Raw genomic sequence first — 115,343 nt, 5'->3', positions numbered from 1 at the left:
AAATTAATCAATCGTATAGACCATAATTACTCGATTGATTTATCGCTTAAATATATAGAACTCGACAAATTAGAAATAAGTGATTTGGAATTAATTTCCAACGGAGCTTATAGTCCACTTGAAGGTTTTATGGGAAAATCGGATTATGACTCAGTTGTTAAAAATATGAGATTGTCGAATGGACTGCCTTGGTCCATACCGATTACATTGGCCATTGACAAAACGAAGGCAATGGAAATAAAAGCAGGAGATAGGGTCAATTTAGTTCATAAGGGCACAGTCTATGGTGTGATGGGAATTGAGGAAATCTTTTTTCCGGACAAAAAATTAGAGGCAGAAATGGTTTATCGGACCTTGGATTTAAATCACCCAGGTGTAAAAAAACTATTTGAAAGAGCAGAAATTTATGTCGGAGGTCCGATCACCCTGACTAAGCGGCCACCTAAATTAATGTTTACAGGCTACTTTTTAGACCCTTTGCAAACAAGGATGATATTTCAAGAATTAGGCTGGAAGACGGTCGTGGGATTCCAAACCCGTAATCCTGTTCACCGGGCCCATGAATATATTCAAAAATCCGCATTGGAGACTGTCGATGGACTCTTCCTAAACCCGCTTGTAGGGGAAACAAAGGCTGATGATATCCCAAGTGAAATTCGCATGAAAAGTTATCAAGTTCTGCTAGAAAACTATTACCCAAAAGATAGGGTTTTTTTGTCTGTATTTCCGGCATCCATGCGCTATGCCGGACCAAGAGAAGCTATTTTTCATGCGATCGTTAGGAAAAATTTTGGCTGTACCCATTTTATTGTAGGAAGAGACCATGCAGGGGTAGGAAATTATTATGGCACCTATGATTCACAAAAAATATTCAGTCACTTTTCTGAAGAGGAACTAGGGATTAAACCGCTCTTTTTTGAACATAGTTTTTACTGTAAAAAATGTGAAAATATGGCCTCTGAAAAAACATGTCCTCATGAACCTCAATATCATGTCATTTTATCTGGAACGAAAGTTAGAGGAATGTTGAAGAATGGAGAACAGCCGCCGAAAGAGTTCAGTCGTCCAGAAGTAGTCGAAATATTGATTCAAGGGATGAAGGAAGTATATACCAAAAACTAAAGGGTGTAGGAAATGGGGAATAGCAACATTACTTGGCATCAATCCGCGGTAACAAAAACAGACCGCCATCAATTAAATGGGCACAAAAGCTGTGTTTTATGGTTTACCGGTTTATCAGGGTCCGGGAAATCAACGTTGGCTAACGCTGTAGACCATGCATTATTCGAACTAGGCTTTCGAAGTTATGTATTAGATGGCGACAATATCCGTCATGGCTTGAATAGTGATTTAAGCTTTAGGGTTGAGGACCGAAAGGAAAATATTCGTAGAATTGGGGAAGTAGCGAAGCTTTTTGTTGATAGCGGCCAAATTGTTTCCTCTGCGTTTATTTCTCCTTTTCGGGAAGACAGGGAGTTAGTTCGAACATTATTCGAACAGGAAGAATTTATTGAAATATTTGTCAAATGTCCCATTGATGTATGCGAGGATCGAGATCCCAAGGGTCTATATGTAAAAGTGAGAAGGGGTGAAATCCCTGAATTTACTGGAATCTCCTCCCCATATGAAATTCCAGATATCCCAGAAATCATTATTGAAACGAATAAACTTTCAATTGATCAGTCAGTCGAGGCAATCATTGCCTATTTAAGAGAAAAGAAGATCCTTTAGCAGGGATCTTCTATTTTTTTCTCCAATTAGAAGATAAAAATGTTAGTTTTTGAAACTTGAAATTATAGATATAATCAATAATATTAGTGGAGAAAAATTGGCAAATAATAGCAAATATAACAATTTTATAATTAATGACAAGAGCTGTAAATAAAAAGATTAAAAAATTAATTCCCATCATCACTTTTCCAGGGCTCCAATTCTTGTAATTAGCAATCATTAATGCCGGAATGACCATTCCTCCGCTCGAAGCTCCTGCTCGAATCAATAATCCTACACCAATACCAAAAAAGATAGAACCTCCAACAATATCAAACAATATATTTACATGCTGCAAGGAGACTTGAGAAGTTAAGAAGCTGACGACTGTAGAGGTTGTTGCAACGGAAATAATGGTTCGTATTGTCCAGGTGAACCCAAAATATTTTAAGGCAAACATTAAAAAAACAATATTTGCCAGCCATAAGGAAAATCCAAGTGATAAATGGAACCAGTGATTCAATAAAATAGCTAGCCCTGCTGCACCTCCTGAAGGGATCGAGTGCGGAAATAAAAAGATAGACATAGAGAATCCTTGCAGCGTAGCACCAAAAAGTAAACAGAAATAGGTTAAGAGTGTTTTTTTCATATCCGGCTGCAATAATCCCTCCCAATAAACCTTCCTTGTCCATTTTATGATTCCCTTCATTAAAAAATGCAAAAAGGGCCGGCTAGGCCGGCCTTACTTTAATTTAATAGTTCTGTTAGCGTAACCAATTTGTAGCCTTGTGCTTGCAGCCAGGGAATGACGGTGTCAACAGCTCCAGGGGTATTGATGCCCCCAATATGCATAAGAATGATATCGCCATTGCTTGCACCAGCTTTTATCCTTGATACGAGTGTCTCAGTGGATGGCTGCTGCCAGTCAATCGTATCGAGTGACCATTGAATACTGTATGGATAACCTGCTTGGCCAACGGTTTTTAATGCTGCAGGGTTGTAAGAACCAAATGGAAAGCGGAAATAGGGCTGTGGGGATTTTCCGGTCGCTTTTTTAATCGCCTGATCCGCCTTAATAATATCCTGTTTAAAGGCAGAGGCAGTCGTCTTTAATGCATCTGGATGGGAATAAGAATGGTTGCCAATTTCGTGTCCTTCATCGGCTATTCTTTTTGCAAGATATGGATATTTTTCAACCCATTTACCGGTCAGGAAAAAGGTTGCTTTTAGATTATATTTCTTCAGAACGTCTAAAATCGCAATCCCCGCGGCATCACTTCCGGCATCAAAGGTTAAGGCAATTTCTTTTTTCTGCAGGCTGCCATTAGAAATGAGTACGGACGAAGCAGTAGTTGGCGGTGGATCCTGTTTAGGAGGTTCCACAGGCGGCGGGGGCTCAACACTTTTTCCATAAAGCTTTAAGATCTGACCTGCATAAATGACATCGGATTTAAGGTTATTCCATTGTTTAATTTTTATCACTGTTACTTCTGCGCGAGTTGCAATGGAGTAAAGTGTATCTCCTTTAACAACTTCATACTTTACAATTTCATCGGCGGGTACATTAATTTTTTCGGGTGTTTCCGGAGCTGGGCTATCAGGTTTTTCCTCACTTGGTGTATCAGGCGGCGGATTCTCCTTAACAGGTGGATCTTCTTTGACTGGATCAGGCCCGTTATTCTGACCGCTGTCAACTGGGGTCACTACACCGGGTGAATCATTTTGTTTACCTTGGTCGAATAGGTTCCCAACATGAAAGAATAACATGAAAATAACACCTATAAAGCTAATCGCTGACAGGCTATAATAAATCCACTTTCCAGCAGTTCGTTTGATTTGGGAGACCACCCCCAAGACAAGAAATATCGTAAAAATAAGGAAAATAAGTAGAATGATGATTTCTGGCATGATAAATTCCCCCTTTTTGCTTTCTGAATAAACAGGGAGCAGAAATCGGATTGGTTATGGTTCAGCCTTAAAGGGGACTAGGTGTGGTATAGGTGAGGAAAATGACTAATTTCTGCCTTATTTATACGATATGAGACATTAGCCTATAGGTGCCGAAAATCTTAAAAAGTAGAAATATTTTAAAAAAGAGTAATGATTCCGAAAATAATTAGGATGTTATTTTTTTATAATTTATTAATAGGTAGTTGACGAAAGGAGGAATAAAAATGATAACTAAACTGAAGGGCAGATACGTCATTGGTTTTGATGGTGATGACCATGTTCTAATTGAAAACGCTGAGGTCGTTTACGAACAAAACACCATAATTTATGTAGGAAAAAATTACGCAGGTGAAGTAAACGAGGAAATCGATGCAGGAAATGCGGTCATTAGTCCAGGTTTTATTGATTTAAATGCGTTAGGTGATATTGACCATGATATCTTACATGTAGAGGCTAGTTCAAAACGACAAAAGAACCTCCTTTGGTCTGAGCAGTATGTCAAAAACGGGCATCATGAGGTCATGACCGCTGAAGAGGAAGCCTTTAAATCCCTTTATGCCTATTCACAACTGATCCTTCATGGGGTCACAACGGCGATGCCAATCACATCAGTTTTTTATAAAAAATGGGCAGAAACGTATGAGGAGCTTGGCGCTGCAGCAAATCATGCCGCTAGTCTGGGATTAAGAATTTATCTTGGTCCAAGCTACCAATCAGGGATCAGAGTGGTACAGCCTGAGAGCACGATTAAGCTTTACTGGGATGAAGCAGCAGGAAAAGAAGGTTTGCAGCGGGCAGTAAAGTTTGTGGAAGAATTCGATGGCACGTATGATGGATTGGTCAGAGGGATGCTCGCACCTGAACGGATTGAGTGTCAAACGGCAGAAAGCCTGACCCAAACAAAATATTATAGTGATCAATTAGGTGTGCCTATTAAACTACATGCAGCACAGGGAAGCTTTGAGTACCACACCATTTTAGAAAAGTACGGAGTAACGCCAATTCAGTATTTATATAACCTCGGCTTCCTTGGTCCAAAAACAGGAATTCCTCATGCTCATTTTATTGCAGGATATAGTGAAGCGCATAAAGGCGGGGGTGATGATATTACTCTTTTAAAAGAAACGAACACTACTGTCATTCATTGTCCATTAATCATTGGCAGACATATGTCAGCATTAGAATCATTTGCAAAATATAAAAGAGCAGGAATCAATTTGGCGCTTGGAACAGATACCTTTCCGCCGGATATGTTCCAAAACATTCGGACCGGAAGTATGTTTTCACGATTTATCGAAAAAGAAGTAGAGGATTCAACCTACGCTGATGTCTTCCGGGCGGCTACACTTGGAGCAGCAAAATTTCTAGGCAGGGATGATCTAGGACGTCTTTCAGTTGGCTCGAAAGCAGATATTATTGCCATTGACTTAGATGGTTTTCATATGGGGGTTCTTGACGACCCAATCCGAACCATGATTCTAAGTGGAACAGGAAGGGACGTAAAGCTATCTATTATTAACGGAAAAATCGTGATGAAGGATCAAAAAATCCCTAATCTTGATTTAGAAGAAATCAAGATAAAGGGGCAGCAATATTTTCACAAAATGAAAAAGGGATATTTAGAAAGGGATTATCAGCAGTTGCAAGAAAATGAATTATTTCCTCCTTCCTTTAAAGTAGTAGATTCTATTTAAAATTGGTGGGCTGTATAAAAGATTGATGTTAATATTTTTAACTCTGTTGATTGGAGCAGAAATCAACAGACAAGTTTCAAAGAATCAAATTATTAAAAAGAAGTAAAGATATTGAAAATTTAAGTAAATATTTTCGAAATAAAATTATCTGAATATTTTCTATAATTAGACAAGTAATAACAAAGATTATAAAAATATTCAGGAGGTAGAGTCGATGAATGCAATTCGGGGGGGAAGAAGTTTATTTCTGGTGATGCTGGTGTTGTTTCTTATTACCGGGTGCTCAACCAATAAGGATGTGAGCACAAAAGAGACTGGGAAGAAGACCGCATCAAAAGAGGGTGGCACACTAGTGATAGCCCGTTTGTCTGATGCGGAAAATTTAGATCAGCAGTTTATGTCTACAATCAATGCAGCAAGCGTTACACACCGCAAAGTGTATGAAGGTTTAGTTGGCCGTGATAAAAATGCCGAAATCCAGCCATTGTTAGCAGAAAAATGGGAGCAGGTGAATGATACCACATGGGAATTCAAATTAAGAAAAGGTGTTAAATTCCATGATGGTACCGATTTTAATGCTAATGCAGTGAAAGCTACTTTTGATCGCCTCTTAGATCCTAAGGTAGCTTCTCCAAGAGCTGTTGTTTTTAAAATGGTAAAAGAAGTAAAGGTTATTGATGACTATACTGTTCAGTTTATTTTATCAGAGCCATTTTCCCCGCTGCTTTCAATTTTGGCAAGCCATGAAGGCGGAATCATTAGTCCTAAAACCATCGAAAAATACGGAAAGAATATTATTAAAGAACCAAATGGAACGGGCCCATTTGTTTTTGAATCGTGGACGCCTGGACAAGAAATTGTCTTAACCAAAAATAAAAATTATTGGGGAGAAAAAGCAAAGGTCGACAAAGTAGTATTTAAGGTCGTACCTGAGGAAACCACCAGAATTTCCATGCTGGAAACGGGAGAAGCCCAAATTGCTGAACCGCTTTCTGTCCCAATGATGGATACGGTCGCAGCTTCGCAGGCAGTAGATGTTTATCGAAGTGAAGGATATGGAACCGAATATATTGGCTTTAACGTTCAAAAGAAACCATTTAATGATGAAAGAGTCCGGAAGGCCATTGCCCATGCAGTTGAAATGGATTCCATCCTGAAAGGGGTCTATAACAACGTAGGGAAGAAGGCAAATTCGCTATTAGGTTCAAAAGTTTTCGGGTACAATCCTGATATGAAAGCGTACGAATATAACTTAAATGAGGCAAAGAAATTACTGGCTGAGGCAGGCTATCCAAATGGCTTTGAAGTGACCCTTAAAACAATGGATAGCAAAGAAAGAGTGAATATGGCCGAAGTTCTTCAATCACAATTAAAAGGGATTGGAGTAAAATTAAAAATCCAAGTGTTGGAGTATGGGACCTTTGTTGACCAAGCAAACAAGGGAGACACTGAAATGTTTATCCTGAGCTGGAGAAATGCGACGGGTGATGCCGATTATAATCAGTATAACCTTTTCCATACAAACTCACAGGGTGGAGCTGGGAATACCTTCTTCTACAGTAATAAAGAAGCAGATCGCTTAATTGAAGCTGCCCGCAGTGAAAAAGACCAAGAAAAGCGGAAAGAATTATATGCCCAGTCACAGCAATTAGAAATGAAAGAAGCGGTTTATATTCCGGTTCGAGTCATAGAAAATTTAGCAGCTGTCTCAAAGGATGTAAAAGGCTTTTCTATTAGTCCATCTGGCTATCTGGAATTAAATGATGTCTCAATAAAATAGACACTAGCAGATAAGAGGGATATCCATTGGATAACCCCTTTTATCATGTTGGCTGTGTTAAAGGTCATTATTGATTTTGAAACTCTGTTGATTGGAGCGGAAGGCGCGAGACTCCTGCGGGAGGACGGGGCAGGGGAGACCCCACAGGCGCTTCAGCGCCGAGGAGGCTCCCCGGACCGCCCGCGGAAAGCGAAGCGCCTGGAGCGCAAATCAACAACATAGTTTAACACAGCTTAATGAAAAAAGGAGGGAAAAGTTTTTGAAGCTTGAACAAGGTCAAAAACTATTATTTATTGGCGACTCCGTGACAGATTGTGAGCGTGTAAAACCGGAAGGAGAAGGATTGTTTGGCGCCCTCGGCAAGGGCTATGTTTCCTTTGTTGATGGGCTTTTGCAAGCCGTTTACCCGGAACTTGGAATTCGCGTGGTGAATAAGGGGATCAGTGGCAACACCGTTCGTGATTTGAAAAGTAGATGGCAGGAGGATGTAATTAGCCAAAAGCCAGACTGGTTATCTATTATGATTGGCATTAACGATGTATGGCGTCAGTATGATACACCGTTTATTAAAGACTGGCATGTGTACCTTGATGAATATGAGGATACGCTTCGGAATCTTGTAATGGAGACCAAGCCGTTAGTAAAAGAAATGGTTCTAATGACTCCATTTTATTTGGAAAGCAATCAGTTGGATTCCATGCGCCAGTCAATGGATCAATATGGTCAGGCTGTCAAAAGAATTGCAGAAGAAACAAATTGTATATTCGTTGATTCGCAAGCTGCCTTTCATGTGGTTTTAAAGGACCTCTATGCTGCAGCCATCGCTTGGGATCGTGTCCATCCTTCCACTGCTGGACATATGGTCCTTGCCCGGGCATTTCTGAAAGAAATTGGCTTTGATTGGAACCGCAACTAATCTAATCTACTAGAAATGGAGGGAAGATTAAATTGAAAGTTATTTATAAGAGTTTTGGTCAAATTGATTACCAGACGGTCTCATCATTTACATTGGTTAATGATAACGGAGTAGAAGTTACAGCGATCAATTATGGATGTACCATAACGAAAATCGTAGTTCCTGATAAAAACGGAAATTACGAAAATGTTGTCCTTGGACATGATTCACTGAACGATTATTTAAAGGATCCCTATTTTCTCGGTGCAGTCGTTGGCAGAGTGGGCGGTCGAATTAAAGGCGGATCTTTCGAACTGGATGGCCAAATTTACACTTTGGCTAAAAATGACGGTAACAACCATTTGCATGGCGGGATAAAAGGTTTTGATAAGGTTGTTTGGGATGCGGAAGTCATGGAAGAAGGAGTGCGTTTTTCTTATTTCAGCCCCGATGGCGAGGAAGGGTACCCTGGGAATCTATATATACAGGTGACGTATACACTAAATAACAATAATGAATTCACAATTCACTATGCCGCCCAAACTGATAAAAAGACGCTTTTAACCGTCACAAACCATGCTTATTTTAACCTTAGCGGCAGCCTGAAAAGGGATATCGTGAATCACGCCCTGACAATTAAGAGTGATCAATTTTTAGAACTCGATCAGGAGTATATTCCAACAGGCATTTTTGTGGACGTTAAAAATACGCCATTTGATTTTACAAGTGAAAGAATAATAGAAACAGGTATTGCATCAGACCATCCACAAAACGTCTTAGTAGGGAACGGTTACGATCATCCGTTTCTATTAAAGACAAATCATGATAACGAAATTGTTTTGAAGGATCCTGACAGCGGACGTGTTTTGACGATTGAAACAGATGAGGCCGGGGTTGTAGTATATTCGGGGAATTCCTTAAAAACAGAAGGAGAATTCCGGGGAACGCCATCTGGAAAACACCTTGGTATTTGCTTGGAGACTCAAAGGATGCCTGATGCCATCCATCATCCTCATTTTCCATCTATTATTTTAGACAGTGATCAGAAGTATTCATCTAAAACAGTTTATAAGTTTGGAATTGAAAAGGAATAAAAAAGGAGTTTTTGAAAATGAATTATTGCGAACTAGGCAATACAGGAATCATGATTAGTGAAGTCAGTTTTGGAACATGGGCGATCGGTGGTTCATGGGGCAGGACGAGTGACGCAGAAGCACTAAAATCCTTGGAATATGCCATTGAAAAGGGTGTTAACTTTTTTGATACAGCAGATGTGTATGGGGATGGACATAGCGAAGAGTTATTGGCAAAAGCTACAAAGGGCAAGGAGGATCAAATCTATATTGCAACCAAATTCTGCCGGCAGGGTGATATATTTGATTCGAAAAATTACAGCTATGAACAAGTATCCGAATATTGTGAAGCCAGTCTGCGCCGCTTAAACAGAGAAGCGATTGATTTGTACCAAATTCATTGCCCTGCCACTGAAATTTTGAAAGATGGCAGTGTATTTGAGGTACTAGATCGTTTGCAGACAGAAGGGAAAATCCGTCACTACGGAGTCAGCGTCGAAACCGTGGAAGAGGGCTTAATTTGTTTGAAATATCCGAATGTAAAAAGCCTGCAGATTATCTTTAATATGTTCCGTCAAAAGCCATTAGAAGCATTAATCCCTGAGGCGTATCAAAAAGGGACAGGCCTGCTCGTTCGATTGCCGCTTGCCAGCGGGCTGCTGACAGGTAAATTTACTGCTGAACATGTTTTTGAAGCAGATGACCACCGACGTTTTAATGAAAATGGAGAGGCATTTAATGTCGGGGAAACATTTGCCGGTTTGGGATTCCGAAAAGGTGTAGAATTGGCAGACCAGTTAAAATGGATTGCCGAGGGCCGGAAATCGATGGCAGGTGCCGCACTGCGCTGGATCTTGGACCAAAAAGAAATTACTTGCATTATTCCTGGTTTTAAAAATGTCAAACAGGTTGAGGATAATCTTTCAGCCCTTGAGACAAAACCATTCTCAGAGGAAGAAAAGCAAGCCGTACAACGATTCTATGAGGAAAATGTAAAGGATTTTATTAGGGGTCCTTATTAATTTGAGAGGGAGCATTCCAAATGATTAATGAAGTTCCTGCATCGCAGAAGGTTATTGCGATTACGTTTGACGACGGGCCCAATCCTATTTATACACCACAAGTATTAGAGATTTTTTCAGAAGCCGGCGGAAAAGCCACTTTCTTTATGATTGGCAAGCAAATGAGCAAGTATCCTGAAATGGTAAAAAAAGTGGCAGAACAAGGACATGAAATTGGAAATCATACTTTTACTCACCCAAAGCTGTCTCAATTAACGCAGGAAAAATGTTCAGAGGAAATTGAACGTAATGAGAGTCTGATAGAGGAGTTGGCTGGACGAAAGCCAGTTGTCTTTCGTCCTCCTTACCTTGATTATAATCATGAAACACTCTCAGTACTAGAGCAAAAGAGCTATCCAATGATTGGAGCGCTAAATCTGGGAGCACATGACTGGGAACAGCCAGGGGTGGATCATATTCTTGCCAAAACAAGAGACTGTGTTAGAAATGGGAGTATCCTGCTTTTCCATGATGGCTACGGGGACCGATCTCAAACAATAGAAGCGGTCCGTATTCTAGTGGCTGAATTATCATCCCAAGGCTATCAATTTGTTACCGTAAGTAGTCTATTAAATGGACAGATTTAAAGTAAAAAAGGGAGCCCATATTTAAATGGTTTGTGCTCCCTTTTGCTTTTTTTCTATTTTTTGAAAGGATAGATAGCAGCAAGCCATAATAATCCCTGCTGTTATGCTTCCTCCATAGAAAAATAATAGTCCAGGTATTACTTTTACCACAAAGTATACAGCAATTACTCCAAGCAGCATGACAATGTTATTTATCGGATTGATCAGCATAATGAAAAGAGCATTTTTAAATAGTTGAATAAACGTAACATTGTAATGGACGTATACCGGAAAAATATACAAAAGGCTCATAATGATTGCAAAGATAATTAAGTATAAAGGGATGTTAGTTAGTTGAAGTAAATGGCTGGCATCGATTTTCATGTAGTACAAATCAGTGAAAATAAGACCTGCGAATAAAGCCAAAATAATCCCTAATCCATTGCTTCTAAGAAACTCTTTTTTATAGGCAGTTTTGAAGGTTTGAAACACGGGAATATCACTTTGTCCCATTATCCATTTACGCAGGACCGTAAACATGGCCACTGTTGCAGGGGATAATCCGAATAGCACTAACCCAAGTAAAGAAAAGCCAATCCATAAAAAATTGAGATAGGCAAACTTGGTAATCCACTCGGTAAGGGAGTAAAGACCTCTCATTGATAGTTTATTCATAAAAATCTCCCTTTCATTAACTGAACATACAATTTTACTTGAGATAATTATAGCCCATTGAATCATGATTGAACATTGGTTAGATTTTCTAATATTTTGTATATTGAAATAATATTTATTATCACATAAGAATACGTTATAGTAAATGAAAAACTATTCTAAAATAAATAGGTGATTCATAAATGTTTTCACTTTTAAATAAATGGAACACGTTACGTAATCAAATACTTGTCGTTTTTTTAGTAGTAATGCTGATTGTCTTATTAATTGTTGGCTTCCTAACATTTAATCAGGTGTCCGCATTGCTGAAAAATAACGCAGAAAAACAAATGAATCAGACTGCCGTTGAAGCAAATGGAAGATTAGAGTCTTTATATAAACAAATTAGTACGGCATCTAAACTAGTTATGACCAATGATAATAGCCAAAGAATCCTGACAAAGGGATATGAAGGAAAGGTGATTACCTTTTCAGAACGACAGGAATTAAAAGGCATTGTGAACACGATTCAGGCGAATACGGAAGGGATATTTGCTTTTGAGCTTTATACGAATAATTTGACTCGATTACTTCCTTTAGATGATACGAATTTAATCACGAGAATTGATGGCAAGTGGATTCAAGAGGCTAATGAAGCAAAAGGCCGGCTGGTTTGGATTGGAGATGACCCGAGTAATTCAGATAATATACTAGCACTAAGGCGTGTGAATTTAATGGGCCATGGCTATGCGAATGGCGGTTATCTCCTCATTAGTGTCTATCGAAGTTATCTACAATTTGCCAACCAAGATGAGGCCATGATTCCCAACCAGTATTCCATTCTTTTAGACAGAAACTCTAAGCCGATCTTATCCAACTATAAAAAATCTCTCGAGCCTATCATAACAAATAATTCACTTACCCTTTCATTGGACAAGCAGGAATACATGGTAACCAAACAGACCTCGAACGAAACAGGCTGGACTTTGATTATTCTAACTCCAATAAAAGCTTTTACCGAGGGTATTAGTGTACTAAAGGCTGGGATTATTATTTCGGGTATTATTGGATTTATTATCTTTTTTTTCAGTTCACTATTTCTATCTACTTTTATTTCAAGACCAATAATCAAATTGACGAAAACGATGCAGCGGGCTAGCGCAGGCTCATTAACAATGAACCCTGGTGTGACATCGGTAAATGAGATCAAAGAATTAAATAGTACCTATAATCAACTCGTAAAAGAAACCAATCATCTGATTCAAATGGTTTATCAAAAAGAAATTACTCGAAGCAGAAGTGAATTAAAAGCATTGCAGGCTCAAATTAATCCTCATTTTCTATTTAATACATTAGACGCTCTTAAGTGGACGCTTGAGGATAAGGATGAGGAGGAACTGGCCGAGTTTGTCGTTGCCATGTCTGAATTATTCCGTTATACCATAACTAAACAAACGGATGGAGACTGGGTCACAATTAAAGATGAAATTCACCATATCGATAATTATATGGAAATTATGAAAATGCGGTTTGGTGACCAGCTAAAATGGAAGCTTAATATGCCATCTGAATGGGAATGGGTAAAAGTCCCAAAATTGTTGATTCAACCGTTAGTAGAAAATGCTGTCCTCCATGGTGCTGGGAATACGTCGAGGCCATGTACGATAAGCGTTTCTATTCAACCTGCGGCGAATCTGGAGTACCTGGAAATACGTGTATCAGATGATGGGCCCGGAATCGACCAAGAAAAGTTGGAATCTATTAAACAGGCGATGCAATCCGGTGGCGTTATGTCGATGAAAAAAGGCAGTGGAATGGCGATTTCCAATGTGCATAAACGCCTGGAATTATACTATCAAGATCGTTTGAAAAGTGGACTTGCCATTACAAGTGAAGTAAATAGGGGGACAACAGTTTCTTTTGTAATACCTGTGAGGGGAGAGGGAGAACTTTGTTAAATACAAAAACCATATTGGTTGTCGATGATGAACCCAGAACCCGCCAAGGGCTAAAAAAAACATTGGATACGTGGGCAAATGGGAATTATCAAATCTTTACTGCTTCAAATGGGGAAGAGGCCATGGACCTTATGCAGAAACAAAAGGTCCATATTCTCATTACGGATATCCGGATGCCGGAGATAACAGGCCTGCAATTATTAAAAATAGCAAAGGAGCAAAACATCTATCCAGTCATCATTGTTATTTCTGCCTACTCTGAGTTTGAATATGCCCAAGAAGCCCTTCGTTTAGGTGTTATTAACTATTTACTAAAGCCGATTAGCAAAAAGGCCCTAATTGAGGCTGTGGAAGGTGCTGTACAAGCTGTCGAAAAACAAGAGCGGGCCGGAATGATAGAAAAAGTCGTAGACCAGAAGCTCATGAATGTTAATGCCCAAAATCCTTCGAATCGTGTACCGATAAGGGAAGCAATCGATTATATCAACAATAATATTAAGAATGAGTTGACCCAGAAAGAAGTGGCCGATCATGTTCATTTAAACCCAAGTTATTTAAGTGTCTTATTCAAGGAACATGTTAAGCTCACCTTCAGTGAATATGTAACAAGACGGAGAATTCAACGTGCGAAGGAATTATTGATCTCTACTAACCTTCCAATCAACGACATCGCCGAAGAATCGGGGTATAAAACGGCTAAATATTTTATTAAGATATTCAAAGAATTAGAGGGTATGACACCAAGTGCATACCGGAAAAACAACAATGAAAGGGCTTTCTAAAAATAGTAGTATTTTTCCTAATCGCCGTGACCTATTTTTCAGAACAATCTGACTGTATTCTATAAATGTAAGGAAAATCAAAGAAAAGGTCATAGGGGGAATTACATTGTATAAAAAGAAAACGGTTGCAATTATCATGTCTGTAATCATGCTTGTCTCTCTAGCACTTGCAGGTTGTTCTTCTTCAAGTTCTTCTGAGGAAAGCAGCAGCGCAGATGGTAAAAAGGTTATCAAATTCATGCATTTATGGCCTGAGGGCAGTTCCAATGCCCAGTTCTCCATTGTTAAAGATATCATTGGAGAATATGAAAAGGAACATAAAGATATCAAAATTGAAACTGAAATCCTAAATCCTGACCAATATAGAGAAAAGCTTAAAGTTTTGGCTTCCTCTAACGAGCTTCCTGATATTGGTATGACTTGGTCAGATGGATTCATTAAGCCATATGTAGATGGCGGCATGTTAGCGCCTTTAGACGATGTAGTAAATAAAAATCCAGATCTTAAAGATGCATTTATTCCTGGTGTAAAAGAGTCCTATGCAGTTGATGGAAAAACGTATGGTCTGCCGTTAGAGTTAAACATTTCATACGTTTTCTATAACAAGGAAATCTTTAAGAAATACAACCTTGAAGTTCCAAAAACTTTTGAAGAGTATAAAAAAGTTGTCAAAACATTAGCTGATAACGGAGTCGTTCCTGCCACTGTAGGAGCGAAAGATGGATGGCCGGCATCATTCTGGTTTATGTATCTTGCAGACCGTATCGGCGGACCTACTATTCTAACAGATGTTATCCATGGAAAAGCTAAAATGGATGACCCGGCTATTCTTAAAGCAGCTCAAGAAGTACAAAACCTTGTTGACATGGGCGGCTTCGTAAAGGGTGCCAGCGCTTTATCTAACGATGATGCAAAAGGTTACTTTATGAATGAAAAGGCAGCAATGTTCCTAACAGCTACTTGGGAATTGCCAAACTATACAACAAGCCCTGATGTTAAACAAGAGTTTAAAGATAAAATCGGATATTTCAAGTTCCCAACTTATGAAGGCGGTAAGGGTACCGATATCAACAGTTATGTTGGCGGTCCTGGTGTAGGTTTATTCGTTGCAAAGGATTCTAAGGTTCAAAAAGAAGCAAAAGATTTCGTTGGCTACCTCGTGAAGAGATGGGGAGAAAAATCAGTAACAGACGCTGGTGTTATCCCTGCTACGAAAGTTGATACATCAAAATTAAAACTTGCTCCAATGTACATTGATATCTTAAAAGATTTGAGTGAAGCATCAAACGTTACAACCTATTTTGATACTCAATCAAGCCCAGCTGTATCAGAATTACACCACGATTTAGTCACAGCTCTATTCGGAAAACAAGTTACGCCGAAGGATTTTGTTAAGCAGCAAGCGGATGCACTTGCTAAAGAGCAAAAGTAATCAAGTGTAATGAAGTTGCTATAAGTCATAGAGGGCATATCGGATATGCCCTCTATCTATTTAGGAAGGGAGTATAGAAAAATGAAAAATGTAATGTCTAACAAATTCGTCATCACCCTTTATGTACTTCCTGCGTTAATTCTAATTCTTCTCTTAATTTATATCCCTATCGTCTTAACTGGTTATTATGGATTAATGGACTGGAACGGCATCGGCAAGATGAAGTTTATCGGTTTAGATAACTATATCGAGTTAGTCAAGGATAAATTATTTTGGCAGAGTACATGGCATTCCCTGCTGCTTGGTCTTTTTTCTACGGTCAGCTTGGTAGGTTATTTAATTTTATCGCTGATCTTGGCAAGTAAAATCAAAGGTGCCAACTTTTTACGAAAAATTTATTTAATTCCGATGCTATTATCTTCGGTTGCTATTGGACAGCTGTGGGCAAAGATTTTTGACCCTACAAACGGCATGATTAACAGATTGTTAATCATATTTGGAGTTGATAATCCTCCTGTCTGGTTAGCTGATTCTAAGATTGCGCTATATGCCCTCTTCTTTCCGATTGTTTGGCAATACGCGGGCTTCTATATCATTATTTTCTATGCAGCCTTAAAGAATGTGCCGGAAGAACTGATTGAAGCGGCGAAAATTGATGGAGCAACTTCCATTCAAATTGCCTATAAAATAAAGCTTCCTCTCATTGCCGGTGTCATCAAAGTCATGGTTATTCTAGCAATTGTCGGCTCATTAAAGTATTTTGACTTGATTTTTGTCTTAACTGGCGGCGGACCTAACCATGCAAGTGAGGTTATGGCCTCTTATATGTATTCCGAAGCTTTTAGTAAGTATAACTTCGGATATGGAAGTGCGATTGGATTCGGATTATTAATCATCTGTCTTGTGATGACTTGGCTGATTCAAAAATTACTATCTTCTAAAGAAGTTGAATTTTAACAAAGGGGAGTGAAAAAGATGAGTAAAGCAGTAATGGAAACAAAATTCAATACGACCTTGTCGGCTCCTTATAAAACTAGTAAATCGCTCGGACGTAGAATCGGATACGGAGTACTTTACGTTATTCTGGGAATCATTGCGATTATTCAAATTTACCCGTTAATTTGGCTGCTCCTGTTTTCCCTAAAAACCAATCAAGAGGTTTTTGGCATGTCACCGTTCTCACTGCCACAAAATCCACAGTGGGGCAACTACGCAAAGGCATGGTCAGCAGGCCATATTGATGTTTACTTTTTTAATAGTGTGCTTTACACCGTTATAGCTGTTGTACTTACTGTGATTCTTGCAAGCTTTGTAACGTTTGCCATCACCAGAATGCATTGGAAATTGAGCGGGCTGGTTCTTGGTTTGTTTATGGCGGGGTATATGATTCCCCTTCACTCAACCTTAATTCCATTATTCAACATTTTTAAATCGACACATCTTATTGATAACCCAGTTTCCGTCATTTTATCTTATGTAGCGTTTAATTTGCCGATTACGATTATGATATTAGCAGGATTTTATAAAACACTTCCACGGGAAATTGAAGAGGCAGCTGTAATGGATGGATGTTCTATCCACAGGATCTTCTTCCAAATCACATTGCCAATGACTATACCTGTTCTTTCAACAACCGTTATTATAAACATGATTTATAACTGGAATGAATTCGTGTTTGTAAATACATTCCTAAGTTCCGATAAATGGAAGACCATTACCGTTGGAGTGAACAACTTTGTCGGACAATACTTAACAGATTGGGGAGCGATTGGTGCAACCCTAATGATCAGTATTATTCCAGTATTAATTGCTTACTTTATTCTGAGCGATCGGATTGTTGAAGGGATAGCAGCAGGATCTGTAAAAGGATAAGAAGGTAAGGGCTGACTCTTTTTACGAGTCGGCCATTTTTATTACTGTAAAATTCGGATGCCTTAAAAAGAAGAATAAAGAAGCCCTCTCAAGCAATTCGTTTAAGAGGGCTTTAAAATTATTGGGAATATTATTCTTAGATATGGAAAGCCCTTTTCACTAGTTCAATTAAAAGGAGTGGAACGGATATGCACAAAGCAGTAATAGTTGACGACGAAATTTTTTTTCGACAAGGCTTAAAAAGTTTAATTGATTGGAAAAGCTGTGGATTTGAGGTTGTAGCTGATGCTTCAAATGGAGAGGATGCACTCTCAATAATACATAAAATCAAACCAGATTTGGTAGTTACAGATATTCGAATGCCTGTTTTAGATGGATTAACGCTAATCAAACAATTAAAGCAAAAAGAGGGGCACCATCCTAAATTTATCATTATTAGCGGCCACAGTGATTTTAAATACGCTCAACAAGCTGTTCGTTATGGAGTCCATGATTTTATCCTAAAGCCAATAGATCAAGAGGAAGTAGAGCAGACCCTAAAATCGCTTTCCAAATCCATAACTGAACAGAAGATAATGTTTGAAAAAGATATTGAACTGAAGAAAGCTATTATATTGGATAACTTAATATTTGGAATGGTAAATGAGAGGGAGGTTAATGAATTATCCTCTGATTTATCCTTGAAAAACGTATCCGAATATTACTATATGGTGGTTGAGGTTAATGGTTTGCCTCTGCTTCCCGGTGACGCTGAATGTCAACTTAAAGATAAATTAACCAATATTATCCGTGATATCAATGACACTAGGATTGGGGTACTAATTCAAGATCTGGGCCAAGGAAGTTATGGAATAATTATTCCTTCTACATATCTTAATCGATTCCAAATGCAAATTGCCAAATTTGCCCACTGGACATATGGATTACTTACAAAGTGTAGTAATCAAAGGATTACCTTTTATATTGGTTCTGCCGTTCCTAAATTACATTTAATAAGAAACTCTTACGAAACAGCTCAAGAAATACGTCAATATAAATATACACAAGAGGAACAAAATATTTTCTTATATCATGAATTTGAAAAGAATAGATTAATCACTTATACCGAGCTTGAGGATTCGTATTACCATTTACTAATGGAACAAGTTGAAGAGAATGCAACCATTTCCATTATGGAAACAATTGATAAAATATTCCTTCAGTTTTCATGGAGAAGAATGGCAAGGGCGGCTGTCCTCGCATCCATTAATCGATGCGTACACTCAATCTTAAAGATTATTAAAAATATGGATGGGGATGAGTCACAACTGAAAACTTTTCAGAATATGCTCCATCTGCAAAATAATAATGTAACACTAAAGCAATTAAGGAAACTGTTTCTTGATTATGTGTTAGAAAGTAAAGAATACATTGCCATTTTGCGAAAAAAATCTGCAAATGGTGAGGCAAATAAGATTAAACAATTCGTTGATTTCCATTATCGTGAAAATATTAGTTTAAAAACAATTGCTGCCAAGTTTTATATGAATCCTGTCTATTTAGGACAGTTATTTAAGAAAGCCTATGGAATTTATTTTAAAGACTATTTATTACAAGTAAGAATTAGTGAAGCAAAAAAGCTGCTGCGTCAAACGGAAATGAAGATTTATGAAATAGCTGAAAGTGTTGGGTTTAATAACACCGATTATTTTGTGACTATTTTTGGCAGGCTTGAAAAAATAACACCCACTGAATATCGTCATAAAATTCATGAGAATAGAAAAGTGAGATAAATATGAAAAGAGCTAAATTTAATTTTCATAACGTGCGTTTAAGTAATAAGTTACTATTTATGTATATTTTCTCTGTATTCATTCCAATCGTTTTAACGAATATTATCTTTTATTCAGTTACTATCAACAATGTAAAAAAACAGCAAATACACGACTCAGAGCTGGCGCTGAGACAAATTAGAAATGATTTTGGCAAGATTATCGACGATGCCGTCGGGATATCGTCTTCCCTCTATACGAATGCAAAAATTAATCTTTTCCTCGAGAAGGACTATTTAACAGATGTTGATTACGTGGAGAATTATGATATGTTTCTACGAACATTTAATCAATCAAGTCCAATTAATCCATCTATTAATTCTATACGATTTTATACGGATAACCCCACAGTTATTTATTCAGGAGGGGTTTATCCATTAACAAATGATATAAAGAAGTCAAATTGGTACAAGCAAGACATGGATAGGAGTGCTGCATCTCCGATTGTTTTACATTCACCGATTGATAACCAAACACCAACGTTTAGTCTTATGAGAAGGCTTGATTATTTTAATTTTAATAACAAACAAAAAGTCGTTAAAATCGAATTAAATCCTTCAACTATTGAAAGTATCTTTCATAATGTTACGTTCAAAGGGAATGTTTATCTACTGAATGCCGAGGATGAAATTGTTTATACCACTCAGAAGGATTTAGCATGGAGAAAGAAATTCATCCATTTCAGTAGTTTATCGAAAACAAATCGGACTGTTATTCTTAAATCGCCCGCCTTGAATCAAGCATACCTGCGAAACTGGACAGTGATTGGAACGATATCGGAAAAAACGATGTTAAATACCGTTTATAAATCAGGGCATTTTATTATTTATCTTGCCATCATCAATATATTAATCCCTTCTATCATCATTATTTTAATTAATCGATCTTTTTTAAATAGACTGCATCGGATCTTAAGGCATGTAAAGAAATTAGGTGATCAAAACTTTGAAAGGATTCCTGATCCTGAATATACAGACGAAATTGGACAATTGTCTAGTGAATTTAATCGAATGACAAAAAAAATAAAAGAGCTTATTCATGATGTTTTTCTAGCTAATATTCAAAAACAGGATTTGGAAATAAAACGAAATCGTGCCCAGCTTAGTGCACTACAAAGTCAAATTAACCCTCACTTTTTATTTAACGCACTTGAGACGATCCGAATGAGAAGCTTGATGAAAGACGAACAAGAAACTGCCAAAATTATTCATAATATGGCAAAAATTTTCCGAAATTCTCTTACATGGGGAAAAGACTTTGTAACAGTAAGTGATGAGATTAATCTCATTATTAGTTTTCTAGAAATACAAAAATATAGATTCGGGGATAAGCTAAGTTACGAAATTCATGTGGATGAAACTGCAGAGGATTGTTTGATTCCTAACATGGCATTATTACCATTTATCGAAAATGCCAGCATCCACGGTATAGAACCGATGAAGGAAGATGGCGAAATCAAAGTTAGGATTACTCTGGAAAAGGATATTTTATGTTTCTGTATAGAAGATAATGGATCCGGAATGACGCAAGTGAAGAAGGAGGAATTGTTGGCTTCTTTAGAAAGGGGCGAAGAAATCGGAGAAAATGTAGGGATTAAAAATGTCTATTATCGATTGAAGCTTTATTACCGCAATCAATTTCAGTTTACTTTCCAAAGTGAGAAACAAATAGGTACAGTGGTTATGATTCAATTACCCTATAACCTAGTGCTTTCATAAATAAAACAGGGGGTTGAAAAATGCTTAAGAAATTTTTGTCTGTAGTATTATTGCTTGTACTTTTGATTTCTATTGTCGGGTGCACAAAAGACGAAAGCGCCAGCAGCAAACCAAACAAATCAGGCAGCAAGGATTTATCCCCAGTAACATTTACTTATTTTAATGCAGGCACCCCAGGTAAAAACATGAACACAAATGAAACAACCATTGGTAAAAAATTAGAAGAACAAACAGGTGATAATTTCAAGGTTGAATATCTAGCAGGTGATTTAAATACTAAAATAGGGACAATGATCGCCAGTGGAAAATATCCGGACATTCTATCACCTGATGCCGGAATTGATAAAGTTTTGGATGCCGGCGGGTTGATTAATCTTACTGACTTAATCGAGAAGCATGCTCCGAATCTAAAAAAATTGTATGGTCCATATCTTAATAGAATGAAAGATAATGATGGAAAAATCTATTTCATTCCATTTAACGCACCACAAAGTTTTGTGGCAGATCCAAATATTACACAAGGTGCCTTTTGGATCCAACGCGGCATTCTAAAAGAGGCCGGTTATCCAAAAATTAAGACGCTTGATGAATATTTCAATCTGATTGAACAGTATCAACTTAAGCATCCAAAGGTGGATGGGTCATCAACGATTGGTTTTACAGCACTAACATATGACTGGCGTTTCTATGCTCTATCAAATGTACCTAACCATTTAGCCGGCTATCCAAATGATGGGGAAGTAATGGTTGATATGGACACACATAAAACTTCTGTATATGCAAACAAAGATGAAACAAAGCGTTACCTGCAAAAATTAAATGAATTGAATAGCAAAGGCCTTTTTGATAAAGAGGCATTTGTGGCAAACTATGATGAATACTTAGCTAAAATTTCATCCGGACGCGTGTTAGGATTCTTCGATTATGGCTGGGAGGTTCAACAGGCATTGGATAATTTAAAAGCAGCAGGAAATGACGACAAGCGTTACATGCCGCTGCCAATTACGTTTGATGGTCAAAAAGATCAATATATTGATCCGATGACATTTATCAATAACCGTGGAATTGGTATTACTGTTAGTGCCAAAGACCCTGTGCGTATAATTAAATATTTTGATAATCTTGCCAAAGAAGAAAATCAAAAGTTAGCATTTTGGGGCATTAAAGATGAAACATATAGTGTGAATGACAAAGGAAGATTCTATCAAACTCCTGAACAAGCTGAAAAGACAGCAGATCAAAAATATCGTGAAGAATCTGGATTAAAAATGTTTGAATATTACTGGCCGCATGGAGACGGACTATATAGTGATGGAAATGCTTGGAATCCATCAAAACAGCCGGAAGTTGCTACAATGTCTTATACAGATGGCGACAAAGCGATTCTAAAAGCTTATGGTGCAACCGTATTCTCTGACTTGTTTGCAAAACCTGATGACCGTCCATGGTATCCAACCTGGAGTGCAAGCATTAAACAAGGTTCCGCGCCTCAAATTTTCGGAACAAAAAAGACCGATTTAATTAAGAAATACTTCCCTAAATTAGTCTTATCTTCACCTTCAGAATTCAACTCACTTTGGAAGGAATATACAAAAGAATTTAATTCCTTGGATACAAAGTCATTCGAAAAATTCATGGATAAAGTCGTCGAGGACCGCATTAATGAAATAGTAACGAGTAAATAAACAAGACGACCAAAAGAAGGAAGGCTGATATTGCCAATTGGCTATATCAGTCTTCTTTTTTACATTTAACTATAGTAGTAAGAGACACATCTTTAGTAATTTAAGTAAAACATATAGTTTGTTGGGTATATAAACAATCTTTGGGTTGATAGAATGAATGTTGTAAAGTAATCCTGCAGTTAATTTTTGATTCACAATTGAAAGCCCTTTCTTTATTTATCTGCTGGAAATAATGAAATAGGAGGTGTCAATAGAGGGCTAGGTTCATTATCAGAAGTGGATATGTTTTATTATCAAAATTCCTGTTTTTTGAATGGACATTTGAAACAAGTTTTTTCGAGAGGATGATATAGTATGAAAAAAATATTCAGTCTCCTTCTTGTATTCCTACTTATGATAGTTTCTAGTAAAAGCCATATAACATTGGCATCAGCTGAAAATTCAACAGCTGTAAAGATTCCGGTTATGTTATATCATGTCGTTAAACCAAATCCGGATCCGAACAATCCATATCAATATCCTCTTGCAGAATTTGAAAAAGAAATGGCCTACCTTAAGGAGAATGGCTATCGGACATTAACGATGAAGCAATATTTTAACATCCTCGATAAAAAAGCTGCAATGCCTGAAAAACCTATTTTACTAACATTTGATGATAATTCAAGTGACTTTTAACAATATATTTTCCCTATCCTGCAAAAATACGGTATGAAGGCTACTGAATTTACGGTTTCAAACTGGGTGAACGGAAGCTGGAATATGACGGCAAGCCAGATGCTGACAATCATGGAAAATGGAGTTGATATCCAAAATCATTCCGTAACACACACTTTCCTAGCAAACTTAAGCAGAGAGCAACAATATGCAGAAATCAATGATGCAACAATCGCACTAAAAGAGTTAACAGGAAGGACAACAAATGTTTTTGCCTATCCTTATGGTAATTATAATGCCTATACCATCTCTGTACTTAAAGAATTAGGATTTAAAGGAGCCTTCAAAGTAGGGGGAGGCATTAGTACCGACCAGAGTGATCGATATCAAATACCTCGAATCATGATGCTTCAGAACCATACTTTGGACGACTTTATTGGAATGGTTACAATTGGGGACTAGAAGCTAGAGAGTTTATTAGTTTGTCAGATTTTAAATAACCTTTTCAAAAATAAATTTCTTAAAAAGGAGATAGAAACATGCTAAAAGTCTTACGTAAACCCGTTATTTCAGGATTAGCCTTAGCTTTATTATTACCTGCAGGAATGTCAAGCGTATCTGCATCTGATACAGCATCATATGCAAACAAACCAGCGATTAGTGGATTAGAGGCACCACAGCTTGACCAAAGATATAAAGATTCCTTCACTATTGGTGCAGCGGTTGAACCTTCGATGTTACAAGGAAAAGATGCGCAAATGTTAAAGCGCCATTTTAATAGCATCGTTGCTGAGAATGTCATGAAGCCAGCAAGCTTGCAGCCAGCCGAAGGCCAATTTAACTGGGGGCCTGCTGACCAAATCATCAATTTTGCCAAAGAAAATGGCATGGACGTACGCGGCCATAACCTTGTATGGCATAGCCAGGTACCAGATTGGTTCTTCCAAGATAAAGATGGAAATCCAATGGTCGTTTGGCAAAACGGAAAGCAAGTGGTTGCCGATCCAGGAAATCTTGAGGCAAACAAAGAGCTTTTATTACAGCGCTTACATGACCATATTAAAGCAGTGGTATCACGCTATAAGAATGATGTAAAATCCTGGGACGTTGTGAATGAGGTAATCGATGAATGGGGTGGAAATCCTAATGGTTATCGTCAATCTCCATGGTATCTAATTACTGGTCTAGACTATATTAAAGTCGCTTTTACAACGGCTCGAGAATATGCTGCTCCAGATGCCAAGCTTTATATTAATGATTACAATACAGAAGTAGAACCAAAAAGAACGTACCTCTACAACCTAATTAAGAGCTTGAAGGAGGAGGGTATTCCAATCGATGGTGTTGGCCACCAGTCTCACATCCAAATTGGCTGGCCTTCTGAAGCTGATATTGAAAAGACGATTAACATGTTTGCGGATCTTGGGTTAGATAACCAAATTACCGAGCTTGATGTAAGTATGTATGGATGGCCGGTATATTCGTATCCGACCTATGCTGCCATTCCAGAACTCAAATTCATGAATCAAGCGGACCGTTATGATCGTTTGTTCAAGTTATATGAGAAATTGGGCGATAAAATTAGTAACGTAACATTCTGGGGCATTGCCGATAACCATACTTGGCTGAATGACCGTGCCGATGTTTATTATGATGCAAACGGAAACCTTGTTTTAGATAGCAAAACTCCAGCTACAAAGGCACCAGAAAAAGGCAAGGATGCACCATTTGTTTTTGATCCTGATTACAATGTAAAACCAGCTTTTTGGGCAATTATCGACCATAAATAGGATAAAAAAATCAGCTCTGAGGTTTTGGAGCTGATTTTTTAATATCTATTCATGGTCCATAAGAGTTGTGGTTTTCTGGTGGATATTCTTTTATTTTCTCTCTAAGCTGTAATTCATCTGGTGGAGTCAACCCAGATCGTTTATCAAAATAAATAGCAATTCCGCCTAATATAATGACAGGCATCAGTATATATAACCAAATCATTATGACACCTCCAAAAGCTTATTATAAATATTATATAATAAAATTAACTTTTTTTTACAATTAATTTAAAACGAAACTGATTGTTGGGAGAAAATTTATTTCTATCGTTACAGGAAAATCATATATATAGTGTAAAAGTTAACAGGAGTATTAAACATTGGACAAACAAAATAGCCGATTTAGATGGGTTGTATTTGCTTCTGTATTGTTCACTTATTTATTAATGTCGAGCCAGCGGACCGCTCCAGGATTGATTACAGATCAAGTGATGAGGGATTTTCATGTAACAGCTTCAACGATTGGGATACTGACAAGTATGCAATTTTTTGTATACACTGGTTTGCAAATTCCGATGGGTATTTTGGCGGATCGTTTTGGTCCTAATTTTTTTCTAATAGCAGGTGCAATACTTACAGGCATAGGCACAATCATTTATAGTTTGGGTACGAATGAATTTGTCCTGTTTTTTGCTAGAATACTGACAGGGACTGGTGATGCGACCATCTGGGTCAATATGGTGTTAATAATGAGCCAATGGTTTAATGCAAAGGAATTTGTTCGATTAATTGGTCTGGCTGGAATGACAGGAAGCCTTGGTTTCCTTTTGGCGACAGTCCCTTTCTCCGAATGGATTGATTTACTTGGCTGGAGGGCGGCCTTTTTTTCAGCGGGACTATTATTATGTTTTTGTGGCATTCTCCTTTATTTTGTACTCTTAAAAAAACCAAACGAATCAGCATTTGTAAAAAATGAAAAACAACGTGAAAAAACGTTTGATTTATTACAAAGAATATTTTCGAATCGACAGGCATGGGCTTTATTCTTTTGTCACTTTGGGGTTGTCGGCGCGTATGTTGGATTTATTAGTTCGTGGGCAGTGCCCTATGGGATGAATGTGTATGGAATGACACGTTCTGGTGCGAGTCAGCTCATCATGATTGGTCTAATCGGGGCACTTATCGGAGCTCCCCTAACTAGCTGGATTTCAAGTCGGTTGGAAACCATTAAACGTCTCTATGTTATTGTTCATATCATTATGTTATTAAGCTGGTCTACCTTTCTATTATTTAGTGGGAATCCGCCCCTTTTCGTTCTCAGTATGCTGTTCTTTATCATTGGCTTTGGATATGGGGCAAGTGCGTTAACGTTTGCTGCCGTTCGTCAATCTTTTCCGCTAATAGAATCTGGCATTGTCTCTGGGGTTGCGAATACCGGTGGTTTTCTAAGCGCTGTACTGCTGCCAAGCATCTTTGGAAATGTTTTGGATCATTTCCAGTCTGCTTCAGGAAGTATAAGTGATGGATACTACTTCGGTTTCATCACTCCCGTAATCTTTTCCATGATTGGCTTAATTGGAGTGATTTCTATTAAGGAAAAGCGAAAGGGTACAGAACATAATACCTATCCCCATTTATCTTAAAAAAGTTCATGATTTCAATAAAAAAGGGAGATCGTTTTTAAAAACAATCTCCCTTTAATATTAGTTGTTTTTCAAGATCATGTTAGCTTCCTTTTGCAGGAAATTCTCGGCTGAAACGACATGGGCATATATTCCGTTTAGTGCACTGATGAACGCATAATGAACCTGATCAGCTGGCACTTTCTTTTCTTGATAAGATAAGTCCCTTGTCGTACATGCATCTTCAATAAGTGTACATTCAAAACCTAGATCCCTTGCAGCTCTGACTGTGGCATCAATGCACATATGCGTCATCATTCCGCAAATCACTAGCTTAGTGACTCCATTTTCTCTTAATTTGTTTTCTAATTCCGTATTGAAAAAGCTGTTAGGTCTATGTTTTACGATAATACTTTCATGCTGTAACGGTAAAACGGCTTCATTGATTTTGGCTCCATCTGTGTCTGGAAGAAAGAAAGTTGCCCCTTCTTGAATTGAGATATGCTGAATATGAAAAACAGGATGGTTATTTTGTCTAAACCAATCAAGGATTTTACCTGCATTTTCAGCTGCTTTTCCAGGATTGCTTAATTCCATTTTTCCATTTGGAAAGTAATCATTTTGAATATCAATTAAGAGTAAAGCTGTTCTCATTTTTTTCCACCTCATCAAAAATTGATTATAATAATATCATAGATAATCTCTTGATTTTAATCGATACTTTGATGAAACACTTTTAGCTAAAATAATTTCATGGTGAAAGGAATTTATATGGAACTTGATCAAATTGATTTTCAAATCCTCCAGTTATTAACTGAAAATTCTCGTATTCAATGGAAAGACTTAGGGGAAAAAATTCATATGACTGGACAGGCAGTAGGGAATCGAATTAAGAAACTTGAGGAAAGTGGGGTAATTAAAGCCTATTCCCTAATAGTCGATGAAATGAAATTAGGACTCATGTTTACAGCGTTTGTCATCATTCATATGAAAACAGCTAATCATGATTCGTTTATTCATTTTATTAAGGCGAGAAATGAGGTAGTTGAAGCTCACCGAATATCAGGGAAAGGATGTTACCATTTAAAAGTAATCGTTAAATCCCAAGATCAATTGAATCTGTTTCTTAATAAACTTCTTGAGCATGGGAACTACAGTTTAAATCTATCCATACAAGAGATTAAACAACAGAATCCGTTGACTGCAACTTTTTAATAAGTCAAAAGCCATAAAACAAAAAACAGGAAATCATTAACGATTTCCTGTTTTTTATTTAATAGATGACTACCGGCTCGTATGTACTGAGATTCTCATACACAGTCTTCATAGCACTTACCGGTGTATTGACACAGCCATGCGATCCTGCATTTAGATAGGCATTGCTTGCCCAGTTTGACCGAAAGCCGGCATCGTGGAAGCCTTGCCCGTCATTCGTAAAAGGAGCCCAATAATTAACTTGTACTTGATAACTAGGTTTTCCTCCAAGTTCTCTGCCTGTTAGTGTGGCTGGTGTACGTTTATAGAGGATATACCATACTCCTTTTGATGTATCATTACCAGTACTGTGTTTGCCGGTAACGACATTTGTTGTAATGGCTAATTTTCCATTTTTGTAAATCCAAATACGCTGCTCAGCAATGGATACTTCTGCATACGTATCGCCAATGCCATTGTTCGTTAACGTGTCAAAACCGTAGCCTTCACCTTTCCAGCCATGACCGATGATATTGGAAGCTGTAACGGTTTTCTCTGCTTTTTCAAAAGCGGCCTGAACCAGTGCGGCTTCTTTGTCCACATCTAATGCCCAGCCATACCCTTGTCCTTTTACCGAAACGACTTTGCCTGAATGGGTCTTAAAGGAGAAATTTTTATTCAATGTGGATTGAGTACTATTAATTTCGGCAATTTTCTTGTTAATATCGCCTGGGTCAATGGTCACCTTCATGTCTTTTGACACAGAGGCAGTTTTAATTAGTTCACTGGCTTTTAACGTATGAACTTTATCCTGCACCTTATAATCAACCGTCTGGGCAAGGAGTCCCTGAAGCTTTTTCTGTTCATTTTTGATAACCTGGCTGTCCTCTTTGATTGGCTGTATGTATACAGGTTGAAGACGGATTTCACTCGTATATAAATGATCCTCATAGGCCTTTAAAAGGCCGGCAACATCATACTGCTCCCCACTGCTGCTTTTGGAGACAACGATTTTACCTTGTTCCAAATGAACCTCTGCATCTTTCGGAGCTTTTAAAGTCTTATTCATAGAAATTAGCTTTTCTTCCACTTGTTTTTTCATTGTCTCGCTGCGGTACTGATCCAAAGTGCTTGGCATTAATGAAAAACTTTTTGCTTTTGAAGAAGGAAAAAAGCTCTGCTGGCTTTTTAATAATTTTTTGACTCCAGGCAGATCTGTACTCGTAAATTTCATTTCTGTATCGTTTCCATCTAAAATTTGCTGTTGTCCGACAAAGACTTCGTTCTTTAATACGGAAGTTTTTAATTTTTTAAGGGCCTGCTCAGCCGTTAGTCCCCCGACCTTTGTGCCGTTAATCTTTACATTGGCGTTAAAGTGTTTTGCCTGATAATAGCTGATCGCCGCTATTACGACTGCAATAATAATGATGATACCTGTTGTAATGAACTTCCAGTTGGCAAAACTTTTCTTTGAGCTGCTACGACGTTTACCCAATTCTTCTACTGATTGATTTAATGCACTTTCCAAAAAAATTCCCTCCCGCAACGGTGATCCAGCTACCCGCCCACCGTTTTAAAACTTTAAGTTTTACTTTCAAAGATTACAATTATATTACTCTATTATTACACGTTAGCTACTATTCTACTAGAAATTTGGGTCGAACTTTGTCACTATTTGTACACTTGGAAAAATTTATTTAAATAATATTAACTAAACCTAAAAAAACCCCTTTTCTTTGAGGGCTAAAGAAGAAGGGGGATAAATCATAGTCATACTTGTATTTAAACTGAGGTCATATTCTTTTGTGATATTCTTCTCTTCCGATAGGCTTTTGTAGAAATCGCGGCAAGAAGGAAAATGGCAATAAGAACATAGGTAGCACCGCCAATCAAACCTAAGGAACGCGGTAAAAGATAATGCAGTGCAAATCCAGCTAAAAACATAGAAATACCCAAAATTGTATTACTGATGGTTGCCAACAGTCCAAACATTGTTCCATGATACTCCTCAGGAATCTCTTTCATTAGAACGGTATCAAAACTGGCATTCCCAATGCCAGACATAAAAGCCACACCACAAAACAAGAGAAACGCAAAGCCAACGAAATGCGTCCGGCTCAATAATAATAGAAACGTTCCTTCAAGCATTAAACAGAGTAAACCAGTAACTAAAAAATTTTTTCGTAACCGATTCGCGACTGTGTAGCTTAAAGTCAGACCAATCCCTAATGCCCCATAGAACAGCCCTACACCTACATCTCCCAACTGGTACTCATTAACAGCGTACACACTGATGAGTACATTATCGATTCCGTTCATGAAAGCAATTAATACTTCGCAGATTAATAGGATTTGAACGGGAATAGACAGGCTGATAACTTTCTTAAACACAAACCAAAGCGACTCTTTTTCGAGAAGCGTCCCTTCCGTAACTTGTTTATGTTTAGGGAACACAATGGTCGAGATGATCGCTGCTGCACCTAAAAAGGAGGCCGCATTGAACCAAAAGGTGATATGGGGGCCAAAAATAAAGGCCACGATTCCTCCAGAAAAAGCTCCGCCTATTAATACAATGCCGATCAAGACTTGTTCCAAACTGTTCACTTTAATAAGCTGCTCTTTTTTTACGAGCAGCGGGATGGCTGATTTTCTTGCTGGAGCATAAATGGCTTCTCCCGCCGCTAAAAGAAAGGAGCTTACATAAACAATCCAGAGATCTTCTTTGCTGTCCACCAACAAGAAGGTTAAGGCAAATACAATCCGAATGAGGTCGGTTGTGACCAATATCATTTTTCTTGGAAAGCGGTCAGCAAGCCTTCCGCCAATTGGTCCAAAGATGACAAACGGTATCAGCCGTATGGCTAGTGTGATGCCCACGGCCAGGCCTGATCCTGTTAGCTGCAGCAGCATCGCTAATACGGCAACTGAACTAAAGCGGTCGCCGATTCCGTTTACGACTCCAGCGAGAAATAGTTTTCTATATTGTTTTTCTTGTCTTATAAACATTCCATCACCTTCTTTTATAATAATCTAATTTTATATATATCTAATTAGATTGGTAAAAAAATAGGGTGCACCTGAACACCTGAAAACTAATTTAATAAATATCTAATTAGATGATAATTTAATTGCTGTTGGTAATCAAGTGTTTTATGAAGATTTAAGTGCAATTTTTAAGGTCGTGGTCACTATGAAGGAGTCAGAGTGCCCGCCGCGTACAATTTAGTGTGTCAACGGCACAGTGAAGGAGTCAGAGTGCCCGCTGCGTACAATTTAACGTGTCAGTGGTCATTGTGAAAGTCAGAGTGCCCGCCGCGTGGAATTTAAGATGTCAACGGTCATTGTGAAGGAGTCAGAGTGCCCGCCGCGTACAATTTAAGATGTCAACGGTCACTGTGAAGGAGTCAGGGTGCCCGCCGCGTTCAATTTAAAGTGTCAACGGTCACTGTGAAGGAGCCAGAATGCCCGCCGCGTACAATTTAAGTTGTCAACGGTCACTATGAAGGAGCCAGAGTGCTCGTGGGATACAACTTTTTAGGGTCGGAGGGAACTGTGGGGGAAACACAGCGGGTTGCACGTTCGCTCTAAGTCGGATTTCTTAACTAGCAGTGCCGAAAATAGTATAATATTTCGTATTCCTAAATTATTATTAAAGCTATTTTCGAAAAGGGCGTGAAACATAATTGCTTCAGTTAAATAATTCTATTCTCCGTCAGCCATCTTTTGCAAAATTTTGGTTCTCGCGCATTTTGGCCTCTACATCCTTTCAGATGCTGTCCGTGGCAATCGGATGGCAAATGTATGACTTGACTCATGACGCCTTTAGTCTCGGTTTGGTGGGACTGGCTCAGTTTATCCCGATGGTTCTGCTCACATTAGTTGTCGGGCAAGTGGCCGACCGCTTTGATCGTAGAAAAATTGTTTTTTGGTGTTTGCTCATTGAAGGTATGATGGCCGGACTTCTGCTCTATGGAAATCATGCAGGCTTTCTGGGGCGTGAACAGATTTTGCTGGCAGCGGCGATCATTGGAGCTTGCCGTGCCTTCGAAGGTCCGGCTTCATCAGCCCTATTGCCACAGTTGGTACATAAAAAGATTCTCACGCAGGCGATATCTTTAAGTACTACGGCTGGGCAAACAGCTCAAATCCTGGGTCCGTCCCTTGGCGGTGTACTTTTTTCGTTAGGACCCGCATTCGTGTATAGTACCGCAACTGTAGCATTGCTTGCTGCAGCCATCATGACCTATTTAATCACCGGCTTGGAGCAAGCGGTCCGAAGGGCAGAACCCGTATCAATGCGCTCCATCTTATCAGGCTTGGTGTTTGTCTATCGCCATCCAGTCATCCTTGGAACCATTTCACTGGATCTCTTCGCTGTCTTGCTAGGCGGCGCGACAGCTCTTTTACCGATATTCGCACAGGACATTCTTCATACTGGTCCTTGGGGATTGGGGTTAATGCGGACTGCACCGGCGGTTGGGGCACTGGTTGTGTCAATTATATTGGGTTATTTTCCATTAAAGAAAGCCTATGGCCTTACATTATTTGGTGCACTCGCTGTATTTGGATTATCCACCATGCTTTTCGCTGTATCGACGAACCTGATTGTTTCATTGGCAGCCTTGTTCCTAATCGGAGGCTCGGACGTGGTCAGTGTGGTTATTAGGTCATCACTTGTGCAGCTGCAAACTCCTGATGAAATGCGGGGCCGGGTTAACGCGGTGAACGCTCTCTTTATCGGTACTTCCAATCAGCTTGGAGAGTTTGAGTCTGGAACGCTGGCTGGATTTTTAGGAGCGGTTCCTGCTGCATTCATTGGTGGACTTGGAACGGTTCTTGTTGCCGGTCTGTGGATGTATTTATTTCCTTCCATAAGAAAACTCCGTTCTCTCTCATAAATCGTATGGAAGTTATTACTAAACAAAAGGGTCGGAATTCTAGGATCAAATAGTAGAAGTCCGACCCTATTTTTATTATTTTAACCAGGGGAAACAAGTATAATTGTGTGTATGAATAAAACAGTATTAATCGTATATCCATTTATCTGTATGTATATTTCTTTTGTGTAGATATCTATAGACAACTAAGTGAGTAATGGCAGTTACAATAACAAATTTTATGTTAAATAGGCAGGAAAACAGCAAGTTTTTCTGTTCAAAGATCGGGCGCGTTTTTGTAGGAACGTGTCTTTTTCTTGTACTATTTTGATGATATTGCGTAATTTTGTTGATAGCCCTCTATGTAGAAATTTATACTGAATTAAAAAGAATTCGGTGAACATTTTATTTTACTATCTAACTGAAAATCATTTAGTGCTGAGTAAGAAAGATTTGGCTAACCCAAGTTTTCGAATCGGTGCAGCGGTGTGGGGGAAAATTACATAAAATGGAGTAACGCAACATAAGGGGCTGTATGAATGAATGAAAAAAAAGTGATCATACTTTTGATTTTGGTTTGGCTTCTTACATCGGGTTTCGCGGTTGCAGAAGCATCCTCCTCCAAAAATAGATATGATGAAGTCTATGAAAAATATAGTAACATTGCAGACTCTTTTTCCAGCGAATCGATTCCATTCACAGAAGAAGAAAAAGAGTACCTTGATGAAGTCAGGAAAAAAGGGTTGAAAGTTCCTATTAATCTTGATTCCATAGGGGGATTCTATGAATTTCGAAATAATGGAAATGAATATGGGGTAAATAAATTCTTCTACTCAGCACTGGCAAAAGTGTTGGGGGTAAAACTTTCTTATGTTGCAGTGAGCAGTTCAGAAGATGTCTTCGATCAAATTTCGAATGGCTCTTTGGATTTGTCACCAATAATCAAAAGGCGTTCAATAGACTATCCTGATATCCTGCTTAGTACACCCATTAGCATCAATATGAATTTCATATTTTATTCGAATAATAAAAAAATGACGTATGATACACTTGGAGACACACTGGCAGGGAAAAAAATTGGTATTCTAAACATGATAGACGAAAACAGTCAACCGCTAAATCATTTTAGCGACATAAAATATTATCCGTACAAAGATATTTCTGTTGCTTATAATGCATTGAAAAATAATAATATTGATTTTATTTACTCAAATGTTGAGAATTACAGAAGTTTTATTGATCGTGGTCTCTTGTCGCTTCCGGTCCCTGATGATCGGAACGATGAAACCTACCGTGTATTTACTAGCAGCTCCAATCCTTTATTACTATCAATACTGAACAAAGCGATTTCCGGTGCAATAGGCCCAATCGTTACAGAATATGAGAAAGAAACGCGGAAAGCCTATTTGTATAATCACTTTTTTATGACGGAAAAGGAAAAGGAATTGATACGTTCAATTGGAGAAGTGCGTGTTATGGTGGATGACAACTTTGCTCCCCTATCCTTTTATGATGAAGCCAAAGGTAAATATTCAGGCGCTAGCGTCGACCTTTTTGAAAACATTGCAGACATCATTGGGTTAAAGTATAGCTTTATACGCGATAAAAACCTCAGTTGGTCCGATAAGGTTAATAAAGTGAAAAAGAAGGATATTGACCTCCTGTTTCCAATTAGCATTACACCAACCAGACAAAAATTCGGTCTCTTTTCACAACCTTATGTTTCCACATATTATTCTGTGATTGCAAAAGCAGACAACTCAAAAAAGATAAACTACGTGCAAGAACTTCTTCATAAGAAAGTAGGCATAGTGAAGGGAACAGCCATAACAGATTTCATTGAGACAATCATCCCTAAAGAACAAATCACATATTTTGATAGTGATAGTAAAATGTATCACGGACTAAAAAATAGGGATGTTGACTATATCATTCAAAATGAAAATGTCTTTTTGGAAGATTTTTATGAAAATGAACTTTTTGATTTGACATCTGTTTATCGCATTATAGAGTCACCTAAATATTATTGCTATTTTTTTAAACAGACCCGTGAGATGGATACCTTAGTAAGCATAATGAATCGGGCTATGAATTATTTTGATACCAATGAAATAATAGCTAAGTATAAAGTTGGTGAAAGTGATCTGAGGAACAGGTATATCACGCAAAAGAGACATCGAAATTTAATTAGTTTCATTTTGCTGATTGTATTAATCGTTTTAACGCTATTTGTATTTGGGTTTATTCGAACCAAAAAGTTTTCGAAAAAGCTCGAGAAGGAAGTAGCAATAAACGAAATGGCCTATTTGCAATCGCAAATAAAACCTCACTTTTTATACAATGCTCTAAGCGCGATCATGGCCTTCTGCTATACCGATTCGGAAAAAGCGGGAGAACTATTGAATAGTCTCAGCAAATACCTAAGAATCGTATTTAATACTGATAACCGTGGAGAGCTAGTGAAACTGCAACGTGAAATTGAACTGGTGAAATCCTATGTGGATATTGAGCAAGCTAGATATGGAGAACGACTTCAAACCATTTTCGATATAGATGAGACTTGTTTACAGCAAAGGATCATGCCATTGATGATACAGCCTTTAGTAGAGAATGCAATCCGGCATGGGGTTGTGAAAAAAACGCAGGGGGGCACGGTAAAGCTTTCCGTCCAGCCAGAAGGCGAATCGATTAAAGTCACTGTTACAGACGATGGCGTCGGGATGTCGGAACAAAAAATCAAAGAAATTTTGTCTCGAAAGGAAACCGTTTTTGGAGTAGGGCTTGCCAACATCAATCAAAGGCTGGGACATTTTGCAGGCAAGAAACTGACCATAGAAAGCAGAGAAGAGCATGGTACGATCATCACCTTATATTTACCGTTCAAGGAAAACACCTGATTAATAACTGGAGGAGGAAATTTGCCTTGCCAAAGCTGATTGCGATAACCATAGATGACGAGCATCCAAACCATATTCTATTAAAACGAGTCATTGATCAAAATGGCCAATTAGAAGTAGTCAAGCAATTTACCCATCCTGAAACGGCTCTTGAAAAAATTCGTGAGATTAAACCCGATGTTGCGTTTGTAGACATTGAAATGCCAGACATGAATGGATTGGAATTGGCTGAAAAGATTTTGGCGATCCATGGGCAAATGCATATCATTTTTGTCACAGCATACAGCCAGTATGCAATAGAAGCTTTTAAAGTAAATGCCCTGGATTATATTTTGAAGCCTGTTGATGCGGATGAAATGAATCGAGTGGTTCGTAAAATCATAAACCGCACGAGGCAGCAGAGGCCAGAATCCTCAAATGAGGCTCAAGATATCATACTTAAGGGAAGAATACTTTGTCTAGGGGAATTTGAAGTCTACGGGAAACATTCAAATCAAAAGGTACACTGGATGACATCAAAGGTAGAGGAGCTCTTAGCTTATCTTGTAATTCACCTTGGGAAAACTGCAGACAAATGGAAGCTCTGTGATTTGCTTTGGCCCAACCTAGACCCTGATAGGGCAAAAACCAATCTCCATACCTCCATTTACCGCTTAAAGAAAACGATTGCGAATGAAAAGGTGCCACTACAGATTAAAAGCAATAGTAACGGTTACTGGGTAGAGCTAGAGGAATGTCTCTTAGATTATAAGGAATTTGTAAGATTATCCATGGATTTGTTAAGGAACAGACAAAAGCCTGACAGCGAAAAAGAAGTGTCGTTGCTTATGAAAGCTGAAAGATACTACCGTGGAGAGCTTTTTGAAAATAAAGCTTATCTTTGGAGTGCTGCTCATAGTGAAAGCATCAACCAAATGTATATTCGAATGGCATATAGGCTGATCGATTATTTTGGTAAGAACCAATCCATTGAACAAGAATTGGAATACCTGAATAAGCTATTGCGCTTTTTCCCTTATGAGGAAAAGGCATGTATCTTGGCTATGGACATTTACGAAAAACGTAAAGACAAGCCAGCCCTCATCAAACAATATCAGCAGCATAGCCAATATCTTATGGAAGAAATGGGCTGCACACCCTCTTTAAAAGTTGAAAAGCACTATAAGAAATTAATGAAAATCCTCTAAAAGACCAAAAGCGATTTGAAAAGGAGTTGATTCCGATTCAAGTCGCTTTTTTCTATGTTCATTTATTTGTTTTCGTAATTTTCTCTAATGTCAGAAATATGTCAGAATGACGATTTAACATGGTGGTAAGGCAATTAACAACGAGGAAGAGCACGAACAAAGATTGCGTGTTGAAACAAAATGTAGCAGTAACCTAAAAAGCTGTACAACTATTTTTGCAAAAAGTACCTTAACGCTCGTTATCGTATTTTATGCTATAAAAAATTTGAGGGGGATAAAGAGAATGAAAAAACACTTTTCGATGATGATGGTCGGTTTTATGGCACTTAGTGCGACAGTTGGTTATGCGTTCGGCTCCTCTAAGCAGAATTTAACACAGGTACAGGCGGCATCGGCACAGCAAGAAAAAGCACTAGAAGCCGAAGGTCCTACAGGAGATGGACTCAACAATATACTAACTATGGCTGTTGCTTGGAAGCAGACCGCCGCAGAGTATAAGGCGCTATATCACCAATCCTTTAATATGGCCCGAAAGCAAGTTGATCTCGCCCTTGCCAACCACAGACCAGGTGATAAGCCGTTAGCCGTTATCACGGATTTGGATGATACGGTTCTTAGCCCGGTCAACTATTGGGGATACCTTATCAACAATAATAAGGACTTCTTCGACGATGCTATCTGGGACAAGTGGATTCCAACGTACAATATGGTTGCCACTCCGGGGTCACTGGATTTCTTAAATTACTGTAAGGAAAAAGGGGTGGAGGTTTTCTATGTGTCGAGCCGTGACCAGGGATCAAAAACTTATCATTACGCAAAGACGCAACTTAAAAAACTTAATTTTCCTTATGTAGATGATAATCACCTGACAATTCTTAGAGACACATCAAATAAGGAGACCCGCCAAAACGAAATCGCTCAGAATTATGATGTAATCTCCTATCTAGGTGATAACTTAAACGACTTTCGTCGAGTTTATTACGTGAAGGATGTTAATGAGCGTGCCAAATTGATGGAACAGGATAAGGATCTCTATGGAACGAAATTTATCCTCATGCCAAATCCAACTGACGGACACTGGGTACGTGCCATCTTCGGAGAATCAGAACCTCCAGCGACTGATGAAAACCGGGCAAAATGGAAGGACGCTGCTACTCGTTCTGCCTGGAAACAATAGTAAAAGAACCATACTCGATAAAGGTGGTATAGATGTCAATTGACGTGCCCTTCTACATTAAACAGCTGACAAGAATGCTAGAAATAATAATCGAAATGAAAAGAAATAAGATGATTGCGTTAGGTATTCAATATGGACTTACGGAACTTGAGACAGTTCAGGTTAGTGAAGAACTTGACCAATTAATCATTCTTTATCATAAGATTGTTACAACTTAATCTTATTAGTTTGTAAATTATATCAACTAAGATTCTCATAGATTTAGAGAATATAAAGCAAGTACACCTAGTAAGGAAATACAAAAAGGGATGTCTCTTAAAAATTTATACTTTTGGGACATCCCCTCTTATTATTCTTTGACACAAAACGTATAGAAGTTACTCGATAAAATACATTTTCCCATTCACTTCAAGAGATACGGATGATTGTTTCATCTCTTCCTTTAGAGATTTAGCGTAGGCAACCACTTCATTTATTTTTTTCTTATTCAAATCCTCTGCGAAGCTATAGACGATGGTTACTTTTTCCTTCACTAACTGATCATTATCTGAGAGCCAAGCTCCTGTCCCATCGATTGCTGTTGCCCCTCCAAACATTTTTGAGAATCTCTCTAGTGATTTATTAACATATGGTGTGTTATCAATGGGTTGATCTACATTATATGTAGATGGTACGTAGATTTTCACAATGTCCTTAAGGTAAAATTGCCCCTTTAAAGCAGAAGTTTGCTTTACTTCAGGAGCTTTTGGCTGTTGTGCAGCGTACACCGCATTCCCTAAAAAAGTAACTAACACAAATGGGATGATCCAATAAAAAATTTTTTTCCCTTTCAACATTAGGCCTCCTTTTTTATTAAAATGTAATTGGCAATACCGTGGTGACTTTCATTCTATTACTTTATACATGAATCAATGTATTTTAAAAAGGGTATTTTTTACTCTTTTTCCAAATTTTATTTAATTTTTTCTCTATATTAAGAAACAGATTCCTTTTCCAAAGAATGCGACTTTATTTTTGTTTTTGATAGATTCACATTTCCTGCTGCAATTCCGCCTAAGATCAAAACAACTCCGAGCCATTGGGATATGCTTACGTGTTCTGCCAAGAAAAGCGTCGATAAGATGACCGCAATCGGAAGCTCAGAGGCTGTCAAAATAGTACCAAGTCCAGGCTCGATATACCTCATGCCAATTGAAAATAACAGCGGTGGCAGGGCGACCCCTAATAAGCCAAGAAATAATCCATATGGAGCGATTCCAATCAAAACAGGTAAATGGAATAACTCGGTAGGTTGAAACAGAATGAAAACTGTAATCAGCCCGCCAGTGGAAAAAATGGCGCTTTTCTGCACAGGAGGTAGATCTTTTTCAACCGTGCCGCTAAGAAAAATAAACGAAGTATAGGATACAGCGGAAAGTAGTCCCCAAACTGCCCCTTGCCATGTGATCACCCCGTTGTCTACTGTAAGAACGCCAGCCGCAAGAATAGAGCCAATAATGAGAATCCCGATGGAAACTATTTTTCCTAAGGTCGGTATTTTTTTATAAAAAAACCATTCAAAAAATGTGCCAATCCAGACAAATTGAAATAAAAAAATGATCGCAAGCGAAGCATGAAGTGTTTGCAGTGATTGATAATAAAATACCCCCGTTAAACCGAGTGGTATTCCTGATAAAAGGAGTTTACCTATTTTACCGAGTGTCAGTTTCTTTTTTTTCGAAAAAAGTGCAACTGTCCAAATCAGCAAAGTACCCAGAAAGTATTGACTCCCCGTCACTACTTCCACCGTAAAACCTGCAGCATAAGCGAGCTTTACGAAAGTGGATAATGCTCCGTAACAGCAACCACCTAATAAAACAATAAATGAGTATTGCCAAGTTTTCATTTTCACCTCCCCTTTTTCAATCTATTAACTGTTCTAAACAAAAAAGCCACACAGCCTATAGAAGCTGTGTGGCGAAAATAGAGATTCCTCTAGAAAAATCCACAAACAAATAGATTTTAGTATTTAAACTACTTTTATTACTTTAAACCAAATAAATAATGAATGTCAACGTACTTGTTGGAGCTTATTCTGCAAAATGATGGAAGCTGTGGATTTTTTTCTAAAAGGCTCTGTTAAAGGGCATTGTTGATTTTTAACACTGTTGATTGGAGCGGAAGGTGCGAAGACTCCTGCGGGAGTACGGGTCAGGAGAGACCCCGCAGGCGCCAAAGCGCCGAGGAGGCTCCCCGGCACGCCCTAAGGTGCGCGAAGCACCTGGAGCGCAAATCAACAACAAAGTTTAACAGAGCCTTCTAAAAAAGAACGTTTGACTGGTGGCATTAATAATATCCATTGTTTTCTTTAACATTGACTTTACAATTTCTTAATGTTGGATTAATGTGGGATTAACATTGTTGGATTATGATTAAACCGTAACAAACAGTAAACAACATTATAAATTCCACATTGAGGAGAGATACTTTTTATGAATGGAAAGAAGTGGTACAAGTCGATTCAAGCTGTGATGATAGGAATAAGTGTAATGGGATTAGCCGCATGTGCAGATACAAAAGAACCGGTTGCATCGAGTATAAAGGATCCGAACTCGTTAACCCTTAATGAAATTGAAACAAAGGCCAAAAAAGAAGGGGAAGTCAATAGTACCGGTATGCCTGATTCATGGGCCAACTGGGGAGAAACATGGGATGAAGTAATGAAAAAATACACATTGAAACACAATGATACAGATTTATCGAGTGCTGAAGAGATTGCCAAAATGGAATCGGAAAAAGAAAATGCTACCGCGGATATCGGTGATGTAGGGATGTCCTTTGGACCGGTTGCTGAACAAAAGAAATTAACTCTGCCCTATAAAACCTCCTATTGGGATGATGTACCTGACTGGGCAAAAGATGACAATGGGGACTGGGTAGTCGGCTACCAAGGAACGATTGCCTTCTTAACCAATAAAGAATTAGTGAAAAACCCGCCAAAATCATGGGATGATATCCTAAAAGGAAATTACAAAGTAACCATTGGAGATGTTCAGCGTGGGACACAGAACCAAATGGGCGTTCTTGCTGCTGCTATCGCTTACGGTGGGGATGAAAAACATCTTCAACCAGGAATTGAATTTTTTACGAAGCTTGCGAAGCAAGGACGTCTTAGCTTAACGGATGCCAAGCCCGCAAACATCGAAAAAGGGGAAGTGGAAGTGGCCATTGTTTGGGATTTCAATGCCCTTGGTTATGCAGAACAAATCAATCGTGACCAATTCGATGTCACCATTCCGAAAGAAGGTTCAGTCGTAAGCGGCTATACCACAATTATTAACAAATATGCGAAGCATCCTTACGCCGCAATGGCCGCTAGAGAATATATCTTGAGTGACGAGGGACAAATTAACCTGGCAAAAGGCTTTGCCCGTCCTATCCGTGATAACGTGAAGCTCCCGAAAGAAGTAGCGGATAAAATGATACCAAAAGAAGAATACAAAAATGCCAAACCAATTAAGGATTTCAAAGCTTGGGAAGAAACGGCTAAAACACTTCCGCAGCTTTGGCAAGAAGAGGTGTTAGTCAATGTCAAATAAAGTAATCGTTATTGTTGTGGATGGAATGAGATACGATAAAGCCTGTGAGACTCTGGGATATATTCAGCATCTTGTAGAAACCAATCAGGCAGCACTTTACAAGGTTCGGTCGGAGCTGCCTAGTCTTTCCCGTCCATTATATGAAGTGCTGCTTACTGGTACACCGGCTTCGATGAACGGTATTACCTCGAATCAAGCTGTGCAGCTTTCCACGGAGAAAAGTCTCTTTCATCTGACGAAGGAGAACGGGTTAAGGAACGGAGCAGCAGCCTATTACTGGGTAAGTGAACTGTATAATCGTACTCCATTTGTGTTTGTTGAAGACCGCGAGCAAGAGGATTCAACTAAGCCTATTCAATACGGAAAATTTTATTGGGACGATGATTATCCAGACAGCCATGTGTTGATGGATGCGGAAGCATTGCGCCGAAAGCATGACCCACACTTTTTATATATTCATCCGCTTGGTGTTGACGTAAAAGGGGAAGCGTTCGGTTCGGAATCGAAAGAATACCGTGAACAAATCTTAAAGATGGGAAGTTTGCTCGCACAGCTTTTGCCAATTTGGATGAAGGAAGGATACCATATTTTAATTACATCTGATCATGGTATGAGTGAATATGGGAATCACGGCGGGATAACCGATGGTGAGCGTGATGTACCACTCTTTATCATCAGTCCAAAAGTGGAGCCTGGCGTCCACAGTGAGGTCGTCCCACAATTGGCGTTTGCCCCGCTTGTTTGTGAACTATTAGAGATCGAACCGTCCGATAAAATGATCAACTATTCATTGCCAGGCCTTAATGGAAAGGTGACCGTTTAATTTTCGAAAAAAGACTGCCGGGAAATGGTTTTACGATTAAAACCATTTCCCCTATTGTTAGCGAAAATAGAGGAGAGGGAAGGCTTGCGAAAAATAAAAAAACAAAAATTTTACCTATTAGCTCTCTTACTGCCATTTATTTTATTTGTGGTTGGGTTTGAAATCGGCCCATTAGTGGCCATGCTGAAGGATAGTTTTCATGCAGATGATGGAATTCAAGTAACGATTCAGCAGTATGTAACGATTTTTAAAAGTAAATTTTACTTGCAAGCGATCCAAAATAGTCTTGTCATTTCGTTGGTTTCTGCTGTGATTTCTGTAATCATTGCTGTTATTGCCGCTTATTCTTTTACAAAGTTTTCACAAAAGGTCCAAAATCGCTTATTGATGATTGCCAATATGACTTCCAATTTTGAAGGAATACCGCTTTCTTTTTCATTTATTATTTTACTTGGAAACAATGGATTGTTTACGCTGCTTTTTTCCAAGCTGGGTTTGGATGTGTTTGCAGGCTTTAATTTGTATTCTTGGACAGGTCTCATTCTTGTGTATATATATTTTCAAATTCCGTTGGCTGTAATGCTGATTTATCCATCTTATCAAGGAATTAAAAAGCAATGGAAAGAAGCATCTTCTTTATTGGGTGGAACCAAATTATCTTTTTGGCTCCACATCGGGATTCCGGTTTTGCTTCCAAGCATAGCCGGTACATTCAGTATTTTGTTTGCCAATGCAATGGGTGCGTATGCGACTGCCTATGCACTAGTCGGAAGCAACTATAATTTATTATCATTGCAAATTGCCTCTTTAGTCTCGAGTGACGTGACCTTAAAGCCGCAGCTAGGCAGTGCGATGGGCGTTCTTCTAGCTTCGACTATGATCGGGGCGATGTGGTTCAATAATCGAATGATGCGCCGCATTAGGAGGGATTTACGATGAAAACTTCACTGAGCTTTCATAAAGTAATCGTTGGTCTGCTTGTGATTTATTTAGTAATCCCGCTGGCAGCAACGCTTTTATTCTCGATAGCTGGCAAATGGGATCATACCATTCTCCCTGAGAGTTTTACGATGAAATGGTATATCGAATTATTTCAAGATGAACGGTTTTATGGTGCACTCCAGCATACATTGTTTTTAATTGTTGTAACGGTTGGTCTTGGTGTGGTGATTATGCTTCCAACGATTTTTATCATTACCGTTTATTTCAGCAAATGGGAAGGATGGCTCCAAGCAGTCGCCATGCTGCCATATGGAATACCACCGATTGTTGGGGCTGTAGGCTTGATCAAGGTGTATTCAAATGGACCGCTTCAAATTACCGGAACACCGTGGATTTTAGTTGGTGCCTATTTCATCACAATATTACCTTTTATGTATCAAGGGATTCGCAACAGCCTTCGGACGGTGAATGCGGTCCAGCTTGTTGATGCAGCTGAATTACTGGGCGCTACAAAATTTCAGGCGTTTCGCACCGTGGTGTTTCCTAATATTATTTCTGGTATTTTGGTGTCTACCTTATTATCTGTCGCGCTGCTATTTAGTGAGTTTGCGTTTGCCAATTTGCTTGTCGGGGGCCGTTTTGAAACGATTCAAATTTATCTTGCCGACAAACTTAACAGCAGTGGTCACTTAACAAGTGCTATTGTGATTACGTATTATTCGATTATTTTACTGTTAACGGGAACTGTACTAAAACTAACGTTTAAAAAAGATAAAGTTCCTAGCCCTTCTTCTAAAAAACGATCAGTTTTCTTTATAAATAAACCATTCCGTCAAAAAAATACAGCTTTAGAAGGTGAAAATTCATGAGTTATGTAACGATTGATCAAGTGACGAAAGGTTATCATCATCAAGTCGTGTTAGAAAATATTTCGTTGACTTTAAAAAAGGGAGAATTTGCGACCCTTCTTGGGCAAAGCGGGTGCGGAAAAAGTACCTTATTACGATCGATTGCCGGACTTGAAGACGTGGATTCAGGAAGCATCTTCATTGATGGGAAGGATATCACTCATATATCACCGCGTCAGCGTGAAGTCGGTATGGTGTTTCAGTCCTATGCACTGTTCCCGAATATGAATGTTTTTGATAATATCGCCTACGGTCTTAAAATGAAGAAGGCAAAAAATATTAAAACAAGAGTAACCAAGATGATCGAACTCGTCGATTTAGTCGGAAAAGAACAATCTTATCCACATCAATTATCTGGCGGTCAGCAACAAAGGGTGGCTCTTGCCCGCGCCCTTGTCATGGAGCCAAAAGTACTGCTTTTGGATGAGCCGCTAAGTGCATTAGATGCGAAAATTAGAAAAAACTTGCAAAAAGAATTAAGAAGAATCCAGAAAGAATTAGAGATCACCACGATTTTTGTGACTCATGATCAGGAAGAAGCCATGACGATGTCGGATCGGATTTTTGTCATGAATAAAGGAAAAATTGTTCAATCCGGTTCTCCAGTGGAAATTTATACTTCTCCAGTCAATACCTTTGTGGCGAAATTTATCGGAAATTACAATGTTTTGAGTATGGAAGTTTTCCACAAACTTGTTGACAGTACAGAGTTAAACGGAAAGGAAATCGCCATTCGTCCAGAAATTTTGCAAATCGTTTCAGCTAATGAAGATCGCTTAGGTTTACATGATAACTGGGGAATTAAAGGGCTTGTTAAAGATGTTTCGATGACAGGGAATGTACTAAGATATGAAGTAGAAACAGAAGGGGCCGCTTTCCTAGTGGACAATCTTCATCACAAAGGGAAAATGTTTGAACCAGGGGCGCAGGTTCAGATTTTTGTACCGAAAAAAGAATGCATTATTTTATAGTCTATCAATGATTCCGGAGGAAGAAATATGTCCGTTTTGCCAGAAGAACGAAAGAATGAAATTTTAAAAGAATTAAATAGAGAGGGAAAAGTAAAGGTCATCGATTTGGTGGAGCAGTTTCAGGTTTCAGAGGAAACCATCCGTCGTGACTTGATGCTATTAGAGGAAAAAGGGCTTTTAAAGAGGGTTTACGGTGGAGCGATTAAATCGGTTTTTCCATTTGAGGAGCCTCCATTCGCACATCGTACAACAGTAAACCAGGAAGCGAAAGTAAAGATTGGAAAAAAAGCAGTAGAACTCATTTCTAACGGGGATGTCATTGCCATTGATGTAGGGACCACCATGCTTGAATTTGCACAATGTATTCAAGATAAGAAGGATATTACCATCATCACCAATTCACTTCCTGTTTCAGCTGTATTGACCGAATCACTCAATCAGAATAAGTTTACAGGCCAAATTTTATTACTTGGCGGACTTTTGGATCCGAAGCAGCAGTCCATCAGCGGCAGTCTTACAGAACAAACATTACAACAATTTAATATTAATAAAGCGTTTATTTCTGCTGGTGGTGTTTCGCTTCAAAACGGGGTTAGTAATTATCATTTGCAGGAAACTTTGGTTTCTCGCAAGATGGTCGAGGTATCAAAGCAAGTGATCTTGCTAACAGATTCTTCTAAAATCGATGTTGATACTTTTTGTAAAGTTTGTCCTCTCGAAAAAGTCGATGTGATTGTTTGTGAGCAATCATTGCCGGAGGGATGGAAGAATCATTCGCAATTAGGGAAACTCGATTGGATTCAGGCTTAGTCGATTAAGTAGTAAAAATATGGTGTTGAAAAAAAGGGGTCTCCCTTTTTTTATTGCATTTATAAAAATGTGAAAAGGAGTTTTCAAATATATGAGCTTCATTGCGATAGATATGGATGGGACTTTATTAAACGGCGAGAATGAAATTAGTGAAGAAAATAAAAAGGCAATCCAATATGCCCAGGATCGAGGTTTTGAAGTCATCATTTCAACAGGGCGGGCTTATTTCGATGTTCAGACCATTTGTAAAAAAGCCGGGATTTCTCTCTATATCATCGGAACAAATGGTGCAACAACTCATTCGAAAGACGGAAAGGTTCTTTCCTCTATTCCGATTTCGAAAGAGCGTGTCGTATCCATTCTAAAGTGGCTGGATGAACGGGATTTTTATTATGAAGTGTTTACTGACAAAGCCATTTATACGCTGGAGAAGAGGAGAGAACATTTTTATCATGAGATTCAGCGTTTGAAAAGCACGGATTTAGATAAAGAGACAGCAGCAGAAGCGGAAAGACAATTTGATCAGTTTGGCTATGTTCTTGTTGAAAACTATCCTGACATCCTAAAACAGAAGGAAGAAGTATTTAATATTGTAGCCTGTTCGTTTGATCAAAAGAAACTAGCCGAAGCCTGGAACCGATTCGACATGATTGGTGAGTTGGGGGTAGTTTCATCGGCTGACCATAACATTGAAATTACGAATAAAAGTGCTTCAAAAGGAAATGCCCTTGAAAAAATGGCGTTTTTGATGAATGGGTTCTTAGAAAAATCTATGGCCATCGGAGACAGCAACAATGATTTATCCATGTTTCGGAAAGTTGGATACAGTGTAGCGATGGGAAATGCAAAAGATGACATTAAAGCGGTTTGTACCACAACAACCCTTAAAAATGATGACGATGGGGTGGCTCACGCGATTTATCAATTTATAGAAAGATACGCTCTTCAAAAATAAGTGTCATATGTTGAAGGAGAGAACAATATGGCATGGATTTATATTTTAATAGCAGGATTTTTGGAAATTGGCTGGGTGATTGGCCTTAAATATTCACATGGATTTTCTATCCTGATCCCTAGCATCATAACAGTAGCGATCATACTCCTAAGTTTCTTTTTGCTTTCAAAAGCGTTACATGCCATTCCCTTAGGAACGGGTTACGCCATTTTTACTGGATTTGGAACGGTCGGTACAATCGCAGCCGGGATGCTTTTTTGGGGAGAGACTATTAATCTATCGAAAGTATTTTTTGTGACGTTAATGATTGCAGGGATTATTGGATTAAAAATAAGCCCATCAGAACCTAAAACATCCAAGAATATGACTGATAAGTTAAATGTTAGGGGATGATTCAATGGCTTGGTTTTTTCTTGTTATCGCCGGCTTTGCCGAGATTGGCAGTGTGATCAGCATGAAACGTGCAGATGGGTTTAAAAGATGGCTTCCTACCATTGCTTGTTTAATTTGTGGGAGTTTAAGCTTTTATTTTCTTTCATTAGCTGTCACTTCCCTTCCAGTGGGGACCGCCTATGCAATCTGGACGGGAATGGGCTCTGTTGGAAGTGTTTTAGCCGGCATGTTCTTCTTTCATGAACCTAAAAGTTTGAGATCTACTTTATGGATTATGTGTATTATTGCAGGGGCATTAGGTGTTAAAATAACATCTGGACAGTAACCTTAGGGAGGAGAAGAGTGATGAATACGATTCAAGATTGGATAAACGAATATCCTTTAATAAACGAGTTAGTCGCTACAAAGGAAGTATTTTGGTCAAATCCTAAAAAGGAAGCTTTTCAGACGGGATTAGAAAAACTTCCATTGAATGAGAATGATGTAAAAGATGCAGAGGAACGGTTAAATCGTTTTGCTCCGTACATTGCGAAAGTTTTTCCGGAAACAAGAAAAATGGGAGGAATCATTGAATCTCCTCTTGTACCTATCCAGGCAATGCGTGAAAAGCTATCAAACATGTATGAGACTCCATTAGAAGGGAGATTTTTGCTGAAATGTGACAGCCACCTTCCGATTTCAGGTTCGATTAAAGCACGAGGCGGCATTTACGAAGTGTTGAAACATGCAGAAACATTAGCGCTTCAACATGGTTTATTGTCGGTAGAGGATGATTATTCAATTCTTGATAGTGAGAAACTCAGAAACTTCTTTTCTGATTACTCCATTGCAGTAGGGTCCACAGGAAACTTAGGATTAAGTATTGGCATCATGAGTGCCAAATTAGGTTTTAACGTAACGGTTCACATGTCTGCAGATGCAAAGAAATGGAAAAAGGATCTGCTCAGAAGCAAAGGAGTCACGGTCATTGAATATAAGGAAGATTACAGCAAAGCGGTCGAAGAGGGACGAAAACAGGCTCTAAGTCAACCAAATTGTTACTTCATTGATGACGAGAACTCTCGTGATCTGTTTTTAGGCTATGCAGTCGCAGCCAGCCGGCTAAAAAAACAATTAGAAGAATTAGATATAACAATAGATGAAAACCATCCACTTTTTGTTTATCTTCCATGCGGAGTTGGCGGCGGGCCGGGAGGAGTGGCTTTTGGATTGAAACTACTGTATCAAGATCAAGTCCATTGCTTCTTTGCCGAACCAACCCACTCACCATGTATGTTACTAGGTTTAGTCACAGGGCTGCATGATCAAATCTCGGTTCAAGATATTGGAATCGACAACGTTACAGCTGCAGATGGGCTCGCGGTTGGACGGCCATCCAGATTCGTTGGTCAAACGATTGAGCCACTATTAAGTGGAAGCTATACGGTAAGCGACCAAGAATTATTTAAACTATTAAAAGCAATGGCTGATACAGAAAACATACAACTGGAGCCTTCTGCATTGGCCGGTGCCATTGGACCGGTGAAATTATTGACGGAGAAAGACGGAAAATCCTACATTCACCAACATCACTTAACAGAGCACATGAAAAACGCCGTCCACCTCATCTGGGCCACCGGGGGTAGTATGGTTCCTAAAGAAATAATGGAGGAATATTTGAGTGCCTGTCACGATGACGATGTGTAAGGCGAAACAGAATGGTCGGATTTTTACTCCGACCCTTTTTGATTAAATAAAATTTAGAAATTTATCTAAATATCTAAAAGGATTCATTGACTAATTTTAAAAATTGCCATATTATACATTTAGATAATTTTCTAAATACCTAAAAGTAGGATGGAAAGGAAAAGAGGGTTGACATGAATGAAGCTTTTAAGGCGTTGTCCGATCCAAGCAGAAGGAAGATTCTCCATTTATTAAAAAAGAAGGACCTATCAGCAGGAGAAATTGCTGACCAATTTAACATGACAAAGCCAAGCATTTCACACCATTTGAATTTATTAAAACAAGCGAACTTGGTGGACTCAGAAAAAAAGGGGCAGCAAATTATTTATAGCCTAAATACGAGTGTGTTTGAAGATGTAATTACCTGGTTTATGGATTTTTTAAAGAAGGATGAAGGGGAAGAGATAAAATGAAAAGAAACTGGTTTGGCCTGTTTTTACTTATAACCATCATCATCGGAACCTGTATTTCCTATCCGTATTTACCTGACCAAATTGCGGTGCATTGGGACTATAAAGGTGTTCCAAATAGCTATGCAGATAAATCTTTCGGAGCCTTTCTTCTGCCTGGGATTATGTTAGTCTTATATGTTTTTAGAATACTATTACCTAACATCGACCCAAAGAAACAAAATTATCAACGATTTGAAGGAACATATAATTGGATTATGAATGGAATTCTATTGTTCCTGTTTTTAATTCAAATTGTGCAAATTACGAGTGCTATGGGGATTATAAATCCCGCAATGGTGATTCCTGAATTAATTGGATTATTATTTATCTTTATTGGCAACTTAAGTCCAAAATTCAAATCTAATTATTTTATTGGAATTCGCACACCATGGACCTTAGCAAGCGAAGAAGTATGGAAGAAAACCCATAGATTTGGCGGAAAGGTATTTGTTATTTTAGGATTATTGATGTTATTAGTCCCAGTTATTCCAGCAACTATCCAAGCTTACTATGTGATCAGTGTTATCGTCGTTAGCTTAGCTCTTATTACTCTCTCTTCTTATTATTTTTTTAAAAAAATTAAAAACTAAGTGAAAAATAGAAAAAACACATTATGTTTAATGTGTTTTTTCTATTTCTAATGATGTGAAACCTTTTCTATGATAAGAGTCCGTTTGGGAATATAAGGATTTCTCAAAAATGAGGTTGCATTTCTATTTTTTTTGTTTTATAGTTAACCACATGGTTAACTATTATAAAAGCAACCTTGATCAAGTATTTTCAGTTTTATCAGATCCAACAAGAAGGGCCATCATAGAGGAGCTATCCAAGGGAGAGAAAACCGTTAAAAAGTTGGCGGAGCCTTTTGATATGTCTTTACCTGCTTTTTCAAAGCATATGAAGGTTCTGGAAAATGCGGGATTAGTCTCGTATAGGAAGGCGGGAAGGTATAAATACTATTATCTTCACCAAGAAGAGTTTTATGATGCAGCCCGATGGCTTAATGATTTAAAGTCATTCTGGGAAAGTCAGTTATCAAGCTTAGAAAGATATTTATTAAACAATGAAGAAGAGGGAGGAAACAAAAAATGATCACAATGAACAGCACACATGATTTTACACTAAAGTTAAATAAAACTTATCCGGTTAAACCAGAAAGAGTTTTCAATGCCTGGACTAAATCGGAAGAACTGGAAAAATGGTGGGGTCCCGAGGGATTTACGACGACGATAGATGAGATGAATGTCGAAGTGAACGGAAAATATAAGTTCAATATGCATGCTCCAAACGGGGCTACTCATGTGCTTACTGGGCAATATCTTGAAATCGTGCCAAATGAAAAATTAATTTTTACATGGAAATGGGAAAATGGAAAAGGTGATTTTCCTGCAACAAAAGTGACAATTGATTTTCTAGAGAAGGACAATTCTACTGAAGTTGTCGTTACACATACTGAACTTCCAAGTGAAGAAGAAGCGAAGAATCATAATCATGGTTGGACAAGCTCATTAGAAAGCGGTTTGAAATCATATTTAGTGTAAATAAAATTTTTATAATAAAAAGGGGAATATTTTCATGAACGAAAAAATGTTATTTGATCAATTTGAATTTGCTCGAAACGTTACATTAAAGGTGGCACAAGGAATTACGGAAGAAAACGCGGACGTTCTTCCTGCTGGTGCTCCAAACTCTCTTCGCTGGCAGTTAGGTCATATTTATGTTTCGGTTGAGGGTATGGTGTTTCACTTTGCAAACGAAACACCAAATCTGCCTGATGGATTCATGGAATTATTCAATACCGGGACAAGGCCTTCAGAATGGAAAACGAATCCACCTGCAATCGAAGAAATCCTACCGTTATTATCGGAACAAGTAAAGCGTGTGAAAGAAACGTTCACTGGACGTCTCGATGAAAAAATTGCCCAGCCATTACCGATAGGTCCATTAAAGCTAGAAACCATTGGAGAACTTCTTTCTTTTGCTTCATTCCATGAAAGTGAACACATTGGTATTATCAAAAGCTTAAAAAATAGCCTGAAAGCCGAATAATAATTATAGAAATTTTATAAGTAGGAAAAGCAGGAATTACCTTAAGGTTCCTGCTTTTCTATATGAAAGGATGAGCCCCATGGCAGGAGATTATCAAACGAAGCTATCCCTTCCTGTGTCCGTGGAAAAATTGTATGATGCCGTTTCATCAGAGGAAGGCGTCCGTCACTGGTGGACCGAATTTGCAAATGTAGGTAATGAAATTGGGAGTATGGCAGAATTTCGTTTCCCAAGGGCAGGCTTTTATGTAAAGGCAGAGATCACAGCCCTAAAGCCAAATCAACTGGTTGAATGGAAAGTCGTTGATTCCATGCACCCAGAGGCCAGTGGATTCAGTAATTTAAGGGATTGGGAAGGGACAACCATCCTCTTTGAAATGGACAAGGTTTCAGACGAGGAATCGGTTTTAAACTTCACTCATATTGGGCTGTCAGAGGAATTGGAATGTTATCAGGCATGTGAAAGAGGATGGAACTCTTATTTAGCGAGTTTGAAGAATCTTCTTGTAATGGGAGAAGGAAATCCATATAAGGTTGATTCAGAGGATAACATAAAATAATACTTCTAGAAAAAGGACCAGGCTTCTACTACGATTATGTTGTAGAAGTCCGGCCTTTTTTTTCGATTTTTAACTCACTTAAAAAAGTGGCGCCAAGAACAAGGATGCCGCCGAGCAGTTGAATCATGGTCATGCTTTCATGCAAGAAAATGGCAGCGATGAGGACGGCAGAAATCGGATCGATATAGCTAAGGACTGCAATCGTTTGTCCCTTTAATTCTTGAAGCGATGTGAAATATAAAAAATAAGCTAGTCCAGTATGGATAATACCAATTATTAATATGAAAATGACCGAAGTAGAATTGATGCCTGAAAAATCCAAATGACTTTGCCATACTACATAGGGAAGTAACACCAACGCGCCTGCCATTAATTGAACTAATGTGATTTCAAAGCCTGATAAGTTTTTAATAAATTTGTTCATTAATATCACACTGGCATAAAAGGCTGCTGCTAACAGGCCATATAAAATACCAACTGCGTTATTCTCCGAACCGCTTGAATTTCCGGAACCAGGATTAACGATTAAAAATAGTCCGAGCATAGCCATAATAATGCAAATAACCTTCGTGCTCGTCAGTTTTTCTTTCAAAACCCAAGGAGCTAAAATCATCACAAAAATCGGAGCAAAATAATAGCTAATCGTGGCATTGGATATAGTTGTATACCGATAAGACTGAAAAAGGAAGATCCAATTAAGGCCAATGGCAGCACCTGATACCAGGAGCAAAACCGCATTTTGTTTTAACGCTTGAAAGGATGGTTTATGTTTGACGATGAAACTTACAATTAGCAAGAATAAACTGCCGATGATCCCCCTTAAAAAAGCAATTTCACTGGAAGACAGATCTATCTTTTTAACAAATACTCCGATGCTACCGAAAATGAGCATCGTCATGATGAGTCTCAGTTTTCCGTTCAAGTTAATCCCCCCTAATTCTTAATCGAAACATAAAATGAATGAATTCTCAACAAAAAAATACCATTAAACCAAAAAAAGGTAACCACAATTTTGGGTCACCTTCTACATGCTTAATGCAAGGATGCTAATATTTCCTGCATTTTTTGTGTCACTAACGGATAGAAATTATTTTTTGCACTGGCAGTGGAATTACCGCCGAAAAATCCAGTACCTGGGCATGTTTTAATGGCATGGCCTGCACTGTTATCTAATACTCTTTCTCCCGAATTCACATCCCACCAATGATGATAGGTGATACTGTCTACTGAAGGAGTTAACCCGTACTTGATCATAAGCAGGGCAGTGATGGTAACAATTGTTTCCCTTTGTTCCGCTGTCATTTTTTCCGCATCAAAGTTCCCAACATTTTCGATGGCTAACGCATCTGCCTCAATGGCATGCATGGCCTCTTTATTGAGTAAACCAAATGAACCTTCAGGAGCGATGTTAAATGGACGGCCTACGACAACTCTGCCGTCTGGGAAGGTCGTTAATTGCTGACTAATCATGCTCCATTTCATCCCATTTACATGATAATCCTCCATACCCTTCATCAAGGCAAAATGGTTGGAGCCATTGAATGACTGGTATGATGGCTGATAAGTGTGGTGCTGTTGAACTTTTCCAACCCTTCTCGTAAACTTTTGGTTGAAAATCCAATCTTTAAATTCCTCCCTGGTCATAAGAACAAATTTTCCATCCATGGACAGTTTTTTTGGAGGAATTTTTAACTTTTGCCCTACATAAATAACATCGGATGAAAGGCCGTTTGCAGTTACGATTAAAGAAACTGTAGAATTATAGGCTTGTGACAGCTTCCAAAGATTATCCCCTGGAGCAACCTCGTACATGATGGGAACCCTTAATTTCTGGCCAATTAAAAGTACATCTGATTGTAATCCGTTTATTAGTTTTAAGTCTTCAACAGAAGTTCCATAGGTATTGGCGACCTTCCATAAATAATCCCCAGATTTCACCTCATAAGTATTTCGCGGGTTATTTAATGCATGAACTGAAGATAAATGCATTTGCATTATTAAAATCAAACTAAACAGAATCACAAATTGTTTTTTCATTATTGAATTCCTTTCTTGATGATTTCACAAAACAATTCTTTTTATGTTTTGTAAATCAAGACATTTGAATTCATTTAGGGGCCCGACTGGGTCAAATTTTTACGTTCAGACAAAAAAAGCGAACAGTGACTGGCACTGTCCGCCTTTTAAATATACCGATCGCGACCTGCTATCATCCCAAATAGCATAACGATGACAGAGACTAAAAGTAGGGTGATGAGTGGAATGGTCCACATATGGGTCTTGTCATATAAGAAGCCAATGAACATAGGGCCAACTGCCGCAAGAATATAACCGGTTGATTGTGCCATACCTGATAATTCAGCTGCCTGTGCGGCATTCCTCGCACGGAGTCCAATGAAGCTTAAGGCTAATGGAAAAGTTCCGCCTAAGCCTATCCCAATTAAAATAATACTGATAATGGCAATAGGATAGGAAGAGCTAAGCAGTAATCCGCCATACCCAGCAAAGGAGCAAATGTTTAACAGTATGGCAATCCATGATTGTGAGCGGAACCGCCCTGCAATAACAGGGATGAAGAAACTAGCAGGTAAACCGACTAATTGGGAAAACGAAAGCATCCATCCTGCCGTGCTGCTACTCATTCCACGGCTTTGCAGGATTTCAGGCAGCCAAGAAATCGTGACATAAAATAAAAAGGACTGAAATCCCATAAAAATCGCGATTTGCCAGGCAAGCGGCGAGCGCCAGACTTGATTAGAATTGGAGCTGACTTTTTTGATGGTATTTTGACTTCCTTGATTGGATTTCACAAGAAGTGCCCACACTATGATCGCAATTATAGCGGGGATTCCCCATACAATTAAGGCTCCCTGCCAGCCAAGATTCAAGCCGTCCGCTAAAGGAACACTTAACCCTGAAGCTAATGATGCCACAAATCCCATAGAGGTTGAATATACACTTGTCATTAAACCGAACTTCTCAGGGAATTTATCCTTAACGACGGCTGGCAAAAGAACATTTCCAATCGCAATACCCATTCCTGCCAAAAGGGTCCCGGTGAAAAGAAAAAACGTGACGGGAATAGATCGGATACCTATTCCGATTAACAGTGAGCACAAGCCGATGAGCATTGTCATTTCATTTGAAAACCGACTGGCTAATTTTGGAACAATCGGTGACATGGCGGCAAAAACAAGTAATGGCAGACTCATAAGTAAGCCAGCACTCCAGTGGGCCAGTCCCACATCAGCCTGAATTTTTCCTACCAACGGTCCTACCGAGGTAATGGCAGGTCGTAAATTAAAAGCTACAAGGACAATCCCAGCTACAAGTAAAAATATATAGGTCGAATTCGATTCAGATTTGGTATGAGCAATGGACTTTCGTAATTCCACAAATAGAACTCCCTTTCTTACAAACAAACTTTCTTAAGTATAACATAAGAAATACAGAAAGAGGTAAAGGGCGAACAGATCCGAACTGTTCGCCCTTACAAATTAATATTCTTTTTAAACACCAATAACATTCAAGGATTGACGGAGACCTTCAAGAGCAAACATCCTAATAAATCTAAAGGCGAATAAGGCAATAATTGGTGAAAAATCAATGGGGCCTAAAGGGGGAATAAACCTCCTGAATAAGCCTAAATAAGGATCAACTACCCTAGAAATCCAACTTCCAATTTTTGATGAATGAAATTGAGGAAACCAAGAGCCAAAAATCGAAATCAAGATTAACCAATAATAAGCCTCAAAAACATATTGTACAAATAGAAAAATGTTAGAGCCCAATGTATATCTTCCATTCTCTTTTAATTTTTTAAAAACGGACAAACCCTTGTCCAGATGATACTTATACGACTAAGATCCAAAAAGGTTTCAAAATTATTATGTAGAAAAGAGCAAATATTATCAACTCTTAATTATAAAAAAAAATCCACTTGAATTGTATGCGTTACCAATGCTGTCAGGATAATGCTGGTTGGTCCTTTAGGGGATTAAAGCGATAAAATTAGTGTGTCAGATTAACTTACACATTCGTGTTAATAGACTTTCTAACGTGTTATAAAATATTCAAACAATTTATTTTCTAACATGGAGGGGGTAGAAACGCATGACGAAACAAAAGCTTGTACTTGTCGGAAATGGAATGGCCGGGGTCAGAGTAATAGAAGAAGTGCTGAAAATGAACCGGGAAAAGTTTGAAATAACAATTTTGGGTCAGGAGCCGTATCCGAACTATAATCGAATACAGCTCTCCACGGTCCTGCAAGGAGGTACCTCTGTTCGCGATATAACCTTGAATGAATGGAAGTGGTATGAGGACAACCAGATCCGTTTATATCCGGGTGAATCGGTTACAGCGATAGATACGGAAAACCAAATGGTTTATACAGATAAAGGGAGAATAGAGCCCTATGACAAACTGATTTTGGCCACAGGCTCAAATCCCTTCATGCTGCCGCTGCCGGGAGCAGATAAAGAAGGGGTTACCGCCTTTCGGAACATTAAAGACTGTGAAACAATGATTGAATATTCAAAAAAACATAAGAAAGCGGCAGTTATTGGCGGGGGCTTGCTGGGCCTTGAAGCTGCACGCGGGTTATTGAACCTTGGGATGGAAGTGGAGGTCATCCATATTCATCATTACTTAATGGAACGTCAATTGGATCAGACGGCAGGAAAACTATTGCAAACAGAACTAGAAAAACAAGGGATGAAATTTCTTTTACAAAAAAACACAGCAGAAATTTTAGGGAAAAAACAGGTAACAGGCCTTCGCTTTAAGGACGGCACCAAAATTCAGACGGACTTAGTGGTAATGGCGGTTGGGATTAAACCCAATGTTTCTTTAGCAATAGAAGCTGGGATTCCCGTTGACCGTGGAATTATTGTCAATGACTACCTGGAAACGGGTGTCCCAAATATATACGCGGTTGGGGAATGTGCGGAACATCGCGGCATTGCCTATGGTTTAGTTGCCCCGTTATATCAGCAAGGGCAAGTGTTAGCCAAAAGACTATGCAGCATCGAGGATGAAGGTTACAAGGGGTCTGTCCTTTCTACACAGCTGAAAGTATCGGGCGTCGATGTTTTCTCCGCTGGGAAAATAAATGAGGACGAACATATGAAAGCCTTCAAAGTGTACGATGATTACCGCGGTGTTTATAAAAAAGTCCTAATTGAAGACGGAAAAATATCTGGGGCTGTTTTGTTCGGTGACACAAAGGACGGGAATCGTCTATTAAGCCTCATTAAAAGGGGATCAGCCATTGAGGAATATTTAGAGACAGACTTAAGTACTGGACATGAGCAAAGTGTCGTCACTGAAATGGCTGATGGAGAAATCATTTGCGGCTGTAATGGAGTCACAAAAGGAGCCATTGTGGAAGCCATCCGAACGAAAGGATTGACAACGGTAGACCAAGTAAAGGGCTGTACCAATGCTTCACGTTCCTGCGGAGGATGTAAATCACTTGTAGCGGATCTCTTACAATGTACCCTTGGTGATCAATATCAGGCAGACCAGAAGGAAGCCATTTGCGGATGTACCGACCTGTCTAGAGATGAGATTTTGCAGGAAATCCGTGAAAAGGGTTTGACTCATATTCGTGAGGTTATGAATGTGCTTGATTGGAGAACGGATGGCTGCTCGAAATGTAAGCCAGCATTAAATTATTACTTAGGAATGATTTACCCACTAAGTTACAAGGATGAGAAAGAAGCTCGCTATGTGAATGAAAGGATGCATGCCAATATTCAAAAGGATGGCACTTATTCGGTCGTTCCGCGAATGTATGGAGGAGTGACGACCGCAGATGATCTAAGAAAAATTGCCGATGTTGCGGATAAATACAAGGTAGGAATGATTAAAGTTACAGGGGGCCAGCGCATTGACTTACTTGGTGTAAGAAAAGAGGACTTACCGAAGATGTGGGCTGACCTGGATATGCCCTCCGGTTCTGCATATGCCAAAGGACTTCGAACGGTTAAAACCTGCGTTGGTGAAAACTTCTGCCGCTTTGGTACACAAGATTCCATTGGAATGGGGATTCGTCTGGAAAAGAAATTTGAGGGACTAAATACTCCGCACAAGGTCAAGATGGCCGTTTCCGCTTGTCCGCGTAACTGTGCAGAAAGTGGAATTAAAGATGTTGGTGTTGTCGGTGTCGATGGGGCTTGGGAAATGTATGTAGGCGGAAACGGTGGGACGCATCTTCGTTCAGCGGATCTTTTATTTAAATTTAAATCGGGGGAAGAGCTTGAAGAAATGATTAGTGCGTTCCTCCAATATTACCGAGAAACGGCCAATTATTTAGAAAGAACCTCAGGCTGGGTCGAGCGTGTAGGGCTTGATCATATTCGGGAAGTACTCTCCGATTCAAATACAGTGAAAGAATTAATGATACGAATGGACGAAGCATTGTCCGTTGTTCAAGAACCTTGGAAGAATGCCATTCAGGACAAAACACTGTTAAAAGACCTCTATGAATCTTTGAAACTCCCGGTGGAAACGAAATAACGGATTATTGGAGGGAAAGAAAAATGGAAAAAACACTACGTCCCATATTGATCGGAAAAGCGGAAGATTTACCGCAAAAGCTTGGAAAAACCGTTACGATTGGCCGAAAAGAAATCGCTGTTTTTAAATTGGAAAATGGAAAAATTTATGCTATTGAAAATCGTTGTCCTCACAAGGGCGGAGTACTGGCGGAAGGAATCGTTAGCGGGGAATTTGTTTACTGTCCCTTGCATGATTGGAAAATCAGCGTAATGGATGGAAGAGTGCAAGCACCAGATGTGGGCTGTGTTCAATCCTATCCAGTCGAAGTCAGAGATGGCCAAGTATTTATTTTTATAGGCGAATAAAAAGGGGGAGTGAAAGAATGTCATTACTAAGCCCAAATCAAGTGGTAGAAAACATGATTCAGGCAGGGGAAGCGAAAGCCAAACTGCCGGTAAAGGATTTATTGATTCGCGGGGCGTTGGCGGGAGCGTTTCTTGGGTTTGGAACGACGTTAGCCTATTCGGCAGAATTGCAAACAGGAATGGGGATCGCAGGAGCGATTCTTTTTCCGGCTGCCTTTGTCCTTATTATCCTGCTTGGGTTGGAATTAGTAACGGGCAGTTTTGCACTGATTCCGGTTGCCGTCATGGACAAACGGGTAACCGTTCGCCAAATGATGAATAATTGGTTTTGGGTTATTGTTGGTCATATAATTGGAGGAGTTTTTTATGCCTGGCTGTTTACAATTGCCTCCACACAGTTTGGGCATGTGACCGATAATGCTGTTGCAGCGAAAATTATCGCCGTATCACAGGTCAAAACAGTTGCCTATAAAAGTCTTGGAGTTGATGGATTCATTGTTGTGTTTGTTAAAGCGATGTTATGTAATTGGATGGTGACATTGGGAGCGGTAATGGCGATGACTACCAAGTCGGTCATTGGCAAAATTGCAGCAATGTGGCTGCCGATTTTAATCTTTTTTGCCCAAGGCTTTGAGCATGCAGTTGTGAACATGTTTGTCATTCCAGCGGGGATGATGCTTGGTGCTAATGTTTCCTTCACAGATTGGTGGGTATGGAATCAAATTCCAGTCATAGCTGGGAATTTGGTTAGCGGGTTTTTATTTACTGGCGCAGCCTTATATTATACACACAGGAAAGCCGAGACCAAAAAAGTGTTGGACATGGCAAAGCAGGCATCTCCCCTGACAAGTCCGCAGCAAGGTTAATAGAGAGCTTCAACTAAAAGCCCCTTGTTAAAAAAATCAAAGGGACTTTTTATTGAAGTGGATAAGGACTTCAGAAATAAAATCGGCATAGTTGTCGATATGAAAATCTGCTTCAATATTACGATTTTGAAAGGCAACAGTTTTGATATGTAAATGCCTGGCGGGAATTAAATCTAAGTCTCGGTCGCCCACAACCAAATCAATATGATGACTCTTTAGGACATACTCATAGGAAGATTGATGAGGCTTTCTAGTGAATCCTTGTTCTTCAACGGATACGATCTCCTTAAAGTATTTGGCTAAATCGTATTTTTCAAGGAGATAGATAGTAGATTCTTTATCTCGATGAGTCACAATAATATTGTTATCAACGGACGATAATACATCCACTAAGTGTTCAAATGGAACACTGTGTGTTTTCGAGTAATAGTTATGCAGCTTTTGGTATTCTGTTCTAAGCTCTAAAGAAATTCCATAGTGTTTAAAAGCTGTTAAGGAATCAATTTTTAACCATTTCAGCACTTCACTTCGGTCCAGGTCTTGCTGGCTTAATTTAATAAATCCTTCGACAAGGGCTGGATATGTATCAAATAGAGTCCCGTCGAAATCCCACAATATATTAATATAAATCCCTCTCTTCAAGTTCATTACTACCCATTATAGAAAGGGCACAACATAAAAATCAACTAAGGTTTATCTAAAGGAATTTGTGGCCATTTTGTAGAAAAAAGAAAAGAGCTTTTAAGAGGAGATGAATGTTATTAAAAATAGAGATCATTATCCATACATATATTTTTTCTTTGAACCAAATGTTGTTTTTGTCTATCAAATTGAAGGGGACGACTATTTAACGGCGTCAGAATTGTCGGAGAGGGGAGAATGGCAAACCTACGAACTCCATAATTCTGCTGACTTTGATTCATTCTATCATGAGGAACAGAAACCTTTGGAAGGCCGAGGTTATTTTGTTCAACAGCATCAAATAGGTTTTATGGCTGGAAAAATCAATCAACTGATTCAAAAGCAGCGGCGAAAGAAGCCCGCCGCTATTTATTTGATGGAGAACGGTCCGGTGCATCTTGTTTCATCCTCCTCTACAGCAGGAGCATTAAGATATGGTTTGGAGCGCCCAAAGAAGGTTATTGGCTTTCAGGAACCCTTTGCAATCGGACCGTTATGGAAGTTGGATAGTAAAATAGGACAAGACTACCGTTATGAGTGGCTAAATGAGAATATCAATTTTGAAATGGAAGTTTATGAACTGGAGAATTATTTTTCCAAAACGCTTTTAGAAATTGAGGATATTCCTGAAGATGTTCCACTATATATTTGGACAGCCAATAACGGGGATGAACAAACGTGGCTTCGTTTTATTCTTTTTTTAATACGGGATAAACCAAATGAGATGATTCTGATTAATACGACCGAACAATGGTGTGAAGATGAAGGGAGGTCCATGGTTCACACTGCATGGCTTCATCCGGAACAGTTAAAAGTTTTATTTGACCAAAACAAAACCGCTAAACCGTTATCAAATGAAGAGCGAGCCCGGTTTCAAAAAGATTGGGAACAATTGTTGCAATCAAAAGAAGTCCTTCGGTTATGGCAGAACGGAAGAATAACAAGTGTGCCAGAAGATTATTTTGATGGCTTCATCATCAAGACGATTAAGCAGCTTCATCTACAACAGGAAACCAAAGAGTTTATTCGGGCCGGTGAAGTAATTGGTGAAATCCTTGGTCAGCTCGATGAATTGGTTACGGATAGTTTTTTTGAATATCGAATCAGACATTTAATCTATAACGGAATTCTTGAACTAAAAGGAATCCCGAAATCGATGAGGCATTATCGTGTAAAACTGCGCGGGTAAAAATGGGGTTTATCGGCGAAATGTTCCCAATATGTTTCATTGGGAACATTTCAATATTAAAATATTGTTACTTACCTATACTTGATTTCTCTTTTTCTTTCATAGGGTTAAACTGAAATTTTTTAAGATTTGACACCCACTCGTAGTAGTGAATTTCACATAGCCCCCGAAGAAAATGGTAATTAAAACAATCCTCAACCCCACATAATTTAATTTCTTTGGGCGTATGTGGATAGCCTATTTTTTTGTAAATGTAGTTATGATGTTCGCAGTAACCATTGGCAAAGTAAGGTTTGGAACAATCTACTGCCAGACAATGGTCAACCGAGTGAGCCTCTACCCTAATGGTATCTGTATTCCCTCTTCTTCTCATTCGCACGTAATGCTTATTACATAACTGCCGAGCTTTAATAGGTTCACCGCATCCTTCTACAGTACATAGACCTTTCGTAGACAACCGCTTTTTTTCAACTGTTTCCAATTGTCCTCAACCCCCTAACTAAATTTTTTTAAAAAATGGAATACCTTGAAGGATTTGGTATAATCTGTTTTAATTGAAAAAACCTCTCCTAAGCGAAAGAAGAGGATTCTTACTCTTCAGGACTGAAAGAGTAATTGGCTAAAATGGTTATTCTAGTAATAGCAGCTAAATTTAAGTGTATACAATATTTTTATTATTTAAAATAATAATACAAATACTACAATTTGTATACCCACTTAAAAATTTTCACAATATATAGATTTGTAAGCGTTTTTTATTTAGGTCATAAAAAGGAGCGAAACAAAGATGAACACAGCCAATCATAAAGAAACCCCGCATATCAAACCAAATGGAGTAGAGATTGCCGAAACCATTCTCTTGCCAGGGGATCCATTAAGAGCAAAATTTATTTCCGATACCTATTTAGATAACGCGGTCCAATTCAATTCCGTCCGTAATATGCTAGGATTTACCGGAACGTATAAAGGAAAGAAAGTATCTGTTATGGGTACAGGGATGGGCATGCCGAGCATGAGTCTGTATTCATGGGAGCTGATTCATGTTTTTGGTGTGAAAAATTTGATTCGGATTGGTACATGCGGTGCCATTCAGGACCATATGAATTTATATGATATCGTTTTTGCCATGGGGGCTTCTACGGATTCCCGTTATGTTCACCAATACAATCTTCCTGGTGAATATTCCAATATTGCCTCGTTTGCCTTATTGGAAAAAGCGAAAAGGTCAGCCGACCAAAAAGGGTTTCCGGTCCATGTCGGAAATGTTCTTTCTAGCGATATTTTTTATAATGCCGATGAAACCGCATTGGAAAAATGGCGTAAGATGGGGATTTTGTGTGTGGAAATGGAGACGGCCGGTCTTTATATGAATGCAGCCTATGCAGGAGTTAATGCACTTACGATTTTAACAGTAAGTGATCATATTATTCGTCATGAACAAACGACACCAGAAGAAAGACAAGTAGCTTTTACAAATATGATGGAGATTGCTTTGGAGCTGGCTTAGCAATTATAAAAGGCGAACAGTGACTGTCACTGTTCGCCATCTGCTGTCATAGATGAGTTTGGTGGTCTTTCTCCATTCTGCAAATCAGCAATTGTCAAGCCAAAATCCATTTCTAAATGGGGATAATCTTTAAATTTGGCCCAATCGCCGCCCCATTGGAATCCTAAGGTTTTTGCCATTTTAACCACCTCGTCCCAATCTGCGACGCCATTTTTATTTCCATCATAATTCATGTCCCAAATGACATTACCTGTAGGAGTCTTTAGCGCAAAATCGATAGCCAGCCCAAAATTGTGGTAGGACTCTCCGCCTTTAGCATACGTTACAATATTTCCTTCAGATGTACGGCCTTTTTCAAAAAGCCGATCCTGATCTTCCGCACTTCGGAAGCCATCCGTAATCACAAGCACAATTCCTTTTTTGGCAGCCTGCTGGATTAACTGATTGCTCCGTTCTTTTACAATTGGATGGAGATCAGTTGGTAAAGGGGTTGTCTGCTTCTGATCCGATCCTATAAAAGGAATCGATTCCTTATGAAACACAATGACGTATAGGATAGTGAATATGATGAGTAATAATGTGAATGATAAACTTCCTATCCGCTTCAATTCTTTAGATTCCTTTCGTAAAAAAAATGATTTCACTTTCTAAGACGAATAAAAAAGCGTGTTTGTTTCATATTTTTCATCGGTTCGACAATTAAGACCAAAAAGGGTCGTCTCCGATCATTAAGAAAGGACCCTAATGCCCGAAGCAAGAAAAAAGTGTTCTCGTGGTAATTAGGAAGAGCTCCTAATGCCCGTACGCAAGAAAAAAGGCAGCTCGAGGTAAAAAGGAAGAGCACCTAATTTCCTCTAGCCTGAATTTTTCCCGGATTCCTTAATAATTCTATACGTTTCATTAGCAAAATCCTTATACTTTGAAGCCGGGAGCGGCCGATAATTTTCGACTGCCTCCAACGAAATTTGAAGGGCTTTGTCTCTGTTCCCAAGTTCGTGATAACAAAGGGCCTTGTACACATCGGAAATGTATACTAACGACAAATCAAATGGATGATGTGCCCATTTCGTTGTTTTTGCTTTTTCGAGGTATGGTATGGCTTCTTCATATCGTTTTAGGCCAAAATAGGCTTTTCCTTTTTCAAGGAAAAATAAGTCTTCAAAGTTATCCGCCAATTTCGGGTCCGATAAATAATCATCAATGATAACTAACGCTTCTGCATAAGCTTTCTGTTCAGAGATAAGTGACATTAACGTGAAAACATCATAAAAGACTAGAGAAAACATATCATCAGCAAATTCACCATATTGCTTTAGCTTCAAAGTAAAATGCCGTTTTTTCTCCTCATCATGGGTCATTTCCCCATGTGCCGCAGCAAGACGATACAAATCGTCAATTCGATAAAAGATACGGTGCTCTTTTGAAAAATCAATCGCACTTTCCATCACTCGTGTTGCAGAATCAGAATCTCCGACAGCGAAATGCAAAATTGCTTCATTGTAGTCTAGGTCCACACGGGTCATCGGATCGATGTAAGCATGGTTTGCTTCAAGTTCAGCCCGCTCTGACAACAATATGGTTAATGATTCAGAATAATCATGCTCTAGGAATTTTACCATAGCACGGAAGATGCCAACACTAGCCCGTTTTGCAGTTAGCATCATCTCATCGTACATGATTGCAGCACGATCGGAAAGCTCCCGCCAGCCCTCTTTTTTTTCATTGTAAAGAACTCGGCTATATATATCCAATAATCGGGCAGACTCATATCCATTTGAGAGGTTCTCTAAATATGGTTCGATGAGGGTCGCAACCTTTCGATACCTCTCAGGTGATTTATCAAGCTTAACATTATATAACTTCTCCGCTTTTTCTAACACTTCTCTTAATTCCAGCGAACTTACCTCTTCTAAAAGTTCAGTAACATCTACCCCGAGACGTTTTGCGATATAGGCTAAACTTTCCATTGAAGGCTTTGCTTTATTATTTTCGATTAAACTAAGCATTCCTTTTGTGAGTTCCTCACCGGCAAGCCCCTCAAGCGTCATCTTTTTCCTTTTTCTAATTTCCCGAATTCGTTTTCCTAACATGTCAATAAGCACTTCCCTAGGCATATTCATTAATTAGTTTAATTATATTAAACTTTTTCTTGAAATGAAAGTGGCTGCCATGATATGATTTGTTTAATTAAATTAAACTTTTTGAGGTGGGTTTGATGATGGAGGACCGTTTAAAGCTAAAAAAAGCCACGTATCATCTCTGGACATTCACAATAAGCAAGCTGATTTCTTCCTTTGGTGCGCAAATATATTCATTTGCCGTCAGTTTTTATATTTTACAACTAACAGGCTCGGCCACCAGTTTTGCTGCCAATCTTATTTGCAATATATTGCCGCGGACCCTTGCCGCGCCCTTTGCTGGCTACTTAACTGATAAATATTCGCGAAAAATAATCGCCATTACTTCACAAGCAGCGACAACCTTGGCCATAGCCGGGCTGCTCACAGTAACCGTAACATCGGGTTTATCCTTGGCAGCCGTATATACGACTTCTTGTATTTTGTCACTGACCTCGATGTTTTCGGGAGTGGCGTTTACCTCATCGATAACAGGGCTTGTTGATAAGGAACGAATTCAAAAAGCGATGTCGTTGAATCAAATGTCGATTTCCTTTGCCGCGATTGCCAGTCCGGCTGTGGGAGGCCTTCTTTATGGTGCTGTATCCATGCCAGTTTTCCTTATTACGTATATGAGCGCATCCATCATTGCCATTTTGTTGGAATCAACGATGAATTTTACCTTGTTTGCCAACAGGAAGGTGGAGGTAAAGGGGGAAGCAAAGGAATCGATGTGGCAGAGCATGAAGGCTGGAATTCAATATTTGAAACAGAATTCGTTAATCGTCACCATCATCTGGATGGCACTGTTAATTAATTTCCTCTTTGGTGCCTACGAGGTCGGCTATTCCTTTATCCTAATTGAGAAATTGAAAATGGCTTCTCGGAATTTTGGCTTTACCCAAGGGGCATTTGCAATCGGAATGCTAGTATTGTCCGTTTATTTTTCCGTCAGAAAAGAAGTCAAATTTCCGTTTCGTTTAGCCAAACGAGCCTTTATCGGAATGGGAATCATCATGGGTGGAGCGGCATTACCCATCCTCATCTCAATGTCTGGCACCGCGGTTTTTGTTTATTATTTAGTCATCATGTTTACTTTAGGGACTATGATTATCACAGTAAATACTCCTATTCAGGTGATGCTGCAAAAGCAGATTGAGGATGATTTTAAAGGGCGCGTGTTTTCCATAGTGGAAACAATGGCAATGGCCTTAATGCCGTTAGGAATGGTGCTGTACGGCTTTTTGTATGATGTTTTCCCAGCTCAATGGATTCTCCTTCTCTCGGCTTCCCTGTTTGTTGCCGTGACTCTTATCCTTGCAAGGCCGTCTGTGGTAAGAAGGGCACATCCGGAGCTTAGCGAGGAAAAGAGTGTCAGCGGAGAAGTGGCTCGTAATTTTTAGGAGAGGCAAATTTAAAGATGAGCAAGAAAAAGGAATCTTACTCATCTTTATTGTAATCTTTAATAGATTCTATCACCGTTAAAGATGGAATTTTTAACGATGACATAATCGACATGACGGATAGCTTCTAACTTGTTGCCTCCGGCATAGGAAATAGAGGATTGAAGGTCTTGTTCCATTTCTTTCAGCGTATCAGCTAAGTAACCTTTGTGCTCTACTAAAATTCTCTTGCCTTCAACATTTTTTCTTTCCCCTTTTTGATATTCCGAGGCGGAACCAAAGTATTCTTTATAAAGCTTTCCGTCTTTTTCGTCTTCAATTGTTTCTCCGGGAGATTCTTCATGTCCGGCAAATAATGAACCAATCATCACCATAGCTGCGCCGAATCGAATGGATTTGGCGATATCACCATGGGTACGGATTCCTCCATCCGCAATAATTGGTTTACTTGCAGCCTTTGCACACCAGCGAAGTGCGGCTAATTGCCAGCCCCCAGTTCCAAATCCAGTTTTAATCTTCGTAATACATACCTTTCCTGGGCCAATCCCTACCTTTGTAGCATCCGCCCCAGCATACTCTAATTCTCTTACTGCTTCTGGAGTACCGACATTTCCTGCTATTATAAAACTAGAAGGCAGGAGGGATTTAATATGCTTAATCATCTTAATTACAGCATTGGAGTGACCGTGAGCAATATCAATGGTAATGAATTCGGGTGTGAGCTGTTCATCAGCTAATTGCTGGATAAAATGATACTCACCTTCCTTGACACCGACACTAATAGATGAATATAATCCGCGCGATTTCATCTCTTTAATAAAATTTGTCCTTTTTTCCGGTTCAAACCGATGCATGATATAAAAATAACCATTTTCCGCTAAGTAATAGGCTATTTTTTCGTCTATAATTGTCTGCATATTTGCTGGAACTACAGGTAACTTAAAGGTATGCCCGCCTAATGACACAGTCGTATCGCACTCAGAACGACTATTCACCACACTTTTTGCCGGTATTAATTGAATATCTTCATAATCAAATACATTTTCCATAGCTGTCCTCCATCAAAACCAAATAGAAAATAAATATTCGCCTCTAACAAGATAGGTTTTTCGAATTCAATGGGACTTATACATGTTTGGTCTGATGCGTTTTAAAAAAAGACTTGAAAGGGGGGACACGAATATAACTATTGCCAAAATTACATTTCCATTACGCTTGCTTGGAACGACCGATTTGCATGTTTTTTTAGCAAACTATGATTATTATCAGACGAAAATGGACGATAAGGTTGGGTTGGTGAAAACTGCGATCCTCATCAAACAGGCACGAAATGAAGTGAAAAATTCGATGTTGTTTGATAATGGTGACATGATTCAAGGAAATCCTTTAGGGGACTATATGGCAAAAGTAAACGGATTAAAGAATGGCACTGTTCATCCTGTCTACCGTTCTTTTAATCTTTTGGGCTACGATGCCGCAACGGTAGGCAACCATGAATTTAATTATGGGTTGGATTTTTTAACTGAAGCGTTGAACGATGCGAAAATGACAGTTGTGAATGCTAATGTGTATCAGGCAGGAACGGGTGAGCCCTTTTTTGAACCATATGTTATTTTGAATAAAACGATTATGGATGATAGGGGAAAAAAGCAAACCATTAAAGTAGGGGTGATTGGCTTTGTGACCCCGCAAATTATGGAATGGGATAAAGCCAATCTAGAGGGGAAAGTTGAGACGAAGTCGATTGTTGAATCCGCTAAAAAGTATGTTTCAATCATGAAAAAGAAGGGTGCTGATGTCATTGTCGCCCTTGCCCATACAGGGATAAGCGGCGATCCTTATCGGCCTAGAATGGAGAATGCGGCTTACTATTTAACGGAAATAAGGGAAATTGATGCGATCTTTACTGGCCATCAGCATAACCTCTTTCCTGGACCTCTTTATAAGGATTTGCCAAATACGAACCTTGAAAAAGGTACCATCAATGGGAAACCGGTTGTCATGGCGGGAGCTTTCGGAAGCCACTTAGGAATCATTGATCTTCAATTGCAGAAGCAACGCGGCAAATGGGAGGTCGTCGAAAGTAAAGCAGCTTTAAGACCGATTGTAGATGCCTCGGGTAAATCCTTTGTGGAAACAGACGAGGAATTAATGAAAGCCTTTTTGCCAGAGCATGAGGCAACAATTAAATATGTGAATCAACCAGTTGGAAAAACTACCTCTCCCATTTTTAGCTATTTTGCGCTTGTACAGGATGATCCTTCAGTTCAAATTGTAAATATTACGCAAGCCGAATATGTAGTAGAAAAATTAAAAGACCCTGACTATAGTAAGTTTGCTGGTATTCCAGTTCTTTCAGCTGCAGCGCCATTTAAAGCAGGTGGGCGGAACGGTCCTGATTATTATACTGACATTCCGGTGGGGACTTTGGCCATCAAAAATGTTACGGATTTGTATTTGTATCCGAATACTCTTCAGGCGAAGTTAATAAATGGCGCACAGCTCAAAGATTGGCTAGAAATGAGTGCAGGGCAATTCAATCAAATAAAACCCTCAATTGCCGGAGAACAGCCTTTAATTAATCCTGCTTTTCCAACGTTCAATTTTGATGTTATTGATGGAGTTCAGTACCAAATTGATGTGACCAAGCCCGCAAAGTATGATTCCGACGGTAAAGTCATCAATGCAGATTCAAATAGAATCGTTAATCTAACTTTTCAGGGAAGGCCAGTAGCAAGTGATCAACAGTTTATCGTTGCGACCAATAACTACCGTGCTTCCAGCACCACTTTCCCTGGTGTTAATCAAGGTGAGATTGTTTTTAAAGCCCCTGAGGAGAATCGTCAAATTATCATGAATTATATTCAGGAGCATAAAACCATTAATCCATCAGCAGACCAAAACTGGTCGTTCACTAAATTTCAAGGCATAGCGGTACCCGTGTTTAATTCTTCACCCAATGCACAAAAATACCTTGGTCAGTACCCGAATATAAAAATTATAGGATTATCAGCAGGAGGATTTACAACATATTCGATTGATTTAACGGAATAGATATAAAAAAGCAGAATGAAAAATCCATTCTGCTTTTTTAATACAGTGTGATTAAGTATGAATATCTACCTTGTAGATAAACTAATTATAAAAATCTGGGGAGGTATTTATGGGGTTTGTCATTTTTTTCTTCCTATCATGGCTAATTATTCTCATTTTTTCCTTTATACAGAAAAAACTATCACTTATAGAAAACACGTTTATTTTTTTAATCATCCTTATTGCAAGTATAAATTTTTCGTGGATTGTAATCGATGAATTCCAACTAATCATCCGAACTAAGGAAGGATTCGGCTATACAGGATACTTATTAAACCGCAGTGTTATCATCCCATTTTTAATACTAATCCAATTCAATTTGTTGGCAGCGGGTCAAACCCTTACGAAGAAAGGGATTATTGTGATTTGCTCTGTTATTTTATTTATTACTTTTAGCTTCCTCTCTAATCTATTGAACATTACGGATTATAAGAATTGGCATTATGGATATGATATTGTTTACTTTATTTTCCTTGACCTGCTTACGATTATTGCCTACCGTCTATTTAAACGAGCGTCACGGAATGAGGTGGGGTATTAATGATATTGTGGGAAAGCTTTGATAAAAATGAGATATATATCCTAATTATGATGGTGATAGTATATATAGCTTTTTTTCTTTTCCCTAAAAGATTACCCCGCCCTATTACCTTTTTATTTTTAGTGTGGGGATTCGCCAGCTCCACATTGTTTGACTTTACGATTGGCGGCGGGCTGCTGGATTTCTACAAGGTCAATGACTCTAATAAATATGACCTTGCCGACCTTCTTACCTACTTTTTGTTTGCTCCCTTCAGTTATTTTTTCGTGTATTTTTATGAACGATTTAAAATAAACAAAAAAACGTTTATCTTTTATGTGCTTGGATGGAGTCTGGTCGGGTTAGTGATGGAAAAGGTGTCTACACTAATGGGAGTTACACATTATCAGCATGGTTACAGTATGAAGTATTCATTCGTTGTATTCTTAGTGGTCCAAACAACCACAGCCCTGTATTATGAATTAATTAAGAAAAGCATGGAAAAAGCTTAGGATTTCATCCTAAGCTTTTTTGTGAATTATTCCATTCCTCTCAAATTTCATTGTTAGGTTAATGTTAAAAGAAGCTGCTGTCTACTGAGCATTTTAATACAAGTACTGGCTCCTCCTTCGCCAAATACCGTGATAGCCACGCATGCTATCCCCGCTATATATACTATATCGCTAGATTGTTAATAAAATATGAATGGCCTGTTAAATAAAGATGAAGACCATTTAAACAAATAAACTCAAAGAAATCGTGATTTGTCTGACCTGTGTAAAAGGTAGAGCGATTGCAGATGATACATAATGCCTCCTAAAGTTGGAAAACTATTTAAAAATTGGGGGTGGTTCTTGATGAAAATAAAGAGCTTAAAGTCACTTATCCAAAAAGACAACGAAGAACCACAATTTCATGAACAGTCCAATTTGCAAGACATTGAGTTAAAAAAGCAGGATATTAGCAGCCAATATGATCAAAATATAGCGATATTTAAATCGATTTTTAGTTTCCCTAAAAATACGGACGTCAAGGTTCGCGAGTTTACAATCCGTTCGCTAAATCGCCGTGCCTTTATTATTTTCATTAGTACAATGGTAGACATAAAAAATATTCAGGATAGCATAGTCGAAAAACTGATTGAAAATCAGCACCCATCAGGAAAGATTCAAGATATCATTTCGTATCCAATGGAAAAGACAGCTACTAACATTGGGGAAATTACGGAATATATATGTGGTGGTGTTACTGCACTTTTCGTCGATGGAGATCAGCAATGTTATGTATTTGAAACAACGAAAACACGCGGCCGCGGTATTGAAAAGACGGATAATGAGGTCATTGTAAAAGGAGCGAAAGAATCTTTTAACGAAAAAATGGTCGATAATATTGCCTTACTCCGTAAAAAGATAAAAAATGAAAATCTGATTGTAGAAACGAAAATTATTACAAAACGTTCAAAAAACGATGTGTTTCTTGTCTATGAAAAAGATTTAGTGAATAATGAACTCCTTCAAAAGATAAAAGAACGGTTAGACTCCATCGAATCTGATAAGATTCTCGATTTGAGTATTTTAGAACAACATCTAGAAGAACGGCCAAGATCTTTATTTCCAACCATATTATATACCGAGCGTCCAGACCGGGCAGCCTCATTCATTGAAGAAGGTCACATCATTTTGTTAATGTCCAATTCACCCAGTTGTCTGATCATGCCAGCAACCTTTTGGTCGTTAATTCATTCACCGGAAGATCATTACCTTCGGACACCGTATGGAAATTTCATTAGGATTTTGCGGTTTGCTGCTTTATTTGTCGCCGTTTTTACCTCTTCTCTTTATATTGCCATAACAAATTATCATGTAGGGATGATTCCTCCCGATTTATTAATGGCGATTGCGGGAACAAGGGAGCGGGTTCCTTTTCCCTCAGTTATTGAAATCATAATGATGGAAATGGCATTTGAACTTATACGAGAAGCGGGATTACGGGTGCCATCCCCAATCGGCCCTACCATCGGGATTGTCGGTGCTTTAATTTTGGGACAAGCAGCAGTGCAGGCGAATATCATAAGTCCGATTGTAATCATCGTCATCGCTCTCAGCGGCTTAAGCTCATTTATTATTAGTGATATTAGCATGAATTTCGCGATACGATTAGCCCGCTTCTTGTTTATCTTTGCGGCAGGATTTCTGGGCATTTATGGTGCCACTGCTTTTTTTATGGCCTCCCTATTTTATTTAGTATCATTAAAATCATTTGGGGTTCCTTACTTTGCACCGATGACGCCGCATTCCATTTCGTCCAAGGACTTAATCGTCCGTCATGTTCCATTTAAAGAAAGGTTTCGTCCAGGATATTTAAAACCAAAGGATCTGGTAAGACAAAGAAAGGGATAAAAATAATATGAGTCAGCAGTCTGGAAAACTAGGTATTCGAGAATATGTGTCGATCGCTATTTTAATGGTTGGGATGAAACCCACCGGAGATTTACCAACTGCTCTGTATACTATGGTACAAAGTGCTGGATGGATGATTCCGTTGATATCCGCTGGAATCTTTTTTATTCCGCTGTTTTTATTAGTAAAAACCATGATGCTGTATCAAAATCAGAACCTATTTACTATTATTCAAAAATTACTCGGTAAATATATAGGATCGATTGTCTGCCTTATTATCTTTATTATCAGCTCCTCAATCATTTCGATTGATACACGGACGTATACAAACATTATTAGGACGTTTTATTTCACGACAACTCCTAACCTAATCATTTATTCCATTTTAATGCTTGTATGTGCATATGGGGCAAAAAAAGGAATTCAGCATATAGGATCTGCCGCTTATCTGGTCGTTTACTATGCCGTATTTTCCTTGATTATTGCGTTAATATTAAGTTTTCAAGATAGTAATATTCAAGGAATATTTCCTTTTTGGGGTCCAGGAAAATTAGAGATATTAAAGGGCGCCTCAAAAAGTCTATATATTTTTCTTGAATTTTTTCTGTTTGCCATGTTAATTCCTAATTTCCAATCAACCAAAGATTTTCGAAAGGGCACTTGGGTTGCTTATATTTGCGTCTGTATACAAATATCTGCTGCTGTTCTGGTTTTCATCAGCCTGTTTGATACATCCTTAGGCGGAATTGGCTACCCGTTCCACACAGAAATCCGTTATATTTCTCTAGGAAGTTATCTCCCAAATGTTGAAATCTTCTTTTTCGTCATTTGGATTATGGGGGCATTTATTCGTTTCACAGCATTTTTGTACATTAATGTACAAATGTTTTGCCATATATTTAAAATTAAAGACTATGAATACTTAATTCCCGCACTTGCAACGATTTATTTATTGATAGGAAGCATTCCTGAAACCCCTTTTGATGTTGGTTTGGTAATTAAACCTATTATTACAAATGTAGTGGGACCATCCTTTACGTTTATTTCCATTATTTTATGGCTGACCGCATGGTTAAAAGGAGAATTTAAACATGCCAACAACAAGGAAATGGTATAAGGCATTCTGGCTTTTAGCCATTGCTTGCTTATTAACAGGCTGCTGGGATCGAGAAGAATTAGAAGATAAAGCCTATGTAATCGGACTCGGTCTTGACAGTTCTCAACATGAAGGGAAAATCATTGTTACGATGCTGCTTGCCAATCCTGAAGTAGGCAGTATGCAGGGCGGCGGGGGGTCAACAGAAAAACCACGGGAAATTATCTCATTTAATGCTAATGATTTTATTGCAGCGAAAGGGACGGCTAATGCCATTATCTCTCGTAAAATTAGTTATGACCTATTAAAGATCATTGTTGTTTCAGAGGACTTTGCAAAAGAAAAAGACTTTATTACGACGATTTCTGATGTATTAAAAGATAAGGAAATTCGCCTGAATAGTTACTTCGCAGTTTCTAAGGAAAAGGCAAAGGTATATTTTAAAAAAAACCATCCAAAAATGGAAACAAGACCACATAAATATTTTCAATATATGGTCGATCATGGGGTTGATAATGGACTCATTCCAGATTCCACTCTTTTTCGATTTTTCACAACCTTTGAAAGAGGAACCGATCTCTTTTTGGCGATGAACACATCCGCTGAAGTGGGTAAGAATCCTAATGTGAAAGGAGAAGATGAGTACATAGCAGGCCAGGTCGGTGCTACTGGCGAGCTTGATGATACACAATTTATTGGGGCAGCAGTCTTTAAGAAGGGTGTTATGATTGGCAAGCTGACAGGACAAGAAACACGGATTGTCAATATTTTGGATGATACAACAAACATCAAAGATGTATTGATAGATATTCCTGACCCTTTTTCAGATGAAAAGAAACAATTTGCCGCTCGAATCATGAAAACAGAAGACAATAAAGTAAAAATGAATTTAAAAGGATCGAAGCCCAAAATTTTTATTACAGTACCGGTGAAAATTGAAATTATGTCCAATCCGTCAATGGTCGACTACACAAAGAAAAAAAACCAGCAAATTCTCAAAAAACAGATTGCAAAACATATCAAAAAGGTAAATAATGACCTGTTTAAAAAATCTCAGACCCAACTAAAAGGGGTGCCATTTCCATTAGCTTTATATTCCCGAAAATACTTTGGAACGATTCCAGAATATAAAAAGTTTGATTGGAATAAATCGTTTCTTAATGCAGACATAAAAGTGAATGCAGATATCGAAATTGTTGATTTCGGTAAAACCACAAAAAAACATTAAGGCGGGCGATTCGGTTGAATACAGCCATCAGCATCGGTTTGTTGATTATTGCAATGTATACGTTTGGATTTGGCATGACCTTATGGAAGGAAAAACAAAAAATGGGGGCCGTTGCTGTCTTTTTTCTTACGCTTTCCCTTATTGTCCTTCCATTTTTTTCGATCTTTTAAACGTGAAAGACAAGCAGAATGACATGATGTTTCTGCTTTTCTTTATAAAAACTATTTTCCGTTGGTGCCACCGAAGGCTAAGCAATAGTTGTCTGGATCAACAATAGCGAACTCCTTCCAAGGTCCTGATCCGGGGTCAATCCAAGGCTCGACGACCATTTTGGCACCTTTCTTCTTGAACTCCTCATAAAGCTCATCAAGGGCTGTCCAATTTTCTACATAGCAGTATATATCAGGAGCTGGTTTTCTGTTGGGATTAACGTCCTCAGGCGATATTGCTTGAAGCAGCTTCACACCCAATCCAGTGAATCCATCCCGGATGGCCCACCAATCGGTAACCTCACAACCGAGAATGTCCCTGTAAAAGGCCTTTGATTTTTCTAAATCAGAAACTAGCAATACTTTTAAGGAACTGTGTATTTGCTTGTTCATTGGATTCCTTCTTTCTGCTGGGATTATTGCTTTTATGATAGCATTTTTACAAATTAGATGAGGACAATTTTCGCTTTACTTTCCAGATTTTTGTACTCATGAAAGCCCAATGAGGACAGCTTTTGGAATATGAAGGCGGAATGTTGTCCTCATAGAAGCCCCATGAGGACAGCTTTTGGAATATGAATGGGATTCTTGTTCTCATGAAAAACCCATGAATCCAGTTTTCGCATTTCCAATCTAAAAGTTGTCCACATGCATAATAAAACGTAGATTACTAGAAAGTATGTTGCAAAGACAGGAAATCGCTTTAGCAAAATCGAATACAAAATATAATCCCATGATAAGGAAAGGTCGGGGCTTTGAAGAAGATGTCATCCATTGCAGCCGCCTCAATGCCTATCAAACAGTTCCAATCCTTAATAATGATCATTTTCTAGATTTCCAAGAATGGAGCGAAATAAATGTATATACCTAAACACTTCAAAATCGAAGATGAAGAAACAATCTATGACTTTATTGAAAAAAACAGCTTTGCAACCCTGATCTCCCAGCATAATGAGGAGCCTTATGCCACGCATCTGCCGTTAATTTTAGACAAAGAAAGTAAGCAATTATACGGTCATTTTGCCCGTCCGAACGGTCAGTGGAAGGATATCGAAAATCAAAAGATCCTTGTTATCTTTCAAGGTCCGCACTGCTATATTTCTCCGTCCTGGTACGAGTCTAATCAGGCTGTCCCAACCTGGAATTATGTTGCGGTTCATGTATATGGCCAAATGGAATTAGTAGAAGATAGCCAGGAACTTCTCGACTCGTTAGCAGAGATGGTTATTAAATATGAAAAGCCCGATAGCTCTTATCAATTAAAGGATGTAGACGCCAATTTCATCGAGGGGATGAGCAAGGGAATCGTAGGATTTAAGATTAAGATTGATAGAATAGAGGGCAAAGCGAAATTAAGTCAAAATCATTCTGTCGACCGCCAAGCATTAGTTATTCAGCAATTAGAGAACACTTCAGATCCACAAAATCAACAAATTGCTGACCTTATGAAGAATAATCTCGAAAAAAGTACCTTGCTATAGCTTTAGCAAGGTTCCCCTAATGACTCTTTTAAAAATGTCGTCAAATAGTCCACGTTGGTTATTTTTCCGTTGCATTCAGAACTATCAAAGCAGATGTAGTTTCCAATCGCTTTATAGTAATCTGGATTTTTGGCCTTTTTGGCTTTTGTTACGGTTGAAATAAAGGCGACCGGGCCAAAACGATTACAGAACGAACAAACATTATCCTTGCTTAATAATGTGTATTTGCACTCAATTCCGACCATCTTCTCATTTAGCTCATATATAATATACTTTTTGTTCGTACTGATGTCCGTCCAGCTTAAGTATGTTACTTGTTCACGGTTGAGTTTCGATAACTCAGGTACTTTTAATTTTTTTGCTTTTGGAAACATCTTTTTTATTTGCTGCTCTGTAAGCTGAGGAAATGGGAGCAGATACTGAGCTAACTCTTGGATGTATTGGTCAAACTCGTAATCTGAAATCTTTTTTGATAGGTCCAGCATTTCTGTTTGTTCTTGTGTTATAAAAGGAAAAAGTTCCATGATCTTTGCGTTCGCCAGTTCCTTTACGGCACGAATAACGGTAGGTTCGGAAATTTTTTTATTGCTGTCCTTGATTAAAGCCACTTGCTTTTTTATAAAATTGAATTGTTCGTTTTTAATAAATTTTTCAATCATACAGTCCACCTCACTACGATTATTTTATAAGAATTAGACAATCATTAAAATGTAGAAGATGATTGAGAAGCAATCTATACATAAAAAAGCACTGAAACATCAGTGCTTATTACGTGAGTAGACAATTTTCTTAATTGTTTCTATAGAAAGGAAATGCTCTTCGGCTAATTGATCAATACTGTGTCCGCTTTTAAAGGCTCGCTTAATCGAAGCATTTCGGTCATCAATTAACTTTCTCCCTCCGGAACAGCTGCCCCATTTTCGATAAGCTGTTTCTGGCTTAGGAATGTAGAGAGTTTCCCCTTGTACATATTTTTGAATTTCCGCAATGAGATGTTCAGGTAAAATATTGCTTGCATTTACATATTTCATGGATAGCCAGCCCCTTATTTTGAAAAATGAAAGAAAATAAGGTGCAAAGCCACATATTAGAAATATAACTTACCTGGGCGATTTTTTAGATTAATTTCCGCCCCATGCAAAGTATCGCCTTTCCAATACTAGGCTTTGCATGAGTCGCTGGAGTACCAGGCAATCGAGATTGATTCCCCATGAAAAGAACACCCCCACAATTCGCATGATTTGTTACCTTATTATAATAATATTTATGCAGAAAGCATATAGTGTCTTTCTATTTCATCTGCCAAAGCCAAACTGCAAGCTGCAAAGCAACGGCATCATTTAGCTTTTGAGGATCCAAACCTGTGAGCTCCCTGATTTTTTTTAACCTATAAATTAGGGAGTTACGGTGGATGTACATGGTTTTGGCGCATTCCCCAATATTTTGATTGCATTTGAAAAAGTGTTCTAATGTCTCGATGAGTTTATCAGATAGTTTTCCAAGGATTCGATTTTGATAGAGCCTTTTAGCCCGTTCATCTAGACTATCCAAAAGAGCTTTCGTTTCAATTTCCGTAAAGGAAATTAAATTTTGCTCCATGCTGCCGAACTGGAGAGCCTTTAATGCCTCATGATAGGAATGACGGACTTGTGTTTCAGCCATTACAGTGGAGCCAAGGCCGATTCGTACAGCAATATTATGAGCCCCTAATTGGTTTAAAACGGTTATTAGTTTTTGTTTTAACGCAGCTTCAGGTTGGTTCAAAAAAAGCAGAAATATTCGATTCACATTTAAAAAGCCAATTAGGGCATGCTTCTTATTAAAAATTCCCTCAAGCAATTGCAGTAATTCACTTCTTTTTAAGGGATTTTGAGCTGTTTCGATAACAGCAACCTGAAAAGGAGGGACGATTTTTATATCTATCAAATTCAATCTTTGCTTGATTGATTCCTCTTGAATATGATCTTTAAGTAACTCTTCAAAAACCTGCTCCTTTAGCCTCTGCTTCCATTCGAGCTGCTCCGCGATAAAGGATTGCTGAATCATCATCTCCGTAATCATTTTCACCAGTTCGCCAAACTCCATAATTTCCTCTGGGACACCCGTGATGCCGATGACCCCAATAATGCGCTCCTGAAATTTGATCGGCAGATTGATTCCTGGCAGTGAACCTTCCCAATGCCTTTGATTATTTTGGTCTATAATTAATGGTTTTCCTGTCTTCAACACTTCCATTGCTCCGAAGTGGAGTTGATACAGGCGGTTTTGATCTCCTGAAGCGATGATCATGCCCTTATCGTTCATAATATTGATATTCCGATTGAGCCGAATCATTGTTTGCTCGACAATATTTGATGCCATCTCCTGAGTTAACATTGAAATCATCCTTTGATAGAATCTTTATTCATTATACACAAAAAACAATATAAAAAGATTGTTATTTTTGGTTGCTGTAAACGATGAAGGAAAGGTGTTTGAGAATTATAATAAATTTAAAGGAAAATTGTAGGGGGAAGGTGGAGTTAACGTGAAAATCGTCATTGCGCCTGATTCATTTAAAGGGTCATTAACCGCACCGGAGGCAGCACGAGCCATTGAAAAAGGCATAAAAAAAGCATTGCCGGAAGCAGACACCGTTTTAGTTCCAGTTGCAGATGGAGGAGAAGGCACAGCGGATAGTTTAGTGGCAGCAACCAATGGACGAATGGTTGAGGTTGTGGTGAAAGGGCCATTGCTGGAACCGGTTCAGGCATCATATGGAATTCTTGGGGACCAGGAAACATGTGTCATTGAGATGGCAACTGCATCCGGATTAAATCTCATCATTCCTGAAAGACGAAATCCGATGCTGACGACCACTTACGGAACAGGAGAATTAATCAAAAAAGCATTAGACAATGGCTGCCGTAATTTTATTTTAGCTATTGGCGGCAGTGCTACTAACGATGGCGGGATTGGCATGCTTCAGGCACTGGGTATGAAGCTTTTAGATGCAGAGGGAAATCCGATTGGCTTTGGGGCTGCTGAGCTTTCGCGAATATCCGTGATCGATGATCGCGAATTTGATTCACGTATTTCCGAAGCCTCCTTTTTAATTGCGACAGATGTTCAAAATCCGTTTATCGGGCCAAATGGGGCCTCGCACGTGTTTGGTCCGCAAAAAGGAGCGACCCCTGAAATAGTTGAAATCCTTGACCGAAATTTAACACACTGGGCCGATTTGATTGAAGCTAAAACGGGTATACACCTGCATGATAGGCCAGGTGCCGGTGCAGCAGGTGGTATAGGAGGAGCTTTCCAAGCGTTTTTTCCTGCTGCTACAAAAAGAGGAATCGATCTCGTTATCGAGTACACTAATCTGGCTGAGAAGTTAAACGGAGCTGCGTGTGTTTTTACGGGCGAAGGCCAAACCGATTTTCAAACGGCTTCTGGTAAAACACCGATGGGGGTAGCAGAGGAAGCCAAGAAACACGGAATTCCCGTCTTTGTTCTAGCGGGTTCTATTGGAAAAGGCATTGACCAGCTTTACCAACATGGAATCCATAGTGTGCACAGCATCATTAACAGCCCGATGCCGCTTGAGGATGCGATGAATCGTGGAGCTGAATTACTAGAGCAAGCGGCGGAACAAGTTATGCGCACAGTTTTGGCTGGGAGGGCTAAATAATTATCTTTTCAAGACAGAGAGATCCAGAATGGCCCTCTGTCTTTTTTTGTTAGTATTAATATTCTTCTTAAATATGTTACCATTTTAATGCTAGAGCTTGTCGTACTATCCAAAAATGATTACGCTTCCAAATTTGAGATAACAGGGGGTGTCAGTATGAGAATTCAACTTTCTGAAGAGAGTCATAGTCATGAATTGGCTGTGGATGACCGAAAAATTATCACACCCTCATCCGCATTAGGAATCCTTAGGCAGCAGTTAGTTAAGAACATTGGAAATGAAAGAATCAAGGGCTTCCTTTTTCACTTTGGCTGGGAGATGGGTGAGAAAGATGCCAAAGAAGCTATGCAAACCGAAACATCGTTGGAAGCCTTGATCAAATTTGGCCCCATCCTGCATACCGAGAATGGACATATTAGGGGGAGCCAGCATGACTGCACCTTTGAACTAGATGATCAGGGTAAAATAAAATCATTCTTTTCAACCGGAACGTGGGTTGATTCCTATGAGGCAGAAGAGCATATTAAACAATTAGGAATCTCAAAGATCCAGGTCTGCCATACACTCGTTGGCTATGCCAGCGGCTTTATGTCAACCGTATTTGGGGAAAGACTGCTGGCGAAAGAAGTAAACTGTGTGGGAAAAGGAGATGCTGAGTGCCGCTGGATCATTAAGCGTCAAATAGAATGGGAAGCGGATAATGAAGAGGACCTTCATTATTACAATGAAACTCCGATTGTAAAAGAACTGGAATATACCTACGATCAGCTGTTGGAGCAGAAAACAGTTGTTACAAGACTGGCTAATTTTCAGCAAAAATTAACAGAAGCAATTATTAATGGAAGCAATTTGCAAACCATTGTTGATAAGGTATTCGGCATGGTCCAAATTCCGATTATTATTGAAGGAACCGACCTTCAGACCATTGCCTGTTCGGGAGTATCTGAAGAAAGATATCTTGAACTAAAAGCAGATTTGGAGCAATATTTAGAAGAATATGCCCCAAAGGAAAAGGCGTCTAAGTTTCGTAGAAAAACAATCAAGACCGATGCCCAAGAACGTCTTATTACTCCTATTCTTGTCCAAAAGGAAGTATTAGGCCATTGTTCGTTTATTTTTGAAAACACACAAAGAGAGCAGCATGAGGAAGATTATCTGCTTCTCGACCGTTTGGCCAATGCTGCTTCCCTGGTTCTCTTAAATGAAAAGACAAAATTTGAGTCATTTGAAAGAATGAAAGGGAACTTCTTAGAACAAATCATAGATGGCAAGCTGTCGGAAAGTGAAATCATCAAAAGAGGCAACTATACGGGACTTGACCTGGGACAGCCTTTTTATTTTGCTGTGATGGAATATAAGAAAAGTCAAAGTTCAATAGAGGAAGAATTCCTTTTCCAAGAACAAATATTTGAAACGACGTTTCGCTATTTTAATAATAAAAAACATAATTTATTAATAGGGCAGAGGGATGGAAACATTCTATTTTTTATCACGAAGGAAACCGTGAAAAATAGTACGATCGAAAAGGTAATGAAAGAATTTCATTGCCATTTGATGAAAAAATACCCCAAAGGTGATTTCAAATTTGGAATTAGCAATCTTGGTGATGATATTAAAAAGGTTTCAAAACATTATGAAGAAGCAACCATGGCTTTGAGGCTTGCCAATAGAAAAAAAGTGGTGCCATTCCGATCGTTAGGAATTGTGGGCGTGCTGCTTAATTCCCAAAATATCAGCGGCATAAGATTGCTGGCAGAACAAGAGCTTGGTCCTTTATATAATACAAAGGATTTAAAAACAATCGAACTCCTTAAAACATTATATAATTTCTTGTTAAATGGCGGGAAGCTGGAGCAAACCATGAATGATCTCGCCTTGTCTATGAGCGGTTTGCGGCACCGGATTAATAAGATAGAAAGAATGCTTGAGAAAGATTTGCGCGACCCGGATGAAGCCCACCAGCTATTACTGATACTGAAATCGTTAATCGCTTTAGGGGAATTTGATATTGAATAGAATCCGATTTTTAGACCAACCGGTTATCAACCGGCTGGTCTATTTTTTATCCAATTGAACAAAAAATGACTATTAATAGAAAAATCATGAACAGTTTTTGCTCTAGTCTGAAAATTGTAAATTCACTACACTATTGATATAGGAATTAAACAACATAAACACGTGGGAAATGTAGTTAATGTAAGCGGTGCCAAGATAATTTGATTCCCAACAAAAATGAACAGCAATCGAAAGAGGTGTAATTATGGGAAACTATGCAGTACAAGACAGAGATGTAACCGTTGAAGAGTTATTGGCTGGTGCTGAAAAAGTTGGAATATTGGCGGAACAAGAAGCATTAGAAGCGGAAAAAAATGCGACCATTTCTGAAAATGTCGTAAACCTTATCAAGGAAACACAAATTTCGAGGATCATGCTTCCAAAAAAATATGGCGGACCACAGGTAGATTTGAAAACGTTTGCGAAGATTGTCCGAAAGGTTGCGAATTATAATATTTCAGCTGCCTGGCTGACGTATCTTTATCCACTGCACAATATGCTGCCATCTTTTCTTCCGGAAAAAGGGGCAGATGAAATTATTAATCAAGGCGGCTTAATCTGCGATATCTTTGCAGCCCTAGGAAAAGCAGAAAAAGATGGCGACGGTTACCGGATCAGCGGCAAGTGGAGTTTTGTAAGCGGCGTCAATTTCAGTGACTGGGTTGGCGTTGGCGTCATGATCCAATTCCCAGATAATCCAAAACCTGTTTACTGTTTGCCGATGCTGAAGGTTTCAGAGGTTGAAGTGGTAAACAATTGGGATACATTTGGACTCAGAGGTTCTGGAAGTAATCAAGTAATTGCTGATAATGTTTATGTTCCAATGGAGCGAATTTTGCGTTTGGATGAAGCGGAACTGACAAGAAGACCTCCATTAGAAAATTATGACAAGGATTACCCATTTTATCATGTACCATTCTTCCCTTCTTTTTATTTTGGCTTTGCTGCCATGGCACTTGGCGGTGCAGAGCGAATTCTTAAGGAATTTAAAGTGCTTACCGAAAAGCGCGTTCGCTTAATGGATGGTGTAAGGGAAAGCGAATCACCTCGCAGCCAGCGGGTTTTAGCAGAAATGACTACGGAATTTCATGCAGCGGAAGCTTTAATCGATAAATATATCAATCTGCTAGAAAACTATGAAAAAGATGGCTGTGTGACACAGCCGGGAGAATTCTTTGCCATTCGGACAAAAGCCATAAAGATTTGTGTGGATATCGCTGTCAGAGCTCTATTAACCCTTGGTGGCGGCGCTCTGTATAAAGGCGGACCAATGGAATTGTTCTTACGAGATATTATGGCGGTTGCTACGCATAAGACTTCTTTGTACGAAGATTCTGTTGCTGCTTACGGAAAGGAATTATTTGGATTTGATTCAGGGGTAAGAGGTTAAGTTCATAATTTAGGAGGTAAAAAGAATGGATGATCGTCAATTTCGTCAAGCAATGGGGAAATTTGCAACAGGCGTAACTGTTATTGCAACAGAGCTGGAGGGTGAAATCCACGGGATGACAGCGAATGCTTTCATGTCTGTGTCGCTTGATCCAAAACTAATCGTTATTTCAATCGGTGAAAAAGCAAAGATCCTGAACAAGATTAAAGAAAGCAAAATTTTCACCGTCAATATTTTAGCAGCCGACCAGCAGGAGCATTCAATGATTTTTGCCGGCCAATTGAAGGAACATCGTGAAGTAGCATTTGAACGGCTGGATGGCAAGCCGGTTATACCTGGATCTGTTGCCCAAGTGGCCTGTGAAGTCTCAGCTGAACATGTCGAAGGAGATCATACCTTATTCATTGGCAAAGTAACCGACATTCATCTTTCAGATGCAGAACCTCTAATTTTTTACAGTGGAAAGTACCGCTCATTAGAAAAACTAGAAACAGTCATAATCTAAAGGACATGAAAGGAGACTGAAATGAAAACCATTTACTTGAACCGGGAAAATTTGGCTGACTGGCAGAAAAAGGCGACGCCAAATGTCATGGCGCTTGGGTGTTTTGACGGTCTCCATCATGGCCATTGTACTGTCATCAAAACAGCGTTGCAAAAAGCGAGAGAAAAACAGGTTCCATTAGCTGTTATGAGTTTCTTTCCTCATCCGAAAACGGTGATATCAAACGGTAAAAAACAAATTCAATACTTAATGCCGCTTGCGGAAAAAGAGGAGCGGCTCCGGGAATTGGGTGTCGATACCTTTTATATTGTGGAATTTGATAAACCGTTTGCTGCTCTATCACCAGAGCAGTTTGTTGCCAAATATTTAGTTGATTTCGGTGTAGTCCATGCGGTTGCGGGTTTTGATTTTTCCTATGGCTGCCGTGGAGCCGGACATATGGATCGGCTTCAGGAAGATTCCGGCGGACGCATTAAAGTCACAAAAGTAGCAAAGGTAGAGTGCCGCGGGGAGAAAATCAGTTCCACCTGCATTCGAGAGCGGCTCTTAACGGGGAATGTAGAGGAGCTGCCTGATTTTCTTGGTCAGCCTTATGAAGTGAAATGTGAGTGGGACGGGATTTTACTAAAGCTCCAGCCCTACCATACTCTTCCTGCTCCAGGTCGCTATTTTGTAACACTGAAAAATGAACATAGCTCTATCAAAACTGAAATAATCGTCACGGAAGGCCCTTCCCTTCATTGTGAAAAAGAGATCCCCTTATTTTTGAAGGGCATCCTTTCCATTGTGTGGCACCGTCGTATTCGGGAAGAGGAGAAACGATTAATCTCGTAAATTTATGAAAGGAAGTGGAAAAAATGGCTGAAATTATTGCAGGTGTAGCCATGTCTCACAGCCCAATGATCATGACCAATGAAGCTGGCGCCGGTGAAAAAGGACAGCGTTTTATTCAGACAGCATCAGAAATGAAGACGTGGGTGAAAAATGTTGGTGCTGATGTGATTGTATTGGTTTCCGATGACCATTTTAATAGTTATTTCTACGACCATATGCCGTCCTTTACGATTGGCATTGGGGAATGCGAAGGCTGGGGTGACTGGCAGCTGCCGAAATATAAGATTCCTGTACAGCAAGAACTTGCCAAACATATTCTCCATACTAGTTTAGAGAAAAATGTCGATTTTGCCTTCACATTAAAAATGAAGGTGGACCATGGTCATACACAAGGGATCTACTTTTTAAATCCTGATCTTAAAATACCTGTTGTTCCTATCGCTGTGAATACCTCCGCGCCGCCGCTGCCGACTATGGATCGCTGTTTCCAACTGGGAGAAGTTATCCGTGGTGCGATCGAATCATGGGATTCCGATAAAAAGGTTGCGATTGTCGCTTCCGGCGGATTATCTCATTGGGTGCCGATTCCAAAGATTGAGAGTGAAAAACCACAAGATCAATTTTTGATTAATGTTTTAAAGAATGGCCGCCAGGAAATAGACCAGCTGGATGAATATTTAAAATTACGGGAAACCAATGTAACCCGTATTAAATCAGGTCCAGTTAATGAGCAAATTGACCGAGAATTTTTACGTTTAGTGACAGAAAAGGATTATTCCGCTTTACGAAACTGGAGTGCTGCATTTATTGAAGAGCATCTAGGAAATGGCGGGCAGGAAATCCGCAACTGGCTGGTCCTTCTCGGGGTGCTGCAAGGGTTTGAAGCGGACGTGGCCTGTTATGAGCCGATTCCGGAATGGGTGACAGGCATGGCAATTGTTCAGTTCTCGCAGCCAGTAAATCAAAAGTTTAGTAAATCGTCAGAATATGAAGTGAGTATTTAATAAGGAGCGATTTGGAATGACAATTTGGACAGATTTAGCGGATGTTGAATATAAACTCTATTATTTAGATGCCAATGGAATCAAAACAAGAGTAATGGAAGCAGGCACTGGTGAACCTCTGATTTTACTTCATGGCACTGGGGGGCATATCGAGGCTTATGCTAGAAATATGAAGGGTCTGAGTGAACATTTCCGCGTTATCAACATTGATATGGTAGGACATGGCTTCACTGACAAACCAGATCGTCAGTATGGAATTGACTATTATAGTGATCATTTATTATGGGTGATTCAGGCGCTGGAATTAAAGCAAGTCTATCTTTCTGGGGAGTCATTAGGAGGCTGGGTGGCCGCTTGGTTTGCAGCTGAGCATCCGAAATATGTGAAAGCGATGGTTTTGAATACTCCTGGAAATGTGAACAACAAGCCTGAAGTGATGCAAAGATTAAAAGATTCGACATTAAAAGCCGTTCTTGAAGCAAACTATGAAAATGTAAAAACGCGGCTTGAGTGGTTAATGTATGACAAGAGCCAAGTTACAGAAGAATTAATCGAAACCCGCTATAAAATATACACCCAGCCGTCATACCAAGAAGCAGTACACCATATCGTCTGCTTGCAGGATATCGAAGTAAGAAAGCAATACACCTGGGACCCATCATGGTGCGGCAAAATCAATGTTCCTACTTTATTGGCTTGGACAGACCACGATCCGACTTCAACCGTTGAGGAAGCTAAACCAATACAGGATATGATTCCAAATAGCGAATTAGTTGTCATCAAAGATGCCGGGCACTGGCCGCAATGGGAAAAACCAGAAGAGTTTAACAGTATTTTATCGGACTTCCTTTTAAAGAATCGCGCGAACAATAAGGAAGAAGCAAATCTTGTAACGAATAAATAAGGCTGACCAACTTTGTTCTAACATCCTAACTGCATATCTCGCAGTTAATGAAAAAGCACTATTTAATTGATTCAATTAGCTTTTATATTTACTGAATCTTTGAATAGTGCTCTTTTTGTATATTTTTATAGAGAGAGGTTTTTCAATGACTAACCATGTAGCATCTCGAGTAGATCAAGCATATAAGCATTTGCTACAGGCAGATGCTGAAAAGAAAATGGTCTCGCCGCTTACGGATTTGTATCCGGATATGACTGTTGATGAGGCCTACCATGTCCAGATCAAAGCGATAGATCAGAAAGTCCAGGATGGACAGCAGATAGTCGGCAAAAAAATTGGCCTAACTTCATTTGCGATGCAGAAGCTGTTAGGCGTAGATCAGCCGGATTATGGACATCTATTGGATCGGATGGAAGTGCCGAATAATGGCATTATTGCACTAAATGAGCTTTTTCAGCCAAAAGTAGAAGCGGAAATTGCTTTCGTCCTTCGGAAAGATTTGCAAGGTCCATCCGTCACGCTGGAGGATGTGTTAGAGGCAACAGACTATATTGTACCTGCCTTAGAAATTGTCGACAGCCGCATCGTGGACTGGAGAATTAAATTGCAGGACACGATTGCGGACAATGCTTCCTGCGGTCTCTACGTTTTAGGGGATGAAAAGATTTCGGTAGCAGATATGGATTTAACCCAAGTCGAAATGAAACTTTTCCGAAATGGAGAATTGATGAATACAGGCTATGGCTCTGACGTATTAGGGCACCCGGCCACGTGTGTCGCCTGGCTGGCGAATAAGTTATCAGAATATAATGTTATTTTAAAAGCCGGCGAAGTAATTCTATCCGGTGCATTATCAGCAGCTATTGTGGCTGAAAAAGGAGATCGGTTCACTGCCGGTTTTACCGGTTTAGGAAAAGTGGAAGTTACATTTAAATAAAGGAGGTCCTTATATGGATCAAAAGAAAGCCAATAGTGCGAAAATCACGAAAAAAGCGTGGGTCATTATTTTACTTTTATTCTTATTGACGGTCATCAGTAATGCCGACAAGGCGATTATCGGCTTTGCCTCTGTCCCAATTATGAAGGAATTAGGACTGAATCCCGAGCAATGGGGCGTTGTCGGCAGTGTATTCTTTTTACTTTATTCTCTTTCCGCTGTTCTCGTTGGAGCGCTTGCCGATAAGATTGGAACCCGAAAAGTAATCGCCGGGATGGCAGCCATTTGGGCCCTTGTTCAGTTTTCCACTGTATTTGTTTCAAGCTTTACTTACTTATTGATTACGAGAATCATTTTAGGGGCAGGGGAAGGCCCTTCCTATTCGTTAGCGATGACGGCTGCATCTAAGTGGCTGCCAAAGGAAAAACTCGGTATCGGTTTAACATTGGTATCTATCGGCGGTCCTCTTGGCGTTGCGATATCGGCTCCGATATTAATGCACCTAATCTTAAACTATGGATGGCGCTCTGCCTTTATTGCAACGGGAATTGTCGGTGCAATCTGGATTGTCATGTGGTTATGGCTGGCAAAAGAGAAAGCGGTTTCACCTGTGGGAGCATCTGACTCAAAAGGGAATGTTGTAGTGACAGAAGCTTTTCCTGAGTCAAAATTTACTTCCGTGTTGTTCTCGAAAAATTTTATTCTAATTGCTTTATGTGGATTTGCTACTTATTGGTCATTCACGATTGGACTTAACTGGCTGCCGAATTACCTTCAGAATGTTCGAAAATTAAGTCCGGAAACATTAAAGATTGTTGTTTCTTTACCGTGGATTATGATTACCATTTCGCAGATTGTTTTTTCTTCGGTTTCGGACTGGCTTTTTCATAAAACGAAAAGTGTGGTCAAGGGGCGGGTATTTGTTTTAGGGCCAGTAATGCTGGCAGGTGCAGTTTGCTACACTTTAGGAACCTTTACAAGCTCGAACATCATGGCGATCGCGTTACTATCTTTGGGATTAACCTTTGGATGTATTACCTTAGTGCTTGGACCAGCCATTTTGGTTGAGTTAGTTTCCAAAAAGCATCAAGGTAAAATTCAAGGTTGGTTTATGGCATTGACTTCCTTAGGCGGGATTGTTGGACCATATGTAACAGGTTATCTTGTTCAACATTCATCCAATCCAGCGGTAGGATTCCACCATTCCTTCCAGGTTTGTGGTTTGATTCTTCTTGTGTTCGGCGGGCTGGTTTGGCTGGCAGTAAGGCCAAAGAAATCCGAAAAGGCATCACAAGGATTGATGACAGAAAAATTATCAAGTTAAGCATTTCCTTTTAAGAACCTTGATTTCGTTTCAAGGTTCTTTTTCGTTTATTTGAATTCGAATAGGGGAAATATAATTGGGTGCTAAAGATTTTATTTTTTGAGGCAGGGAAAAAATATGTTTTCATTAAGAGGGGATGCGCATAAAGTTTTTCTTCGCTTGAAAAAAACAATGGATTATGGGCATTCTGTCAATGACATGAAGGAACTTATTGAAATAGAAGAAATTCAAAAGCTATACAAGGCGCTTGATAGCAGTACATTAAAATTAATTTTTTACCGGATGACAAAAGAAAAGAATGGTTCCGGTTTTATTCCTATCCTTGTTTCCTCAGTCCCATGGTTAATGCTTTTATTCTCAAAGCAATTATCGGAATTTCTTTTTCATGATGGCAGTTTGCTATGGATTGTCTTCAGTTTCCTTTATATTTTTGCTGTTGCTGCCAGTGTCATTCTTCATTTTCGTGAAAAAGCATGGGCCGCCTTTCATATGGAAATTATTAAGGACATATTAAATGAAAGAAAAGATAATGGGAACTTGGGACATTCTTCAGTGTAATGTCTCTTTTTGTTTTTGATTTTCGATTCCTCTCCCAACACTGCTATAATTAGGGCATGAGAACACTTTAAGGAGCTATCGCTGAAAAATAAGCAGGGGGAGATTTTTTGTGAAATCTGCGTTAATTCTTGGGGGAACACAGTTTGTCGGGAAAAGATTAGTCCAATTAATGTTAGATGAAGGAATTGAAGTAACCATCGCGACAAGGGGGAAGACTCCTGATTCCTTTGGTGATCAAGTATCGAGATTGAAAATCAGCCGCGAGGATGCCGGTTCTTTACATAAAGCTTTTCAAGGCAAGAAATGGGATGTTGTCTTAGATCAAACATGCTATTCTTCCCAAGAGGCCTTCGATACGCTTCAAGCATTATCTGGGAAAATACGAAAATACGTATTTACATCCAGCCAGGCAGTTTATGATTTTGGGACCTTACATAAGGAAGAAAACTTTAATCCCCTAGAGTTTAACCCAGTGTTAAAAACTAGAGGCGAGTATATCGGTTATGTAGGTTACCAGGAAGCAAAGCGGGCTGCCGAAGCCGTTCTTTTTCAAAATGCAGAAGTTCCCGTTGCAGCCGTCCGCTTTCCGATTATTATCGGAAAAGATGATTATACCAATCGTTTAAAATTCCATGTGGACCATGTCAAAGATGGAAAAGCGATGTTCATCGAAAATCCTGATTTGCGCTATAGTTTCATAGATTCAGAAGAAGCGGCAAAGTTTTTATTCAGTATGGCTAAGTCTGATTTCCATGGAGGCATTAACCCTGGATCCAGCGAGGATATAAGTTTAAGAGAATTGGTAAGGTTAATTGAAGACATGACTTCATCAAAGGCCATTTTACAAAAGGATGGGGACCCATCACCATACAATTTGCCTGGTTCATGGTCAGTCGATACTAGTTTAGCCTGCTCACTTGGGTATAACTTTATATCATTGAATCAATTATTAAACCGATTAATCCATTACTATGAATAGGGTTTTCCAAAAATGAAAAACCGGTTGCTATGGTTATCGATAGGAATATCTCAGATTCTCTTTTTGGTTTTATTGCCGGTTTGGTTAAGACTCTTGGCCTATCTTCACCCTGTTGTATTAGTGGTTGTATGGTCCTGCGTGACATTGCTTGTGTTTTTCTTAGTTTATTTAATAGGAAAAGGGACAATAGTAGTTCCTAATCTTCTTATCAAGTCTGTCATGTGTATGTATAGCTTGGGCTTATTCATATTGTTATTTTTCCGGCCCTCGAATCAGGAGTATAACCAAGTTAACTTGATGCCTTTTAGAACAATCCTAGGATTTTTTTCAGGAGATGCAAATTTCCTAGTTGCCTTCTACAATATTACCGCGAATATATTGTTATTCGTTCCTTACGGTGTTGCAGCGTACTTACTAAACAAACGTCCTTCGCAGGTGAAATTAATTTTCTTTCCTATTCTTTCTATTTTGCTGATTGAAGCGGCGCAATACTTTACAAAGCGGGGTAGTATGGATATTGACGATTTTATTTTAAATGTGCTCGGGGTGGGGATGGGCTATCTTTTGCATCCAATTATTCAAAAAGTTGTGGTTGTTAAATAAAAGAAGCGTGGTATTCACGCTTCCCGCTGCTTTTGTGTACGAATCCTTTTTTTAAATTAGTACACGAATGATGTTCCCACAATAATTAAAAGGATGAAAAGCACAACGATTAAAGCAAAACTTGAGATATGTCCAGACATATGGAATCCACCTCCTTTATCACGAGGTAGTACATCATATGCATAACTACTTGGTTTGTAATGGACAGGTATGGATTTTTTTATAAAAAAGGAGAGAATCATTTGATGATAGAAGGGACTTTTAATGGCCATAATGGAGTGGAGCTATATTATCGGGTTATGAAGCCGAAGTCGATCCCAAAAGCAGCCCTGATTTTAGTACATGGACATGGTGACCATAGTGGAGGTCTGGAAAACTTAAGTACTAGATTGGTTAAAAATGATTATATCGTTTATGCCTATGATCAGCGAGGCCATGGGAAAAGTTCGGGTAAGAGGGGCTTTATTCGGACATGGGATGAATATAAAGTTGATTTAGATAAATTTCGCAGAATGGTAGTTTCCGAATTTCCTAATCTGCCGTTGTTTATGGTTGGCCATAGCCTTGGCGGAGTTGTAACACTTGATTATTTATTAGATCATGGTACCGATCTTGCTGGAATTATTACTATTGCTCCGGCGATTTCCTACGAAGCGACCAGATCGGAAAAGCTGCTGATTTCTCTAATGGGTAAGCTTAAACCCGATTTTAGTATTGAAAAACCTGGGGATATTAAGCGGTTAACCCGGGATCCTGAAATGATCGACAAACTTAACTCTGACGAATTGCGTCATGATACGGTAACACCTGGCTTGGGACGGGGGTTAATGCTGTCAGTAGAACGCCTAACAAAAGAAGCAAGCTCTATAAAGCTGCCTTTTTTGCTGCAGTTTGGGCTGGAGGATGAAATAACTCCTCCCGATAAGCTGAAACAATTCTTTGACTCTGTCGCTTCCCAGAACAAACAGAAATTTGAATATCCAGCAATGCGGCATCGTCCATTTGATGACTTGGGACGGGAACAGTTTTTGGAGGACCTTATTGGCTGGCTGGAACGGCAAACTAGAGAGGAACATGTTGTGCTTTAAAGGACTTTCATTTACCGGAGGAGTGTGTATTTTGCAATTACGGTAAATGAAAAGGCAGTTCATTGCCCGAGGGAGAGCTTATATTGTTATTACGGTAAATGAAAAGGCGTTTCATTACCCGAGGGAGAGCTTATATTGTTATTACGGTAAATGAAAAGGCGTTTCATTACCCGGGAGAGAGCTTATAATGTTATTACGGTAAATGAAAAGGCGTTTCATTGCCCGAGGGAGAGCTTATATTGTTATTACGGTAAATGAAAGGACGTTTCATTGCCCGTGAGAGTACTATTTTCCTCATCACGGGCAATGAACCTACTATCATCATTCGTGTTGTATTCCAAAAACCATTTTCCTAAACCGTTTCAAATAACATGGCAACACCTATTCCACCCCCGCTTCCAATTGCAGCGAGAACATATCTTACTCCATGTCTTCTTTGAACTTCATAGAAAAGCCTAGTGACCAAAATGGCACCAGAGGCGCCGTAGGGGTGGCCGACCGTTAACGAACCGCCGCTCACATTCAATTTTTCAAAGGGAATGGAGAGTTCTTGTGCACAGGCGACAATTTTTGAAGCAAAAGCTTCATTGATTTCAAACAAATCAATATCTTCGACAGTGAGCCCATTCCTTTTTAATAAGGTCTGGATTGCTGGTATAGGCGCCGCCCCTGGATAAAAGGGATGGACACCTGCAACCTGGCTGTCAACAAAGCGAAGAACTGGCAGAAAGCAGCGAGTACGAGCAGTTTCCTCGTCCATTACCAGCACTGCAGCAGCCCCGTCATTAATTCCACAGCTGTTGGCCGCTGTAACGGTACCATTCTCAATAATCGGCTTCGCTCTCCTAAGCAAAACTCCCATATTCCTCTTTTTAAAAAACGCTTCATCATTGGTCCATTGTTCAATGTGGACTATTTCATCTGTAAAAATTCCTCTCTCAAACGATTCCCAGCTACGTTCATAGCTTAGAAATGCATATTCATCCTGGAGCTCTTTCGAAATTCCATATTTTTGGGCGACCATTTCCGCTGCCTCCAGCATGTCGGGATCTCCAATGCTGTCAGGAGAAAAGCGGGCACGTTGTTCATAATGGGAGGTACTGGAGCTTTCGACACCTCCAGCGATATAGCACGATCCTGCCCCGCCTTGAATGAAATAACAGGCTAGGCGGATGGCTTCAAGCCCTGCACTGCATTGCCGGTCCAGCATCAAACCTGGAATGGAAAGAGGAAGACCTGCTTCCAGTGCAGATAAGCGGCCGATATTGCCTCCAGGCCCCGTTACATTTCCTAATATCACGTCATCTACATTTTCACCAAGTCCGGCAGCTAAATGGCTGAGAACAGGAGAGGCCAATTCCTGCGGCTCGAGGCGATGCAGCATCCCATTCTTTTTTCCAACCGGTGTTCGTTTAGCACGGACAATGACTGCTCTTTTAATGATTCGTCACCACGCTTTCTATTAATTCCTTCACTTCCGGACGGGCAATTTTTCCGCTGGTTGTATGCGGCATTTCTTCGATGAAAAACCATTTCCGCGGGATTTTATAGGATGATAAATGCTGCTTGCATAATTTTTTTAAGTCCATAATTGTTGCGGAACCTTTAACGGCAGCGACGGCAATTTGTCCCCAATAAGAGTCTTGGATGCCGATGACCGCGACTTCCTCGACAGAAGGATGCAAACCAATTACCTTTTCAATTTCTTCTGGAAAAATATTAATCGCTCCGTATAAAATCATATTTTTTTCACGGCCCGAAATGTACAAGTAGCCGTCCTCATCTAGATACCCCATATCGTCAACAGTAATCCAGCCATTTTCGTCCTGGATCGGACGAATGCGTTGATGACCGGAATTCCCCTCCGTTTGGAGATACCCAATAAAAAGCATGTTACTTTTTACAAAAATTTTCCCTGGTTCGTTTGGTTTAGCGGCTTCCATGTTCGAACGGCGAATTTGGATTTGGACATTATGACAGGGCTTGCCGACCGATCCTGGTTTTCGGTCGTTATCGTTTAATACGGTGACAAAGCTTAACTCGCTTGCTCCATAAAATTCGTACATGGAGAGAGACGGGAACATCTGCCGGATTCGCTGCTTGGAGTTCTCCTCCCATTTTGCTCCAGAGGAGAGGAATTTAATGTGTTTCTCGATGCGACGCTCTTCCTTTAAAAAGGCAGCGACCATGGTTGGTACGACATAGACGGCTGTAATTGGCTGTGATTCCATTAATGCTAAGGACATACTCGAAGAAAATTTCTCGAGAAGATAGACTGTTCCTCCTATAAATAAGGTGCTGATGGCGCCATATAGGAAATGGGAATGGATCAATGCCCCAGGCACGATTACATGATCATTTTCATGAAGTTGAAAATCATATCGGCTGCAATCGAAGCTTGCCACCCATGAGTCATGGGCACGAATGAAGGCTTTCGGATTCCCGGTTGTCCCTGAAGTAAATCCCATATAAAACGGGGTCTTTCCGTCTATCTCAATGGCTCTGCTTGAGGAAGTGTTATTGACTGCTGAAAGGACTTCCTCCCATATGACTATCTTTACAGGGAGGCTCTGGACTTTTGAAAAAAGCTCACCTGTTGTGATAAGAATAGATGGCTGGGCTAATGCTAGACGTTGTTTCAATTCTGTTTCGGTCCATTTCAAATCAAAGAGAACGGAGGTCCAGCCGGCAGTGGCTGCCCCAGCAAATAGCTGCAGGAAGGGGATTCCGTTAGGAAGTAAGATTCCGATTGTTCGATGGTCAAGATTAAGAGAATCCAGCCAGTTAGCCGTTTTGTACACCATTTCGTGCCAGGTTTGATAGCTTATTTTTTTATTGTTAGTTTGAATGGCGATTTTTTCAGGGTAAGATTGAGCATGGTTTATGTATGATTCCGTAATGGATGCCATATTTATCACCTCTTTTTACATACTAACACAAGTTTAGAAACAGGTTTGTGTAACTTTATTATCGGATAGGGTGTTCCAATTGGCGGATAGGCGGAGCCAATTGTCGGATAGCGTGCTCCAATCAGCGAAAAGCAAATCAATTGTCGGATAGCATGTTCCAATCAGCGGATAAGCGCAACTAATTGTCGGATAGCGTACACCAATCAGCGAAAAGCAGATCAATTGTCGGATAGCGTGCTCCAATCAGCGGATAAGCAGAGCCAATTGGCGGATAGCATGCTCCAATTATCGGATAGCGTACACCAATCAGCGAAAAGCAAACCAATTGTCGGAAAGCGCACTCTAATCATCGGATAACACCACTCAATCAGCGGAAAACCATCCCAAAAAAAGAAGACACATTAAAGTGTCTCTACATTTTTATGCAAGTTGCGTTTTATAGCAGGAGATTTTACCAGTCTATAAACTAAATAAGAAGCAAGTATAGCTTTTAGGATATCTCCAGGAATATAGGCCATGCTTGTTAAGATTGCTTTTTCAATTGGAATATCCATTACAAAAGCTTGAACTGGGATACCGATGAGGTAAAGCAGGAAAATACCTACCGTTAAATTGACAATTAATATATTTCGCAATTTCAATTTGCTAAATCGAGTGATTAAATAGCCCACACAAAAAGCGGCTAAAGGATAAGCGAATAGGTAGCCTGCACTTGGTCCAACAAAAACGCCAATTCCTCCGCGTCCTCCGGATAGTAGTGGTGCTCCAGCTGCAACAACCAATAAAAATACAGTCATGCTTAACGCGCCGAGCCTTGGCCCTAAAACACCGCCGGCAAGAAGTACACCTAATGTTTGTATAGTGATCGGAACAGGTGTAAATGAGAGCATAATTGGCGGAACAAAGCCCAGTACTCCCATAAATGCCGCGAGAAGTGCAACGTATGTAATATCTAAAATTTTCATAATCCATCCCCACTTTTTTATTTGTATATTAATGATTTTAAAAGCATCGATAAATTTATGTCAACTACTTTTTTTATTTGGTTAACAAAAAACAGAAATTATTACCAAAATACTTGATTAGCAGATTTAATGTTTTATAATTTTATATGTAAACTAAAAATGAAAAATGGTTAACAAATAAAACGAGGTGATCATGTGGAGTGGGTAAAACTTGCACGGAGAGTAATCGAAGGATATTCACTAACGAAAGAAGAGGCAAAGGAGATTTTGGAGGCCAATGATGATGAGGTCTTAGCACTTGTCCATGCTGCCTATGAGATTCGCAGACATTTTTATGGAAAAAAAGTAAAGCTGAATTTGATTATTAATGCAAAAAGCGGGCTCTGCCCGGAGGATTGCGGCTACTGTTCCCAATCAATTAAAGCAAAAACGGAGATTGACCGCTATACGTTAATCAGCAAACAAACGATTGTCGAAGGGGCAAAAGAAGCGAAAAAGAACAAAATCGGTACATATTGTATTGTCATGAGCGGCAGAAGACCCACTAACAATGAAGTCGATACAGTGATAACAGCTGTCGAACAAATCAAACAAGAGGTAGAGCAAATTAAAATATGCGCTTGTTTGGGGCTGGTGACTGAAGATCAGGCCGTAAAGCTGAAAGCGGCAGGTGTCGACCGCTTTAACCACAACATAAATACAAGTGCCAATCATCATTCCAATATTACGACGACCCATGATTATGATGACCGGGTTCATACGATTGAAAACTTGAAAAAAGCAGGGATTTCTCCATGCTCTGGCGTTATTTGCGGAATGGGTGAAACAGATGATGATATTGTCGAAATGGCGTTTGCACTCAAAGAGCTTGATGCAGATTCCATCCCGGTTAATTTTCTCCATCCGATAAAAGGAACAAAGCTAGAGGATTTGGATGATTTAACGCCAATGCGCTGCCTAAAAATCCTCGCACTTTTCCGATTTGTGAATCCAACTAAAGAAATTCGCATTTCTGGTGGACGGGAATACAATTTACGCTCCTTACAGAACTTGGGGCTGTTTATTGCGAACTCCATCTTCGTCGGAGATTATCTGACAACCGATGGCCAAGCGGCAAAAGAAGATTACCAGCTCATTAAAGATCTTGGATTCGAAATTGAAGAAAATCCTTTTGAAACCGAAAGCCAGCACTTTGAAATACAAGCACAAAAATAGCAAAAAGGAGCCAAACGGCTCCTTTTTGCGCTTAATCAAACTGTGTGCAGCAGGAAATTGGTCAAAAACAGCATCGAAATAATATAAATCGAGAGAGATAGCTGCTTTTGTTTGTTTGTAAAAAGCTTAACCAGCGGGTAAGCGATAAATCCGAATGCAATTCCATCGACAATACTGTAGGTTAACGGAATCATGATTATCACAAGAAATGCCGGGAATGCTTCGGTAAAGTCTGTAAAATCGATATTTACGATATTGGTTAGCATCAATCCTCCGATGATGATGAGGATTGGTGCGATTGCCGAACTAGGTACGAGTTTGATAAAAGGCATGAAGAAAAGTGATGATAAAATGAGTAAACCTGTTACAACAGAGGTTAACCCCGTTCTTCCGCCAGCCGTGATTCCCGCCGCTGTTTCAACCGTCGAAACAGATGGACTTGTGCCTAATAATCCACAAACAATTGTAGAAATAGAAATGGCTTTAAGTGATTTCTCATTCTTTTCCGGTGCTTCCAGCATTCCGTTCACCTGTGAATGAAGCAGACCGATATTTTCAAAAACGAGCACCAAAACCAGCGAAAAGGCAGCTGTCCAAAACGGAATGGTGGCCATGTTTCCAAAGTCTGCGCTTAATAAGACATTCTTATAGTCATCGAAGGAAATAAAACTCGTATCGATTGCCGAAAAATGTACGAGCCCAAAAAAGTAGGATACAATCGTCCCCAAAATAATACTGATTAAGAAGTTCCCCGGTACTTTTTTCAAAAATAAAAATAACGTGATAATCAGATTAATGATCGAGGCTAAAACCATCGGTGCAGATAAGTTCCCCATGGCCACAAAGTTAGTGGGGTTACCAACAATAATCCCGCTTTTTTGTAAGCCGATAAAGGCAATAAATAAGCCTATTCCAACAGTAATTGATTCCTTTAATGAAGACGGTATCGCTTTTGATAACAAGGCTGATAGTTTCGTAAAGGCCACAATCACAAAGATTATTCCAGATATAACAACTGCTCCTAATGCTTCCGTATAATTCAGCCCCATCGAACCCACTATGGTATAGGTGAATAAGGCATTAATTCCCATTCCAGGGACGATGATTAATGGTGCGTTGGCCATAAAGGCCACCAGTAAACAGCCAATCAGCGATGAAAGTACGGTTGCGATAATCCCAGCTTCAAGCGGTATTCCGGCATCCTGAAGGATATTTCCATTCACGGCTATAATGTAGACAATGGAAAAAAACGATGTTAACCCTGCTATAACCTCCTTTTTCAAATTTGTTTTGTTCTGCTTAAGTTTGAAAACTCCCTTCATATTTTAATCACACACTTTCGTGTTGCCCTCTCCCACCCGCATTAAGTAAAATTTATATTCAACTTATGCCGGGGAATATTATAACACAGATTAAACTGAAAAAAAGCATCTACAACCGTAAAATCTTACCATTTTTAACCCTTAAAAAAATCGAGTAGAAAAATATCGAATAGTTATTATAGAATAGAAAATAGACAAAAATAAAAACTGAATAATACTCAGCTTTTGTTCCACTATTTTGGAAGCGCAACCAATTTGTTTGTGACATTGGTGTCAGGCACCGCTCGTGGACATTTGTCCACGGATGGTGCCTGACACCAATTTATTTTAATGGTATCCAAATTTCTGAATAATAATTAGGGCTCCAAGGATCTCCAGCAGGATAGACTTCGAGGTCAGGGGTTCCAGCATGCTTATAATGGCTGGATGGGAACCATTCTGAGAAGATTTGTTTCCAAGCCTGCTGCATCGCTTCTGGCATGGCCCCGTGCACTTCAAATACGCCCCATTTGGAAGCAGGTATTTCAAGATGCATCAATTTCTCTGGAGTGTCACCAGCATATTCAGTAGCAATCCAGTAATCCATTAATTCGGACTGTTCGCCGCCGCGCTTATCGACGCATACCCCGAGAACACCTTTAATTTCCCCATGATTCAAACTAAATAATAAATCATTTGTTCCATCTCGATGAACATCTCCCCACATTTTCGGGATTCCTTCTAAATTTTCTCCATTTTGGCAGGAAAACTCCCGCTTGACTCCGACTACTGTAAACCCATCTCTTTCAATAATTTTGTAGTTCATAGGTTCGGCTCCTTTCAGAATCACCTGGATGGCCAGGCGGTTATAAGATTTCAGCTTTCCACTATAATTTCTTGCCTGACTTGGTGTGATGCCATGCTGCCGGCGAAAGGCTTTAGCAAAAGCCTCAGGAGTGTCGTAGCCATATTTAAGGGCGATATCAATGATCTTGCTGCTAGAATGAGAAAGCTCCTGTGCAGCAAGTGTTAACCGTCGACGGCGTATATAGTCTCCTACTGTAATATCGGTTAAGATAGCAAAAGTACGCTGAAAGTGAAATTCTGAGACATTCGCCTGTTTAGCAATGCTTTCAATTGAAATTGTTTCTAATAAATTTTCTTCAATATAATTAATTGCCCTTTGCAATGATTCGACCCAGCCCATATCGCTCACTCCTTGAGTGTATATTAACAGCGATTCAAATTGACTTCCTGTCAATTTTAGCTTTGTTTGAACAGTTTCCCTGTTATTCCATTGTTGAGCGTTTATGCTTGAATGTCCAATGAATCGACCATAAAAGAAAGTAATGGTAAAAATGGCTCTTTTTCAATAATGAATTTAATGTTATTCTGAAAAAATGATTGTAAAAAATCAAACGGTTATTAAGTAAGCGTTATCTGTGGTATATATAGTTATTTTGAATGTAAAGAAGAGGAAATATCTCTCTACATATTAATTTTTATATAGTAAAAAATAACTAACAATTTAGCTGTTGAAGAGGAGGATTTAAATTGAAGAGAATTAGTTTAGCTTGGCAAATATTCATTGGTCTGGCGCTTGGTATTATTGTCGGAGCAATTTTTTATGGGAATGAGAATGTTGCAACTTGGCTTCAGCCAATAGGAACGATTTTTATCCGATTAATTAAAATGATTGTTGTTCCAATCGTGGTTTCCAGCCTTATCGTCGGGGTTGCTGGCGCTGGGGATATGAAATCTTTGGGAAAGCTTGGCGGAAAGACGCTGCTTTATTTCGAAATCATTACGACAGTCGCCATTATAGTCGGACTTCTTGCAGGGAATATATTCCAGCCCGGGTCTGGTGTAGATCGTTCACACTTAACAAAAACCGATATAAATACTTATGTTCAAACTGCTGAACAAACTGAGACACATTCGATGGCTGATACTTTTATCAATATTGTGCCGACCAATATTATTCAGTCATTAGCAAATGGGGACATGCTTGCTATCATTTTCTTTTCCGTGATGTTCGGAATAGGAGTGGCTGCTATCGGAGAAAAAGGGGTTCCAATCCTCAATTTCTTTAGAGGAACAGCCGATGCGATGTTCTATGTGACCAATCAAATCATGAAACTGGCACCTCTTGGTGTTTTTGCATTAATTGGCGTTACGGTTTCAAAGTTTGGAATTTCTTCATTAATTCCATTAGGTAAACTGGTACTCGTGGTTTATGGAGCTATGATTTTCTTTATCTTAGTTGTTCTGGGGCTAACAGCAAAAATTGCAGGTTACAATATTTTTAAGCTCATTCGTTACTTAAAAGACGAACTTATTCTTGGATACTCTACAGCAAGTTCTGAAACCGTACTTCCGAAGATCATGGAAAAAATGGAGAAAATCGGATGTCCAAAGGCCATTACTTCGTTTGTAATTCCCACTGGATATTCTTTTAATCTTGATGGGTCAACTTTATATCAAGCAATTGCTGCTTTGTTCATTGCGCAAATGTATGGTATCCATATGAGCATCGGTCATCAAATCACATTGGTTCTTGTATTAATGTTAACTTCAAAAGGGATCGCTGGAGTTCCAGGCGTATCGTTTGTCGTCCTCCTTGCCACACTGGGCAGTGTAGGAATACCAGTTGAGGGACTGGCGTTTATCGCGGGAATTGACCGGATTTTGGATATGGCACGTACGTGTGTCAATATTGTCGGAAACTCCCTCGCTGCCATTGTCATTACCAAATGGGAAGGGCATAAACTTCATGATGATAGAATAGAGAATGTAGCATAATATATTGAAAAGAACACTTCCGCTTTCGGAAGTGTTCTTTTTATTAGGATTATTTTTCTATTTATAAAAGTAGGTTAGTAAGGGAAATTTATTCAAAAAAGGGGGAGGGATGAATGAATGAATGAATGAGTACCCATGGCCAACCGCGTCTTACAGCCTCTGAGCTTGCTACTTTATGGAATACTTATATAGCTGACACGATGGGCAAATGTATGCTCCTCCACTTTAAAAATACCGTCGAAGATAAAAAATACACAAATCTTCACAGCCGTTCCCTTGCCCGAAGGAGCGCCATTTTCGTCTTTACGGTAAATGAACTGTGATTTCATTGCCCGAAAAAGCTCCATTTTCATCTTTACGGTAATTGAACGGTGGTTTCATTGCCCGAAGGAGCGTCTTTTTTGTCTTTACGGTAAATGAACGGTGGTTTCATTGCCCATAAAGGCTCATTTTTCTCGTCACGGTCAATGAAACAAACTATCACAGTCACCTTGTTGTAAGCAGAGATATTTTTCTGAAATGTTTGTCATAAAAACCCGCCATATTGAAGTCTGTCAACCTTCATTTTTATTATAATTTCTGGAAGTTTTTCAAATAATTAATAGAGTAAATATTAAAATAAGCTTAAGAAACAGTTTGTGGGGAATACCTGTAAAATCCTCCCTAAAATATTACAAAAATCGCATGTTATGATGAGTTTGCTAATGAAAGGCAATTTTTCATAACAGGAGGATTTTATCATGTTTAAGAAAAAAGCAATTCTTACTGTGGCTGCAGCAGCGGCTTTAGCTTTAGCCAATCCAGTACTAAATAAGGCACATGCTGCATCAAATACCTCGACTACACAAGAGCCGGTATATGTTTTTCACGGCTACAATTTGAACGAGATTAATAGCGTAATAGAAAAATATCTTGCCAACTTTGGAATCACATTAACTCAAAAACAGCCGGTTCATGCACCAAGCAATCAAACGGTGCAAACTCAGCAGTCTACCCAGACTCCGGCACCGAAACCAGTACAACAGCAGACAACACCACCAGCCACAACCCAAACAACCAGCACCTTAAGTGCATATGAACAAAAAGTAGTCGATCTTACCAACCAAGAACGAGCAAAAAATGGTCTGCCTGCGCTTAAGGTGGATGTAACACTTAGCAAAATGGCACATGAAAAATCTCGTGATATGTCTGCAAATGGCTACTTCAGCCATACAAGCCCAACTTACGGTTCACCATTTGATATGATGAAGAAATACGGTATTTCCTACCATTATGCAGGTGAAAACATTGCTATGGGTCAGCGGACTCCAGAAGAAGTTGTGAATGCCTGGATGAATAGTGAAGGACACCGAAAAAATATTTTAAGTCCAAACTACAACTATATTGGTGTAGGTTATGTGTCACAAGGAAATTACTGGACACAGGAGTTTATTGGAAAATAAAAAAACAGCCTAAGTGGCTGTTTCGGGTTGCCGGCTAAGCCGGCAGCCAATTTTTTTTAATATATAACAGGAGCCATCCTCTGCAAAGTATAAATATTTCCCTTTTAAAATATTAAAATCCACAATTTCTTTGTTGTAAATTAGTTTTGCAACCTTGTGAAATTGATTTACTAGTTCATAATCAGGGTTGAAAATGATATCTTGGATTTTATTGGATATCACAAATCCTTTTGGGTTACACTTTCTCTCAGGCTTTAATTCTGCAAACCATTCCCCATTCAAAAGTAAGGTATTAGCAATGGTTTTTGTCTTTCTATTTTGAACCGACCATACCTTTCGACAATTACACCGATGTATTTTGCATTTCATGATGAAACCCACCTTTTATCCTTTCCGTTATAAAGCAGGTGAATGCAATGTAATACAATATATGCTCCAATTCGTGATGTAAGAATATTAAAAAAACCAAAGGAGCTTTTCCTTCGGTTTTATACGGGTTCTTTTCGATATTGATGCTTAAACTGATCAATCATAAGCTCCGATATGGCCATATAACCATCCGAATTCGGATGAACCCCATCAGGTGATAAATTTTGCAGCTTTTCCCCGTTAATAACCTGAGTCGTTTCAACCACCATTGATGAAGAATAATGATTAGCAACCTGATAAATTTGTAGATTCCATTTTGGAAGCAATTTGTCCGCCAAAGAATACATATCGTTATCAGGAGACAATGGATTATACAATTCTAAAAAGACGATCGTAGCATCAGGATTTAACATGTTAATTCTATCAGCAATGCCAGACAAATTTATTGAAAAGGAAGTTTCTAATTGACTAACCGATTGGAAGACGTTTTGGAAGTTTTTCCCCTTTGCCATCCTAAGAACGTCATTTCCGCCAACATTGATCGTCACGATGTTAGCCTTTTTGATTTCTTCATCAAACCGGCCTTCTTGAACAAGTGCAACTAGTTCCTCGCTTGTAATTCCATTTATACCTTCATTTTGAAAGACAATTGGTTTATGAATTTGCTTTTCCAGCTTGCTAGAGAATTGCGAAACGAGATTTTCATTCTCCTCAGCTCCCACTCCGCGGATGATAGAATCACCAAGCGCAAGATGATTTATTTGGTCAGAGTTAGAATCCCGAAAATAATCTAAATAAGAAACAGCCGAATCATCCTTGCTAGCTTCAACGGTTTGTTTTTTCATTTTATGGATTTGATATTGTGGGTAATAAAGCCATGCCCCGACCCCAACACCAATAAAAAGTGCAAATATCAAAAGGTATTTTATTAATTTCAAAAAAATCACTCCTTGAATATACCATTATATCAAGAATAACCTTAAAAATACCTAGTTGTTGGTTTCCAATTAAGGTGCTGCGTATGATAGACTTAAATTACCAAAATTTATCATATATAGGGGGAGAGAAAATGATATTAGAAGCAGCTATGCTGCAGGTTAAACAGGGGATGGAACAAGAATTTGAAGAAGTGTTTCGAAAGGCCTCAACCATTATTTCATCCATGAATGGCTACCAATCTCACGAATTACAGCGTTGCATCGAAGCAGACGGAAAATACCTGCTGTTGGTAAAGTGGGAAACTTTAGAGGATCATACGGTTGGATTCAGGCAATCAGAAGAATATCAGGAATGGAAAAAGCTATTGCACCATTTTTATGAACCATTTCCAACGGTTGAACATTTTGAAAAAGTAAATCTAAGGGGGAACTGACAGTGGGCATTCTCTTAAAATCAGTTTTTGTAGGTTTTCCAAAAACGGTCGGAAACAAAGAGGCAGCGAACCCTATGGACCGTGAGTGGACAAGTGCAATTTTTAAAGAGCCTGTAGAAGGACCAATTAGAGTTGGGACAACAAATCTAACGGGGGACGGACAAGGAGACCAAGAGCACCATGGGGGACCAGAAAAGGCTGTGTTAGGTTATTCATTAGAAAATTATACATATTGGCAAAAAGAACTGGGCTTTACGCAAGTATTACCAGGCGGTATGGGTGAAAATTTCCTTATGGCAACTATTAATGAAGAAACGATTGCGATTGGCGATACCTTTCAAATTGGCGAGGCTGTTGTCCAAGTCTCGCAGCCAAGACAGCCGTGCTGGAAGCCGGCCCGCCGTTTTAAAATAAAAAACCTTGCTCTCCTCATGCAAAACACAGGAAAAACCGGCTGGTATTTTCGCGTTATAAAAGAGGGTCTAGTAGAGGCAGGGCAAACTTTTACCTTAATTGACCGTCCATTTCCTCAATGGACGATAGCGAAATGCAATCAAATCCTTCACGGGAAGGAACAAAATTTTGCAGAAATGCGTGAACTGACTCAATGTGAATTGCTTGCCCCAGGCATGAGGTCCACCTTAGAGAAACGACTGGAAAAGGGCGAGGCACCTGACATCCGGAGCCGTGTTTTCGGACCAAATGAATAAGAGGTGAATGGCATGTATCAAATTAGTGCAGACCAAGTGGTGAGAAACGAACATTCAACCATTCCCTTTACATGGATTCGGCATGAACAAACTAGTAAAAACATTTGTATCATGTTTCCAGGGCTGGGATATTCAACTGACAGACCGATATTTTATTATGCAACAAGTATGTGTTTAAACAATAACGTGGATGTTCTCCATATCAATTATACCTTTGCAAAAAATGAGCACTTTAAAAAGCTCCATGAAGCGGAACAAGAGCGTTGGATGTATGAAGATGTTAAGGCTGTTATCGAGGAAGTTCTGAGGGACACCCACTATGAACAAGCGTTTCTGTTGAGTAAATCTATCGGGACGATTCCGATGGCGATGGAATGGACGCAGAAAAATCTCTTTCCAAATGCGTTTGGGATCTGGTTAACACCTTTGTTAAAAGTGGATACTGTTTACCATGCCATAATGAATACGGAGCGTACGTCTCTTTGTGTTATAGGTGATGGTGATCATCACTATATCGAGGAGAAAATTGCTTCTTTGAAAAATAACGAGCTTGTGAACACCGTGGTGATTCCTAAAGCTGACCATAGTTTAGAAATCGCTGGAGATATTACTGCCACGATTAATGCGGCAAATGAAGTGATTGCTTGCATCCAAGAATTTATTATCAGAAATAAAATCTAGTCATTGGATGTGATTAATTGTGTTGAAACGGACAATCTTGCTTGCCTTCATTACTTTCATTATCTCGGGCTGCCAGGTCAAGACGGAAGATAAACCAGGCATAAATTTAAAACCAGCTAATAATGAAGTGGTTTCAATCCATGGCAGTATGCAAAATATTGAGAGATTAGATCTTTTTGTTGAAAATGTCAAAAATGATAAGCAGGATAAGATCCGCCTGACCCAATATACCATTGAAGGGGACCCCATTTTTCAGGATTTGTCCTACGATGGCTCCAAGATATCAGTCAAATATGATAGTACGGAAGACAAGTTTGGTGGTGGCGAGGTACGTACAGATGTCTGTAAAAGCATTCAAAAGAAAGAGTCGGAAACAGAAACAAAATATATTCTCGATGAGTGTCCGAATTTTAGTGACTTATTAACCATCTCCCATGATGTAGATAAACAAGATAATTTTGCTTTCGATTTAAAGTACGGTGTGGGAAAGAAAAACGAAATCAATACAAAAGACCAAGAGCTAATCAAGGATTTGCAGAATGGTGAAATGGTTGCTGTAAAAGATTTTCAATTTTCAAAAGCGGAAATGAACAAAATCTATAAATTAATGATATTTTCTAATTATCTTGAAGAAAAGAAGCTGTCGACGAAATGTAATATGAAGCCATACGTAAGTTATGAATTGAAGGTTTGGATCAATGATGATAGTCGACATTTTGAATGGTCAGAGTGTGATAAGAGTAAGGACGGGAAAGAAATGAGTAAGCTGGTTCAAAACATTCTTGCTGTCCTTAAGAACAACGCAACTTATCAGGCGCTTCCTAAGGATAAAGGGAGTAACGAGTAGAATCGGTGCATCTAAAATCAGTTTTTTTAACAAGTGAAATTGAAGAAGATGAGTACCCATTTAATCTTCCTCTAATAATCCAGCAGGTTAATTATGAGGATGTCGAGCATGTCAGAATCACAAAAGATTTTTTAAATAATCCTGAGAGATTTTTAAGGCATCTTTAACAATAAAAAAGAACTTGGAGATTCCAGGTTCTTTTTTATTTGTGATAATTGTATTTGAGTCTTTAGCACATTTGTTGCCATAAACTTGAGCTGTCAACTGATGAGTGTTTTTCAATGATGGAGTAGGCAGCATTTGTAATTGCTTGTGATAAAGTGTCGCCAGTTGCATGGACGTCATTAAAGCTGACCTCTGAATGACCATTTGTTGTATAGGTGTACCCAAACATCCCCAGTTTTTCTACAATGATCATTGCATGCTCAAGGTTATGTTCTGGTTGAAATTCAGAATCATGAATGAATAGATTCTTTTCATAATCATACCATCGGTCCCATCTATTTAACTTCCAACCTAGTATTCTCCGAGCTATTGAGTCTGTTTTATTCATATCCTTATCCCTCATTCCGATTATTATATAACAGATTAATTTAATTAATTATATTATATAACAGAATGAGGGGATCAACTACTATTTTTTGAAAATTTTTCTATTTGCGAATAGGACGTTTGTGGAATCTGGAGGATTGGAGCGAATGAGTTTATTTTAGTGAACCTTCACATAAAAGGTCCGATTTCGGGGTCCATCAAACTCACAGAAATATATTCCTTGCCACGTCCCTAAGAGCAAACGTCCATCTGTTACAATGACATGTTGCGATGACCCTACCGTACTGGCTTTCATATGTGCAGCGGTATTGCCTTCCATATGGCAATCGAGTTTATGATTCCAGGGATACACTTCGTCGAAGCGGCGAATCATGTCGCTTTTCACATCGGGATCGGCGTTTTCATTAATCGTTATTCCAGCAGTTGTATGAGGGCAATAAACAACCACGGCACCTTCTTGGATGTTCATTTCCTTTATTAAATCTTGAACTTGCTGCGTAACTTCAATCATTTGATCACGTTGGTTTGTCTTTAAAGAAAATTTCTTAAGCATTTTATCTTGATGACTCCCTGAATGTTATTTTAATGACCTTCTGTGTTTCATTATTAAATTCAATATCTATGAATACACCGAATTCCTTTGTATTTTCTTTTAACCATAATTTGAATTTTTCGGTTGAGGTCTTTGTACCGGTAACTCTTCCAATATGAAGATAATCAACGATATTTGCGTTTGGATACCTCTCATGGGTTTTCTCCATTGCCATAACACCCCATTTTGCATAAGGAGGAATGGGTTTATGTTGTGCAGCAGCTCTATTGGAAGAAATGAGCGGGTTCACACTTTCAGAGAAAAGGGCCGTTAAGACAATAAAACTAATTAGAATCTTTTTCATGAAATTACCCCCTTTTTTGCTTTTATTATGGCTTTTAACACAAAAGCTTATGTAAATAAGGATTATTGTACCGTGGCCGCGAGGAAACAAATAAAGGGAAGATGCCGGTATTAAAGACGGTCATCTTCCCATGCTCTGTTATAATCTTTGATATTGTCATTTTGATTTACAGTCTGGCCTGCCTGACTTTGATTACTTTTGGTATTAGTCTGACTTGTATTTTGCAGCTTATTTTCCTTTTTCATAGTCACCATCCTCCATCCTATAAACTATCCAAATTTAGTCTAAATATGTATCCAAGGAATTTGAAATACTAGTCCATCGTCTGATTAAATAAAGTTAATGATGAAATCAGGAGGGGGGATTTTTGTATGAAGGATATTCAAACTTTCTCAAAACGGTACCAAAAAGAAATGGGATGGGATATTAGCGAGGAGAACTTTGAAAAAAGCAGGGCTTCTCTTCTAAATAATTATATGCTTTTGACAACGGAAGTTGCAGAAGTAGCAGAAGAACTCAGGAAGGCATTTAACATGACTGCTTCATACGTCAAAGAAGGATTACCGGAAGAAAAGGCTTTTGAACTGGCAAAGGAACAGATTAAAGAAGATTTGGGGAAAGAGTTAGCCGATTGCCTAGCTTATATGCTCAAGCTTTACAATTTTTTCGGAATCGATGCAGAGGAAAGTTTTTATGCCAAGATGGAAGAAGTCAGGAACCGCAAGAATAAGGATATTGTCAAAACCAAGTGAATAATCAATCATATAAGGCTAACCCTATATTCATAAAAGATAAAAGGAGATTAACCGTGAAGCCTTATGAAATAACCAATATGATTATTGATGATGATTTTTACAATGAGGAATTTGTCACCGCGGAAATTACATATGAGAATCAAGTTTACAGCATTACTTTTAAAAAGGAAGATCTTGAAATCGTTAATGCCTGGGTTTTTAAGGAGGGTACCTCGCTGCCAGCCAATTTATCAGACCAAATGATTGAATCAATAAGAGAAGATGTAAAAAATAAAATCTAGCCACATGGCTAGATTTTATTTATTGCAGGGGAGAGTATCTTTGAAAGCGAATTAATACAGAATAGAGATTTTAGGGGGATATTAGATGAATTGTATTTTTGAAAATGTTACGAAAAACGTTTTTGTGTTAGCCGTGTGGGATTCGAGCTGGAACTCATATAATAACTGCTACTTTATAGTCGAAGACCATGATGTAACGGTTATTGATTCTGGGAAATTACAGCACGCCAAATATATTGAAGAAGCATTACATAGCATCGGTAAATCAGTTGAAGATGTGTCCCTTTTCATAGCAACCCATGGGCATGAAGATCATGTGCAGGCGGCCACGCTTTTTACGAATGCAAAAAAGTTTATCCACCATAATGAAAAAGATATGATTGAGTATTCTGAGCCTGAACAATTCCATTATGAATTGCCTGACCAAGGCATTTTCCGTGATTTTGAGTGCCATCTAGTTGGCTGCCATACTCCTGGATCCGTCATTTTTTATCACATACCATCAAAAGTTTTGTTCACTGGCGATTTTCTTTGCTTTTTCGGAGATCCATTATCAGCAGATGGTTTAGTCTCGGAGGGAAAAGAGCTTCGAGAAGCATGGTTAGACTATTTGAAGGATGGAGGAGTTTCGAAGGAACATCTGCCAGCGTTTCTTGAGGGTTTAAAGTCGATTCAACCATTTGACTCCATTGCTATGTGCACCGGACATGGCGGTGTATTGGCTGGTGATATTAAAGAGTTTGCCTCTGAATTGTTAAAGGTGGGGAATGAAAAGAGGATTCAGCAATGAATGATAACCTAATTATTAGACAAGCCACTATACAGGATTTGAATAAAATAGTTCCAATCTTTGATTCTTATCGTGAGTATTTTAACCAGCAAAGAAATCCGATGAAAGTTGAAAATTTTCTGTTTGAAAGATTTGAACACTTGGAATCCGTCATCTTTATCGTAGAGAGGGAGGGTGAGGTCATTGGGTTTGCGCAGCTTTATCCCGTTTTTTCTTCCTTATCCCTACAGCGTGTATGGCTGCTAAATGATTTTTTCATTACTGAAGCTTATCGCCAACAAGGAGTGGGGAAGCAGCTTTTTGCCAAAGTGAAGGAATTTAGCACATTAACTAAGTCGAAAGGGATTGAACTTTCGGTCGAACATATTAATCAGAAGGCATGGGAATTTTGGGAAAAACTAGGCTTTAAGCTGGATGAGGAATTCCGCTATTACTATTTTAAAATTTAAATTAGAAAACATTAAAATAAGATTAAATTTAGCGTGCCTTCCCATGTTGGAAGGTATTTTTTTTATGAAATTGAAATATATAAAAGAACACAGCAGGCTAGCCAAAAACGATTTTATCGTGGAAAAAAATTATTTAAGGGGAGAGCGAAAATTATGTTCATAGATAGTATTTGCCCAAAATGTGGAGAAATCAATCACGTAGAGCATAAAGGCGAAAATATTCTGTTTGTAACCTGTAAGAATCACCACATTTATGATCATATCGTAATCCCATATTCCCGGACACATTCGATTAAGGACGATAAGCTCGAAAAATTGGAGGAAATGATCGTCGAGAAAAAGTTTCACCGGATGAGCGATAAATCAACCATCTGTCTGCTTATTTTTAATAATGGCTACGAGATAGAAGGACGGTCAACAGTACGTGATGTTAAAGATTTTCGTGCTGTGGTTGGTAAAGATAAAGCCTATGAGCAGGCGCTTAAAAAGGCAATGGTAGCCCTTGGAGCGTTTTTAGTATAATAGAATGTATAAGCTGCGATACTTCGATACGGGGTATCGCAGTTTTTAGAAGGAAAGGAAGATTTTATGCTTAACGCTGAAAATATTTACATAAGACCTTTTTCAACAGAAGATGCGGAAGAATTATTAGGTTTACTTCTTGAAAACCGTAGTTTCTTTGAAAAATTTTCAATGGACCGTCAAGATGAGTTTTATACATTAGATTCTCAGATTAGAAGAATTAAGCAATATGAAGAAGATCGTCATAACGATTTAGCCTATCATTTTGGCATTTTTAAAAATGATGGGACATTAATCGGCACCATTAATCTTTTTCAAGTTTGGCGTTTCTCTCTCCAGAGTGCCTTTATTGGTTATTTTTTAGATAAAAGGCAAAATGGTAAAGGCTATACGACAGAAGCTGTGCAGCTTTTGGTCGATTATGCATTTAATGAATTAAAATTGCACAGAATTGAAGCGGGGGTTATGCCCCATAATATTGGATCCATTCGTGTGCTGGAGAAATCCGGCTTTCACAAAGAGGGAATTGCCATCAAAAATGTAAAGATAAACGGAAGATGGGAAGACCATCAGGTATTAGCGATTATCAATCCGAATGATTAATGCAAACGGGTTAAACCAAAATCCCATTTTCGACTTGAAAATAGGATTTTTTAATTGAATTAAATCTTTAGAGTTGCTAAATATTTAATTCAATTTTAAAATACAAATAAACTGACTGGTCGTTTTTATTATGATTTTGGGGGGACTGAAAATGGCAGAGACTATTGACTTAATGAATGAAATGTATAAAAAGAATTTTCGGGATGTTTACCATTACTTATTGCGTTTTACCAGAAGCAAAACAGATGCTGAAGATTTAACCCAGGACACCTTTATTAAGGTCATTAATAATCATGATAGTTTCCTTCATAAATCATCGGTTAAAACCTGGATATTCACCATTGCGAAACGGACCGCTTTGGATCATTACCGCAAGAATAAAACGTGCTTAGTTTTTCCGGAAAATTCATTAGAATTATGTGTAAGTAATTACGGTCTGCCTGAAAAAGAATTGGATTTTTTGGAGGATTGGTCCGTATTTAAAACCGCCATAAAAAAATTGAAACCAGAGGACCGGAAGCTTGTTATCCTGAGAGGCTTAAAGGAATATTCAGTAAAGGATACAGCGGGGATTATGAACTGGAATGAAGCAAAAGTAAAAGTCAGGTATCATCGTGTAATTAAGTTTTTAAGAAAAGAAGTCAGTTAAAACGTTAGGTATGACCCTGACGTTTTTTTATTATTTAATAGAATTTAAGAACTTCTTCAGGGAGTATATCGTCTATAGTTTAAGAAGGAGGGACGGATCCGTGGAAGAATTAACTTTGGAAATGTTAGATACAGAAGATAAGGAAGCACTTATCGATGAAATTATGAATAGGTATGGTCAGGAGGTCCTGAAGCTTGTTTTTTCCTACGTGAATAATCGAGCCATTGCGGAGGACTTGACTCAAGATATATTTGTTAAGTGTTATCAAGGGCTTCATACATATAGCGGTAAAGCAAAACTAAGAACGTGGTTATGGCGGATTGCCATTAACCATAGCAAGGATTTTCTGAAAAGCTGGTACAACAAGAACGTTGTCATCACCTTGGAAGAACCGATAAACAATACGACACAAAAAGAATCGGTCGAGCAAACGGTTATTCAAAAAGAAGAGGACGATCAACTGATTGCAGCCATCATGAAACTGCCAATCAAATATAGGGAAGCCATTTATCTCTATTATTACGAGGAACTGCCAATCAAAGAAATTGCCCATTTAACCGAAGTCGGTGATAACACCGTGAAAACTAGGCTCAGACGTGCAAAAGAACTGCTGAAGGCACAATTGGAGGGTTGAAAAATGGAAAATAGATTGAGGAATATAAAAAAAGTAATGGATCGGACGGCATTTTCTGAGTTGAACTTCTCTGAGGAGCATCGAAAAAACATTCTTGAAAAAATCAACCGACAAGATGAAAGTGAAGAAACGATCCTTTTAGCAGTCATGCAGCTGCTTGCTCAAGATAGAACAGGCTTTGAATTAACGAAGCTTCTTAGGGGAAGGGGCATACAAAAGTTCGAAGAAAATGAGGGATTTTTATATACGCTTTTGCATCGGCTTGAACAGACCGGTTATTTACAATCAAGCTGGAGCCTTGAAACTGAAGCTAAATATTATCAGCTGACGGATAAAGGGAGAAAAGCCCTAAGGAAAGCTGAAAAGAAGCAGTCAAAGAAACAGTTTGTGTTAAAAGAACTTTTAGAGTGGTGAGGCCAAAGTGAAGAATATTAAACATATCTTTTTAAATGAAGTCACCGATCAAATCAAGTCCAAGGAAGCTAAGAAATTTGTTGCCGTGGAATTAGGGTATCATTTGAAGGAAACGAAGAAAATCTGGATTGAAAAGGGGCTTTCAGAATCTGAAGCTGAAATAAAAGCGGTTGAGCAGATGGGAAGTCCGGTTAAATTAGGACAGCAGCTGAACAAGCTCCATCGGCCGAAGGTTGATTGGCTGTTGGTAATCTTGTTCGTTACCACTCTAGGTCTTGGATTTTTACCAATGTTCTCTCTTGGATATATGAATGAAAGGCATTTTCCAACCTTTAAGATTATCATTGCCATTATCAGTGGTACGGCTGCTTTAGGAATCATGATGATTGATTATCGGAAGTGGAGAAAGCGTGGATGGGTATTTTACGCCATCGGTATGCTGATTCTTTTGCTGTTAAGGTTTTTTTCAAATACGACGGTCAATGGACTGCCGCTTTTAAGAATTCCTCCTATCACGATTGAAAGCCTCATGGCAGTACCGTTTTTCTTTCTTGGCTGGGCTTCGTTTTTGAGTAACGTTAGATTGAAGGTTTGGCAGTTTGGCATTCTGTTACTTATTCCATTATTTTTCTTCTTGGCTCTCCCAAGTGTTTCAAACGCCTATATTTATACCGTCATGGTTTTTGTGATGCTTTGGTGGAGCACATTTAGTCGAAAAATTGTTCTATTCATCTGGGCATTTTCGTTCAGTTCCTTTTTACTTCTAGGCGTCATATCTTGGAATACTCTTAACGATTATCAGTTAGTCAGGTTCCTTGCCTTTTTAAATCCTGAAAAATATTATGATGGTGCAGGTTATTTAATATTGCGTGCTAAGGACTTGCTGTCAAAAGCAGGCTGGTTCGGAAACCACATGGACAACCAAGTTTTTATTCCCGAGGCTCATACCAATTTTGTTTTTGTAAGCTTTACCTACTATTATGGCTGGCTCTTCGCTATTGCCCTGGTGGTTATCTTATTCCTATTCGTTGCAAGAATCATTGTGGTTATGTACAAAATCAAAGATCCCTTTGGCAAATTGCTTTTGATTGGGGCGGTTGCTCTTTATGCCGTCCAGCTGGCGACTAATGTCGGAATGTCATTGGGCTTGGTCCCTTTGATTACTATGTCTTTGCCATTCATAAGCTATGGATTAATGCCCACGCTGCTAAATGCAATCTTAATTGGTGTGGTGTTAAGTGTGTATCGGAGAAAAGATATTACATCGAATCAAGGATTTGTATAAGATCGTATTTCATGATTAAAAATGGCGTGCACCGGTTGCACGCCTTATTTATTTGGCTGTGTTAAAAGCCATTGTTGATTTTTACCACTGTTGATTGGAGCAGAAAGCGCGAGGACTCCTGCGGGAGTACGGGGCAGGGGAGACCCCGCAGGCGCCAAAGCGCCGAGGAGGCTTCCAGGCACGCCCGCGAACCGCTCGCGCCTGGAGC

121 protein-coding genes (1 of these 121 running past the window's edge) are annotated in these 115,343 nt (G+C 39.0%); 87 read left to right on the top strand and 34 right to left on the bottom strand.

Annotated elements, in window-relative coordinates:
* Together sat and cysC are read left to right on the top strand one after the other, a co-directional pair.
* Positions 1-1,122: the 3' portion of a sulfate adenylyltransferase gene (gene sat / locus ACIFOT_RS04165; protein WP_430062283.1), read on the top strand. The gene continues 27 nt to the left of window position 1, outside the view; 1,122 of the gene's 1,149 nt are visible here — the last part of the coding sequence; the start codon falls outside the window, past its left edge; its stop codon occupies positions 1,120-1,122.
* Positions 1,123-1,134: 12 nt separating this feature from the next.
* Positions 1,135-1,731, top strand: coding sequence for an adenylyl-sulfate kinase (gene cysC / locus ACIFOT_RS04160; protein ID WP_430061975.1), 597 nt, complete (start codon positions 1,135-1,137; stop codon positions 1,729-1,731).
* Positions 1,732-1,741: 10 nt separating this feature from the next.
* Here cysC and ACIFOT_RS04155 read toward each other — a convergent pair whose 3' ends face one another.
* Positions 1,742-2,371 carry a YitT family protein gene (locus ACIFOT_RS04155; protein WP_430061973.1) on the bottom strand — a complete coding sequence of 210 codons (630 nt, stop codon included), beginning with the start codon at positions 2,369-2,371 and terminating at the stop codon, positions 1,742-1,744.
* A gap of 86 nt (positions 2,372-2,457) precedes the next feature.
* Entirely contained in the window at positions 2,458-3,618 is a 1,161-nt protein-coding gene (locus ACIFOT_RS04150; protein ID WP_430061970.1) for a polysaccharide deacetylase family protein, read from the bottom strand.
* A 266-nt stretch (positions 3,619-3,884) separates the two neighbouring features.
* Between ACIFOT_RS04150 and ACIFOT_RS04145 the strand changes: the two genes are divergently transcribed.
* From ACIFOT_RS04145 to ACIFOT_RS04120, 6 genes are all read left to right on the top strand, one after another.
* Positions 3,885-5,354, top strand: coding sequence for an amidohydrolase family protein (locus tag ACIFOT_RS04145; RefSeq protein ID WP_430061967.1), 1,470 nt, complete (start codon positions 3,885-3,887; stop codon positions 5,352-5,354).
* 214 nt (positions 5,355-5,568) lie between these two features.
* Complete coding sequence (locus ACIFOT_RS04140; protein ID WP_430061965.1) at positions 5,569-7,134, top strand: glutathione ABC transporter substrate-binding protein; 1,566 nt, start codon at positions 5,569-5,571, stop codon at positions 7,132-7,134.
* Between the two features lie 259 nt (positions 7,135-7,393).
* Positions 7,394-8,050 carry an SGNH/GDSL hydrolase family protein gene (locus tag ACIFOT_RS04135; protein WP_430061962.1) on the top strand — a complete coding sequence of 219 codons (657 nt, stop codon included), beginning with the start codon at positions 7,394-7,396 and terminating at the stop codon, positions 8,048-8,050.
* 32 nt (positions 8,051-8,082) lie between these two features.
* Positions 8,083-9,123 carry an aldose epimerase family protein gene (locus tag ACIFOT_RS04130; RefSeq protein WP_430061959.1) on the top strand — a complete coding sequence of 347 codons (1,041 nt, stop codon included), beginning with the start codon at positions 8,083-8,085 and terminating at the stop codon, positions 9,121-9,123.
* A 17-nt stretch (positions 9,124-9,140) separates the two neighbouring features.
* Positions 9,141-10,124, top strand: coding sequence for an aldo/keto reductase (locus ACIFOT_RS04125; protein WP_430061957.1), 984 nt, complete (start codon positions 9,141-9,143; stop codon positions 10,122-10,124).
* A 20-nt stretch (positions 10,125-10,144) separates the two neighbouring features.
* On the top strand, positions 10,145-10,750 hold the full coding sequence (locus ACIFOT_RS04120) for a polysaccharide deacetylase family protein (RefSeq protein WP_430061955.1): 606 nt from the start codon (positions 10,145-10,147) through the stop codon (positions 10,748-10,750).
* Positions 10,751-10,771: 21 nt separating this feature from the next.
* Here ACIFOT_RS04120 and ACIFOT_RS04115 read toward each other — a convergent pair whose 3' ends face one another.
* Positions 10,772-11,404: a YesL family protein gene (locus ACIFOT_RS04115; RefSeq protein WP_430061953.1), complete on the bottom strand. Its 633-nt coding sequence runs from the start codon at positions 11,402-11,404 to the stop codon at positions 10,772-10,774.
* A gap of 182 nt (positions 11,405-11,586) precedes the next feature.
* On the opposite strand from ACIFOT_RS04115, the gene ACIFOT_RS04110 reads away from it, so the two are divergent.
* The 11 genes from ACIFOT_RS04110 to ACIFOT_RS04060 all read left to right on the top strand — a co-directional run bounded on the left by ACIFOT_RS04110 (position 11,587) and on the right by ACIFOT_RS04060 (position 25,085).
* Positions 11,587-13,341 carry a sensor histidine kinase gene (locus tag ACIFOT_RS04110; protein WP_430061951.1) on the top strand — a complete coding sequence of 585 codons (1,755 nt, stop codon included), beginning with the start codon at positions 11,587-11,589 and terminating at the stop codon, positions 13,339-13,341.
* Positions 13,335-14,123, top strand: a complete 789-nt coding sequence (locus ACIFOT_RS04105; protein ID WP_430061948.1) for a response regulator transcription factor — start codon at positions 13,335-13,337, stop codon at positions 14,121-14,123. The genes ACIFOT_RS04110 and ACIFOT_RS04105 overlap by 7 nt, the downstream gene beginning before the upstream one ends.
* Positions 14,124-14,259: 136 nt before the next feature.
* Positions 14,260-15,555 (top strand): extracellular solute-binding protein, encoded by a 1,296-nt coding sequence (locus tag ACIFOT_RS04100; RefSeq protein WP_430062280.1) that lies wholly within the window; start codon positions 14,260-14,262, stop codon positions 15,553-15,555.
* A gap of 81 nt (positions 15,556-15,636) precedes the next feature.
* Entirely contained in the window at positions 15,637-16,512 is an 876-nt protein-coding gene (locus ACIFOT_RS04095) for a carbohydrate ABC transporter permease (RefSeq protein WP_223589061.1), read from the top strand.
* A 33-nt stretch (positions 16,513-16,545) separates the two neighbouring features.
* Positions 16,546-17,427, top strand: a complete 882-nt coding sequence (locus ACIFOT_RS04090; protein WP_430062278.1) for a carbohydrate ABC transporter permease — start codon at positions 16,546-16,548, stop codon at positions 17,425-17,427.
* A 188-nt stretch (positions 17,428-17,615) separates the two neighbouring features.
* Complete coding sequence (locus ACIFOT_RS04085; protein WP_430061945.1) at positions 17,616-19,199, top strand: response regulator transcription factor; 1,584 nt, start codon at positions 17,616-17,618, stop codon at positions 19,197-19,199.
* A gap of 2 nt (positions 19,200-19,201) precedes the next feature.
* Positions 19,202-20,956: a sensor histidine kinase gene (locus ACIFOT_RS04080; RefSeq protein WP_430061942.1), complete on the top strand. Its 1,755-nt coding sequence runs from the start codon at positions 19,202-19,204 to the stop codon at positions 20,954-20,956.
* Positions 20,957-20,976: 20 nt separating this feature from the next.
* Positions 20,977-22,641, top strand: a complete 1,665-nt coding sequence (locus tag ACIFOT_RS04075) for an ABC transporter substrate-binding protein (RefSeq protein ID WP_430061939.1) — start codon at positions 20,977-20,979, stop codon at positions 22,639-22,641.
* Between the two features lie 354 nt (positions 22,642-22,995).
* Positions 22,996-23,316: a hypothetical protein gene (locus ACIFOT_RS04070; RefSeq protein ID WP_430061938.1), complete on the top strand. Its 321-nt coding sequence runs from the start codon at positions 22,996-22,998 to the stop codon at positions 23,314-23,316.
* A gap of 6 nt (positions 23,317-23,322) precedes the next feature.
* Positions 23,323-23,757 carry a polysaccharide deacetylase family protein gene (locus ACIFOT_RS04065; protein ID WP_430062276.1) on the top strand — a complete coding sequence of 145 codons (435 nt, stop codon included), beginning with the start codon at positions 23,323-23,325 and terminating at the stop codon, positions 23,755-23,757.
* Positions 23,758-23,834: 77 nt separating this feature from the next.
* On the top strand, positions 23,835-25,085 hold the full coding sequence (locus ACIFOT_RS04060) for an endo-1,4-beta-xylanase (RefSeq protein WP_430061936.1): 1,251 nt from the start codon (positions 23,835-23,837) through the stop codon (positions 25,083-25,085).
* A gap of 49 nt (positions 25,086-25,134) precedes the next feature.
* On the opposite strand, the gene ACIFOT_RS04055 is transcribed toward ACIFOT_RS04060, so the two are convergent.
* Positions 25,135-25,290, bottom strand: a complete 156-nt coding sequence (locus tag ACIFOT_RS04055; RefSeq protein ID WP_430061933.1) for a hypothetical protein — start codon at positions 25,288-25,290, stop codon at positions 25,135-25,137.
* 157 nt (positions 25,291-25,447) lie between these two features.
* Between ACIFOT_RS04055 and ACIFOT_RS04050 the strand changes: the two genes are divergently transcribed.
* A complete protein-coding gene (locus tag ACIFOT_RS04050) occupies positions 25,448-26,710 on the top strand; it encodes an MFS transporter (RefSeq protein WP_430061930.1) in 1,263 nt (420 codons plus the stop codon).
* 60 nt (positions 26,711-26,770) lie between these two features.
* On the opposite strand, the gene ACIFOT_RS04045 is transcribed toward ACIFOT_RS04050, so the two are convergent.
* Positions 26,771-27,343, bottom strand: coding sequence for a cysteine hydrolase family protein (locus ACIFOT_RS04045; RefSeq protein ID WP_430061927.1), 573 nt, complete (start codon positions 27,341-27,343; stop codon positions 26,771-26,773).
* A 117-nt stretch (positions 27,344-27,460) separates the two neighbouring features.
* Here ACIFOT_RS04045 and ACIFOT_RS04040 point away from each other — a divergent pair, with 117 nt between their 5' ends.
* Positions 27,461-27,904, top strand: a complete 444-nt coding sequence (locus ACIFOT_RS04040; protein WP_430061924.1) for an Lrp/AsnC family transcriptional regulator — start codon at positions 27,461-27,463, stop codon at positions 27,902-27,904.
* Between the two features lie 58 nt (positions 27,905-27,962).
* On the opposite strand, the gene ACIFOT_RS04035 is transcribed toward ACIFOT_RS04040, so the two are convergent.
* Both ACIFOT_RS04035 and ACIFOT_RS04030 read right to left on the bottom strand, forming a co-directional pair.
* A complete protein-coding gene (locus tag ACIFOT_RS04035; protein ID WP_430061921.1) occupies positions 27,963-29,411 on the bottom strand; it encodes a L,D-transpeptidase family protein in 1,449 nt (482 codons plus the stop codon).
* A 254-nt stretch (positions 29,412-29,665) separates the two neighbouring features.
* Complete coding sequence (locus tag ACIFOT_RS04030; protein ID WP_430061918.1) at positions 29,666-30,889, bottom strand: MFS transporter; 1,224 nt, start codon at positions 30,887-30,889, stop codon at positions 29,666-29,668.
* 677 nt (positions 30,890-31,566) lie between these two features.
* Between ACIFOT_RS04030 and ACIFOT_RS04025 the strand changes: the two genes are divergently transcribed.
* From ACIFOT_RS04025 to ACIFOT_RS04005, 5 genes are all read left to right on the top strand, one after another.
* On the top strand, positions 31,567-32,781 hold the full coding sequence (locus ACIFOT_RS04025; RefSeq protein ID WP_430061915.1) for an MFS transporter: 1,215 nt from the start codon (positions 31,567-31,569) through the stop codon (positions 32,779-32,781).
* A 518-nt stretch (positions 32,782-33,299) separates the two neighbouring features.
* Positions 33,300-35,657 carry a histidine kinase gene (locus tag ACIFOT_RS04020; RefSeq protein WP_430061913.1) on the top strand — a complete coding sequence of 786 codons (2,358 nt, stop codon included), beginning with the start codon at positions 33,300-33,302 and terminating at the stop codon, positions 35,655-35,657.
* A 26-nt stretch (positions 35,658-35,683) separates the two neighbouring features.
* Positions 35,684-36,844, top strand: coding sequence for a response regulator (locus tag ACIFOT_RS04015; RefSeq protein WP_430061910.1), 1,161 nt, complete (start codon positions 35,684-35,686; stop codon positions 36,842-36,844).
* Positions 36,845-37,127: 283 nt separating this feature from the next.
* Positions 37,128-38,021, top strand: a complete 894-nt coding sequence (locus ACIFOT_RS04010) for a 5'-nucleotidase, lipoprotein e(P4) family (RefSeq protein ID WP_430061908.1) — start codon at positions 37,128-37,130, stop codon at positions 38,019-38,021.
* Between the two features lie 32 nt (positions 38,022-38,053).
* Entirely contained in the window at positions 38,054-38,239 is a 186-nt protein-coding gene (locus ACIFOT_RS04005; RefSeq protein ID WP_430061905.1) for a Spo0E family sporulation regulatory protein-aspartic acid phosphatase, read from the top strand.
* A 159-nt stretch (positions 38,240-38,398) separates the two neighbouring features.
* Here ACIFOT_RS04005 and ACIFOT_RS04000 read toward each other — a convergent pair whose 3' ends face one another.
* Both ACIFOT_RS04000 and ACIFOT_RS03995 read right to left on the bottom strand, forming a co-directional pair.
* Positions 38,399-38,857 (bottom strand): DUF3574 domain-containing protein, encoded by a 459-nt coding sequence (locus ACIFOT_RS04000; protein WP_430061902.1) that lies wholly within the window; start codon positions 38,855-38,857, stop codon positions 38,399-38,401.
* Positions 38,858-38,994: 137 nt separating this feature from the next.
* Positions 38,995-39,906, bottom strand: a complete 912-nt coding sequence (locus ACIFOT_RS03995) for an EamA family transporter (RefSeq protein WP_430061899.1) — start codon at positions 39,904-39,906, stop codon at positions 38,995-38,997.
* Between the two features lie 586 nt (positions 39,907-40,492).
* On the opposite strand from ACIFOT_RS03995, the gene ACIFOT_RS03990 reads away from it, so the two are divergent.
* The 16 genes from ACIFOT_RS03990 to ACIFOT_RS03915 all read left to right on the top strand — a co-directional run bounded on the left by ACIFOT_RS03990 (position 40,493) and on the right by ACIFOT_RS03915 (position 52,186).
* Positions 40,493-41,599: an ABC transporter substrate-binding protein gene (locus ACIFOT_RS03990; RefSeq protein WP_430061896.1), complete on the top strand. Its 1,107-nt coding sequence runs from the start codon at positions 40,493-40,495 to the stop codon at positions 41,597-41,599.
* Positions 41,589-42,422: an alkaline phosphatase family protein gene (locus ACIFOT_RS03985; protein ID WP_430061893.1), complete on the top strand. Its 834-nt coding sequence runs from the start codon at positions 41,589-41,591 to the stop codon at positions 42,420-42,422. Before ACIFOT_RS03990 ends, ACIFOT_RS03985 begins: the two co-directional genes overlap by 11 nt.
* 84 nt (positions 42,423-42,506) lie before the next feature.
* On the top strand, positions 42,507-43,361 hold the full coding sequence (locus ACIFOT_RS03980; protein WP_430061890.1) for an ABC transporter permease: 855 nt from the start codon (positions 42,507-42,509) through the stop codon (positions 43,359-43,361).
* Positions 43,358-44,233 carry an ABC transporter permease gene (locus ACIFOT_RS03975; protein WP_430061888.1) on the top strand — a complete coding sequence of 292 codons (876 nt, stop codon included), beginning with the start codon at positions 43,358-43,360 and terminating at the stop codon, positions 44,231-44,233. Before ACIFOT_RS03980 ends, ACIFOT_RS03975 begins: the two co-directional genes overlap by 4 nt.
* Positions 44,230-45,243 carry an ABC transporter ATP-binding protein gene (locus ACIFOT_RS03970; protein WP_430061885.1) on the top strand — a complete coding sequence of 338 codons (1,014 nt, stop codon included), beginning with the start codon at positions 44,230-44,232 and terminating at the stop codon, positions 45,241-45,243. The genes ACIFOT_RS03975 and ACIFOT_RS03970 overlap by 4 nt, the downstream gene beginning before the upstream one ends.
* 27 nt (positions 45,244-45,270) lie before the next feature.
* Positions 45,271-46,053, top strand: a complete 783-nt coding sequence (locus ACIFOT_RS03965; protein ID WP_430061882.1) for a DeoR/GlpR family DNA-binding transcription regulator — start codon at positions 45,271-45,273, stop codon at positions 46,051-46,053.
* A 91-nt stretch (positions 46,054-46,144) separates the two neighbouring features.
* Positions 46,145-47,008 carry a Cof-type HAD-IIB family hydrolase gene (locus tag ACIFOT_RS03960; RefSeq protein WP_430061880.1) on the top strand — a complete coding sequence of 288 codons (864 nt, stop codon included), beginning with the start codon at positions 46,145-46,147 and terminating at the stop codon, positions 47,006-47,008.
* A gap of 27 nt (positions 47,009-47,035) precedes the next feature.
* The gene (locus tag ACIFOT_RS03955; RefSeq protein WP_430061877.1) at positions 47,036-47,401 is read left to right on the top strand and encodes a DMT family transporter; all 366 of its coding nucleotides are present in this window, start codon (positions 47,036-47,038) and stop codon (positions 47,399-47,401) included.
* Positions 47,402-47,405: 4 nt separating this feature from the next.
* On the top strand, positions 47,406-47,726 hold the full coding sequence (locus tag ACIFOT_RS03950; RefSeq protein ID WP_430061874.1) for a DMT family transporter: 321 nt from the start codon (positions 47,406-47,408) through the stop codon (positions 47,724-47,726).
* A gap of 20 nt (positions 47,727-47,746) precedes the next feature.
* A complete protein-coding gene (dsdA, locus tag ACIFOT_RS03945) occupies positions 47,747-49,087 on the top strand; it encodes a D-serine ammonia-lyase (RefSeq protein ID WP_430061871.1) in 1,341 nt (446 codons plus the stop codon).
* Positions 49,088-49,260: 173 nt separating this feature from the next.
* Positions 49,261-49,539, top strand: a complete 279-nt coding sequence (locus tag ACIFOT_RS03940) for an autorepressor SdpR family transcription factor (RefSeq protein ID WP_430061868.1) — start codon at positions 49,261-49,263, stop codon at positions 49,537-49,539.
* Positions 49,536-50,168 carry an SdpI family protein gene (locus tag ACIFOT_RS03935; RefSeq protein WP_430061865.1) on the top strand — a complete coding sequence of 211 codons (633 nt, stop codon included), beginning with the start codon at positions 49,536-49,538 and terminating at the stop codon, positions 50,166-50,168. The genes ACIFOT_RS03940 and ACIFOT_RS03935 overlap by 4 nt, the downstream gene beginning before the upstream one ends.
* A 109-nt stretch (positions 50,169-50,277) precedes the next feature.
* Entirely contained in the window at positions 50,278-50,670 is a 393-nt protein-coding gene (locus tag ACIFOT_RS03930) for an ArsR/SmtB family transcription factor (RefSeq protein ID WP_430061862.1), read from the top strand.
* Complete coding sequence (locus ACIFOT_RS03925) at positions 50,667-51,119, top strand: SRPBCC family protein (RefSeq protein ID WP_430061859.1); 453 nt, start codon at positions 50,667-50,669, stop codon at positions 51,117-51,119. Before ACIFOT_RS03930 ends, ACIFOT_RS03925 begins: the two co-directional genes overlap by 4 nt.
* 34 nt (positions 51,120-51,153) lie before the next feature.
* Positions 51,154-51,627, top strand: a complete 474-nt coding sequence (locus ACIFOT_RS03920) for a DinB family protein (RefSeq protein WP_430061856.1) — start codon at positions 51,154-51,156, stop codon at positions 51,625-51,627.
* 79 nt (positions 51,628-51,706) lie between these two features.
* Entirely contained in the window at positions 51,707-52,186 is a 480-nt protein-coding gene (locus ACIFOT_RS03915; RefSeq protein WP_430061855.1) for an SRPBCC family protein, read from the top strand.
* A 34-nt stretch (positions 52,187-52,220) separates the two neighbouring features.
* On the opposite strand, the gene ACIFOT_RS03910 is transcribed toward ACIFOT_RS03915, so the two are convergent.
* From ACIFOT_RS03910 to ACIFOT_RS03895, 4 genes are all read right to left on the bottom strand, one after another.
* Entirely contained in the window at positions 52,221-53,108 is an 888-nt protein-coding gene (locus ACIFOT_RS03910) for a DMT family transporter (RefSeq protein WP_430061852.1), read from the bottom strand.
* Positions 53,109-53,218: 110 nt separating this feature from the next.
* Positions 53,219-54,223 carry a LysM peptidoglycan-binding domain-containing protein gene (locus tag ACIFOT_RS03905; RefSeq protein WP_430061850.1) on the bottom strand — a complete coding sequence of 335 codons (1,005 nt, stop codon included), beginning with the start codon at positions 54,221-54,223 and terminating at the stop codon, positions 53,219-53,221.
* Positions 54,224-54,369: 146 nt separating this feature from the next.
* Complete coding sequence (locus ACIFOT_RS03900; RefSeq protein WP_430061847.1) at positions 54,370-55,581, bottom strand: CynX/NimT family MFS transporter; 1,212 nt, start codon at positions 55,579-55,581, stop codon at positions 54,370-54,372.
* Positions 55,582-55,695: 114 nt separating this feature from the next.
* Positions 55,696-55,977, bottom strand: coding sequence for a YggT family protein (locus ACIFOT_RS03895; RefSeq protein ID WP_430061844.1), 282 nt, complete (start codon positions 55,975-55,977; stop codon positions 55,696-55,698).
* 322 nt (positions 55,978-56,299) lie between these two features.
* Between ACIFOT_RS03895 and nirB the strand changes: the two genes are divergently transcribed.
* Genes nirB through ACIFOT_RS03880 form a run of 3 tightly spaced genes read left to right on the top strand, consistent with a single transcriptional unit; the run spans position 56,300 to position 59,921 of the window.
* Entirely contained in the window at positions 56,300-58,708 is a 2,409-nt protein-coding gene (gene nirB, locus ACIFOT_RS03890) for a nitrite reductase large subunit NirB (RefSeq protein WP_430061841.1), read from the top strand.
* Positions 58,709-58,731: 23 nt separating this feature from the next.
* Positions 58,732-59,055, top strand: coding sequence for a nitrite reductase small subunit NirD (gene nirD / locus ACIFOT_RS03885; RefSeq protein WP_430061838.1), 324 nt, complete (start codon positions 58,732-58,734; stop codon positions 59,053-59,055).
* A 17-nt stretch (positions 59,056-59,072) separates the two neighbouring features.
* Positions 59,073-59,921 carry a formate/nitrite transporter family protein gene (locus ACIFOT_RS03880; RefSeq protein ID WP_430061835.1) on the top strand — a complete coding sequence of 283 codons (849 nt, stop codon included), beginning with the start codon at positions 59,073-59,075 and terminating at the stop codon, positions 59,919-59,921.
* A gap of 36 nt (positions 59,922-59,957) precedes the next feature.
* Here the strand turns inward: ACIFOT_RS03880 and ACIFOT_RS03875 are convergent, their stop codons facing one another.
* Positions 59,958-60,563 (bottom strand): HAD-IA family hydrolase, encoded by a 606-nt coding sequence (locus ACIFOT_RS03875; RefSeq protein WP_430061832.1) that lies wholly within the window; start codon positions 60,561-60,563, stop codon positions 59,958-59,960.
* Between the two features lie 109 nt (positions 60,564-60,672).
* Here ACIFOT_RS03875 and ACIFOT_RS03870 point away from each other — a divergent pair, with 109 nt between their 5' ends.
* The gene (locus tag ACIFOT_RS03870) at positions 60,673-61,791 is read left to right on the top strand and encodes a DUF1835 domain-containing protein (RefSeq protein WP_430061831.1); all 1,119 of its coding nucleotides are present in this window, start codon (positions 60,673-60,675) and stop codon (positions 61,789-61,791) included.
* Between the two features lie 67 nt (positions 61,792-61,858).
* On the opposite strand, the gene ACIFOT_RS03865 is transcribed toward ACIFOT_RS03870, so the two are convergent.
* Positions 61,859-62,272: a hypothetical protein gene (locus tag ACIFOT_RS03865; protein ID WP_430061829.1), complete on the bottom strand. Its 414-nt coding sequence runs from the start codon at positions 62,270-62,272 to the stop codon at positions 61,859-61,861.
* 306 nt (positions 62,273-62,578) lie between these two features.
* On the opposite strand from ACIFOT_RS03865, the gene deoD reads away from it, so the two are divergent.
* Positions 62,579-63,298 (top strand): purine-nucleoside phosphorylase, encoded by a 720-nt coding sequence (gene deoD, locus ACIFOT_RS03860; RefSeq protein ID WP_430061826.1) that lies wholly within the window; start codon positions 62,579-62,581, stop codon positions 63,296-63,298.
* Positions 63,299-63,324: 26 nt separating this feature from the next.
* Here deoD and ACIFOT_RS03855 read toward each other — a convergent pair whose 3' ends face one another.
* Complete coding sequence (locus ACIFOT_RS03855; protein ID WP_430061824.1) at positions 63,325-63,906, bottom strand: M15 family metallopeptidase; 582 nt, start codon at positions 63,904-63,906, stop codon at positions 63,325-63,327.
* Between the two features lie 246 nt (positions 63,907-64,152).
* The gene (locus tag ACIFOT_RS03850; protein ID WP_430061822.1) at positions 64,153-65,388 is read right to left on the bottom strand and encodes a helix-turn-helix domain-containing protein; all 1,236 of its coding nucleotides are present in this window, start codon (positions 65,386-65,388) and stop codon (positions 64,153-64,155) included.
* A 125-nt stretch (positions 65,389-65,513) separates the two neighbouring features.
* On the opposite strand from ACIFOT_RS03850, the gene ACIFOT_RS03845 reads away from it, so the two are divergent.
* Positions 65,514-66,818 (top strand): MFS transporter, encoded by a 1,305-nt coding sequence (locus ACIFOT_RS03845; RefSeq protein WP_430061820.1) that lies wholly within the window; start codon positions 65,514-65,516, stop codon positions 66,816-66,818.
* A 59-nt stretch (positions 66,819-66,877) separates the two neighbouring features.
* Here ACIFOT_RS03845 and guaC read toward each other — a convergent pair whose 3' ends face one another.
* Positions 66,878-67,867 carry a GMP reductase gene (gene guaC / locus ACIFOT_RS03840; RefSeq protein ID WP_430061817.1) on the bottom strand — a complete coding sequence of 330 codons (990 nt, stop codon included), beginning with the start codon at positions 67,865-67,867 and terminating at the stop codon, positions 66,878-66,880.
* A gap of 82 nt (positions 67,868-67,949) precedes the next feature.
* Here guaC and ACIFOT_RS03835 point away from each other — a divergent pair, with 82 nt between their 5' ends.
* The 7 genes from ACIFOT_RS03835 to ACIFOT_RS03805 all read left to right on the top strand — a co-directional run bounded on the left by ACIFOT_RS03835 (position 67,950) and on the right by ACIFOT_RS03805 (position 75,324).
* The gene (locus ACIFOT_RS03835; protein ID WP_430061814.1) at positions 67,950-69,872 is read left to right on the top strand and encodes a bifunctional 2',3'-cyclic-nucleotide 2'-phosphodiesterase/3'-nucleotidase; all 1,923 of its coding nucleotides are present in this window, start codon (positions 67,950-67,952) and stop codon (positions 69,870-69,872) included.
* 109 nt (positions 69,873-69,981) lie between these two features.
* Positions 69,982-70,452: a hypothetical protein gene (locus ACIFOT_RS03830; RefSeq protein ID WP_430061812.1), complete on the top strand. Its 471-nt coding sequence runs from the start codon at positions 69,982-69,984 to the stop codon at positions 70,450-70,452.
* Positions 70,452-70,943 carry a hypothetical protein gene (locus ACIFOT_RS03825; RefSeq protein ID WP_430061810.1) on the top strand — a complete coding sequence of 164 codons (492 nt, stop codon included), beginning with the start codon at positions 70,452-70,454 and terminating at the stop codon, positions 70,941-70,943. Before ACIFOT_RS03830 ends, ACIFOT_RS03825 begins: the two co-directional genes overlap by 1 nt.
* Positions 70,944-71,288: 345 nt before the next feature.
* On the top strand, positions 71,289-72,830 hold the full coding sequence (locus tag ACIFOT_RS03820; protein ID WP_430062273.1) for a spore germination protein: 1,542 nt from the start codon (positions 71,289-71,291) through the stop codon (positions 72,828-72,830).
* 7 nt (positions 72,831-72,837) lie between these two features.
* Positions 72,838-73,947, top strand: coding sequence for a GerAB/ArcD/ProY family transporter (locus ACIFOT_RS03815; RefSeq protein WP_430061808.1), 1,110 nt, complete (start codon positions 72,838-72,840; stop codon positions 73,945-73,947).
* Positions 73,922-75,154 (top strand): Ger(x)C family spore germination protein, encoded by a 1,233-nt coding sequence (locus ACIFOT_RS03810; protein WP_430061806.1) that lies wholly within the window; start codon positions 73,922-73,924, stop codon positions 75,152-75,154. The genes ACIFOT_RS03815 and ACIFOT_RS03810 overlap by 26 nt, the downstream gene beginning before the upstream one ends.
* Before the next feature lie 14 nt (positions 75,155-75,168).
* A complete protein-coding gene (locus tag ACIFOT_RS03805) occupies positions 75,169-75,324 on the top strand; it encodes a hypothetical protein (protein ID WP_430061804.1) in 156 nt (51 codons plus the stop codon).
* Positions 75,325-75,375: 51 nt separating this feature from the next.
* Here ACIFOT_RS03805 and ACIFOT_RS03800 read toward each other — a convergent pair whose 3' ends face one another.
* A complete protein-coding gene (locus ACIFOT_RS03800) occupies positions 75,376-75,756 on the bottom strand; it encodes a VOC family protein (protein WP_430061803.1) in 381 nt (126 codons plus the stop codon).
* A 464-nt stretch (positions 75,757-76,220) separates the two neighbouring features.
* Between ACIFOT_RS03800 and ACIFOT_RS03795 the strand changes: the two genes are divergently transcribed.
* Positions 76,221-76,844, top strand: a complete 624-nt coding sequence (locus tag ACIFOT_RS03795; RefSeq protein WP_430061801.1) for an FMN-binding negative transcriptional regulator — start codon at positions 76,221-76,223, stop codon at positions 76,842-76,844.
* A gap of 2 nt (positions 76,845-76,846) precedes the next feature.
* Here ACIFOT_RS03795 and ACIFOT_RS03790 read toward each other — a convergent pair whose 3' ends face one another.
* The 3 genes from ACIFOT_RS03790 to ACIFOT_RS03780 all read right to left on the bottom strand — a co-directional run bounded on the left by ACIFOT_RS03790 (position 76,847) and on the right by ACIFOT_RS03780 (position 79,220).
* Positions 76,847-77,503: a FusB/FusC family EF-G-binding protein gene (locus ACIFOT_RS03790; protein ID WP_430061799.1), complete on the bottom strand. Its 657-nt coding sequence runs from the start codon at positions 77,501-77,503 to the stop codon at positions 76,847-76,849.
* A 99-nt stretch (positions 77,504-77,602) separates the two neighbouring features.
* Positions 77,603-77,875, bottom strand: a complete 273-nt coding sequence (locus ACIFOT_RS03785; protein ID WP_430061797.1) for a CD3324 family protein — start codon at positions 77,873-77,875, stop codon at positions 77,603-77,605.
* 259 nt (positions 77,876-78,134) lie between these two features.
* Positions 78,135-79,220, bottom strand: a complete 1,086-nt coding sequence (locus ACIFOT_RS03780) for a CdaR family transcriptional regulator (RefSeq protein ID WP_430061795.1) — start codon at positions 79,218-79,220, stop codon at positions 78,135-78,137.
* 151 nt (positions 79,221-79,371) lie between these two features.
* On the opposite strand from ACIFOT_RS03780, the gene ACIFOT_RS03775 reads away from it, so the two are divergent.
* From ACIFOT_RS03775 to ACIFOT_RS03720, 12 genes are all read left to right on the top strand, one after another.
* Positions 79,372-80,511, top strand: a complete 1,140-nt coding sequence (locus ACIFOT_RS03775) for a glycerate kinase (RefSeq protein ID WP_430061794.1) — start codon at positions 79,372-79,374, stop codon at positions 80,509-80,511.
* 156 nt (positions 80,512-80,667) lie between these two features.
* The gene (locus ACIFOT_RS03770; RefSeq protein ID WP_430061792.1) at positions 80,668-82,527 is read left to right on the top strand and encodes a XylR N-terminal domain-containing protein; all 1,860 of its coding nucleotides are present in this window, start codon (positions 80,668-80,670) and stop codon (positions 82,525-82,527) included.
* A 244-nt stretch (positions 82,528-82,771) separates the two neighbouring features.
* Positions 82,772-83,956, top strand: coding sequence for an acyl-CoA dehydrogenase family protein (locus tag ACIFOT_RS03765; protein ID WP_430061790.1), 1,185 nt, complete (start codon positions 82,772-82,774; stop codon positions 83,954-83,956).
* Positions 83,957-83,981: 25 nt separating this feature from the next.
* Positions 83,982-84,461, top strand: a complete 480-nt coding sequence (locus ACIFOT_RS03760; RefSeq protein ID WP_430061788.1) for a flavin reductase family protein — start codon at positions 83,982-83,984, stop codon at positions 84,459-84,461.
* 21 nt (positions 84,462-84,482) lie between these two features.
* Positions 84,483-85,295: an adenylyltransferase/cytidyltransferase family protein gene (locus ACIFOT_RS03755; protein ID WP_430061787.1), complete on the top strand. Its 813-nt coding sequence runs from the start codon at positions 84,483-84,485 to the stop codon at positions 85,293-85,295.
* A 23-nt stretch (positions 85,296-85,318) separates the two neighbouring features.
* Positions 85,319-86,299, top strand: coding sequence for a hypothetical protein (locus tag ACIFOT_RS03750; protein WP_430061785.1), 981 nt, complete (start codon positions 85,319-85,321; stop codon positions 86,297-86,299).
* Positions 86,300-86,315: 16 nt separating this feature from the next.
* Positions 86,316-87,203, top strand: coding sequence for an alpha/beta fold hydrolase (locus tag ACIFOT_RS03745; protein ID WP_430061783.1), 888 nt, complete (start codon positions 86,316-86,318; stop codon positions 87,201-87,203).
* Between the two features lie 145 nt (positions 87,204-87,348).
* Positions 87,349-88,140, top strand: a complete 792-nt coding sequence (locus ACIFOT_RS03740) for a 2-keto-4-pentenoate hydratase (protein ID WP_430061781.1) — start codon at positions 87,349-87,351, stop codon at positions 88,138-88,140.
* Between the two features lie 13 nt (positions 88,141-88,153).
* A complete protein-coding gene (locus ACIFOT_RS03735; RefSeq protein ID WP_430061779.1) occupies positions 88,154-89,464 on the top strand; it encodes an MFS transporter in 1,311 nt (436 codons plus the stop codon).
* A 117-nt stretch (positions 89,465-89,581) separates the two neighbouring features.
* Positions 89,582-90,022, top strand: coding sequence for a hypothetical protein (locus tag ACIFOT_RS03730; RefSeq protein WP_430061777.1), 441 nt, complete (start codon positions 89,582-89,584; stop codon positions 90,020-90,022).
* Between the two features lie 109 nt (positions 90,023-90,131).
* Positions 90,132-91,001 carry an NAD-dependent epimerase/dehydratase family protein gene (locus ACIFOT_RS03725; RefSeq protein ID WP_430061775.1) on the top strand — a complete coding sequence of 290 codons (870 nt, stop codon included), beginning with the start codon at positions 90,132-90,134 and terminating at the stop codon, positions 90,999-91,001.
* Positions 91,002-91,013: 12 nt separating this feature from the next.
* The gene (locus ACIFOT_RS03720) at positions 91,014-91,604 is read left to right on the top strand and encodes a VanZ family protein (protein ID WP_430061773.1); all 591 of its coding nucleotides are present in this window, start codon (positions 91,014-91,016) and stop codon (positions 91,602-91,604) included.
* A 56-nt stretch (positions 91,605-91,660) separates the two neighbouring features.
* Here ACIFOT_RS03720 and ACIFOT_RS03715 read toward each other — a convergent pair whose 3' ends face one another.
* The gene (locus tag ACIFOT_RS03715) at positions 91,661-91,816 is read right to left on the bottom strand and encodes a YjcZ family sporulation protein (protein ID WP_430062270.1); all 156 of its coding nucleotides are present in this window, start codon (positions 91,814-91,816) and stop codon (positions 91,661-91,663) included.
* 33 nt (positions 91,817-91,849) lie between these two features.
* On the opposite strand from ACIFOT_RS03715, the gene ACIFOT_RS03710 reads away from it, so the two are divergent.
* Complete coding sequence (locus ACIFOT_RS03710; RefSeq protein WP_430061771.1) at positions 91,850-92,692, top strand: lysophospholipase; 843 nt, start codon at positions 91,850-91,852, stop codon at positions 92,690-92,692.
* A 352-nt stretch (positions 92,693-93,044) separates the two neighbouring features.
* Here ACIFOT_RS03710 and ACIFOT_RS03705 read toward each other — a convergent pair whose 3' ends face one another.
* The 3 genes from ACIFOT_RS03705 to ACIFOT_RS03695 all read right to left on the bottom strand — a co-directional run bounded on the left by ACIFOT_RS03705 (position 93,045) and on the right by ACIFOT_RS03695 (position 96,566).
* Positions 93,045-94,133 carry an acetyl-CoA C-acyltransferase gene (locus ACIFOT_RS03705; protein ID WP_430062267.1) on the bottom strand — a complete coding sequence of 363 codons (1,089 nt, stop codon included), beginning with the start codon at positions 94,131-94,133 and terminating at the stop codon, positions 93,045-93,047.
* A complete protein-coding gene (locus ACIFOT_RS03700) occupies positions 94,129-95,601 on the bottom strand; it encodes an AMP-binding protein (protein ID WP_430061769.1) in 1,473 nt (490 codons plus the stop codon). Before ACIFOT_RS03700 ends, ACIFOT_RS03705 begins: the two co-directional genes overlap by 5 nt.
* 401 nt (positions 95,602-96,002) lie before the next feature.
* Complete coding sequence (locus ACIFOT_RS03695) at positions 96,003-96,566, bottom strand: biotin transporter BioY (RefSeq protein ID WP_430061767.1); 564 nt, start codon at positions 96,564-96,566, stop codon at positions 96,003-96,005.
* 195 nt (positions 96,567-96,761) lie between these two features.
* Between ACIFOT_RS03695 and bioB the strand changes: the two genes are divergently transcribed.
* The gene (gene bioB / locus ACIFOT_RS03690) at positions 96,762-97,781 is read left to right on the top strand and encodes a biotin synthase BioB (RefSeq protein WP_430061765.1); all 1,020 of its coding nucleotides are present in this window, start codon (positions 96,762-96,764) and stop codon (positions 97,779-97,781) included.
* Positions 97,782-97,816: 35 nt separating this feature from the next.
* Here bioB and ACIFOT_RS03685 read toward each other — a convergent pair whose 3' ends face one another.
* The gene (locus tag ACIFOT_RS03685) at positions 97,817-99,103 is read right to left on the bottom strand and encodes an NCS2 family permease (protein WP_430061763.1); all 1,287 of its coding nucleotides are present in this window, start codon (positions 99,101-99,103) and stop codon (positions 97,817-97,819) included.
* A 322-nt stretch (positions 99,104-99,425) separates the two neighbouring features.
* Complete coding sequence (locus ACIFOT_RS03680) at positions 99,426-100,289, bottom strand: AraC family transcriptional regulator (protein ID WP_430061762.1); 864 nt, start codon at positions 100,287-100,289, stop codon at positions 99,426-99,428.
* A 347-nt stretch (positions 100,290-100,636) separates the two neighbouring features.
* On the opposite strand from ACIFOT_RS03680, the gene ACIFOT_RS03675 reads away from it, so the two are divergent.
* The 3 genes from ACIFOT_RS03675 to ACIFOT_RS03665 all read left to right on the top strand — a co-directional run bounded on the left by ACIFOT_RS03675 (position 100,637) and on the right by ACIFOT_RS03665 (position 103,326).
* Positions 100,637-101,884, top strand: a complete 1,248-nt coding sequence (locus ACIFOT_RS03675) for a cation:dicarboxylate symporter family transporter (RefSeq protein ID WP_430061760.1) — start codon at positions 100,637-100,639, stop codon at positions 101,882-101,884.
* Positions 101,885-102,009: 125 nt separating this feature from the next.
* A complete protein-coding gene (locus tag ACIFOT_RS03670; RefSeq protein ID WP_430061758.1) occupies positions 102,010-102,207 on the top strand; it encodes a DUF3231 family protein in 198 nt (65 codons plus the stop codon).
* A 417-nt stretch (positions 102,208-102,624) separates the two neighbouring features.
* Positions 102,625-103,326 carry a CAP domain-containing protein gene (locus ACIFOT_RS03665; protein WP_430061756.1) on the top strand — a complete coding sequence of 234 codons (702 nt, stop codon included), beginning with the start codon at positions 102,625-102,627 and terminating at the stop codon, positions 103,324-103,326.
* A 9-nt stretch (positions 103,327-103,335) separates the two neighbouring features.
* Here the strand turns inward: ACIFOT_RS03665 and ACIFOT_RS03660 are convergent, their stop codons facing one another.
* Entirely contained in the window at positions 103,336-103,695 is a 360-nt protein-coding gene (locus tag ACIFOT_RS03660; RefSeq protein WP_430061754.1) for a hypothetical protein, read from the bottom strand.
* A gap of 119 nt (positions 103,696-103,814) precedes the next feature.
* Positions 103,815-104,633 carry an SGNH/GDSL hydrolase family protein gene (locus tag ACIFOT_RS03655; RefSeq protein ID WP_430061752.1) on the bottom strand — a complete coding sequence of 273 codons (819 nt, stop codon included), beginning with the start codon at positions 104,631-104,633 and terminating at the stop codon, positions 103,815-103,817.
* A gap of 131 nt (positions 104,634-104,764) precedes the next feature.
* Here ACIFOT_RS03655 and ACIFOT_RS03650 point away from each other — a divergent pair, with 131 nt between their 5' ends.
* From ACIFOT_RS03650 to ACIFOT_RS03635, 4 genes are read left to right on the top strand one after another with little or no spacing between them, the layout of a single operon-like run.
* Positions 104,765-105,067, top strand: coding sequence for an antibiotic biosynthesis monooxygenase family protein (locus tag ACIFOT_RS03650; protein ID WP_430061750.1), 303 nt, complete (start codon positions 104,765-104,767; stop codon positions 105,065-105,067).
* 2 nt (positions 105,068-105,069) lie between these two features.
* On the top strand, positions 105,070-105,777 hold the full coding sequence (locus ACIFOT_RS03645) for an MOSC domain-containing protein (RefSeq protein WP_430061748.1): 708 nt from the start codon (positions 105,070-105,072) through the stop codon (positions 105,775-105,777).
* 12 nt (positions 105,778-105,789) lie between these two features.
* Positions 105,790-106,458 carry an alpha/beta family hydrolase gene (locus ACIFOT_RS03640; RefSeq protein ID WP_430061747.1) on the top strand — a complete coding sequence of 223 codons (669 nt, stop codon included), beginning with the start codon at positions 105,790-105,792 and terminating at the stop codon, positions 106,456-106,458.
* 19 nt (positions 106,459-106,477) lie between these two features.
* On the top strand, positions 106,478-107,305 hold the full coding sequence (locus tag ACIFOT_RS03635) for a DUF4362 domain-containing protein (protein WP_430061745.1): 828 nt from the start codon (positions 106,478-106,480) through the stop codon (positions 107,303-107,305).
* 229 nt (positions 107,306-107,534) lie between these two features.
* On the opposite strand, the gene ACIFOT_RS03630 is transcribed toward ACIFOT_RS03635, so the two are convergent.
* From ACIFOT_RS03630 to ACIFOT_RS03615, 4 genes are all read right to left on the bottom strand, one after another.
* On the bottom strand, positions 107,535-107,858 hold the full coding sequence (locus tag ACIFOT_RS03630) for a BC1872 family protein (RefSeq protein WP_430061743.1): 324 nt from the start codon (positions 107,856-107,858) through the stop codon (positions 107,535-107,537).
* A gap of 156 nt (positions 107,859-108,014) precedes the next feature.
* Positions 108,015-108,410, bottom strand: a complete 396-nt coding sequence (locus tag ACIFOT_RS03625) for a secondary thiamine-phosphate synthase enzyme YjbQ (protein ID WP_430061742.1) — start codon at positions 108,408-108,410, stop codon at positions 108,015-108,017.
* Between the two features lies 1 nt (position 108,411).
* A complete protein-coding gene (locus tag ACIFOT_RS03620) occupies positions 108,412-108,753 on the bottom strand; it encodes a DUF3889 domain-containing protein (protein WP_430061740.1) in 342 nt (113 codons plus the stop codon).
* A gap of 110 nt (positions 108,754-108,863) precedes the next feature.
* Positions 108,864-108,998 carry a hypothetical protein gene (locus ACIFOT_RS03615; protein WP_430061738.1) on the bottom strand — a complete coding sequence of 45 codons (135 nt, stop codon included), beginning with the start codon at positions 108,996-108,998 and terminating at the stop codon, positions 108,864-108,866.
* Between the two features lie 126 nt (positions 108,999-109,124).
* On the opposite strand from ACIFOT_RS03615, the gene ACIFOT_RS03610 reads away from it, so the two are divergent.
* From ACIFOT_RS03610 to ACIFOT_RS03565, 10 genes are all read left to right on the top strand, one after another.
* Complete coding sequence (locus ACIFOT_RS03610) at positions 109,125-109,505, top strand: MazG nucleotide pyrophosphohydrolase domain-containing protein (protein ID WP_430061737.1); 381 nt, start codon at positions 109,125-109,127, stop codon at positions 109,503-109,505.
* 56 nt (positions 109,506-109,561) lie between these two features.
* A complete protein-coding gene (locus tag ACIFOT_RS03605; protein WP_430061735.1) occupies positions 109,562-109,789 on the top strand; it encodes a hypothetical protein in 228 nt (75 codons plus the stop codon).
* Positions 109,790-109,874: 85 nt separating this feature from the next.
* Positions 109,875-110,579, top strand: a complete 705-nt coding sequence (locus ACIFOT_RS03600) for an MBL fold metallo-hydrolase (protein ID WP_430061734.1) — start codon at positions 109,875-109,877, stop codon at positions 110,577-110,579.
* The gene (locus tag ACIFOT_RS03595; RefSeq protein ID WP_430061732.1) at positions 110,576-111,028 is read left to right on the top strand and encodes an N-acetyltransferase family protein; all 453 of its coding nucleotides are present in this window, start codon (positions 110,576-110,578) and stop codon (positions 111,026-111,028) included. Before ACIFOT_RS03600 ends, ACIFOT_RS03595 begins: the two co-directional genes overlap by 4 nt.
* Positions 111,029-111,181: 153 nt before the next feature.
* A complete protein-coding gene (locus ACIFOT_RS03590; RefSeq protein WP_289987836.1) occupies positions 111,182-111,550 on the top strand; it encodes a Gp49 family protein in 369 nt (122 codons plus the stop codon).
* Positions 111,551-111,616: 66 nt separating this feature from the next.
* On the top strand, positions 111,617-112,153 hold the full coding sequence (locus ACIFOT_RS03585) for a GNAT family N-acetyltransferase (protein WP_430061731.1): 537 nt from the start codon (positions 111,617-111,619) through the stop codon (positions 112,151-112,153).
* Between the two features lie 151 nt (positions 112,154-112,304).
* On the top strand, positions 112,305-112,802 hold the full coding sequence (locus ACIFOT_RS03580) for an RNA polymerase sigma factor (protein ID WP_430061729.1): 498 nt from the start codon (positions 112,305-112,307) through the stop codon (positions 112,800-112,802).
* A gap of 100 nt (positions 112,803-112,902) precedes the next feature.
* Complete coding sequence (locus ACIFOT_RS03575) at positions 112,903-113,436, top strand: sigma-70 family RNA polymerase sigma factor (protein ID WP_430061727.1); 534 nt, start codon at positions 112,903-112,905, stop codon at positions 113,434-113,436.
* Positions 113,437-113,439: 3 nt separating this feature from the next.
* Complete coding sequence (locus tag ACIFOT_RS03570; RefSeq protein WP_430061725.1) at positions 113,440-113,850, top strand: PadR family transcriptional regulator; 411 nt, start codon at positions 113,440-113,442, stop codon at positions 113,848-113,850.
* A 7-nt stretch (positions 113,851-113,857) separates the two neighbouring features.
* Positions 113,858-115,135, top strand: coding sequence for an FtsW/RodA/SpoVE family cell cycle protein (locus tag ACIFOT_RS03565; RefSeq protein WP_430061723.1), 1,278 nt, complete (start codon positions 113,858-113,860; stop codon positions 115,133-115,135).
* Positions 115,136-115,343 lie beyond the last annotated feature (208 nt).

The sequence above is a fragment of the Neobacillus sp. NRS-1170 genome (assembly GCF_050468025.1).
The sequence above is the reverse complement of the archived record's forward strand: the minus strand, read 5'-3'. Positions and strand labels throughout refer to the sequence as shown.

Coding starts and splice junctions, on each gene's coding strand:
- cysC (WP_430061975.1), top strand. CDS start 1,135: ATGGGGAATAGCAACATTACTTGGCATCAATCCGCGGTAACAAAAACA.
- ACIFOT_RS04150 (WP_430061970.1), bottom strand. CDS start 3,618: ATGCCAGAAATCATCATTCTACTTATTTTCCTTATTTTTACGATATTT.
- ACIFOT_RS04145 (WP_430061967.1), top strand. CDS start 3,885: ATGATAACTAAACTGAAGGGCAGATACGTCATTGGTTTTGATGGTGAT.
- ACIFOT_RS04140 (WP_430061965.1), top strand. CDS start 5,569: ATGAATGCAATTCGGGGGGGAAGAAGTTTATTTCTGGTGATGCTGGTG.
- ACIFOT_RS04125 (WP_430061957.1), top strand. CDS start 9,141: ATGAATTATTGCGAACTAGGCAATACAGGAATCATGATTAGTGAAGTC.
- ACIFOT_RS04120 (WP_430061955.1), top strand. CDS start 10,145: ATGATTAATGAAGTTCCTGCATCGCAGAAGGTTATTGCGATTACGTTT.
- ACIFOT_RS04115 (WP_430061953.1), bottom strand. CDS start 11,404: ATGAATAAACTATCAATGAGAGGTCTTTACTCCCTTACCGAGTGGATT.
- ACIFOT_RS04110 (WP_430061951.1), top strand. CDS start 11,587: ATGTTTTCACTTTTAAATAAATGGAACACGTTACGTAATCAAATACTT.
- ACIFOT_RS04100 (WP_430062280.1), top strand. CDS start 14,260: ATGTCTGTAATCATGCTTGTCTCTCTAGCACTTGCAGGTTGTTCTTCT.
- ACIFOT_RS04095 (WP_223589061.1), top strand. CDS start 15,637: ATGAAAAATGTAATGTCTAACAAATTCGTCATCACCCTTTATGTACTT.
- ACIFOT_RS04090 (WP_430062278.1), top strand. CDS start 16,546: ATGGAAACAAAATTCAATACGACCTTGTCGGCTCCTTATAAAACTAGT.
- ACIFOT_RS04085 (WP_430061945.1), top strand. CDS start 17,616: ATGCACAAAGCAGTAATAGTTGACGACGAAATTTTTTTTCGACAAGGC.
- ACIFOT_RS04080 (WP_430061942.1), top strand. CDS start 19,202: ATGAAAAGAGCTAAATTTAATTTTCATAACGTGCGTTTAAGTAATAAG.
- ACIFOT_RS04075 (WP_430061939.1), top strand. CDS start 20,977: ATGCTTAAGAAATTTTTGTCTGTAGTATTATTGCTTGTACTTTTGATT.
- ACIFOT_RS04070 (WP_430061938.1), top strand. CDS start 22,996: ATGAAAAAAATATTCAGTCTCCTTCTTGTATTCCTACTTATGATAGTT.
- ACIFOT_RS04060 (WP_430061936.1), top strand. CDS start 23,835: ATGCTAAAAGTCTTACGTAAACCCGTTATTTCAGGATTAGCCTTAGCT.
- ACIFOT_RS04055 (WP_430061933.1), bottom strand. CDS start 25,290: ATGATTTGGTTATATATACTGATGCCTGTCATTATATTAGGCGGAATT.
- ACIFOT_RS04045 (WP_430061927.1), bottom strand. CDS start 27,343: ATGAGAACAGCTTTACTCTTAATTGATATTCAAAATGATTACTTTCCA.
- ACIFOT_RS04040 (WP_430061924.1), top strand. CDS start 27,461: ATGGAACTTGATCAAATTGATTTTCAAATCCTCCAGTTATTAACTGAA.
- ACIFOT_RS04030 (WP_430061918.1), bottom strand. CDS start 30,889: ATGTTTATAAGACAAGAAAAACAATATAGAAAACTATTTCTCGCTGGA.
- ACIFOT_RS04020 (WP_430061913.1), top strand. CDS start 33,300: ATGAATGAAAAAAAAGTGATCATACTTTTGATTTTGGTTTGGCTTCTT.
- ACIFOT_RS04010 (WP_430061908.1), top strand. CDS start 37,128: ATGAAAAAACACTTTTCGATGATGATGGTCGGTTTTATGGCACTTAGT.
- ACIFOT_RS04005 (WP_430061905.1), top strand. CDS start 38,054: ATGTCAATTGACGTGCCCTTCTACATTAAACAGCTGACAAGAATGCTA.
- ACIFOT_RS04000 (WP_430061902.1), bottom strand. CDS start 38,857: ATGTTGAAAGGGAAAAAAATTTTTTATTGGATCATCCCATTTGTGTTA.
- ACIFOT_RS03995 (WP_430061899.1), bottom strand. CDS start 39,906: ATGAAAACTTGGCAATACTCATTTATTGTTTTATTAGGTGGTTGCTGT.
- ACIFOT_RS03990 (WP_430061896.1), top strand. CDS start 40,493: ATGAATGGAAAGAAGTGGTACAAGTCGATTCAAGCTGTGATGATAGGA.
- ACIFOT_RS03985 (WP_430061893.1), top strand. CDS start 41,589: ATGTCAAATAAAGTAATCGTTATTGTTGTGGATGGAATGAGATACGAT.
- ACIFOT_RS03975 (WP_430061888.1), top strand. CDS start 43,358: ATGAAAACTTCACTGAGCTTTCATAAAGTAATCGTTGGTCTGCTTGTG.
- ACIFOT_RS03970 (WP_430061885.1), top strand. CDS start 44,230: ATGAGTTATGTAACGATTGATCAAGTGACGAAAGGTTATCATCATCAA.
- ACIFOT_RS03965 (WP_430061882.1), top strand. CDS start 45,271: ATGTCCGTTTTGCCAGAAGAACGAAAGAATGAAATTTTAAAAGAATTA.
- ACIFOT_RS03960 (WP_430061880.1), top strand. CDS start 46,145: ATGAGCTTCATTGCGATAGATATGGATGGGACTTTATTAAACGGCGAG.
- ACIFOT_RS03955 (WP_430061877.1), top strand. CDS start 47,036: ATGGCATGGATTTATATTTTAATAGCAGGATTTTTGGAAATTGGCTGG.
- ACIFOT_RS03950 (WP_430061874.1), top strand. CDS start 47,406: ATGGCTTGGTTTTTTCTTGTTATCGCCGGCTTTGCCGAGATTGGCAGT.
- dsdA (WP_430061871.1), top strand. CDS start 47,747: ATGAATACGATTCAAGATTGGATAAACGAATATCCTTTAATAAACGAG.
- ACIFOT_RS03940 (WP_430061868.1), top strand. CDS start 49,261: ATGAATGAAGCTTTTAAGGCGTTGTCCGATCCAAGCAGAAGGAAGATT.
- ACIFOT_RS03935 (WP_430061865.1), top strand. CDS start 49,536: ATGAAAAGAAACTGGTTTGGCCTGTTTTTACTTATAACCATCATCATC.
- ACIFOT_RS03930 (WP_430061862.1), top strand. CDS start 50,278: ATGAGGTTGCATTTCTATTTTTTTTGTTTTATAGTTAACCACATGGTT.
- ACIFOT_RS03925 (WP_430061859.1), top strand. CDS start 50,667: ATGATCACAATGAACAGCACACATGATTTTACACTAAAGTTAAATAAA.
- ACIFOT_RS03920 (WP_430061856.1), top strand. CDS start 51,154: ATGAACGAAAAAATGTTATTTGATCAATTTGAATTTGCTCGAAACGTT.
- ACIFOT_RS03915 (WP_430061855.1), top strand. CDS start 51,707: ATGGCAGGAGATTATCAAACGAAGCTATCCCTTCCTGTGTCCGTGGAA.
- ACIFOT_RS03905 (WP_430061850.1), bottom strand. CDS start 54,223: ATGAAAAAACAATTTGTGATTCTGTTTAGTTTGATTTTAATAATGCAA.
- nirB (WP_430061841.1), top strand. CDS start 56,300: ATGACGAAACAAAAGCTTGTACTTGTCGGAAATGGAATGGCCGGGGTC.
- nirD (WP_430061838.1), top strand. CDS start 58,732: ATGGAAAAAACACTACGTCCCATATTGATCGGAAAAGCGGAAGATTTA.
- ACIFOT_RS03880 (WP_430061835.1), top strand. CDS start 59,073: ATGTCATTACTAAGCCCAAATCAAGTGGTAGAAAACATGATTCAGGCA.
- ACIFOT_RS03870 (WP_430061831.1), top strand. CDS start 60,673: ATGAATGTTATTAAAAATAGAGATCATTATCCATACATATATTTTTTC.
- deoD (WP_430061826.1), top strand. CDS start 62,579: ATGAACACAGCCAATCATAAAGAAACCCCGCATATCAAACCAAATGGA.
- ACIFOT_RS03850 (WP_430061822.1), bottom strand. CDS start 65,388: ATGTTAGGAAAACGAATTCGGGAAATTAGAAAAAGGAAAAAGATGACG.
- ACIFOT_RS03845 (WP_430061820.1), top strand. CDS start 65,514: ATGATGGAGGACCGTTTAAAGCTAAAAAAAGCCACGTATCATCTCTGG.
- guaC (WP_430061817.1), bottom strand. CDS start 67,867: ATGGAAAATGTATTTGATTATGAAGATATTCAATTAATACCGGCAAAA.
- ACIFOT_RS03835 (WP_430061814.1), top strand. CDS start 67,950: ATGTTTGGTCTGATGCGTTTTAAAAAAAGACTTGAAAGGGGGGACACG.
- ACIFOT_RS03830 (WP_430061812.1), top strand. CDS start 69,982: ATGGGGTTTGTCATTTTTTTCTTCCTATCATGGCTAATTATTCTCATT.
- ACIFOT_RS03825 (WP_430061810.1), top strand. CDS start 70,452: ATGATATTGTGGGAAAGCTTTGATAAAAATGAGATATATATCCTAATT.
- ACIFOT_RS03820 (WP_430062273.1), top strand. CDS start 71,289: ATGAAAATAAAGAGCTTAAAGTCACTTATCCAAAAAGACAACGAAGAA.
- ACIFOT_RS03815 (WP_430061808.1), top strand. CDS start 72,838: ATGAGTCAGCAGTCTGGAAAACTAGGTATTCGAGAATATGTGTCGATC.
- ACIFOT_RS03810 (WP_430061806.1), top strand. CDS start 73,922: ATGCCAACAACAAGGAAATGGTATAAGGCATTCTGGCTTTTAGCCATT.
- ACIFOT_RS03800 (WP_430061803.1), bottom strand. CDS start 75,756: ATGAACAAGCAAATACACAGTTCCTTAAAAGTATTGCTAGTTTCTGAT.
- ACIFOT_RS03795 (WP_430061801.1), top strand. CDS start 76,221: ATGTATATACCTAAACACTTCAAAATCGAAGATGAAGAAACAATCTAT.
- ACIFOT_RS03790 (WP_430061799.1), bottom strand. CDS start 77,503: ATGATTGAAAAATTTATTAAAAACGAACAATTCAATTTTATAAAAAAG.
- ACIFOT_RS03785 (WP_430061797.1), bottom strand. CDS start 77,875: ATGAAATATGTAAATGCAAGCAATATTTTACCTGAACATCTCATTGCG.
- ACIFOT_RS03780 (WP_430061795.1), bottom strand. CDS start 79,220: ATGTTAACTCAGGAGATGGCATCAAATATTGTCGAGCAAACAATGATT.
- ACIFOT_RS03770 (WP_430061792.1), top strand. CDS start 80,668: ATGAGAATTCAACTTTCTGAAGAGAGTCATAGTCATGAATTGGCTGTG.
- ACIFOT_RS03765 (WP_430061790.1), top strand. CDS start 82,772: ATGGGAAACTATGCAGTACAAGACAGAGATGTAACCGTTGAAGAGTTA.
- ACIFOT_RS03760 (WP_430061788.1), top strand. CDS start 83,982: ATGGATGATCGTCAATTTCGTCAAGCAATGGGGAAATTTGCAACAGGC.
- ACIFOT_RS03755 (WP_430061787.1), top strand. CDS start 84,483: ATGAAAACCATTTACTTGAACCGGGAAAATTTGGCTGACTGGCAGAAA.
- ACIFOT_RS03750 (WP_430061785.1), top strand. CDS start 85,319: ATGGCTGAAATTATTGCAGGTGTAGCCATGTCTCACAGCCCAATGATC.
- ACIFOT_RS03745 (WP_430061783.1), top strand. CDS start 86,316: ATGACAATTTGGACAGATTTAGCGGATGTTGAATATAAACTCTATTAT.
- ACIFOT_RS03740 (WP_430061781.1), top strand. CDS start 87,349: ATGACTAACCATGTAGCATCTCGAGTAGATCAAGCATATAAGCATTTG.
- ACIFOT_RS03735 (WP_430061779.1), top strand. CDS start 88,154: ATGGATCAAAAGAAAGCCAATAGTGCGAAAATCACGAAAAAAGCGTGG.
- ACIFOT_RS03730 (WP_430061777.1), top strand. CDS start 89,582: ATGTTTTCATTAAGAGGGGATGCGCATAAAGTTTTTCTTCGCTTGAAA.
- ACIFOT_RS03720 (WP_430061773.1), top strand. CDS start 91,014: ATGAAAAACCGGTTGCTATGGTTATCGATAGGAATATCTCAGATTCTC.
- ACIFOT_RS03710 (WP_430061771.1), top strand. CDS start 91,850: ATGATAGAAGGGACTTTTAATGGCCATAATGGAGTGGAGCTATATTAT.
- ACIFOT_RS03700 (WP_430061769.1), bottom strand. CDS start 95,601: ATGGCATCCATTACGGAATCATACATAAACCATGCTCAATCTTACCCT.
- ACIFOT_RS03695 (WP_430061767.1), bottom strand. CDS start 96,566: ATGAAAATTTTAGATATTACATACGTTGCACTTCTCGCGGCATTTATG.
- ACIFOT_RS03685 (WP_430061763.1), bottom strand. CDS start 99,103: ATGAAGGGAGTTTTCAAACTTAAGCAGAACAAAACAAATTTGAAAAAG.
- ACIFOT_RS03680 (WP_430061762.1), bottom strand. CDS start 100,289: ATGGGCTGGGTCGAATCATTGCAAAGGGCAATTAATTATATTGAAGAA.
- ACIFOT_RS03670 (WP_430061758.1), top strand. CDS start 102,010: ATGAGTACCCATGGCCAACCGCGTCTTACAGCCTCTGAGCTTGCTACT.
- ACIFOT_RS03665 (WP_430061756.1), top strand. CDS start 102,625: ATGTTTAAGAAAAAAGCAATTCTTACTGTGGCTGCAGCAGCGGCTTTA.
- ACIFOT_RS03660 (WP_430061754.1), bottom strand. CDS start 103,695: ATGAAATGCAAAATACATCGGTGTAATTGTCGAAAGGTATGGTCGGTT.
- ACIFOT_RS03650 (WP_430061750.1), top strand. CDS start 104,765: ATGATATTAGAAGCAGCTATGCTGCAGGTTAAACAGGGGATGGAACAA.
- ACIFOT_RS03640 (WP_430061747.1), top strand. CDS start 105,790: ATGTATCAAATTAGTGCAGACCAAGTGGTGAGAAACGAACATTCAACC.
- ACIFOT_RS03630 (WP_430061743.1), bottom strand. CDS start 107,858: ATGAATAAAACAGACTCAATAGCTCGGAGAATACTAGGTTGGAAGTTA.
- ACIFOT_RS03625 (WP_430061742.1), bottom strand. CDS start 108,410: ATGCTTAAGAAATTTTCTTTAAAGACAAACCAACGTGATCAAATGATT.
- ACIFOT_RS03620 (WP_430061740.1), bottom strand. CDS start 108,753: ATGAAAAAGATTCTAATTAGTTTTATTGTCTTAACGGCCCTTTTCTCT.
- ACIFOT_RS03615 (WP_430061738.1), bottom strand. CDS start 108,998: ATGAAAAAGGAAAATAAGCTGCAAAATACAAGTCAGACTAATACCAAA.
- ACIFOT_RS03610 (WP_430061737.1), top strand. CDS start 109,125: ATGAAGGATATTCAAACTTTCTCAAAACGGTACCAAAAAGAAATGGGA.
- ACIFOT_RS03600 (WP_430061734.1), top strand. CDS start 109,875: ATGAATTGTATTTTTGAAAATGTTACGAAAAACGTTTTTGTGTTAGCC.
- ACIFOT_RS03595 (WP_430061732.1), top strand. CDS start 110,576: ATGAATGATAACCTAATTATTAGACAAGCCACTATACAGGATTTGAAT.
- ACIFOT_RS03590 (WP_289987836.1), top strand. CDS start 111,182: ATGTTCATAGATAGTATTTGCCCAAAATGTGGAGAAATCAATCACGTA.
- ACIFOT_RS03585 (WP_430061731.1), top strand. CDS start 111,617: ATGCTTAACGCTGAAAATATTTACATAAGACCTTTTTCAACAGAAGAT.
- ACIFOT_RS03580 (WP_430061729.1), top strand. CDS start 112,305: ATGGCAGAGACTATTGACTTAATGAATGAAATGTATAAAAAGAATTTT.
- ACIFOT_RS03570 (WP_430061725.1), top strand. CDS start 113,440: ATGGAAAATAGATTGAGGAATATAAAAAAAGTAATGGATCGGACGGCA.